Source organism: Pseudomonas carassii (assembly GCF_036324045.1).
Classification (GTDB): Bacteria; Pseudomonadota; Gammaproteobacteria; order Pseudomonadales; family Pseudomonadaceae; genus Aquipseudomonas; species Aquipseudomonas peradeniyensis.
Window position 1 is genome coordinate 1 of sequence record NZ_JAZDCT010000002.1, and the last position, 115343, is coordinate 115343.

Sequence of the window (115343 nt, forward strand, 5' to 3'; positions counted from 1 at the left end):
CAATGAATGCGCATAAAAAAATCAAAACAATCATCCCCGACCCCGACCCCGACCCCAGGATCCCAAGAACCCAGAACACCCCCCACCCCATGGTCTAGTCTGAAACCTACCGGTACCGGCCCACCCCAAACCACAAAAGCCGGCCCGGAAACCATTGGAGTCCCTGGGAGGTGCCCCATGAGCCTGCTGCTCGAGCCATACACCCTGCGTCAGCTGACCCTGCCCAACCGCATCGCCGTATCCCCCATGTGCCAGTACTCCGCCGTCGACGGCCTGGCCAATGACTGGCACCTGGTTCACCTGGGCAGCCGCGCGGTCGGTGGCGCGGGCCTTGTGATCACTGAGGCCGTCGCGGTCACCGCCGATGGACGCATCACCGCCGAGGACCTCGGCTTGTGGAGCGACGCCCAGATCAAACCCCTGCAACGCATCACCCGTTTCATCACCGCTCAAGGCGCCGTTCCAGGTATCCAGCTGGCCCATGCCGGGCGCAAGGCCAGCACCCACAGGCCGTGGCTCGGCAAGCAGGGCAGCGTCAAGATCGAGGAGGGCGGCTGGCAACCGGTCGGGCCGTCGAAGATCGCCTTCGACCCGCAGCACACCGCGCCGCGTGAATTGACCAAGGACGAGGTCCAGGACGTGGTCGCCGCGTTCGTCGCCGCGACCGAGCGGGCATTGCAGGCCGGCTTCAAGGTGGTCGAGATCCACGCCGCCCACGGCTACCTGCTGCACCAGTTCCTCTCGCCGTTGAGCAACCAGCGCCGCGATGAATACGGCAGTTGCTTCGAAAACCGCATCCGCCTGACCCTGCAGGTTGTCGAGGCGGTACGCAAGGCCTGGCCGCAGGAGCTGCCGCTGTTCGTGCGGGTGTCGGCCACCGACTGGGTCGAGGATGGCTGGAATCCGGACGAGACCGTCGAACTGGCCCGTCGCCTACGCGCCCTGGGCGTCGACCTGATTGACGTGTCGTCAGGGGGCACCTCGGTCAATGCCGAGATCCCCACCGGCCCCGGCTACCAGACCCGCTTCGCCGAACGGGTACGCAAGGAGTCGGAAATCGCCACCGGCACCGTTGGCATGATCACCGAACCGGCCCAGGCCGAGCATATCCTGCGCACCGGCCAGGCCGATGTGATCTTCCTCGCCCGCGAGCTACTGCGCGACCCGTACTGGCCATTGCATGCCGACGACGACCTGGGTGGCAACAAGGCGACCTGGCCGGCGCAGTATCAGCGGGCCACCAGCCGGGCCAACCCCATCCACGAGTCGGACTTGCGCGACTGACTCAGCCGCTGGCCGCCTGGCTGAGGATGTCGCTGACCCACTGGTTGATGCTCTTCTGCGCCAGCTCGGCCTTGGCCGCCACGCTGGCGTGGAGGGTGGGCTCCAGGCGCAGGCTGAGTTTTCCGGAGTAGGTCTTCTGCGGTTCGCGCCCCAGGCGCTGGCAGGTTTCGAGGTGGTCGTCGACGGCTTCCTCGAACGCCTGGCGCAGTTCGCTGATCGATTCGCCATGGAAGCCGATCACATCGCGGATGCCGGCGACATGGCCAACCAGCAACTGGTCTTCGTCGCTGCATTCGATGCGGGCCGAGTAGCCGCGGTAGTTCATGACATTCATGGGGTAACTCCTGCCTGATGATCATTCGCGGTATCACTCTGTGATACCAGTGCCATGAAGCTCAATAGATCAACGGTAGGGCGCAGCATGGGCAATTCGTGGGAAATGTCGCGCGGTTGTGCGGAAAAACCGCTGTGCCATGGTAACGCTCCCTACTGGAAGCAACTGGCGGAGCCAACAAACCAAGGTGGGCAACATCCGGATGCAAATGCGTTAAGCGTGGCTTCAGCTTGCCGGCCTACTCTGGAGCCCTACCTACTTTGGACGCTTGCGAGGTCTGCCAGATGAACACCCGTGGTCTGCTTGATCAGCTATTGAAAACCGGTCAATCCATGCTGCAGAACCAACAGGGCAAGGGCACCAGCCACAAGGGCTCCGGTAGCCTCGGCAGCCTGCTGTCCGGTGCCGGCGGTGGCGCGTTGGCGGCCGGAGCCATGGGCCTGCTGCTGGGGAACAAGAAGGCGCGCAAGTACGGCGGCAAGGCGCTCACCTACGGCGGATTGGCCGCGCTTGGCGTGCTGGCCTACAAGGCCTATGGCAACTGGCAGGCGCGCCAGGGCGCGGGCAATCACGAGCCGCAGACCCTCGACCGCCTGCCGCCGGCCCAGGCCGAGCAACATAGCCAGGCCGTGCTTCGGGCGCTGGTGGCAGCGGCCAAGTCCGATGGCCATATCGACGAACGCGAGCGGGCGTTGATCGAAGGCGAATTCACCCGCCTGGACAGCGACCGCGAGTTGCAGCACTGGCTGCATGCCGAGCTGAACAAGCCTTTGGACCCGGCCGAGGTCGCCCGCGCCGCGCAGACCCCGGAAATGGCCGCCGAGATGTACCTGGCCAGCGTGATGATGGTCGATCAGGAGAACTTCATGGAGCGCGCCTATCTCGATGAATTGGCCCGCCAGCTGCGCCTCGACCCGAACCTGCGCCAGGAACTGGAGAACCAGGTCAGGCTTGCCGCGAGTCAATGAACCGGCATTTGGCCACCTGAACGGGCACGGACGCCTGAATACCGCTGCATTCAGCCGCAATTGAACGGGAAGCCTGGGCTATACTTCGGCGATTTTTCCCGCTCGTATCGAATTCCTGAGGGCTGAATGTGAAGAACTGGACCTTGCGCCAACGGATCCTGGCAAGTTTCGCCGTGATCATCGCCATCATGCTGCTGATGATCGTGGCCGCCTACTCGCGGCTGGTGGCGATCGAGTCCAGCGAGGAAGCCGTGGGGTCCGACAGCATCCCCGGCGTCTACTACAGCTCGATGATCCGCAGTGCCTGGGTCGACAGCTACGTCACCAGCCAGCAGTTGGTGGGGCTGTCCAACCACCGCGAGATCACCACGGCCGACCTTGAGTTGTTCAAGAGTTTCGACGATCGCCTCAAGAAACATATGGCCAGCTACCAGGCGACTATCCGCGACGCGGCCGACCAGGCGGCCTTCGACGACTTCACCCGTCTGGAGGAGGAGTACGTCAAGCTCGTCGACCAGGTCCTGGAAACCTACCGCCAGAAGAACTACCCCGAAGCCCAGCGCTTGATCATGGATGTGCTCACCCCGGCCTGGAAGGAAGGGCGCCAGCATTTGAACGAGGTGATCGAGCGTAACCGCGAGTCCGCCGACCAGGCCACCAACGACATCGTCAGTGCGGTCAACACCGCCAAGGGCAGCATGATCGTCTCGTTGTTGCTGGCCATCATCGCCGCTGGTGTCTGCGGCCTGCTGCTCATGCGGGCGATCACCGCGCCCATGCAACGCATCGTCCACGGCCTGGACGGCCTGCGCTCCGGCGATCTGAGCATGCGCCTGAACCTGGACCGCAAGGATGAGTTCGGCGCGATCGAGGGGGGCTTCAACGAGATGGCCGAGTCCCTGGCCAACCTGGTGGCCCAGGCCCAGCGCTCGTCGGTGCAGGTGACCACCTCGGTCACCGAGATTGCCGCCACCTCCAAGCAGCAACAGGCCACCGCCACCGAAACCGCCGCCACTACCACCGAGATCGGCGCCACGTCGCGGGAAATCGCCGCCACCTCGCGCGACCTGGTGCGTACCATGACCGAAGTCACCAGCGCCGCCGACCAGGCTTCGAGCCTCGCCGGCTCCGGCCAGCAGGGCCTGGCGCGCATGGAGGAAACCATGCACCAGGTGATGGGCGCCGCCGACCTGGTCAATGCCAAGCTGGCGATCCTCAACGAGAAGGCCAGCAACATCACCCAGATGGTGGTGACCATCGTCAAGGTCGCCGACCAGACCAACCTGCTGTCGCTCAACGCCGCCATCGAAGCGGAGAAGGCCGGCGAATACGGCCGTGGTTTCGCCGTGGTCGCCACCGAGGTGCGGCGCCTGGCCGACCAGACCGCCGTGGCCACCTACGACATCGAGCAGATGGTGCGCGAGATCCAGTCGGCGGTGTCGGCCGGGGTGATGGGCATGGACAAGTTCTCCGAGGAAGTGCGCCGCGGCATGTTCGAGGTGCAGCAGGTCGGCGAGCAACTGAGCCAGATCATCCACCAGGTGCAGGCGCTGGCGCCGCGGGTGCTGATGGTCAACGAAGGCATGCAGGCCCAGGCCACCGGTGCCGAGCAGATCAACCAGGCACTGGCCCAGCTCAGCGATGCCAGCACCCAGACCGTCGAGTCGCTGCGCCAGGCCAGCTTCGCGATCGACGAACTGAGCCAGGTGGCCGCCGGGCTGCGGGGTGGTGTGTCGCGGTTCAAAGTCTGACGACGATGAACGACATGTCCCCCCGCGAGGCGCGCGTCACCACTGAAAAGGGCGTGCTGTACCTGCAGTTTCGCATCGCCGACCAACGTTTCGCCCTGGATGTGCGCGAGGTGATCGAGGTCTTGCCGCATCGTGCGCTCAAGCCCATTGCCCAGGCCCCGGCCTGGGTGGCCGGCGTGCTCGCCCATCGCGGTGCGCTGGTGCCGGTGATCGACCTGTCGGCGCTCAGTTTCGGCTCGCCGGCCCAGTCGCGTAGCAGCACGCGCCTGGTACTGGTGCATTACCGCGCCGATCCACAGCGTCCGCAGTTGCAGCTTGGGCTGATCCTGGAGCAGGCCACCGATACCCTGCGCTGCGCGCCTGACGACTTCCAACCCTACGGGCTGGACAATGCCGAGGCGCGTTACCTCGGACCTGTGCGCCAGGACGCCCGGGGCTTGCTGCAACGCATTGAGTTGGACGACCTTTTGTCGGACGCGGTGCGCGAGTTGCTCTATCCGCTGGAGCCAGGGCAGGTGCAGGCATGACTGAGCAGCGTTTCTTCCGCTTCTTGCAGGAGCGTATCGGCCTGGACGTCGAGTCGGTCGGCGCGGCGATGGTCGAGCGTGCCTTGCGCCAGCGCTGCACACTCGTGCAGGCCGAGAACCTGGACGACTATTGGATACGGTTGCAACAGTCGACCGATGAGCAACAGGCGCTGATCGAGGCGGTCATCGTTCCGGAGACCTGGTTCTTCCGCTATCCCGAATCCTTCACCGCGCTGGCGGGGCTGGCCCACAAGCGTGTGGCTGAGCTGGCTGGTGCCCGGCCGTTGCGGATCCTCAGCCTGCCGTGCTCCACCGGCGAGGAGCCGTATTCGATCGCCATGGCGTTGCTCGACGGCGGGCTGAGCCCCGGGGCATTCCGTATCGACGGCATCGACATCAGCCCCAGCTCGGTGGCCAAGGGCGAGCAAGGGGTCTATGGCCGCAACTCGTTCCGCGGCAGTGAACTGGCCTTCCGCGAGCGGCATTTCACTGCCGTCGATGAGGCCCATCGCCTGGATGAGCGGGTGCGCCAGCAGGTCAGCCTGCAGGTGGGCAACGTGCTCGATCCGGCGCTGCGGGCGCGTGAAGGCTTTTACGATTTTGTGTTCTGTCGCAATCTGCTGATCTATTTCGACGTACCGACCCAGCAGCGGGTGTTCGAGGTGCTCAAGCACCTGACCCATGCCCAGGGCGTGCTGTTCATCGGTCCGGCCGAGGGCAGCCTGCTGGCGCGCCTGGGTATGCGGCCGCTGGGGATCGCCCAGTCGTTCGCTTACGTACGTCAGGATGAAGCGCCGCCGGTCATCATCGCCAAGCCGGCGCCAGTGGCCCGCCCAGCAGTCGTGCCACCCGTGCCACCGCGTATCGTGACGCTGCCGCCGCGAGTCGGCAGGCCGAATGCCGTGCCAGTCGCCAAGGCGATGCCGGCCAAGGATGAGGCGCAGCTGCTGGCCAGCATCGCCCAGCATGCCAATGCCGGCGACAGCGCCCAGGCCAGGGACGGCTGCGAGCGCTATCTGCGCACGTTCGCGCCCAAGGCGCAGGTCTACTACTGGCTGGGGTTGCTCAGCGACACCGAGGGAGATGTCGCGCAAGCCATCACCCATTACCGCAAGGCCCTCTACCTCGAGCCGCAGCACCCGGAGGCGCTGATGCACCTGGCCATGCTGCTGGCCGCGCAGGGTGACGAGGCGGGCGCGCGACGCCTGCAGGAACGTGCCGCCCGGGCTGGCCGGGAGTCTGAACGATGAGCGGCGGATACCACATGCAACTGATCGCCCACGATGACGAGCAGATCGATGACTGCTGGAACCGTATCGGGGTGCATGGCGACAAACAGTGCCCTTTGCTGCCACGGCATGTGCATTGCCGCAATTGCGAGGTCTATGCCGAGGCGGCCACGCGCCTGCTCGACCGCTATGCGCTGATTCAGGATGAACAGCTCGAGACGCCAGTCGTGCAGGAAGAGGCGGTCGGCCGCTCGATGCTGCTGTTCCGCCTGGGCGAGGAGTGGCTGTCGCTGGCCACCGCCTGCCTGGCCGAGATCGCCCCGTTGCAGCCGGTGCACTCGTTGCCTCACCAGCGTTCGCGGGTGCTGCAGGGGGTCGCCAATGTGCGCGGGGCGCTGGTGCCTTGCCTGTCGCTGGCCGACCTGCTGGGCGTGCCGGTCGAGGCGGGCAGCGAGCGCGGGGGGCGGAGCATGCCGCGCATGCTGATCCTGGCGGCCGAAGGCGGGCCGGTGGTGGTGCCGGTGGATGAGATCGACGGGATCCATCGCCTCGACCCGGCGAGCCTGGACAATGGCCGCGATGCGGCGCACTTCACTGCGGCGGTGCTGCAGTGGCGTGGGCGCAGCGTGCGTGTGCTGGATGAACAACACCTGATGTCAGCCGTGAAGCGGAGCCTGTCATGACCCCGGAGCAAATGCGCGATGCGTCGCTGCTCGAGCTGTTCAGCCTGGAGGCCGAGGCCCAGACCCAGGTGCTCAGCGCGGGCTTGATGGCGCTGGAGCGCAACCCCGCGCAACCCGATCAGCTCGAGGCCTGCATGCGTGCGGCGCACTCGCTCAAGGGGGCGGCGCGGATCGTCGGTATCGACGCCGGGGTCAGTGTCGCCCACGTCATGGAAGACTGCCTGGTGGCCGCCCAGGAGGGCCGCCTGCTGCTGCGCCCCGAGCATATCGACGCACTGTTGCAGGGCACCGACCTGCTGATGCGTATCGCCACGCCGGGAGACCAGGACAGCGAGGCCGCCGTGGCGGTGTTCCTGGCGCAGATGGCGGCCTTGCTCGACCCCTCGGCGCCCTTGCTGGCCAACGCGCAGCCGAGCGCAGCGAGCCTGCCGCCAGTCGTCCAGCCCACACTGCCGGAGCCTGAGCCCCTGTCGCCACCTGAACCCGACGTCGAGGCTGAGCCGGTGCCTGCCCGCAAGGCCGGAAAACGCGGTGGTGAGGGCGGCGAGCGGGTGTTGCGGGTCACCGCCGACCGACTGAACAGCCTGCTGGATCTGTCGAGCAAGTCGCTGGTCGAGACCCAGCGCCTGAAACCCTACCTGGCCACCCTGCAGCGTCTGAAGCGTATGCATGGCCAGGGCATGCGGGGGCTTGACGGACTGAAGGCCCAGCTGGAGGAGAGCGGCCAGGGGCCAGAAGTGCTCGAAGCCCTGGCCCAGACCCAGCAGTTGCTGGCCGAAACCCAGCAAATCCTGTTGCAACAGGCGGCTGACCTGGACGAATTCGGCTGGCAGGCCAGCCAGCGCGCGCAGTTGCTCTACGACACGGCTTTGGCCTGTCGCATGCGTCCGTTCGCCGATGTGCTGACCGGACAGAGCCGGATGGTTCGCGACCTCGGCCGCTCGCTGGACAAGCCCGTGCGGTTGCTGATTGAAGGCGAGAAGACTCAGGTTGACCGCGATGTGCTGGAAAAGCTCGAGGCGCCGCTGACGCACCTGCTGCGCAACGCGGTCGATCACGGTATCGAGCTGCCCGAGCAGCGCCTGCTGGCCGGCAAGCCGAGCGAGGGCACGGTGCGCCTGCGCGCCTCGCACCAGGCCGGGCTGCTGATCCTCGAGCTGTCTGATGATGGTGCCGGTATCGATCTTGAGCGCCTGCGCCGCAGCATCGTCGAGCGCGCCCTGTCGCCGGCCGAAACCGTGGCGCAGATGAGCGAGGCCGAGCTGCTGACGTTCCTGTTCCTGCCAGGCTTCAGCCTGCGCGACACGGTCACCGAGGTCTCCGGACGCGGTGTCGGGCTGGACGCGGTGCAGCACATGGTCCGCGAACTGCGTGGCTCCATCGAGCTGACCCAGGTGGCGGGGCAGGGCTGCTGCTTCCACCTGGAAGTGCCGTTGACCCTGTCGGTGGTGCGCAGTCTGGTAGTCGAGGTGGGCGGCGAGGCTTATGCCTTCCCCCTGGCGCATATTGAGCGCACCGTCGAAGTGCCGGCCGAGGCCATTGTGCAGATCGAGGGCCGCCAGCACTTCTGGCACGAAGGGCGACATATCGGCCTGGTGGCCGCCAGCCAGTTGCTCAACCGGCCGGCGGCCCAGGGCGATGAACAAAGCCTGCGGGTGGTGGTGATCCGTGAGCGCGAGCAGCTCTACGGGGTCGCCGTCGAACGATTGATCGGCGAGCGAGTGCTGGTGGTGATGCCGCTGGACCCGCGCCTGGGCAAGGTCCAGGACATTTCCGCCGGGGCCCTGCTCGATGACGGCTCGGTGGTGCTGATCGTCGATGTCGAGGACCTGTTGCGCTCGGTGGACAAGCTGCTCAGCACCGGCCGCCTGGAACGTATCGAACGTGGCGGGCGGGGCGGCAAGGGCGTGGCACGCAAGCGCATCCTGGTGGTAGACGACTCGCTCACCGTACGCGAACTGCAGCGCAAGCTGCTGGGCAACCGCGGCTATGACGTGGCGGTGGCCGTCGATGGCATGGACGGCTGGAACGCCCTGCGCAGTGATGATTTCGACCTGCTGATCACCGACATCGACATGCCGCGCATGGACGGTATCGAGCTGGTCACCTTGGTAAGGCGCGACAACCGCCTGCAATCGCTGCCGGTGATGGTGGTGTCCTACAAGGATCGTGAAGAAGATCGGCGTCGTGGACTGGATGCCGGCGCCGACTATTATTTGGCCAAGGCCAGCTTCCATGATGATGCGTTGCTGGAGGCGGTCGTGGAGCTGATCGGAGGTGCACAGGGATGAGAATCGCCATCGTCAACGACATGCCCATGGCCGTGGAGGCCCTGCGCCGTGCGTTGGCCTTCGAACCCGCGCACCAGGTGATCTGGGTGGCGGGCAATGGCGCTGAGGCGGTGCGCCTGTGCGCCGAGCAGACCCCGGACTTGATCCTCATGGACCTGATCATGCCGGTGATGGACGGTGTCGAGGCCACCCGCCGGATCATGGCCGAGACCCCGTGCGCCATCGTCATCGTCACGGTGGACCGCAAGCAGAACGTGCACCGGGTATTCGAGGCCATGGGCCATGGTGCCCTGGATGTGGTCGATACCCCGGCGCTGGGTGCGGGCGACGCCCGGGAGGCGGCCGCGCCGTTGTTGCGCAAGATCCTCAACATCGGCTGGCTGATCGGCCAGCAGCGTCCCAGCGCCGCCCGCGCGGTGGCCGCGCCGCTGCGCGAGGCTTCGCAGCGCCGAGCCCTGGTGGCCATCGGCTCGTCGGCCGGTGGGCCGGCGGCGTTGGAAGTGCTGCTCAAGGGGTTGCCGCGCAGCTTTCCGGCGGCCATCGTGCTGGTCCAGCATGTCGACCAGGTGTTCGCTGCCGGCATGGCCGAATGGCTCAGCAGCGCGTCCGGCCTGCCGGTGCGTCTGGCCCGTGAGGGTGAGCCACCGCAGCCGGGGCAGGTGCTGCTGGCCGGCACCAACCACCATATCCGCCTGCTGAAGAATGGCGAGCTGGCCTACACTGCCGAGCCCGTCAACGAAATCTACCGGCCCTCGATTGACGTGTTCTTCGAGAGCGTGGCGCGCTACTGGTCAGGCGACGCGGTGGGCGTGCTGCTCACCGGCATGGGGCGCGATGGCGCCCAGGGCCTGAAACTGATGCGCCAGCAGGGTTTCCTGACCATCGCCCAGGACCAGCAGAGCAGCGCGGTGTACGGCATGCCCAAGGCCGCCGCGGCGATTGACGCGGCGGTGGAAATCCGTCCGTTGGAGCGAATCGCCGGGCGACTGATGGAAATCTTTTCGAAATGACGATATGTATTGAAGCGCGCCGCGTGGCCGGCGGTGAATGGGTGACTACGGATGAATGATCTACCGATCGAAGGTTTCACGACCATCAACGAAAGCGCGGCGATGGTCCTGCTGGTCGATGATCAGGCGATGATCGGCGAAGCGGTGCGCCGTGGCCTGGCCCACGAAGAGAACATCGACTTCCATTTCTGCGCCGACCCGCACCAGGCGGTGGCCCAGGCCATGCGCATCAAGCCCACGGTGATCCTCCAGGACCTGATCATGCCGGGTCTCGATGGCCTGACCCTGGTGCGCGAGTACCGCAACAACCCGGCCACCCAGGACATCCCGATCATCGTCCTGTCGACCAAGGAGGACCCGCTGGTCAAGAGCGCGGCTTTCGCCGCTGGGGCCAACGACTACCTGGTGAAGCTGCCGGACACCATCGAGCTGGTGGCGCGTATCCGCTACCACTCGCGCTCCTACCTCACGCTGCTGCAGCGCGACGAGGCCTATCGCGCCCTGCGAGTGAGCCAGCAACAGTTGCTCGATACCAACCTGATGCTGCAGCGGCTGATGAACTCGGACGGTCTCACCGGGCTGTCCAACCGCCGTCACTTCGACGAGTACCTGGAGCTGGAGTGGCGCCGGGCTATCCGTGAGCAGCAGCAATTGTCGTTGCTGATGGTCGATGTCGATTACTTCAAGGCGTTCAACGACAGTTTCGGCCACCTGGCCGGCGACGAGGCCCTGCGCCAGGTGGCCGAGGCCATCCGTGGCTGCTGTTCGCGGCCGACCGACCTGCCGGCGCGCTATGGCGGCGAGGAGTTCGCCCTGGTGCTGCCCAACACTTCACCCGGTGGCGCGCGCCTGGTGGCGGAAAAGCTGCGCCAGACCATCATGGGTCTGAAGATCGCCCATACCGTGCCCGAGGCGGCCTCGCACCTGACCGTGAGCATAGGCCTGGCGACCTTGACGCCGAGTGTCGGCAGTCATTGCCGGCAACTGATTTCGGCGGCGGACAAGGGGTTGTATCTGGCCAAGAACAGCGGGCGTAATCAGGTTGGGATTGCCTGAGCCGGTTCTCGCCAGAAGAGGGGCTGCAGGAGAACGAAGGTGACTAGGCGTCACCTTCGCCAATATCGAGCATCAAAAGCAACACCTTGAAAGCCTGGGCCCGATCAGGTCAAGGCATCACCCCAACAGTCCCATTCCCCGCCTTGGGCTGCCGATAAAGATCCAGCAACACCTGGTCCAGCACCTGCGAAGCCCCCCAGGGTTTGGGGTCATTGAGGATGGCCGCCACTGCCCAGGTGTGTCCGTTACTGTCCCGGCTGAACCCGGCAATCGCCCGCACGGTATTCAGGGTGCCGGTCTTGATATGCCCTTCGCCGGTCATGGCCGTGCGCTTGAGCCGCTTGCGCATGGTGCCGTCCATCCCCACCAGCGGCATCGAGCTGATGAACTCGGCTGCGTACGGGCTCTTCCAGGCCGCCTGCAACAGCGCCGCCATCTCGCGGGTACTGACCCGCTCGGCGCGGGAAAGTCCCGAGCCGTTCTCCATCACCAGGTGCGGTGAAGTGATGCCTTTCTTCGCCATCCATTGACGCACCACACGCTGGGCGGCCCGTGCGTCGTCGCCGTCGGCGTCGGTGCGGAACTGCGCGCCAAGGCTCAGGAACAGCTGCTGGGCCATGGTGTTGTTGCTGTACTTGTTGATGTCGCGGATCACTTCCACCAGGTCCGGCGAGAAGGCGCGGGCCAGCAGGCGGGCGCTCTTGGGCACGTTCTCGATGCGGTCGCGGCCCTGGATGCTGCCACCCAGCTCGTTCCAGATCGCTCGCACGGCGCCGGCCGCGTAGGTCGGGTGGTCCAGCAGCGACAGATAGGTCTGCGAGTTGCAGCCGTCGGCGAGCTGGCCACTGACCGTCACGCTGACGCCGTCCGGTTGGACGACCGGGTTGTAGCGCACCTCGCCGGTGCACTGCTTGCCGGCCACCGCTTTGACCTGGTTGTCGATGCGGATGCTGGCGATCGGCGGCTCGACCGAGACGTTGACCTTGCCGCCATCGTTGCGGGCAACGAATCGCAGGGCCTTGAGGTTGACCAGCAGCGAGTCCGGCTTGACCAGGAACGGTTTGTTTTCGTCGCCGCCGTCGTCATCGAACTGCGGCAGGTTGGGCTGGACGAAGTGGCTGCGGTCCAGGACCAGGTCGCCGGTGATGGTGCGCACGCCGTTGGCGCGCAGGTCGCGCATCAGCAGCCAGAGCTTCTCCATGTTCAGCTTGGGGTCGCCGCCACCCTTGAGGTACAGGTTGCCGTTCAGCACGCCGTTGCTCAGGGTGCCGTCAGTGTAGAACTCGGTTTTCCACTGGAAGGTGGGGCCCAGCAGTTCCAGCGCGGCGTAGGTGGTGACCAGCTTCATGGTCGAGGCCGGGTTGACCGACACGTCGGCGTTGAACACGGTCGCCGTGCCCGGGCCGTCCAGCGGCAGCATGACCAGGGACAGGGCGGAGTCCTGCAGCTTGTTGGTCTTGAGCGCCTGCTGCACCTTCGGTGGCAGGCTGGTGTTGACGGCGGCGGCCTGCACGGACAGCGACAGGGGCAGGAACAGGCCGGCGAGCAGCAGTGGGCGGAGCGTCTTGATCATAAATGGACAAACCCTGCAGGCGAGGGAAAAGACAACGGGGCTGTAGGAAGTGATGGCCCCAGGACAAATGTAGTGCGCATTATGCCCCAAGCAGAACGTGCATGGGCTTCATTCGACGGAAAAGCGCCGTTAGGCGCCGGAAACTGGTAAAGTGCCGCGCGTAATTAATTGAGAGGATTGTTTCATGGCTACCAACCGTTCCCGTCGTCTGCGCAAGAAACTGTGCGTGGACGAATTCCAGGAGCTGGGTTTCGAACTGAACCTGGACTTCAAGGAAGATCTGTCCGATGAAGCCATCGATGCCTTCCTCGACGCCTTCCTGACCGAAGCCATGGATGCCAACGGCCTGGACTACGTCGGCGGCGACGACTTCGGCCTGGTCTGCAAGGCCACCCGTGGTTCGGTCAGCGAAGAACAGCGCGCCGCTGTCGAAGCCTGGCTGAAAGGCCGCAGCGAACTGACCAAGATCGAAGTCAGCCCGCTGTTGGACGCCTGGTACCCGGAAAAGCCGGTCAACCCGGCTTCCTGAACGATGCTGGCGGTACGGCCTGTACCGCCTCATCCGGCCTCGGCCAGGCACTCCCGCTGCCTGGCCAGGGCTTTCTCCACACGGCGCATATGCCGTGCCAGCACCTGGCGGCGCCTTTTCAGTTCAGCCTGAGGCAGGTCCGTCTCTTCCAGTGCCTCGCACGCCTCGATCAATGCCTGCGCATCCAGCATCCGCCCCGCGCTGAGGATCTTGTGTGCCTGTAGCGCCAGTTCGGCGCCTTCACGCCGCGGGTCGATGGCCATCAGGATCTTCAGGTCCTGGCGCAGGCTCAGCAGCAGGGTGTCGAGGATGCGGTCGCGGTCGGCGAGGTTGTCGCCGACGATCGCGGACAGACCCTCCAGGTCGAAGCGCGGTGGTGGGGCCGGGCGGACGTCGTCCTGTCGAGTGATCCGTGCGATGGCTCTCAGGCGTTGCCCCAGCACCTGCAGGCCGATGGGTTTGAGCAGGCAGTCGTCCATGCCGGCGTCCAGGCACTGTTGACGCACCTCAGGCTGGGCATTGGCGGTGTAGCCGAGAATGGTACAGCGTGGCCGCTCATGCAGGCGCTCCTCCAGGCGCACGGTCCTGGCCAGCTGGTAGCCATTCATTTGCGGCATGTTGCAGTCGACGATGAGCACATCGAAACAGCCCTCACGCCACTTGCGCAGCCCTGCCTGTCCATCCTCGGCGCTTTCCTGGCTCAGGCCCAGGTAGTTCAGTTGCTGGGCCATCAACAGAAGGTTGGCCGGGTGGTCGTCGACCACCAGGATGCTCAATTGCTGGTCGGGTTGCAGGATGTCGATGGCGGGGCGCGGCAGGGCCGCGACCGGCTCGACACACTGCAACGGCATCATCAGGCGTACGCGGGTACCGACCCCCTGCAGGCTTTGCAGGGTGAGCTCGCCGCCCATCATCGCGCACAGGTCACGGCTGATGACCAGCCCCAGCCCGGTACCAGCCCGGGCACCGTCGCTGTAGGGGTTGGCCTGCACGAAGGGCGAGAACAGACGTTGCAGGTCCTGCTCGTGTATCCCGATGCCGCTGTCGCGGACCTCCAGATCGAGTGTCGGCAAGGCTGGATCGCCGTCGTCGCGTAGCCTGACAGTGATGCGTACCTGTCCCTGTTCGGTGAACTTGATCGCGTTGCTCACCAGGTTCGACAGCACCTGCTTGAAGCGCAGGGGGTCAAGCATGGCATGACAGCGGGCTTCTCGGGCGATCACCACGTCCAGCACCAGGCCCTTGTGCCGGGCCAGACCATCGAAAACACGCCCGACCGACTCGATCAGGGCCGCCAGGTCGACAGGCTCGGGGGTCAGGGACATTTGCCCGGATTCGATCCGGGCGATATCCAGGATATCGCCGATCAGCCCCAGCAGGTCGCTGGCCGAATGATGGGCGACTTCCAGCGCCGGGCGGTCCGGCTTGCCCTGGTCGGCGCGCTTGAGGGCCAGTTCCAGCATGCCGATGAGTGCGTTCATCGGGGTGCGGATCTCATGGCTGATGGTGGCCAGGAACGTACTTTTGGCGCGGTTGGCGTCATCGGCCTGCTGTTTGGCCAGGCGTAGGTCCTGGACCAGGTTGCGACGCTCGCTGATGTCGATCCAGCCACCGATGATGCCCTGCATTTCGCCCAGGGAGTCGCGGTAGGGCAGGATCCAGTGATAGATCGTCAGGTCGCGATCCTTCAGGCGCAGCGGCCGGTCGAGAATCAGCGGTTTGCCCTGCGCCATCACCCGCTGGTAATCGTCCTGGACCTGGAGCGTGTAGTCGCAGTCGCTGTAAGGCGCGTCTTCCAGGCGCTTGCCCAGGACCTGCTCGAGGCTGGCGCCGACCGCCTGCAGGTAGCTGTCGTTACAGCTTTGCAGGCGTCCCTCGCGATCGCGCACATACATCGGATGGGGCGTGCCGTTGAGCAGGGCGCCCATGAACTCCAACTGGTCGTTGAGCGCCCGTTCGGCCCGTTGGCGCTGCTTGATCTGGCGGCGCAGCCGGGCATTCCATACCAGCGCGAGCACCAGCAGGACGGCAATGACTCCCACCACCTGCAGGATCACCCGACGGTAGCTGCGCCAGTAGGCGTCGTCCCGCAGGCCGTGGTCCCGCCAGCGGCTGTTGATCACCCCCAGTTCCTCCGGCGAAATGCTCAGCAACGCCTTGTCGAGGATCGCGCCCAGCTCGTTGGCGTCGGGGGCGGTCGCCATGGAGAATGTCGCCGGCTCCGTGCCCACGGTGCTGCGGATCACCAGGTTGTTGCTGGTGGCGAGCATGTGGTTGGCATCGATCAGGGTGGCGATCGCCGCATCCACCGCGCCGCTGCCAAGCAGCACCATGGAGTAGTAGGTGCTTTCGGTGGCGACCTGGTGGATCCGTGGGTGGCGTGTCGCGAGCAGGGTGGCCACGGTGCTGTCGCGGGGCACGGCGACGCGCTTGCCCTTGAGTTGCTTGAGGCTGCTGGGCTGGTTGCTGCCGGTGTGGCTGACCAGCACGTAGGCGCTTTCCAGGTAGGGGCGGCTGACCTGCAGCGGGCTGCCCCGACGGGCGTCGGTGGAGAGGCTGGCGATGATGTCGGCGCGGCCGGACTCGAGCTGGTCGATCATGTCGCCATCGCCACTGGCACGGCGGATCTCGAAGCGCAGCCCGGTGCGCAGGCGGATCAGTTCGAGCAGGTCGGCGACGATGCCGCGCAGACGATCATTGCTGTCGAAGAACGTCAGGGGCGCGGCCGTATCGTTGACCACCACGCGCATGATCGGGTGCTCACTCAGCCACTTTTCCTCGCGCGCCGACAACTGCAGCTTGCGGTCGGTCAGCAGGCTGCCGCTGCTGGCGCTCCAGCGCTTGAATATGTCGTTGCGGCTGGCGTTGGGCTGGGCGTCGAGCGCGGCGTCCACCAGGGCCTGGAGGGTGCGCGCGTCCTCGCGCATGGCAAAACTGAACCCAACGGCCTCGTGCTTGCCGAAATTGGCCATGCGCAGGTGCGGCAGGTGCCCCTGGCTGATCAGGTAGTGGGTAGAGATGGTATCGCCGATGAACACGTCCGCCTGCTCGAAGGCCACGGCATTCAAGGCCTGGGTGGACGACTCGAAGGTGAGCAGCTCGGCTTTGGGGTAGTTGGCGTGGATCTCCCCGGGGGGCAGGTAGTGGTACAGCATGCTCAGGCGCATGCCCGCCAGGCCCGTGTCCAGCGCCCGGGTTTCATCCTCGCGGGTCACCAGCACGGGTTGGTCGATGGCGTAGGGGCGTGACAGGGCAAGGCCCTGGGTCAGCGCCTCATAGCCGTTGGCACTGCCCAGCAGATCGATATGGCCACTCTTGAGCGCCGCGACCGCCGCCGGCCGGCTGGGAAAGCGCTGTACCCGCACCGGCAGGCCCAGGGCGCTGCCGATCAGGCCGGCGTAGTCAGCGGTCAGTCCCTGGTACTCGCGCCCGCCGGTAGCGATGTCGAACGGTGGGTAATCGGGGGCCGAGGTGCCCAGCACCAGTTCCCGACGCTCCGCGAGCCAGCTGCGCTGGGCGGGTGTCAGGGTGGGTTGGACGGAGGTCGGCGCCGAACGGCTGAGCAGGGTGTAGGTCCGGCCCGTGTCGACGGTGACGCCGGCACCCTGCAGCGGCGTGCCCACCCCGAGGCAGAGCAGCGATGTAACGATACACCTCCACATCACGACCTCAGACCAGTGCGTTGCGCTTGGCGACGTCGATCAACTCCACCAATGTGCTGGCGCGCAACTTGTGCATCAGGCGCTTCTTGTAGGTGCTGACAGTCTTGTTGCTGAGAAACATGCCCTTGGCAATCTCCTTGTTGCTGCGACCCTGGGCAAAGAGTTGCAAGACCATGAGTTCCCGGTCGTTGACCTGGCGGAACAGTTCCAATTCCTGGTTGCTGCCGGTTGGCGGTGGATTGAGTGCCTGGCTGGGGAAATAGTTGTAACCGGACAGTACGGCCTTGATGGCGCTGAGCAGTTCGCTGAGGTCTTCCTGCTTGCACACGTAGCCGGCTGCGCCGGAGTGCATGCAGCGTACGGCGAACAGGGCCGGTGATTGGGCGGTCAGCACCAGGACTTTCAGTGGAATGGCCATGGCCTGCAGGCGCGAGAGCATTTCCAGGCCGTCCAGCTTGGGGATGCTGATATCGAGAATGACCAGGTCCGGCGGCGTTTCGCGGATCATCTGCATGGCGTCCACGCCGTTATCCGATTCACCGACCACCTTGTATCCCTGGTTTTCCAGCAACATCCGTATCGCCAAACGTATGACGGGATGGTCATCAACAATAAAGACTGAGTGCATATTCAACATTCCATGCTGCGCGTGAAGGCAGCCGGCACATTAGCTCAGTTGAATGTCGGCGGGCAGGGAAGTAACTGCCAAAACAGGGATATAGGAATTTACTTACAGTACAGACGAAACACTGCTACGAATGATGTGGATATTGTCAGGCGTTTGTCAGGGTTTGATCGTTTTTGTGAGTCTTGGCAGTGGCCATGTTTAATCGAAGACAATATTGCGTGGGAAATTTCATGCGTATTAAACGCGAGTGGCAAACAGGCGCCTGCCACCCCGTCATTCCCTTATTTCGGACTGGAGCGCCCGGTCATTTCCAGGGCCATTTCGCTGGCGTAGCTGTCGGTCATCCCGGCGATGAAGTCGATCATGCGCAGGAAGGCGCTGTGCAGCGAACCGTGTGGGTCGGGGGCATTGTTGCCGATCAGGTCCAGCACCCGCCGGCTCTTGAACGACGGGGTGCGCCCGCCATGCTGCTCCAGCGCCGCGCCACAGAAGGTGTTGAGCAGGATCTCCAGGGTCGTGTAGGCGCCGATCTCGTGCAGGGTCTTGCGCTTGTCCTGGAAGATCTTCTTGCGCGCCATGTCCTTGGCCTGCAGCACGCAGCGTTGTGCCGGGCCGTGCATGTGCTCGACCAGGTCGCCTGTGAGCTGGCCGGCTAGCAGGGCCTGTTGCTGTTCGACGAAGGCCTGGGCGGCGGCGTTGGTCAGGTGTTCGATGGCCTTGCCGCGCAGGATCGCCAGCTTGCGCCTACGTGATTCGCCGGGCCCCAGCAGGCGATAGGTTTCCGGTAGATCATCGCCCACCAGGTCCAGCAGCAGTGATTCGACCTCGGCGTATTGCAGCAGGTCCATCTCCAGCCCGTCCTCGAGGTCGATCAGGGCGTAGCAGATGTCGTCGGCGGCCTCCATCAGGTACACCAGGGGATGACGGGCCCAGCGCTGGTGTTCCAGCTGCGGCAGGCCGAGCTTGCCGGCGATCTGCTCGAGCAGCCCCAGTTCGCTCTGGTAGCAGCCAAACTTGTGCTTCTTGTAACCCAGTGCGTCGGCATGGCGTGCTGCCCATGGGTACTTGAGGTAGGCGCCGAGGGTGGCGTAGGTCAGGCGCATGCCGCCGTCGAACTGGTGGTACTCCAGTTGGGTGAGCACGCGAAAGCCCTGGGCGTTGCCCTCGAAGTTGAGGAAGTCGGCACGCTGGTCGTCGCTCATGTCGTCCAACCAGCCGCGCCCGGCGGCCTGCTGGAACCAGTGGCGAATGGCGTCCTCGCCGGAGTGGCCGAACGGCGGGTTGCCGATGTCGTGGGCCAGGCAGGCCGACTGCACGATCATCCCCAAGTCGCTCGGTTCGCACCAGTCTGGCAGTTGCTCGCGCAGGGTCTCGCCGACGCGCATGCCCAGCGAGCGGCCGACGCAGCTGACCTCCAGGGAATGGGTGAGGCGGGTGTGGATATGGTCGTTGCTGGACACCGGGTGCACCTGGGTCTTGCGCCCCAGGCGGCGGAAGGCGCCGGAGAAGATGATGCGGTCGTGGTCCTTGTGGAACGGGCTGCGGCCGAGTTCCTCGGGGCTGTAGAGGGCCTTGCCCAGTCGTTCGCGGGTCAGCAGTGTGTGCCAGTCCAAGGCGTGTTCTCCCATCGTAGAGTCGGGATAGCTTCCTGCGTCCGGCGCGCCCGCGCAAGCGTCGGGCGCGCCTTGGCCTCAGGGGCGGCGGCTGTTGCCGAGGAACAGGCGGATCAGCGGCACCAGGCTGGTGCCCAGGCGTACCAGGCGTACCAGGCGCGTCAGGTTGCCGCTGCGTACGCCCTTGCCGGTGAGAAAACCAAGGGCGACGACGGCGCCGATGCCCCACAGCGAGCCGTGCTTGACCCCCAGGCCCTCGCCGAACGAGCCGCCCATGCCGCGCAGGCGGCGGACCGGTTCGAGCAACTGGCCGGACTCGTGGCGGATTTCCTGACGGTGCATTTCCATGCGCAGGCGCAGCAGTGCCTTGCGCAGCTCACGCGGGTTTCGGGTGTTGGGCAGTTCGGGCAGGCTCATGGCAGCAGGCGCTCCCGATCCTTGGCCAACTCCTCGAGGGTGGCGTTGAACGGCGAGGATTCATCGAACACCGCGGCCTTCAGGCGCAGGCCGCAGTACAGCGCGGCGACTCCGTAGAACACGCACAGGCCGATGATCCCGGCCAGGCGGTAACTGTCCCACAGCAGCACCAGCACCAGGCCCGACAGCGCGGTCAGCAGCAGCAGGGCGAATACCAATGCCAGGCCTGCGAACAACAGCAGGCTGAGGGTGCGGGCCTTCTGCTCCTGCAACTCGATGCCGAACAGCTCGATATGGCTGTGCAGCAGCCCCAAGATGGCCGCGCCCAGGCGCCGACCGGAGGCGCCGGTGCCGATGGCGTCGTTGTCCATGCCGGCTCCTCAGCGCTTGGCCAGCAGGCCGATCAGCAGGCCGACGCCGGCGGCGATGCCGATGGCCTGCCACGGGTTCTCCTGCACGTACTCCTCGGCGCTGCCGAGGGCCGCTTGGCCACGGGCGCGCACCGAGTCCTGGGTCAGTTGCAGGGTTTCGCGGGCCTGCACCAGGCGTTCGTGGATCTGCTCGCGCAGCTCGTCGGCCTGGTCGCCGGCCAGGTTGGCGGTGTCGGCGAGCAGCTTCTCGGTGTCGCGGACCAGGGCCTGGAAGTCAGCCATCAATATTTCCTGTGCAGTCTTTGCCGATTTGCTGGCCATGGATGGGCCTCTCCCTGTGGATGTGTACTGGCTATTTCGAGTGATCGGTGACGCGGAAGGTTCAGCAGGATGTGTTGGTACAGCGCTTGCTAAAAAGCGGTGCGTGTCCGCCGAGGCTTGCGCCGAAACCATGCGCCAGCGCTGCGGATACCGCTAAACCTTAACCCAATCCACGACAAACCCAAGAAAAAACCACGCAGGCGCCGCCCGGCTCACCGAAACGGGGCAGGGGCCTGGCACCGATCCGGTGCATGGATGCCGGTTCTTGAACTGTCCTGGTGCCTTTTTGCAGGTCTGCCACTTCATGGAAAACATGCACAGCGCGATGGACTCCCTGGTCCATGGCTCCAACACCTTGTTCATCCTCATGGGCGCGATCCTGGTCCTGGCCATGCACGCGGGGTTCGCCTTTCTCGAGGTCGGCACGGTGCGCTACAAGAACCAGGTCAACGCCCTGTCGAAGATCCTCAGCGACTTCGCCATCTCGGCCCTGATGTATTTCTTCATCGGCTACTGGGTCGCGTACGGTGTGAGCTTTCTGCAGCCGGCGGCGACGCTGGCCAGTGATCACGGCTATGCGCTGGTCAAGTGCTTCTTCCTGCTGACCTTCGCCGCGGCCATTCCGGCGATCATCTCCGGCGGTATCGCCGAGCGCGCGCGCTTTGCGCCACAACTGTGCGCGACGGCTTTGATCGTGGCGTTTATCTACCCGTTCTTCGAAGGCATTGTGTGGAATGGCAACTTCGGCCTGCAGGCCTGGTTGCAGGCGCGTTTCGGCGCGCCGTTCCATGATTTTGCCGGTTCCGTGGTGGTGCATGCCATGGGCGGCTGGCTGGCGCTGGCGGCGGTGCTGCTGCTCGGTGCGCGCCGTGGCCGCTACCGCGACGGGCGCCTGGTGGCCTTTGCGCCGTCGAGCATTCCGTTCCTGGCGCTGGGCTCATGGATCCTGATCATCGGCTGGTTCGGCTTCAACGTCATGAGCGCGCAGACCCTGCAGGGGGTGAGCGGGCTGGTGGCGATCAACTCGCTGATGGCCATGGTCGGCGGCACGCTGTCGGCCTTGCTGGCAGGGCGCAACGACCCGGGCTTTCTGCACAACGGCCCGTTGGCCGGCCTGGTGGCGGTGTGCGCGGGCTCCGACCTGATGCACCCGGTTGGCGCGCTGGTCACCGGGCTGGTGGCCGGTGCTCTGTTCGTCTGGTGCTTCACCGCCGCGCAGAACCGCTGGAAGATCGACGACGTGCTGGGGGTGTGGCCATTGCACGGCCTGTGCGGTGTGTGGGGCGGCATCGCCTGCGGCGTGTTCGGACAGGCGGCCCTGGGCGGCTTGGGCGGCGTCAGCCTGGTCAGCCAACTGCTGGGGAGCCTGGCGGGCGTGCTGGTGGCGCTGGCCGGCGGTTTTGCCGTATATGGCCTGATCAAGGCGCTGCATGGCCTGCGCCTGAGCCACGAGGAGGAGTTCCAGGGGGCGGACCTGGCCGTGCACCGGATCGGCGCCACCAGCCAGGATTGAGCCAGGTCAGGTGCGCGTTGGCGGGGACGGACCTAGAATGAGCATCCATTCATGCGAATTACGGATGTCTGCATGCTCCCTGAAACCCAGTTGTTCGGCACCGTGGGGTGCCACCTGTGCGAAGTGGCCGAGGCTGTGCTGATGCCATTCGTCGAGCACGGCCTGCTGGTCGAGCTGGTCGATATCGCCGACAGCGAGGCGTTGTTCGAACGCTACGGGCTGAGCATCCCGGTGCTGCGCCGTTGCGACACCGGCGCCGAACTTGGCTGGCCGTTCGATGCCGAACAGGTGGTGGCCTTCCTCGGCTGAGTCGCGCATTGACGAAGAGGTGGCTCGCTCCGTATGCTGTATATAAATACAGTATCCGAGGTGAAGCCATGCTCAATGTCGAGCAACTCAAGTACAGCATCAATCACATGGCTCCCGAGCGTGTGTGCGAGGCCGTGCTGGAATTGCGCCTCGACGGCATCGTCACCGACGAGCGCACGCCGTTCGGCAAGGTGCATTTCAACACCTGCTTCGCCGAGATCGAGGCGCTGTTCCAGCGCGCCGGCTTCCACCGTCCGCTGGACGTGGTGGGCTACCAGGGCCTGAGCTACGCCCTCTACGATCCGGGGCGCTGGGACGCGGTGCAGGTGCTGCGCTGGCTCAAGGCGCGTTGCGAGCCGGCCAGCGAGGCTGGTTGAGGGGCGTGGGGTAGGGGATAATGCCGCTCCCTGCAAAACCGAGCCTGATGATGATCACGCCTTTCGACCCCGCCCGCCAGCAAGCCAGCACCGTATGCCTGCCCCCAGGGTCCTGGACGACCGTGCTCGACTGCCTGTGCGATCATTTCAAGGGCATCGACCGTGAGCAGTGGCTCGACCGCTTCGCCCGGGGCCGGGTGCTGAATGCCGATGGCCAGCCTATTGCGGCGGATACGCTTTATCGGCGGGGCATGCGTTTGCACTATTTCCGTGAAGTGCCCAACGAGAAGGTGATCCCGGTGCAGGAAGAAATCCTGCATGTCGACGAGCATCTGGTGGTGGCAGACAAACCGCACTTCCTGCCTGTCACGCCCACCGGCGAGTACGTCGAGCAGACGCTGTTGCGACGACTGATCCGGCGTCTGGACAACCCGCACCTGGTGCCGCTGCACCGCATTGACCGACACACTGCCGGGCTGGTGCTGTTTTCCGCCAACCCGCAGAGCCGTGGCGCCTATCAGCGCCTGTTCCCTGAGCGGCGCATCGACAAGCACTACCAGGCCATCGCCGCGGCCATGCCGCAGCATGACTACCCGCTGGTGCACCGCAGCCGCCTGGTGCATGGCGAGCCGTTCTTCCGCATGCATGAAGTGGAAGGGGCCGACAACAGTGAAACCCACGCCTGTGTGCTGGAGAAAAACGGCGAGCTGTGGCGCTATGGCCTGTCACCGGTTACCGGCAAGACCCACCAGTTGCGCGTGCACATGGCGGCGTTGGGCGCGGGGATCTGCAACGATCCGTTTTACCCGCAGCTGGTCAACGAGCAGGATGATTACGCACGGCCGCTCAAGCTGCTGGCCCATAGCCTGCGCTTCGAGGATCCGTTGACGGGTGAGGTGCGTTACTTCGAGAGCCGGCTGACGCTCGACTGGTAAAAGCATCGCGGGGCAAGCCCGCTCCCACTGGCCTGGCGCTATGCACAGGACTTGTGGGAGAGGGCTTGCCCCGCGATGACGCCTACCGATTTCAGCGGTTGAAGCGTTCCACCAGCGAGTACTGGGTACCCGCCGTGCTGGTCAGCTCTTCGCTGAGCAGCGCCGAGCGCTGGGCCTGGCCGGAGGTCTGGTCGGCCAAATCGGCGATGGTGCTGATGTTGCGGCTGATCTCCTCGGCCACCGCGCTCTGCTCTTCGGTGGCGGCGGCGATCTGGGTGGCCATGTCGGTGATGTTGGCCACGGCCTCGCTGATGCCCACTAGCGCCTGGTCGGCCTCCATCACCCGCTCGACGCCTTCCTGGGCTTGGCGGTGGCCAGTCTCCATGGTCTGCACCGCATTGTTGGCGGTCTGTTGCAGCTTGGCGATCAGGGTGTGGATCTGCCCGGTGGATTCGGCGGTACGCTGGGCCAGCTGACGGACCTCGTCGGCGACCACGGCAAAGCCACGGCCCATCTCCCCGGCGCGCGCCGCTTCGATGGCGGCGTTGAGCGCCAGCAGGTTGGTCTGGTCGGCAATGCCCTTGATCACATCGACCACGCCGCCGATCTCGTCGCTGTCCTTGGCCAGCTGGGTGACGGTCAGCCCGGTCTCGCCCACGGCGGCGGACAACCGCTCGATGGCGTCACGGGTTTCGCCGGCGATGTTGCGACCCTGGCTGGTCAGGCGATTGGCTTCCTGGGTGGCGTCGGCGGTGCGCTGGACATGGTTGGCCACTTCCTGGGTGGTGGCGGCCATCTGGTTGACGGCGGCGGCGACCTGCTCGGTCTCCACCCGCTGGCGCTCCAGGCCCGACGAGCTCTGGTGGGCGAGGGCGTCGGACTGGCGAGCCTGGTCGCTGAGCTGCTCGGCGCTGTCCTGCAGGCGGGTCAGGCAGGTCTTCATCCGTGCGTCCTGGCTGAGCATGGCCATTTCCAGGCGTGCCTGGACACCGCGGCTGTCGGTGTACATCTGCGCGATCAGCGGGTCGGAGGTGGTCTGTTCGGCCAGGCGCAGCAGGCGCTTGAGGCCGCGCTGCTGCCAGCTCAGGCCGAGCAGGCCGAGCGGCACCGACAGGCCGGCGGCCAGAGCGAAGCCCCAGGAGTGGCCGAGCCAGTTGCCGATCAGGAAGCCGACCTGGCTGACCAGGATGAACGGTAGCCAGTCCTGCAGCACCGGCAGCCACTTGTCGCGTTTCGGGATGGCCGAGCGGCCCTGGTTGATGCGCTGGTATAGCGCTTCGGCGCGGCGGATCTGTTCGGCGGTGGGCTTGACCCGCACCGACTCGTAGCCGACCACCTGGTTGCTGTCGAAGATCGGCGTGACGTAGGCATTGACCCAGTAGTGGTCGCCCGACTTGCAGCGGTTTTTGACGATGCCCATCCACGGCAGGCCTTGCTTGAGGGTCTGCCACATGTGGGCGAACACGGCCGGCGGCACATCGGGGTGGCGCACCAGGTTGTGCGGCGCGCCCATCAGGTCCTCGCGGGAAAAACCGCTGATCTCGATGAAGGCATCGTTGCAGTAGGTGATCACGCCCTTGGCGTTGGTGGTGGAGATCAACCGCTGCTGGGCAGGGAAAGTCCGTTCTCTCTGGGTAATCGGCTGGTTGTTACGCATTGGCTGTTCAATCCGCAAGGCTTTCGACGGGTATCGGCAAGCCTCTGGTTTTATTGAATGAATATTTAACTGGCTTGATCTGGGGCAAGGTGCCATCAGTGCGGCTGAGCTAATGCAGCCCACCTGATCGCAGCCGTTGCCGCCAATATTGCAGTTTTCTTTATAAATGATGACGATCAGGTCTGATCATGACCGATTGTTCAATTAGGGGCCAGCATCGGGTAGCTGAAAGCGGCGAAGTGCGCCAGGTTGACGCAGGTGTGGCACAGCACCGCCGCCGCCAGCCCGCCATGGCGATAGGCCAGACCATACCCCACCCCGGCCAGGGTGGCCAGGTAGAACCATTGCCAGCCACCGGCCAGGTGCGCGAGGCCGAACAACAGCGCGGCCACCAGCAACGCCAGCCCTTCATGCCTGAACAGACGTTGCAGGCCGCCCTGGATATAGCCGCGGAACAGCAGTTCCTCGGTCAGGCTCACCAGCAGCAGGTTGTTCAGCAGCCACAGCCAGGCCTGGTCCGGCCATTTCGGTGCCCAGGCCAGCATGCCCAGGGCCCAGGCGCCACCCAGGCAGGCGAGCAGGGTCAGGGGCAGGGTCAGCGCCAGGCCCGGCAGCAGGCCGCGTGGGCGCAGTATCACCAGCCAGGGGCAGGCCAGCAGCAACCACAGGCCGATCAGGGGCTTGTCCAGGTTGAGGTACAGGGAGAAGGGCACGGCGCCGTCGCTGAGCACGGCCTTGTCGATCACCTTGGCGCTGTGGAAACCGGGTAGCCAGTGCAGGGCCAGGGCGATGGCCAGGACGATGAACAAAAGGTGGCCGAGACTCTGTTGCCAGCGCACCGGACGGCGGGCGAGCAGGGCACTGCACAGCAGCGCGAGCAAGGCGGGCAGGGCAGCGAGACCGAGGCTGCCGTAGGTCAGGGCGATCGCATAGCCGAGGGCGAGCAGGATCAGGGCGATCCAGTGGGGAAGAGGCATGACATTTCCTTAGTGCCGGTGAATCCGAGGAGGGTAGGACTTACCCCATGGCCTTCAGGACACTTGGATGTTTGCGCGTTTGGGCGGGTAACGCGGGGACCGCGTTGCGGTCCATTCGCGACACAAGGCCGCTCCTACAAGAGATCGCGCTCCCCTGTAGGAGCGGCCTTGTGCCGCGAAAGGGCTGCCAGCCAACATGCCGTCTGCTTTACCCCGCGATCAATTGCCGCAGCACATAATGCAGGATGCCGCCGGACTTGAAGTACTCCACCTCATTGAGGGTATCGATCCGGCACAATACCTCGATCTGCTCCTGGCGCCCGTCCTCGCGGGTAATGCGCACCGGCAGGCTCATGCCCGGGCGGATCTGCGCACCGCCAAGGCCCAGCACATCGATGCGTTCCTTGCCGGTCAGCCCGAGGCGCTTGCGGTCGTCGCCGGCCTTGAACTGCAACGGCAGCACGCCCATGCCCACCAGGTTGGAACGGTGGATGCGCTCGAAGCTCTCCGCCAGCACCGCCTTGACCCCCAGCAGGTTGGTGCCCTTGGCCGCCCAGTCGCGGCTGGAGCCGGTGCCGTATTCCTGTCCGGCAATCACCACCAGCGGCGTGCCATCCTGCTGGTAGCGCATGGCGGCATCGTAGATCGACTGTTTCTCGCCAGTGGGTACATACAGGGTGTTGCCGCCTTCCTCGCCACCGAGCATCTCGTTGCGGATGCGGATATTGGCGAAGGTGCCGCGCATCATCACCTCATGGTTGCCGCGCCGTGAACCGTAGGAGTTGAAGTCCCGCGGTTCCACGCCCTTGCCGCGCAGGTAGCGGCCGGCCGGGCTGTCTGCCTTGATGTTGCCGGCCGGGGAAATATGGTCGGTGGTCACCGAGTCGCCGAGCAGGGCAAGGATGCGCGCGCCGTGGATATCGCCGATTTCCGGCAGTGGTCCACTGATGTCGTCGAAGAACGGCGGGTGCTGGATATAGGTGGAATCGTCCTGCCAGACATAGGTGGCCGCCTGGGGCACCTCGATGGCCTGCCACTGGGCGTCGCCGGCGAACACTTCGGCGTATTCCTTGTGGAACATGCGCGTGTCGACATTGCGCACGGCCTCGGCGATCTCCTGCTGGCTTGGCCAGATATCGCGCAGGTACACGGGCTTGCCGTCCTTGCCGGTGCCCAGGGCGTCCTGGGTCAGGTCCAGGCGCACGCTGCCGGCCAGGGCATAGGCCACCACCAGCGGCGGCGAGGCCAGCCAGTTGGTCTTGACCAGCGGGTGCACCCGGCCTTCGAAGTTGCGGTTGCCCGACAGTACCGAAGCCACGGTGAGGTCGGCGCTGCCGATGGCCTTCTCGATCGCCTCGTCCAGGGGGCCGGAGTTGCCGATGCAGGTGGTGCAGCCATAGCCGACCAGGTCGAAACCGAGCTGATCCAGGTAAGGCGTGAGGCCGGCAGCCTTGAAGTAGTCCGTCACCACCTTGGAGCCTGGGGCCAGCGAGCTCTTGACCCAGGGCTTGCGGGTCAGGCCCTTCTCCACGGCTTTTTTCGCCACCAGCCCTGCGGCCATCATCACGCTGGGGTTGGAGGTGTTGGTGCAGGAGGTGATGGCGGCGATCACCACGGCGCCGTCGCGCAAGGTGTGGGTCTGGCCGGCGTGGCTGTAGTCGATCTCGCCGGCCTGGTCGGCATTGCCCACCGCCACCCCGCCGCCGCCTTCGCTTTCCAGGCGGCCGACCTCCTTGGCCAGCGGCTTGGGCTGCAGCTCGATGAAATGGTCGAAGGCCTGGGCGACCTGGCCCAGGGCGACCCGGTCCTGCGGGCGCTTGGGTCCGGCGAGGCTGGCTTCGACGTCGTTCATGTCCAGCGCCAGGGTGTCGCTGAACAGCGGCTCCTGGCCCGGCAGGCGCCACAGGCCCTGGGCTTTGCTGTAAGCCTCGACCAGTTGCACGGCCTCCTCGGGGCGCCCGGACAGGCGCAGGTAGTCCAGGGTCACCTGGTCCACCGGGAAGAAACCGCAGGTGGCACCATATTCGGGGGCCATGTTGGCGATGGTGGCGCGGTCGGCCAGCGGCAGGTCGGCCAGGCCGTCGCCATAGAACTCGACGAACTTGCCCACCACGCCCTTCTTGCGCAGCATCTGCGTCACCGTCAGCACCAGGTCGGTGGCGGTGATGCCCTCGCACAGCTTGCCGGTGAGCTTGAAGCCGATCACCTCGGGGATCAGCATCGACACCGGCTGGCCGAGCATCGCCGCCTCGGCCTCGATGCCGCCGACGCCCCAGCCGAGCACGCCCAGGCCGTTGATCATGGTGGTGTGCGAGTCGGTGCCGACCAGGGTGTCGGGGAAGGCGTAGGTGCGGCCGTCCGCTTCACGGGTCCACACGGTGCGCCCCAGGTACTCGAGGTTGACCTGGTGGCAGATGCCGGTGCCCGGCGGTACCACGCGGAAATTGTCGAAGGCGCTCTGGCCCCAGCGCAGGAACGCGTAGCGCTCGCCATTGCGCTGCATCTCGATGTCGACATTCTGGGCGAAGGCGTTGGGGCTGGCGTAGCGGTCGACCATCACCGAGTGGTCGATCACCAGGTCCACCGGCGACAACGGGTTGATCCGCTGCGGGTCGCCACCGGCCTTGGCCATCGCCGCGCGCATGGCGGCCAGGTCGACCACCGCCGGCACGCCGGTGAAGTCCTGCATCAGCACCCGCGCCGGGCGGTACTGGATCTCGCGGTCGGAGCGCCGCTCCTGCAGCCACTGGGCCAGGGCGCGCAGGTCGTCGCCAGTGACGGTCTTGCCGTCTTCCCAGCGCAGCAGGTTTTCCAGCAGCACTTTCAGCGACATGGGCAGGCGCTGCAGGTCGCCGAGCTGGCGCGCGGCGTCGGGCAGGCTGAAATAGTGGTAGGCACGGTCGGCCACCTGGAGGGTCTTGAGGGTTTTCAGGCTATCGAGCGAGGGCATTTACAACTCCTTGTGCTCCGGTGCCCGGCGATTGCGGGTCGCTCGCCGGTGTCACCGCTCTGGACCGGTCCGCACGGCACGGACCTGGCTGAACAGTCAGGTTAGACCGGTTTGCCTGGCCTGACCCTTTTCTGGACCGATGGGGCGTGTCGTCGGTTCCGATCTTCCTTTATCATTCGCCGCCCTGGCGTCGTCTGCGCCAGTGATGTGGAGTGAGAAATGAATACCCTGTTCATGCATTGCCGGCCCGGCTTCGAGGGCGAGGTCTGCGCCGAAATCAGCGAACATGCCGCCCACCTGGGCGTGGCCGGCTATGCCAAAGGCAAGCCGCAGAGCGCTTGCGCCGAGTTCGTCTGCAGCGAGACGGACGGCGCCGAACGCATGATGCAGACGCTGCGCTTTTCGCAGCTGATCTTCCCGCGCCAGTGGGCCCGCGGCGCCTATGTCGAGCTGCCGGAGACCGACCGCATCAGCGTGCTGCTCGAGCACCTGGCCGGGCTGCCGGTGTGCGGCAGCCTGTGGCTGGAAGTGCTCGACAGCAACGATGGCAAGGAGCTGTCGACCTTCTGCCGCAAGTTCGAGGTGCCGCTGCGCAAGGCCCTGGAAAAGGCCGGGCGGCTGGTGGACGACGCCCGGCGGCCGCGCCTGCTGCTGACCTTCATCAGTGGCCGGCGGGTGTTCCTGGGGCTGGCCGAGGCCGACAATTCGGCGCTCTGGCCGATGGGCATCCCACGCCTGAAGTTCCCCCGCGAGGCCCCCAGCCGCTCGACCCTCAAGCTCGAGGAGGCCTGGCACCAGTTCATCCCCCGCGACCAGTGGGACCAGCGTCTGAACGACGACATGACCGGCGTCGACCTGGGCGCCGCGCCCGGCGGCTGGACCTACCAGCTGGTCAAGCGCGGCATGCTGGTGACCGCCATTGACAACGGGCCGATGGCCGAAAGCCTGATGGACACTGGCCTGGTCACCCACCTGATGGCCGACGGCTTCACCTGGAAGCCCCGCCAGACCGTGGACTGGATGGTCTGCGACATCGTCGAGAAGCCGGCGCGCACCGCCTCGCTGATCGAGACCTGGTTGGGGGAAGGGCTGTGCCGCGAGGCGGTGGTCAACCTGAAGCTGCCGATGAAGCAGCGCCATGCCGAGGTGCGCAAGTTGCTCGAGCGCATCGAGGCCGGGTTCAAGGCGCGCAAGGTGAAGGTGTCGATCGCCTGCAAGCAGCTGTATCACGACCGCGAGGAAGTGACCTGCCACCTGCGCCGGCTGGACCTGAAACCGCGCTGAGGCCATCGCGGGGCTGTGACAGCCCCGCTTCATGCGCCACAATGACGATCATTTTGCGGAGCCCTACATGACCGATTTCACCCACGACGCGATCCTCGACGCCACCGGCCTGAATTGCCCGGAGCCGGTGATGATGCTGCACAAGCACGTGCGCGAGCTGGCCGGCGGCGGCGTGCTCAAGGTGATCGCCACCGACCCGTCGACCCGTCGCGACATTCCCAAGTTCTGCATCTTCCTCGGCCACGAGCTGCTCGGCCAGCAGGAAGAGGCCGGCACCTACCTGTACTGGATCCGCAAGAAGGCCGACTGAGCCGCCTGCGATCGCGCTACACTGCGCTCCCCTGACAGGAGAGCGCCATGCTGATAGTTGCCGACGAGAATATCCCGCTGCTCGATGCCTTCTTCGCCGGTTTCGGCGAGATCCGCCGTTACCCCGGCCGGGCCATCGACGCCGCCTGCGTCAAGGACGCCGACGTCCTGCTGGTGCGCTCGGTGACCCGCGTCGACCGGCAACTGCTCGAAGGCAGCCGGGTGCGCTTTGTCGGCACCTGCACCATCGGCACCGATCACCTCGACCTCGAGTATTTCGCTCAGGCCGGTATCCACTGGAGCAGCGCGCCGGGCTGCAACGCCCGCGGCGTGGTGGACTACGTGCTGGGCAGCCTGCTGACCCTGGCCGAGCTCGAGGGCGTTGACCTGGGCAAGCGGGTCTATGGCGTGGTCGGCGCCGGCGAGGTCGGCGGCCGTCTGGTCCGGGTGCTGCATGGCCTGGGCTGGAAGGTGCTGGTTTGCGACCCGGTGCGCCAGGCCAGCGAGGGCGGCGACTTTGTCGATCTCGAGACGATCCTCGAACAGTGCGACGTGATCAGCCTGCACACGCCGCTGCAACGCGGCGGCGAGCACCCGACCTGGCACCTGCTCGACCAGTCGCGCCTGGCGCGCCTGCGTGCCGGCGCCTGGCTGATCAACGCCAGCCGCGGGCCGGTGGTGGACAACGCGGCCCTGCGCGAGCTGCTGCTGGATCGCGAGGATGTGCACGCGGTGCTCGATGTGTGGGAGGGCGAGCCGCAGGTGGACCTGCAACTGGCCGACCTGTGCACCCTGGCCACGCCGCATATCGCCGGCTACAGCCTGGACGGCAAGCAGCGAGGCACGGCGCAGATCTACCAGGCCTACTGCCGCTGGCGCGGGGCGCCCGAGCAGGTGCGCCTGGCCGACCTGCTGCCGGCGCCAGCGCTGGCGCAGCTTGCGTTCGACGCGGAGGCTGACCCGGCGTGGGCACTGGCCACTTTGTGTCGGGCGGTGTACGACCCGCGCCGTGACGATGCGGATTTCCGTCGTAGTCTTAGCGATGATCCGGCCGAGCAGCGCGCGGCATTCGATCTGTTGCGCAAGCATTACCCGGTCCGTCGCGAGATCGAGGGGCTGGCGGTGCGCGTGGGTGGCGAGTCGGCACAGCTGGCGCAGGTGGTCAGCGCGTTGGGCGCGGCATTGGTCTGAGGGTGAAGACACGGCAAGCGCCTGTCACCTGCACGGCGAACCGTTCCGGGCCGTGCATAATCCCCCCTTAATCGGCAGACTGTGCAATGCCAGCTTCCCCACCCAGGAGACCCCTCATGCACGTTCTGCTTTGCGAGGACGATGACCTGATCGCCAGCGGCATCTGCGCCGGCCTCTCGGCCCAGGGCCTGACCGTGGACCGGGTGGCCAGCGCCTCGCAGGCCCGGCAGATGCTCGGGACCGCGAAGTTCGACGTGATGATCCTCGACCTGGGTTTGCCCGACGAAGACGGCCTCAAGCTGCTGCGCCGCCTGCGCCAGCAGGGCGAGACCCTGCCGGTGCTGGTGCTCACGGCCCGCGACGCGGTCACCGACCGGGTCGACGGCCTGCAGGCCGGCGCCGACGACTACCTGCTCAAGCCCTTCGACCTGCGCGAACTGGCCGCGCGCCTGCACACTCTGCTGCGCCGCGTGGCCGGGCGGGCGGTCAACGTCATCGAGCACGGTCCGCTGCGCTACGACCCGAGCAGTTGCGAGGCGACCCTGGCCGGCCAGGCGGTGGACCTGTCGCGCCGCGAGCAGGCGCTGCTCCAGGCGTTGCTGCAGAACCCGGGGCGCGTGCTGTCCAGCGAACAGCTCAAAGACTGCGTCTACGGTTTCAGCGACGAGGTCGAAAGCAACGCGCTGAACGTGCACATCCACCACCTGCGGCGCAAACTGGGCAACAGCATCGTCGAGACCGTGCGCGGGCTCGGCTACCGCCTGGGGCCGGCCCAGGCGCCGGAAGAGGGCGCGTCATGAGCCTGCGGGTTCGCCTTTCACTGATCCTCGGCAGCGTGTTCATCGTCATCTGGGCGCTGGCGGCGGCGTGGATGCTGCGCGACCTGCGCCAGCAGATGATGTTCTCCCTCGATCAGCGCCTGGTGGCCTCGGCACGCATGGTTGCGGGGCTGATCGACCAGTTGCCGCAACCGCTGACCGCCAAGGGCCAGGATGCGCATTTCTCCGCCGACCAGTTCAGCGTGCCGGATGGCATGGCCTGCCAGGTCAGCTCGCTGCGCGGCGAGATCCTCGCCAGCAACCACAAGCACGATGGCACCATGGATGACGAGCGCAGCGGCTTCCGTGACCAGACCATCGATGGCGCCTCCTGGCGCACCTTCACCTACAACCATGGCGATGTGCGCATCACCACCGCCGACCGTCACCAGGAACGCGAGGCGCTGAACCAGTCGATCTTGCTGGCGGCCTCGGCGCCGGTGCTGATGGCCTTGCTGGGTAGCCTGGGGTTGCTGTGGATCGGCCTGGGCAAGGGGCTCGAGCCACTCAATCGCATGCGTGACGCCTTGCGCAGGCGCCGTGCCGACAGCGTCGAGCCGTTGCAGGTGGCCGGCCTGCCCAGTGAGTTGCAACCACTGCTCGACACCCAGAACCAGCTGTTCCTGCGAATAGCCCAGACCATCGAGCGCGAACGCCGCCTGACTGATGACGCCGCCCACGAACTGCGCAGCCCGCTGACCGCCATCAAGACCCACCTGCAGGTGGCGCGGATGACCGACGGCGCCGTGCGCGAGCAGGCGCTGGAACATGCCGAGCAGGGCGCCGATCGCATGCACCGCACGTTGGAGCAACTGCTGATGCTGGCGCGGGTCGAAGGCAGTCTGTCCTTCGACGATGGCGTGCAGTGCAGCGCCGAGCAGGTTGCCCGCCAGGCCATCGAGGACGCTGGCGGTGGCGACAACCGGCGCATTCACCTGCGCCTGCCGGAAGCGGCGGCCAAGGTCTACCTGAGCATGCCGGCGCCCTTGGCGGTGGCGGCGCTGCGTAACCTGCTGGACAACGCCCTGCGCCATGGCGGCGATGCCGCCGTGGAGCTGGAAGTACAGGCGCAGGACGGGCTGGTGGACTTCCTGGTGCGCGACCATGGCCCGGGGATTGCCCAGGAAGATCTCGAGCATCTGACCGAACGCTTCTGGCGCAACGGCCAGAGCGGAGGTTGCGGGCTGGGGCTGGCGATCGTGCAGGCCATTGTCCAGCGCTGCGCCGGCAGCCTGCGGTTCGACAGCCAGGCCGATGGTTTGCGGGTGTGCCTGCAGGTACCGGCGCGCTCGGGGAGTTGAGTTCGGCGGTGTACCCATTGCGGGGCAAGCCCGCTCCCACGCAGCTTGGTGCATGAGCCCGTGGGAGCGGGCTTGCCCCGCAATGCAGGTCGTACATCCACAACAAATCCCACGACAACCGCTAAATCCGCACCTCGCTGAAGCGTTTTTCAAGCGATAAGAACCCGACACACATCCGGTTACAGGGCGCGTGGCGGGCACATTCGCTTGCTTGCGAGGGATTTTCCGATGTCGACCGCTTCCAGCCTTGCCCAGGTGCTGCCGGCCACCGCGCCGCGCCCCCTGTACGAATTCGAGGATTCGCCCCTGCTGCTGCGCCAGCAGCAGCAGGAATCCAACGCCCGCAGCTACCCGCGGCGCATCCCCCTGGCGCTCAAGCGCGCCCGTGGCCTGTACGTCGAGGACGTCGAGGGCCGCCAGTTCATCGATTGCCTGGCCGGCGCCGGCACTCTGGCCCTGGGACACAACCATCCGGTGGTGATCGACGCGATCCAGCGCGTGCTGGCCGACGAACTGCCGCTGCATACCCTGGACCTGACCACGCCGGTCAAGGACCAGTTCGTCCAGGACCTGTTCGCCCTGCTGCCCGAGGAGCTGCGCCGGGAAGCGAAGATCCAGTTCTGCGGCCCGACCGGTACCGACGCGGTCGAGGCGGCGCTCAAGCTGGTGCGCACGGTCACCGGGCGCAGCACTGTGCTGGCGTTCCAGGGGGCCTACCATGGGATGACCCAGGGCGCATTGAGCCTGATGGGTAGCCTGGGGCCGAAAAAGCCGCTTGGCGCGCTGCTGAACAATGGTGTGCAGTTCCTGCCGTATCCCTATGACTACCGCTGCCCATTCGGCCTCGGTGGCGAGGCGGGCGTGCGCGCCAACCTGCACTACCTGGAAAACCTGCTGTGCGATCCGGAGGCCGGCGTTGCGCTGCCGGCGGCGGTGATCGTCGAGGTGGTGCAGGGCGAGGGTGGCGTGATTCCTGCCGATATCGAGTGGCTGCGCGGGCTGCGTCGTATCACCGAGCAGGCCGGGGTGGCGCTGATCGTCGACGAGATCCAGAGTGGCTTCGCCCGCACCGGCAAGATGTTCGCCTTTGAGCACGCCGGCATCGTGCCCGACGTGGTCACCCTGTCCAAGGCCATTGGTGGCAGCCTGCCGCTGGCGGTGATGGTCTATCGCGACTGGCTCGACCAGTGGTCGCCGGGTGCCCATGCCGGCACCTTCCGTGGCAACCAGATGGCCATGGCCGCCGGCTCCGCGGTGATGAAGTACCTGGTGGAGCACCGCCTGTGCGAGCACGCCGAGGCCATGGGCCAGCGCCTGCGTGGGCATCTGCAACGGTTGCAGCAGGACTATCCGCAGCTCGGCGATATTCGTGGCCGTGGCTTGATGCTGGGCGTGGAACTGGTGGACCCGGCGGGCAAGCGTGACGTCCAGGGCCATCCGCCGGCCTGCCGCAAGCTGGCGCCGAGGGTCCAGCGCGAATGCCTGCGCCGTGGCCTGATCCTCGAACTGGGCGGCCGCCATGGTGCGGTGGTGCGCTTCCTGCCGCCGCTGATCATCAGCGCCGAGCAGGTCGATGAGGTGGCGGCAAGGTTTGCCGAGGCGGTTGCGGCGGCGGTCACGGCTGGCTGAGCCTCCAAGGCCGGACGCAAACCCTGTGTAGGAGCGGCCTTGCCGAGGCGTCGGACCGGCCGGAAAGGGCCGCGAAGCGGCCCCGACGGTCTTTGCATTAACGCTGAAATCCTGGGGCCGCTGCGCGGCCCTTTCGCGGCGCAAGGCCGCTCCTACAGGCGCAGGTCTCAGTCGAACGTACGGCCGGCGCGCCAGTAGCCCATCAGCGTCAGGCTCTCCCTCGGTAATCCGCGGTCCTTGATCAGGTGTCGGCGGATATCCATGACAGTCCCCGATTCTCCGGCGATCCAGGCATGGAAGTCACCGTGCTCGCCGCTGGCCTGCTCCCAAAGGATGCGCTCGTCGATGTCCACGTCCTCCAGCTCGACTGTCGATGCGCCGCGCACCGCCGGCAGGCTGGCCAGCTCGCGCACGGCGTGCTGCATGCCTTGGCCGTGCTCGCTGCGCAGCAGATCGCGCGGCAGCCAGTGCAGGCGGGTGGCCGGACTGTGGCGTAGGTCGAGGCAATCGGCTTCCAGCGGCACTTCGATAAAGGCCTCCACCAGCCGTTCCGGCGCATTCGTGGCCAACTGCTCGAGGATGCCGGCGATGGCCGGCAGGGCGGTTTCGTCGCCGATCAGCAGGATGCGCCGGGCACTGTGCGGCGGCTTCCACTCGTATCCGCCAGGGTCGTCCGCATAGGCCAGGTTGGGCGCGACCATCTGCAGGCGGTCACCCGGGCGGGCATGGGTGGCCCAGGCCGAGGCCGGGCCATTGACACCGTGCAGGACGAAGTCCACGTCCACCTCGAGAGCCTCGCGGCGCAGGGCGCGGATGGTGTAGGTGCGCATCGGTGGCATGTCCTGCGCTGCCAGCTCGCGCCGTGCCTGTTGCCATTGCTCGTGCTTGGGCAGGCATGGCGGTGCTCCTGCGGGCGTCGGAAACAGCAGCTTGACGCGCTGGTCGGGGGCCAGGGTGGTCATCTGCGCCACGTCTTCGCCAGTGAAGACGAAGCGGCTCAGCGACGGGCTCAGGGGTTCGATGGCCTTGAGGTCGAGGTCGAAGACCCGGTAGGGCGTGGCCTTGACCGGTTGGGTCAGGCGATCGTGCAGGGAGGTCATGGGTATGCCTCTGTTGGCGGGAGATACCCATCAGACGAGCGCACCGGGTGGTTAATTAGAAGGCTAAATTTCCCTGGCCCGTCTACGTCCTAGCTTGGATAGAAGTCGCGGCACGCGAAGACGGATTGAGGCGCAATGACAATTTCCCGACGAGGATTCATCGCTGGCCTGGCTGTGGCGGGCGCCACAGGCACGGCGGCCTATTACGCGCACAAGCAACTGACCCACGACCCTGAAGACGATATCGTCACGCCCGGCGAGGCCAGCGTGGAGCTGGCCGATTATGCTGGACAGGTCCTGGCGGACCAGCTGCGCGGCGTCTGGGAGATCCGCTTCGACGGTGCCGAACGAGGACTGGACGGACTGCCTCAACAGGGCGTCGAGATGTTCCTCGATGTTGCCACCAAGGGCCGTGGCCTGCGCGGGTTCGTCGATACCAGCGAGGGGTTGCGCGGTGCCGCGGAGCCTGCCTACCGGGTGCTCGGCGACCTGGTCGGTGCCAGCAGCACCGAGGTGCGTTGGCGTCTGGTCAGCCAGCGCGGCGGGCCGGGTTATGAGTGCGTGGCGAGTCTCGACGAGGTCTGGGCCGAGTTCGCCAATGCCGGCAGCGGCACGTTGAGTGGCCGCGTACAGCGCTTGGATCGACCACTGACCCTGCCTGTGCCCGACAGCCGTTTTGTCGCGATCAAGCGGCTGTTCCCCGAGGCCCGCGAGCGCCTGCCCTATACCTCGCAGATGCGCGACTGGGTGGTCGGTGCCGAGCACCGGCTGTTCCACCAGCTTTGGCATGCCACTCGAGACCAGTGGCACAAGTTGCCGCAAACCAAGCAGAACGCCTTGCGTGGCCTGGGCTGGCAACCTGGACCGCGCGACCGTGAGCGTGATGCCCGTGGCCCGCGCAAGCACCGCAATGGTTCGGGTATCGATTTCCTGTTCATGCACCGGCACATGCTGATGTATGCGCGCACCTTGCAGGACCTGCCTTCCTGGCAGCGCTTCCCGTTGCCACAGCCGAGCGTCGAGTTCGATCGGGCAGGTTTCGCCCGATACTTCGATAACCACGACGGACACTGCGTGCCGCCAGGCTGGCAGGCCCCGGGCGATGACGCCTATGGGCAGTGGGTCGGAGCGATCAAGGCCGGGGAAACCTATTGCAGCAACTTCCAGGTGTGGGAGTCGCAATACCAGGACCCGGTGTACCTGTCGAAACTGAGCCTGGGCGCCTTCGGCTCGGAACTGGAGATGAACCTGCACGACTGGCTGCACATGTGCTGGGCGTCGGTGCCGCGCGATCCCAACAATGGCGCGCCGGTGCCGTTCGCCCGCGACCAGGCGGATTTCGCCGCGCGCTGGTTCGAGCCTGAGAACGACTTCCTCGGCGATCCCTTCTCATCCCATGTTCACCCGGTGTTCTGGGGCTTCCATGGCTGGATCGACGACCGTATCGACGACTGGTTCCGCGCCCATGAGCGCCATCACCCCGGTCAGGTACGTCGCCTCGAAGTCAACGGCGTGCCCTGGTTCGCGCCCGGCCGCTGGGTGGAGGTCGATGATCCCTGGCTGGGCCCGGACACCCATGGCTGCAGCACGCAGCCGGGCATGCGCCCGGGCAAGTCGGTGGAGATGGACGTGGAGACCATGAAGCTGGCCTTGCGCATCACCTTCGGCGACGAGGACAAGCTCGACACCCTGCTGCGCAAGGTGCCGCAACGGCCCTGGTATGCGCGGCACCTGTCGTTGAAGAATATCGTTTCCTGAGGCGCCACGCGCGTCTGTAGGAGCGGGCTTGCCCCGCGAAAGCGTCAGATACTGAAGCAGTGTTGCCTGGTCTGGCGCTTTCGCGGGGCAAGCCCGCTCCTACAGTTTCTGCGGCGCCTGCCAGCCTCCGCCCAGCGCCTTGTACAACGCCACGCTCCCCTGTAGCTGCTGCAGGCGCAGCTGCGCCTGCTGATCCTGGGCCTGGTACAGCGTGCGCTGGGTTTCGAGTACGGTGAGCAGGGTCTCGGCTCCGGCTGCGTAGCGCTGCTGGGCCAGGTCGAAGGCGATGCGCGCCTGATCCACTTCCTGATCCTGCCAGCGGCGCTGGCGCTCCACGCCGGCGATGGCGTTCAGGGCTTTCTCCACATCCGAGAACCCGGCCAGGATGCTGGCGCGGTACAGCTCCAGCAACTCCTGCTGCTCGGCACTGGCCACGTCCCGGGCGGCACTCAGCCGACCGTTGTTGAAGATCGGCGCGGTGAGTCCGGCGGTGAGGGTGTAGTAGGGGCTGTCGAAGATGTTGGGCAGGGTGCGGGCGCCACTGCCCAGGTCCGCCCCCAGTATCAGGCGCGGTAGCATCGCCGCCCGGGCCACCTGGATATTGGCGCTGGCCGCCGCCAGGCGCGCCTCGGCGGCGGCAATGTCCGGGCGGCGGCCGAGCAGTTCGCTGGGCACGCCGCTGCCGATGGCCGGCCACTGCACATTGCCGATGCTATCGCGGTTGGCGGGCAGCGCCTGCACCGGATCGCCCAGCAGCGTGGCCAGGACGATGCGGTTGTCCTGGCGGCGTTGTTCCAGCAACGGCAGTTGGCGCTCCTGGGCGGCCACCAGGCTGCGCTGCTGGGCCAGTTCCAGGCGAGTGGCCGAGCCCGAGCGTTCACGGGTTTCGACCAGGCCCAGCACATCGCGGGCGTTGTCCAGGTTGAGGCGGGCGATGCGCAGTTGCTCATCGAGTGCCAGGTCCTGCAGGTAGCTGTCGGCCACGGCGCTGACCAGGGTCAGCTCCACGGTCTGGCGATCGAAGCGGCTGGCGTCGAGGCTGCGCAGGGCGCTGTCGCGGGTGGCGCGCAGGCCGCCCCAGAAGTCGATCTCGTAGCTGGCGCTCAGGCGGGTGCCGAATGAGGTGCTGGTGCGTTCGCTGCTGCTGGCGTCGAGTTGGTCGTTGCCCTCGCCGCGCAGCAGGCGCTGGCGGCTGCCGTTCAGGCCGAACTGCACCTCGGGCAGCAACGGCGCGCCGGCGATCACGGCGCTGGCCTGGGCCTTGCGCACCCGCGCCGCGGCCGCCGCCAGGTCGTGGCTGTTGAGGCGGGCGCGCTCGACCAGGCGGTCAAGCTCTGCGCTGGCGAAGGCGCGCCACCATTGGCTATCTGGCAGGGACTGGGCCGTGGTCGGCCCCTGCCAGGCAGGTGGCGTGTCGATGTTCGCCGCTGGTGGCGGCGGGCTGCTGCAGGCGGCCAGGCAAAGGCTCAGGGTCAACAGACTGATACGGCTGGGAATCGTCATGAACTATTCGCTGGTAAGGGCCTTGACCGGGTCGAGGCGGGCGGCCTTGCGGGCCGGCATGAAACCGAACACCACGCCGGTGATCACGGCGCAGGCGAAGGCGCCGAGGATGGCGGGCAGGGCGAAGGCCACGGCGATGTCGGCCAGCAACAGACCGCCGCCGATGGCCAGGGCCAGGACGATGCCGGTCACGCCGCCGACCATCGACAGCATCACCGCCTCGGTGAGGAACTGGCGCAGGATGTCGCGTTGGCGCGCGCCGGTGGCCATGCGGATGCCGATCTCGCGGGTGCGTTCGCGCACGGTCATGAGCATGATGTTCATCACGCCGATGCCGCCGACCAGTAGCGAGATCGCGGCGATCGCCCCGAGCATAAGCGACAGGCTGTTCTGGGTGCGGGCCTCGGCCTGGATCAGCGCGGCATCGTTGGTCAGGACGAAGTCGTGCTTGCCCTGGTGGCGCTGCAGCATCAGGCGTTCGATCGCCTGCTCGGTTTCCTTGACCCGGCCTGAGTCCTGGGCGGCGATGGTGACGTATTCCGGATCGCGGCTGCCGAACAGGCGGATGGAGGCGGCGGAGTAGGGCACCACCACGCGCTCGTCGCTGTCCTCGCTGCCGGAGCTGGCGCCCTTGCCCTGGAGCACGCCGATCACCTGGAATGGCACGTTGCCGATCAGCAGGTACTGACCGAGCGGATTGCTTCCCACGCCGAACATCTTCTCGCGCACCTTCTGGCCGATCACGGCCACGGCGGCGGCGTTGGCTTCGTCGGCCTCGCTGTAGAAGCTGCCCTCGACCACCGGCCAGTTGAAGATCTCGGGGAACCCGGTGTTGTTGCCACCAACGTAGAACTGCTCGCCCTTGTTGCCGTGGCGCACCATGAGCTTGTCGCCGATCACCGGCATGACGCGCTTGACCTGCGGCAGTTCGCCGATGGCGTCGACATCGTCGAGGGTGACGATACCGGTCAGTTCCTCGGAGGAGTGCTTGCCGTTGAGGTAGAGGATGTTCGAGCCGAAGGCGGCCATCTGCGCCATGACCTGGCGCTTGCTGCCTTCGCCGACCGCCAGCATGACCACCACCGAGGCCACCCCGATGATGATGCCGAGCAGAGTCAGGGCGGTGCGGAAGCGGTTGATCCACATCACCCGCCAGGCGGCCTGCAGGGATTCGACCAGTTCGCCTTTCCAGGCGCCGCGCTGGGTGGCGCCGAAGTCCAGGCGTTGGCGCAGGTCATCGGCTTGCACCTGTCGGGGTGGAGCATCGACCGAGGACGGGGTGGCCGAATCGCTGACCACCTCGCCATCACGCACCTCGATGATCCGCTGGGCGCGGGCCGCGACCTCGCGGTCATGGGTGATGAGGATGATCACATGGCCCTGGCTGGCCAGCTCGTCGAGCAGGGTCATCACCTCGGCGCCACTGTGGCTGTCGAGGGCACCGGTGGGTTCGTCGGCGAGGATGATATGCCCGCCGTTCATCAGCGCGCGGGCGATCGACACCCGCTGCTGCTGACCGCCGGACAACTGGTGCGGACGGTTGCCGGTGCGGCTGGCCAGGCCCAGGCGCTCGAGCAGGGCGCGGGCGCGGGCATGGCGTTCGGCAGGCGGGGTGCCGGCGTAGATGGCCGGCATCTCGACGTTCTCCTGGGCCGAGCCCGAGGGGATCAGGTGGTAGCCCTGGAACACGAAGCCAAAGGCTTCGCGGCGCAGCCAGGCCAGTTCGTCGCTGTCCAGCTCGGCCACGTCCCGGCCTGCGAAGCGGTAGTTGCCCGAGGTGGGGCGGTCGAGGCAGCCGAGGATGTTCATCAGGGTCGACTTGCCGGAGCCCGAGGCGCCGACGATGGCGACGAACTCGCCGGGGTGGATGCTCAGGCTGATGCCGCGCAGCACCTCGACCCTGGGCGAATCGACACCGCCGTAGACCTTGCGGATGTCGCACAGCTCGATCAGGGGCGTGGCCATCTCAACCCCCACTGGCGGCAGGTAGGCCGATGACCAGGCGCTCGCCTTCGTTCAGGCCCTCGAGGATCTGTACCCGCAAGCGGTCGCTCAAGCCGGTGCGCACCTGGCGCGCTTCGACCTGGCCCTTGCCGTTCAACACCTGGGCCAGGCGCAAGCCCTCCTCGGGGGTCTCGTCCAGCGCGGCCAATGGCACGCTGAGCACCTGGCTGGCCTGGCCGGCGACGAAGAACACCTGGGTGGTCATCTCCGCCATCAGGGCGCCGTCGGGGTTGTCCACGTCCAGCAGCACAGTGTATTGGACCACCTTGGTACCCGTGGTGCCGGCCGTGGTGCTGGCCGGGCTGCCCCCGCCCTGGCTGGATTGGTCCAGGGGCTTGGGCGGCACAGGGAGGATCTGGCGCACGGTGCTGGTCCAGCGCCGCTTGCCGCCGGCCAGGGTATTGAAGTAGGCGGTCATGCCCGGCTTGACCTTGCCGATGTCGGCTTCGGACACCTGGGCCCACACGGTCATTGGCGACAGCTTGGCGATGCGCAGGATCAGCGGTGTCTGCTGCTGGGCGTTGAGGGTCTGGCCCTCGCGGGCGTCCACCGCCACCACGGTGCCGCTCATGGGTGCGTAGATCCGCGTGTAGCCCAGCTCCGCCTCGTCGCTGCGCAGGCTGGCCTGGGCCTGGCGGATCTGCGCCTGGTACATGTCGATGCGCGCCTGGGTCACCTTCAGTTGCGCCGAGGCCGTTTGCAGGTCTTCCTGGCGGCTGGCACCGGCGGCTGCCAGATCTTGCTGGCGCTTGAACTGCTGCTGGGCGAGCAGGTACTGCGCCCGCTGTTCGGCGAGCTGGGCCTTGAGGTTTTCGATCGAGTAGCGCCCGGCATCGAGCTTGGCTTGTTGTGTGGATGGGTCGATCTCCACCAACAGTTGGCCCTGGCGCACTTCGTCACCGGGCTCCACATGCAGCTTGCGGATCTGCCCCGAGGCCTGGGCGCCCACATCGACATAGCGGCGCGGCTGCAGGGTGCCCAAGGCGGTGACGCTGCTTTCGATGTCGGCGCGGATCACCGGCACGGTGCTGACCGGTGCGCCGCCAAGCGGCAGGACCTGCCAGGCCACCAGGCTGCCGAGGCCGGCCAGGCCCAGGGCGCCGATCAGTACTCGGCGGCGGGTATTGGATGTGCGTGTCATGCGGGCTTCCAGCCGGAGGTAGTGGCCGAGTGCCGCGATGGGGCATGCGCTCGGGGGTCCCAGTTAAACGAATGATATCGATGACGATTTAGCGCAGGGAAGGGGAGCTGCGTGTTGCTGCGAATAATTATAATTTGTAAGATCGCACGCTGATATCATCCAGACCTCTGCCCTTGGCTCGCTACGCTTGAGCAGGGTGACGCCAGGTGCCGTCGTGGAACATTACTATCGCGAATTGGTGAGCTTCCTGTCCGCCCGACTCGGCAATCGCCAGTCGGCCGAAGACGTCGCCCACGATGCCTACATCCGGGTGCTGGAGCGCACGGAAGGCGAGCATATCGAACACCCGCGCGCCTTCCTTTATCGCACGGCCATGAACCTCGTGGTCGATCATCACCGTCGGCATCTGGTGCGTCAAGCCGAGCCGCTGGAGGTGCTTGACAGCGACGAGCGCTGGCATACCCCGGCGTTGACCCAGAGCATGCAGCTCGACCAGCGCCTGGCGTTGATGCGCCAGGCGCTGGATGAATTGAGCGGGCCTTGCCGCGACAGCTTTCTGCTGCGCAAGCTCGATGGGCTGTCGCACCAGCAGATCGCCGAGCGCCTGGGGATTTCCCGCAGCCTGGTGGAAAAGCACATCGTCAATGCCATGAAGCATTGTCGCGTGCGCATGCGCCAGTGGGAGTCCTGAGCAAGCTGCCCGAAGATGTGAAAATTCCGTGAGTGGGCGACTTGATTTCTCCCGGGTTCACGACAACTATCAATAAAGACCCCCCGTTCAGGCGTCCCGCCTGACGTTGCCGTTGCCGGCGCAGTATGGTCATGGAGCTACCGTCACCACCCAACTGCCCAGGTCCGGACGATGCCTAACAAATCCATGCGCATCCTCATCGCCGACGAGCATCCCGGCCAGCGCCTGCAGCTGGAGAAGATGCTCAATGGCCTGGGTTATTACCGGATCGCCCCGGTGGAGAGTTTCGACGACCTGCAGCGCCTGGTGCACAGTGCTCTGGAACCTTTCAACCTGCTGGTGGGCAACATCGAGCTGGCCAGCCATGCCGGGGTCGACCTGGCGCGCTTCTGCAGGGTCAGTTCGCAGATCCAGCACGCACTGCTGTACCACTCGCCACACCTTAAAGTGCCTGCCGTACCGCCGAGCGATCGCCACGCCGTCAGTATCAGCCTGCCCCATGCGCCCGACAGCGAGGCGCTGGAGTCCTTCATGGCGATCATCGACATGCCGGTGCTGGTCGGGCAGTTGCCCTTGCCGCCGGGGCTGGCGGCGGCGTCAAGCCATGCCCGGCGGCGTACCAACCTCGCGCAGACGGTGTTCTGCCGCAACCCCTGAACGGTGGGTGGATTTGCTATCCTCTGGCCTTTTGCCTCGTTGCGGAAGCTGCCATGACTGCCATCGATACCACCCGCCCGCCACGGTTCAGCCGTAGCGATCACCGGACCCTGGGGCTGGCCGCGCTGGGTGGCGCCCTGGAAATCTACGATTTCATCATCTTCGTGTTCTTCGCGCTGACCCTCAGTCAGCTGTTCTTCCCGCCTGAAATGCCGGAGTGGCTGCGCCTGCTGCAGAGCTTCGGGATCTTCGTCACCGGCTACCTGGCCAGGCCGCTGGGTGGCATCCTCATGGCCCATTTCGCCGACCACCTGGGGCGCAAGCGGGTGTTCAGCCTGAGCATCCTGATGATGGCGCTGCCCTGCCTGCTGATCGGGGTGATGCCGACCTACGCCGACATCGGCTACGCCGCGCCGCTGATCCTGCTGGCCCTGCGTATCCTGCAGGGGGCGGCGGTCGGCGGCGAGGTGCCCAGCGCCTGGACCTTCGTCGCCGAACATGCGCCCACCGGGCGTCGCGGCTATGCGCTGGGCTTCCTGCAAGCCGGGCTGACGTTCGGCTACCTGCTCGGGGCGCTGACCGCAACCCTGCTGGCGCAGTTGTTCACACCCCAGGAAATCCTCGATTACGCTTGGCGCTATCCCTTTCTGCTCGGCGGCGTGTTCGGCGTGATCGGTGTCTGGCTGCGCCGCTGGCTGAGCGAAACCCCGGTGTTCCTGGCCCTGCGGGCACAACAGGAGCAGCCGGTGACCTTCCCCTTGCGCCGGGTGCTGGGCACTCATCGACGGGCCTTGGTGCCGGCGGCTCTGTTGACCTGTGTGCTGACCTCGGCGGTGGTGGTGCTGGTGGTGATCACTCCGACCGTGATGCAACAACGGTTCGGCATGACGGCGGGGCACACCTTCGCCCTGAGCAGCGTGGGCATCGTCTTCCTCAATATCGGCTGCGTGCTGGCGGGGTTGCTGGTGGATCGTGTCGGCGCCTGGCGGGCGCTGATGCTCTACTGCCTGCTGCTGCCGTTGGGCATCGGCGTCTTGTACGCCGGCCTGGTGGGGCAGTGGGGGCAGCTCTGGGTGGCCTATGCACTGGCTGGTCTGTCCTGTGGCGTGGTGGGGGTGGTGCCGTCGGTGATGGTCGGGCTGTTCCCAGCCGAGATCCGGGTATCGGGCATCTCCTTCACCTACAACGTCGCCTACGCCCTGTGGGCCAGCACCACGCCGCTGGCGCTGATCGCCCTGATGCCCTGGAGCCCATGGGTGTGTGTCGGCTTTTGTCTGGTCATGGGCATGGTCGGATTGCTGACGGCGCTCTATTTTGGACGTCGTGAGTCGTTGGGGTTTACGGCGCAGCCGATGCCGCTCATGTGTGGTGACAAATGAAGCGGTAAAGGCCTCAGGGCAGTGAGGCAGACTTCCGGGTGGGGGTTATAAAAATAACCTATTGGCCTGGAATAACCTTAAAGGTTAATTTCTCATGGGAAAGAGAACGCCGCACTGCCCGCTGGAAAAGGTGCGAATGTTGATGAGCCAGGGCCGGGTCAGGCCCACCCGGACAGCTATCCAGGACTGTGATGCGCTCGGGCTGAGTCCTCGCCAGATGCTTGAAGTCGTTCGAGGCTTGTCTGCACACGATTTCTACAAAAGCATGACGACCTATCACGATCATCGGATTTGGCAGGATGTCTATCGTCCCCGAACCGTCTTTGGCGATCTCTACATCAAGCTGACGGTGGTCGATGACGTGTTGATCGTGTCATTCAAGGAGCGTTGAGATGAAGTGTCCCGTGTGTGGTGGTGCTGAGCTGGTCGCCCAGGCTCAGGACATGCCTTATCGATACAATGGCCAGTCGACGGTGATCCGCGATGTCTTCGGCGATTATTGCCCTGTTTGCGGCGAGGCGGTGCTGAGCATGGCTGAAGCTGAGCGCCTCGGTGATCTGATGCTGGCCTTCAAGCGACAGGTCAATGCCGCCGCTGTCGACCCTGCCTTCATTGCCAGTGTTCGGCGCAAATTCGACCTCGATCAGCGTGAGGCGGGCGAAATCTTTGGCGGCGGGGTCAATGCCTTTTCCCGTTACGAGAACGGCAAGACCCAACCACCGGTGGCACTGATCAAGCTGTTCAAGCTCCTTGACCGTCATCCGGAGCTGTTCGAGGAAGTCAGGACTGCCTGATACGCCCAGGCAGTCAACAGGTCCTACAGGCAGGGTAGGGATAGTGAGCGCCCACAGGTCTGCTCCCCTACAGCGCCTTCGAGGTTGTGCACGTAATTTCGACTGATCGTTGACGGACCCTTCCGTTCATACAGTCAGGAGAAATGTACATGTCCAGTTTCAGCATCACCTGGATGACGCGGGCCGAGCTGCCGGCGTTTCCGCCACAGATGAGCTTTTCGGCTGCCAATCCCGCCAGCACGAAACCGGATGATCAGGCCAGGACCCCGGTCATACGTTGGGGGCGTAGCCTTGCCTGTGTGCTGGAGTCCCGACACCTTCACGATCAGGCGTGGGTGGTGGTCTACGGTGACGGCAAACAACTGACCGGCGTGCACCCGCTGCATGACTTTCGTCATATCAGCCGTATCCAGTTGGCCGCCAACAGCCATGCCGTGCTGTTGACCGACAGTGCGCAGCGCCAGCAGACGGTCGAATTCACCCAGCTGAAGGCACTGGATGGCAGGGGGGGGGCCGGTGATCCCGTGAACGGTCTACCCAGCGGTATCCCGTTCATGCTTACCAATGGCCATGATTACCTGATGGCGGATCAGGAGGGCGTGTGCCTGGCCGTGAACCCGGACCCCAAGGCCGTGCAATGGCTCTACAAGGACGGGCAGCTGGTCAATGTCACCACGGGGCAGGCTCTGGGGCTCGGAATCTGCGGCAAGCCGAACGCAGCCTCGGGAGATCGCTGGCGGCTGTCTTCCAAGGGTGAGCTTCTCTATGGCGACGGCAGCCGTACGTTGTGCGGTGCACCGACTTCGGGTGAGGTCTGGCTGCAGCGACGAAGCGAGGTGCTGCCTTCCGAAGCCTGGCGGGTGCAACTGCCTCAGCTTCCCAGGCGGGGGCAGGTACCGAGCATGGTCATTGACAAGCTGAGTGTGTGCCTCGCTGTCTCTGCCGACTACAGTGCCGGAACGGGCGATACCCTCTCGTTCTCGATCAATGGCAGTGAGCACCGCCAGCCGTTGGCTTGCAACTTCGAGCGTGGGGCGCACTTCAAGGTCGAGGTCGACCTGGCCAAGATGTTTCAGCGCAGCGTGATCTATGCCGATGAACTGCACTCGGTCGAGATCTACCAGGCCAGTGCCGGGGGGTACGGTCCGGCCTGGAAGATGCAGTCGCTGGACCTGAAGGTCAATGGCCAACTGAACAACCGCGTGGTAGGGAGCGACAACCGCTGGATCGAGGCCAGGGACGGCGTGGCATGGCAAGGCCGGGTGAACTGGCTGGACTGGCGCAAGGCCGATGTCTCGGCGCCCCTGGACTTCGCCGGCTACACCTACCCGGTGCAGTTGCAGCAATGGTTGATCGACGTGCTGAAATGGCGCAGCTATCGGCCTGAAACCCTCGATGGCGTCTGTCAACTGATCGGCGAGGAGCGGGGGCAGATACTGGCCTATGAGCTCAAGAGCGGAAGATTGATCTATCTGCGCCCCAATACTGCCCAGGATGCCTACACCTGGGTCTACACCCCGCAAAAAAGCATTCTGGTCAAATTCTGGAACCAGTCCCTGGACCGTACGCGCTATACCCGGCACAGCCAGCTTGGCTGTGGCCAGCCGGTGGTGTGCGCCGGAGAAATGCGGATCGACCGCAAAACCACCAGCAATGCGGTGAGCGACATCCTTGGCCTGGTCAACGATGCCTCCGGACACTACAAGCCCGATGGCGGGCAGTGCCTGGGGCATGTCCTGGAACGGCTCGAACAACTGGGGTTGGACACCACGCGCACCGTGGTTGCGTACAAGGGGTAGTGACCATGAAAAAAGCCCCCGGGCCTCACGGCCAGGGGGCTTTTGCTTGCCGCAAGGGCAGGGCTTACATGTTCGGGTAGTTCGGCCCGCCGGCGCCTTCAGGGGTAACCCAGGTGATGTTCTGGGCCGGATCCTTGATGTCGCAGGTCTTGCAGTGCACGCAGTTCTGCGCGTTGATCTGGAAGCGCTTGTTGCCGTCTTCCTGGGTGACCACTTCGTACACGCCGGCCGGGCAGTAGCGCTGCGCCGGTTCGTCGTACAGCGGCAGGTTGCTGGCGATCGGGATGTTCGGGTCGGTCAGCTTCAGGTGGCAGGGTTGTTCCTCTTCATGGTTGGTGCTGGAGAGGAATACCGAACTGAGCTTGTCGAAACTGAGCTTGCCGTCCGGTTTCGGGTAGTCGATCTTCTGCGAGTCGGCGGCCAGCTTGAGGCAGGCGTAGTCCGGCTTGGTGTCATGCAGGGTGAACGGCAGCTTGCCGCCGAACCAGTTCTGGTCGACGTAGTTGAACGCAGCGCCCAGCAGCGGGCCGAACTTGTGCATGGCCGGGCCGAAGTTACGGCTGGCGAACAGTTCTTCGTACAGCCAGCTGGCCTTGAAGGCGCTGACGTAGCCGTTCAGCTGGTCGCCGCCTTCGCTGCCGGCGATCAGCGCGTCGGCCACGGCTTCGGCGGCGAGCATGCCGGATTTCATCGCGGTGTGGCTGCCCTTGATCTTGGCGAAGTTCAGGGTGCCGAGGTCGCAGCCGATCAGCGCGCCGCCGTTGAACACCATCTTCGGCAGCGAGTTGAAGCCGCCCTTGCAGATGGCGCGGGCGCCGTAGCTGATGCGCTTGCCGCCTTCGAGGTACTGGGCCATCACCGGGTGGTGCTTGAGGCGCTGGAACTCGTCGAACGGCGACAGGTACGGGTTGGCGTAGGACAGGTCGACGATCAGGCCGACTACCACCTGGTTGTTTTCCAGGTGATAGAGGAACGAGCCGCCGGTGTTGTCCTTGCTCATCACGTCCAGCGGCCAGCCGGCGGTGTGCACCACCAGGCCTTGTTCGTGCTTGGCCGGGTCGATTTCCCAGATTTCCTTGAGGCCGATGCCGTAGTGCTGGACGTCGGACGCGTTATCCAGGTCGAAGCGCTTGATCAGCTGCTTGCCGATATGGCCACGGCAACCTTCGGCGAACAGGGTGTACTTGGCGCGCAGTTCCATGCCCGGGGTGTACAGGCCGTCCTTCGGCTGGCCTTCGCGGTCGACACCCAGGTCGCCGGTGACGATGCCGCGGACCACGCCGTTTTCATCGAACAGCGCTTCCTGGGCGGCGAAACCCGGGTAGATCTCGACGCCCAGGTTCTCGGCCTGCTGGGCCAGCCAGCGGCACAGGTTGCCCAGGGAGATGATGTAGTTGCCCTGGTTGTGCATGGTCTTGGGCACGAACAGGTCGGGGACCTTGGTCGAGCTGGCGGCATCCTTGAGCACATAGATGTCGTCGCGCTTCACTTCGGTGTTCAGCGGCGCGCCGAGGTCTTTCCAGTCGGGGAACAGTTCGTTCAGGGCGCGCGGTTCGAACACCGCGCCGGAGAGGATGTGGGCGCCGACTTCGGAGCCTTTCTCGACCACGCAGACGCTGATCTCGCTACCGGCTTCGGCGGCCTTCTGCTTCAGGCGGCAGGCGGCGGACAGGCCCGCCGGGCCTGCGCCGACGATGACCACGTCGAATTCCATGTATTCGCGTTCCACAGGTTCTCTCCTACTCAAGGCTCATCGCGTTGCTTGTCTTTTATGGGTGTTCACGGTCACGTGCGGCGTGCAGAGGCTGTAGCTTCGCAGGTGATGGACTACACCGTTTTGTCTTGGCCGCGCATTATATCTACACCACTTGGCGGGTCCAATACAAACGTTTGTTTGAATTTGCCGGAGGCCCGTAGAATCGCAGGTAGGCGGCTGAAGGCTGGCCAATTTGCCGTATTGACCGGATTGGGTGTTACGGTCAAGATACGAGCGCTTTCGCGTTCGCCGTAGGCTGACCGTCGGGCGCAGGTGCACCCCTAAAGACCAGGCGTGGAGCAGGGTTTACAGGCTGAATCAGGTTTTGTAGTGGAGTCTACACGCCACGACAGAAAATGACCCGTGGGTTTTACCCGCAAGGGTCGAAACAGGACTGATCGGTCAACTGAACTTTGTCGGCGTCGGAACGTTTTTAGAGGTGCCCTTGTACCCACGCGCATTCGCCGGGCAGTCCCCAGGCGATCTTCTTTTCACCGGAGAGTAACGAGGAATCCATGAAGGTTCTTGTAGCTGTCAAACGAGTGGTCGACTACAACGTCAAGGTTCGCGTCAAGGCGGACAACTCCGGCGTCGACCTTGCAAACGTCAAGATGTCCATGAACCCCTTCTGCGAAATCGCCGTGGAAGAAGCCGTCCGCCTGAAAGAGAAGGGCGTGGCGAGCGAAATCGTCGTCGTCTCCATCGGCCCGACCGCGGCCCAGGAGCAACTGCGTACCGCCCTGGCCCTGGGCGCCGACCGCGCCATCCTGGTCGAGGCCGCTGACGAACTGAACTCCCTGGCCGTGGCCAAGGCGCTGAAAGCCGTTGTCGACAAGGAGCAGCCGCAACTGGTGATCCTCGGCAAGCAGGCCATCGACAGCGACAACAACCAGACCGGCCAGATGCTCGCCGCGCTGACCGGTTTCGCCCAGGGCACCTTCGCCTCCAAGGTCGAAGTCGCCGGCGACAAGGTCAACGTCACCCGTGAAATCGATGGCGGCCTGCAGACCGTCGCGCTGAACCTGCCAGCCATCGTCACCACCGACCTGCGCCTGAACGAGCCGCGCTACGCGTCGCTGCCGAACATCATGAAGGCCAAGAAGAAGCCGCTGGAGACCATCACTCCAGACGCGCTGGGCGTGTCCATCGCCTCCACCAACAAGACCCTCAAGGTCGAAGCGCCTGCCGCCCGCAGCGCCGGTATCAAGGTCAAGTCGGTGGCCGAACTGGTCGAGAAGCTGAAGAACGAAGCGAAGGTAATCTAAATGACTATCCTGGTTGTCGCTGAACACGAGAACGGTGCCGTAGCCCCGGCCACCCTGAACACTGTCGCCGCCGCCGCCAAGATCGGTGGTGATATCCACGTGCTGGTCGCTGGCCAGAACGTCGGTGGCGTCGCCGAGTCCGCCGCCAAGATCGCTGGCGTGGCCAAGGTGCTGGTCGCTGATAACGCCGCCTACGCCCACGCCCTGCCGGAAAACGTTGCGCCGCTGCTGGTCGAGCTGGCCAAGGGTTACAGCCACGTGCTGGCCCCGGCCACCACCAATGGCAAGAACATCCTGCCGCGCGTTGCCGCGCTGCTGGACGTCGACCAGATCTCCGAGATCATCGCGGTTGAATCCGCCGACACCTTCAAGCGTCCGATCTACGCCGGCAACGCCATTGCCACCGTGCAATCGAGCGCCGCGGTCAAGGTCATCACCGTGCGTACCACCGGCTTCGACGCCGTGGCCGCCGAAGGTGGTTCGGCCGCTGTCGAAGCGGTCGCTGCCGCCCATGACGCCGGCAAGTCGGCCTTCGTTGGCGAAGAGCTGGCCAAGTCCGACCGTCCTGAACTGACCGCCGCCAAGATCGTCGTTTCCGGTGGTCGCGGCATGGGCAACGGTGACAACTTCAAGCACCTGTACGCCCTGGCCGACAAGCTCGGCGCCGCCGTTGGTGCCTCGCGCGCTGCGGTCGACGCAGGCTTCGTGCCGAACGACATGCAGGTCGGTCAGACCGGCAAGATCGTCGCCCCACAGCTGTACATCGCCGTCGGTATCTCCGGCGCTATCCAGCACCTGGCCGGCATGAAGGACTCGAAAGTGATCGTCGCGATCAACAAGGACGAAGAAGCGCCGATCTTCCAGGTCGCCGACTACGGCCTGGTTGCCGACCTGTTCGAAGCGGTTCCGGAGCTGGAAAAGCTGGTCTGATCCGCCTGCTTCACTTATAAAGAACCCGGCCCGCCCTTGGCGGTCCGGGTTTTTTCATGGATTTTTTCAGGGGCGGGGAGAGGTTGCATGGCGTTTCGCTGGAGCAAGGGAGGGCTGGCCTGCGCGCTGGCGCTGCTGTCGACGCAGGCCTTGGCGGTGGGCAAGTGCGAGCGCCTGGTGGCCACCGGCAGCCCGGATGCGCCGCCGTACTCCTGGCAGGACCCGCAGGACCCGAAACACCTGATCGGCGCCAATGTCGACCTGCTGCGCCAGGTGGCGGCCGAGCTTGGGGTGAAGGTCGAGGTGCTGCATGCGGGCAAGCGCGAGCAGGCCCTGGAGGAGGTGCGCAGCGGGCGCATGGACTTGCTGCTCGACACGCCGATGCAGGTCACCCAGCTGACCAGCCTGGATTACATCCATCCGGCCCTGCAACTCAATGAATACCTGGTCTGGACCCGCCATGACGCCACGCTGGTATTCGAGGGGCCGGCAGACCTCGCCCAGTACCGCGGCGCGCTCTCCGAGAAGGCCCGCCTGACCCCGGCCTTTGACGCCTTCGCCAAGGCCCAGCTCAAGCTGGAATCGGCGCAGAACCTGACGCAGGCCTTTCAGAAGCTGGTGCTTGGCCAGGTCGATTACGTATTGGCCGGACGCTACTCGGGCATGGCCATGGCGCAGAGTCTGGGCGTGGGCAGCGACCTCATCGCCCGGGGCTTGCCGGTGGATCGCCCGGGCTTGTACCTGACGGTCTCGCACAACTCGGCCTGCAACGACAGCTGGTTGCGCGGACAACTGGCGAAAAAACTGACAGAATTGCCGATCTCCGGGGCGAGCGAGGCTGTGCTGCAGCGCAATGTCGAGCGTTGGAAGGCGCAGATGCAGGCGTCGCAGGGTGCCCCCAAACAGTAGGAAGCGTGAGTGAGAATCCAACCCTTGATGCTCGCCCTGGCCGTGCTCGGCCTGGCCGGCTGTGCCAATGACCCGGCACCCAATGAACAGCTGCGCCTGTCGGAACAGGCGCTGGAGCAGGCCAAGGCGGTCGGCGCCAATGAGCAGGTGCCGGAGTTCAAGTTGGCCGAAGACAAGCTGGCCCGGGCCAAGAGCAACATGCTCGGCGAAAGCCATCGCGATGCGCGCATGCGCGCCGAACAGGCCGAACTCGATGCGCGCCTGGCCGAGGCGCGGGTGCTGAACCAGAAAAGCGAGGAGCAGTTGCAGGCGATGCAGTCGCGGATCAAGCGTCTGCGCAAGCAGCTGGAGGTGCAGCCATGAAGCGCCTCAAACCCATGGTGGCCCTGGCCTTGTTGGCCCTGGTCGGTTTGCAGGGTTGCGCCAGCCAGCGCAGCGAGTCGGCGCTGGACGATGCCAGCGCCGCGTTCCAGAAGGTCAAGGACGATTCCGACGTGCTGCGCAGCGCGCCTCGCGATGTGATCCGTGCCGGTGAGTCGCTGGCCCGTGCCGAGCGTCTGGCAGGTTATGTCGGCACCGGCAGCGATGTCCGTCATTACGCCTACCTGAGCCAGCGCTACAGCGAGATTGCCAGCGAGCATGCCAAGCTGGCATTGAACCAGGAACGCCTGGCCAAGCTCGACCTGGAGCGTCAGCGTCTGCAACTGGCGTTGCGCGAGGCCAAGCTGGCCAGCGTCCAGCAGCAGGGCAAGTTCGTCGAGGCGCAGATTGTCGCGCTGGCGTCGGAGCAGACCGACCGTGGGCTGGTGATGACCCTGGGTGATGTGCTGTTCGACACGGGTCAGGCCGACCTGAAGAACTCGGCCAGCCGTACCGTGCTCAAGCTGGTGCAGTTCCTTCAGCTCAACCCACGGCGGGTGGTGCGGATCGAGGGCTACACCGATAGTACCGGCGCGGCGGAAGAGAACCTGAAACTGTCCCGTGACCGTGCTCAGTCGGTGGCCGATATGCTGGTCGATCTGGGGGTGGACGAGAAGCGTATCCAGGTCGAGGGTTACGGCGACCAGTACCCGGTGGAGGCCAATGCCTCGGAGCGGGGCCGGGCGCAGAATCGTCGGGTCGAGATCGTCTTCTCCGATGACAAGGGCAAACTCGCGCCGGCGCGCTAATTTCTGCTCTTCAGTCACGGATGAGCCCGCTCCCGCAGGTATTCATATACCTGTTGGAGTGGGCTCAGTCGCGACTGGGGCCTTGCAGTCAATGTATTGGCAACGCTCTAACAACTAGCTCCGTATTTATTGATCTTGATCTTGCTTCTAGGCGCGCGATAGTCCAGGCGCCGCCAATTGCGACTTCAGGAGGCCGAGCGGAGTTCTTGCGTAGGGAGGTGACGGCCATGGATGGCCGTCAAGCGCTGCGCCCCAGGATGGGGCGTTCAGCGCGGTCCTCCCGGGAGCGAACAAAGGCGTGAGGGAATCCCGCCACGAGCGGGACGGATGAACGGAGCGGAACGGTTTTGCCTACCTTTCCCAAGAGAAAAGTAGGTCGCCGTAAGGGCGGAAAGGTGACTAAATGTCGATATCTTCTACGAATGCGCATACAAAAACCAAAACAATCACCAAAGAGCCAGAGCCAGAGCCTCTAACCATACATCCACCTCATCAACGAATGCCGCCCACTGATCCCAAGCTTGATCGCCGCCCTACGCAGGTAGCTCTCCACCGTATTGACCTTGAGCCGCAGATGCTCGGCCTGCTGCGGCGCCGTACGCCCGGCCAAAAAACCCTCGCATACTTGCATCTCCCGCTCCGACAAGCTGATCCCCGTTTGACGCAGCCGCTCGAGAAACCGCTGTTCAAGGCTGTCGACATCAACCGCTTCAGGCGCGACCGGCTGCAGGGCATTGATGTGCTTCTCCAGCATCGGCAACAGCAATGGCGAAATGTCTTCGAGCCGACTGCGCTCGGTCGCTGAAAAGCCAACCCGCGGATCAGCCCGCAACACCGTGATCTCGTAGCGGTAACCATCCTTGCGCCGAGCCAGATGCAGGCGAGCAGGGGCGTCGAAGTCCTCGCCCGAATCACCGGTACTGAACACCGTCTCGCTGATCAGCGTCGCATCGGAACGGCTGGCACAGACCGGATCGCGCAGCTGGCGAATATGCGTGGCGTCGATGGTCAGGTGGGTCTGGATCAGGTCGTGCAGATGCCGGGGGAAATGGCGGCTGCCGGTACTGGCAATGACTTTGCCGATCTGCGGAAAGAGCAGGTGCGAATTCATCGTGTCATCCATGATAGGCGGTGGTACGAAGGCCCGCGCACGCCAGTGACCAGCGTCCTTGACTGCTGGCGGGGCCGTTGGAGCTGCTTGCTATCCTAGTACAACGATTGAGTGACGGTTAAATGAAGCAGGAATAATGGCATAACAATGTCATCGATGCGTCAGGCTCCGCCTCGTCGTGCAGTCGGGTATGATGCCGATCCTTTCCAATCACGAGGCCCGCCCCATGTCCCTGAGCGCTGAGCAGATCGTCGAATTCCGCCATTTCGCCGAACAGCTGGCCGATGCCGCCGCCACGGCGATCCAGCCGTACTTCCGCGCCAGCCTGGATGTCGAGGACAAGGGCGGACGCCTGTACGATCCGGTGACCGTCGCCGACAAGGCCGCCGAGGAGGCCATGCGCCAGCTGATCCAGTCCCGTTATCCGGAGCATGGCATCCTGGGTGAGGAGCAGGGCGCGGCACAGGGCAGTAGCCCGTTGACCTGGGTGCTCGACCCCATCGACGGCACCCGCGCCTTCATCACCGGCCTGCCCTTGTGGGGCACCCTTATCGCCCTCAACGACGGCGAGCGCCCGGTGGTCGGCGTTATGAACCAGCCGTTCACCGGTGAGCGCTTCATCGGCACTCCACAAGGCGCCTGGCGTGGCGATACGCAACTCAAGACCCGCGGCTGCGCCGACCTGGCCTCGGCCACGCTGATGTGCACCACCCCTGACATGTTCGACACCCCGGCACGCAAGGCGGCCTTCGAGGTGGTCGCCGGCAAGGCGCGGCTGATGCGCTACGGCGGTGACTGTTACGCCTACTGCATGCTGGCTTCGGGGTTCGTCGATGTGATCGTCGAGGCAAGCCTGCAGCCGTATGACGTCCAGGCGCTGATGCCGATCATCGAAGGGGCGGGCGGGGTTATCACCGCCTGGGATGGCAGCTCGGCCCAGGACGGCGGCTGCGTGGTGGCCTGCGGCGATCCGGCGCTGCACGCGCAGGTGGTGGAGATGCTGCGTCACGCCATGTAAGGCTGCACGGCAGCAGTCGGCCTGGCCATCGCACTTTTTCGCATTTGTGCGTTCTATGCATGGCCAGGCCCCGCCGATCCCCGGCAGGGCCGACGACTCCCACTGGTGCCGATGGCCGTACGACGACTCACTCAGTTTCCCCGCCGCCTGCTGTTGGCCGGCACCCTGACGTGCCTGGCCGCCTGCACCCAGCAACAGGGGCGCGACATGCTCACCCAGTTCGGCAACGGCAAGCCGGACGAGCTGTTTCAGACCAGTGTCGACCGCATGGCAACCCTGGCCATGCGCGACAACCTGCAAAGCCTCTACCTGCTGATGAACAAGCTGTACCTGCGCAACCCCAGCCAGTGGAAGCAGTCCGGCTACCTCGACGCCACCACGGCGGCGCGACAGATCCGCATCGCCATCGAGCAGCGCCAGCCCTTGGCGCAACTGGGTGAGCGCCGTGACCTGGCGGCCCTGAGCTACGCCCTGAGCCCGGAGTTTCGCGGCGATCGGGTCGGCGCGTTCATCTACGCCATTGGCAGCATGCTGGTCACCGCCCATGGCGGGCGCACCGAGTTCTACATGACCGACACCCTCGATCCGTTGTTCATCAACAACGCCGCCCGCAACATCGAGAAGGCCACCTGGATGCTCAGCCAGCGCCAGGATGCCAACGGCGTGCTGCTGCTGTTCTCCAACGAGATCACCGAGCAGGGCAGCAACCTGAGCTTCGCCGTTGAGTTCGGCAAGGTCGTCGCCCGCCTTGACTTGCTGGCGCAAATGCTCGATGAGCGCTATCGGAGGATCGGTCTGAACTATGCGCAGAGCCTGCTGCTGATGAATTTCCTGCCGGTGCAATGAGCCGTGTTCGCTGATCGCACAAACTGATCCGCGCACTGTCCGCTGTCCGCACGGCGTTTGTCGCCTGCGCATTGCCCAGGCCCTGGGTTTTTGCTTAGTGTGAGCCTTGCCAGCCGACCGTCACCTGCCCCGACACCCCCCGTGCGGCTGGATAGAATGACCGTGAACGACCACCTGCGCATCCTCCCGGATGGCAGCGGGCGGCGCCCATAACAATAACGATGGCGAGTGCCTTGCCCATGGAAAGCCGCCTGCTGAGCGAGCAAAGCTGCGTGTTCCACCACGCCGATCCCTATGCCGTGTCCGACTACGTGAACCGGCATGTGGGCCAGCACCATATCGGCCTGTCCCGCACCACCCACCCACAGGCCAGCCTCAGTCACCGCAAGTTCGCCGAGCTGGACCTGTGCCGCATCAGCTACGGCGGCAGCGTGCGGGTCACCTCGCCGGCGCTGGAAACCATCTACCACCTGCAGGTGCTGCTCAACGGCAACTGCCTGTGGCGCGGGCATCAGCGTGAACACCACCTGGTGCCGGGCGAGTTGTTGCTGATCAACCCGGACGACCCGGTGGACCTGACCTATTCCGAGGATTGCGAGAAGTTCATCCTCAAGGTGCCGGTGCGCCTGCTCGACAGCATTTGCGATGAGCAGCGCTGGCAAAGGCCCAGCGGCGGCGTGCGCTTTCTGCGCAACCACTACCGGCTGGAGGAGCTGGACGGCTTTCTCAATCTTTTGGGCATGATCTGCAACGAAGCCGAAGTGAGCAGCTCGCTGCCGCGAGTGCAGGGGCACTACAGCCAGATCATCGCCAGCAAGTTGCTGACACTGATGAGCACCAACGTGCGCATGGAGACGCTGGGAGGGGCGGGCGCGGGCCTGGAGCGGATCCTGGACTACGTGGAGCGCAACCTGAAGCTGGAGGTGAGCGCCGAAGTGCTGGCCGAGCAGGCGAACATGAGTGTGCGCTCGTTGTATGCCCTGTTCGATCGCCATCTGAATACCACGCCTCGGCAGTACATCCGCCAACGCAAGCTGGAGCGCGTGCAGGCCTGCCTGAGCGATCCCAGCTGCGGGGTGCGCAGCGTCACCGAACTGGCGCTGGACTACGGCTTCCTGCACCTGGGGCGGTTTTCCGAGAGCTATCGCCAGCGTTTCGGCGAGCTGCCATCGGAGACCTTCAGGCGGCGAGGCTAGCCAAGCGCGGGACAAACCCAAGTGGGCTTGTCCCGTGTTCGAGGTGGATCAGGCCACATCCACCAGCACGATCTCGCTGTCCTGCAGCGCGGTCACCTTCAGCACTGTCTCTTGCTCGATCGCCACGCCATCGCGTGCCTTGGCCTGCACTCCGTTTACCTCGACCAGCCCCTTGGCCGGCACCAGGTAGCCGCGCCGACCGTCATCGAGACGGTACTCGGCGCTTTCCCCGGCGCGCAGGGTGGCGGCCACCAGGCGTGCGTCGGTGCGGATGCGCAGGCTGTCCTCATCGCCTTCGCGGCCGCTGGCCAGGGTCACGAAGCCCTCGCCACGCTCACCCTTGGGGAACGGTCGGGTGCCCCATGACGGCGCGTCGCCGACCTTCTCGGGAATGATCCAGATCTGGAAGATCCGCGTGTCGACCTTCTCCAGGTTGTATTCACTGTGGACGATGCCGCTGCCGGCACTCATCACCTGCACGTCGCCGGCCTCGGTTCGGCCCTTGTTGCCCAGGCTGTCCTGGTGGGTGATGGCACCCTCGCGGACGTAGGTGATGATTTCCATATCGCGGTGTGGATGGGGCGGGAAGCCAGCGCCGGCGGCGATCAGGTCGTCGTTCCAGACCCGCAGGTTGCCCCAGTGCACACGCGCCGGGTCATGGTACTCGGCGAACGAGAAGTGATGGTGGGCGTCCAGCCAGCCGTGGTTGGCGTGGCCAAGGCTCTCGAAGGGTCGCAGTTGCAGCATGGTGACGCTCCTCTGATTCGGTGGAATGGGGCCATGATGCGGGTTTGATAGATCGATAAAAAGCGTAAATATCGGCTTTATATGATCTGATTATTCGATTTAATTTTATGCGAAACAGCATGCGTTTCATCGCCTAATACCCTGATCCATAAGCATTCGCTGGCGCTTTTGCGCGGATGAGGCGAACATGCCCGCTGTTTCGATTTTCAATGGAGTGACCGTGTCTCACGAGCATCCCCAGGCCCCGGCCGACCTGACTCCGCCCGCCCAGTTGCCCTGGCTGCGCCGCCTGGCGGCCCGCCTGCTAGGGCGTGGCCTGTCGCGCCTTCAGGCGCAGCACCGCGATTCCTGGTTCCTGGGTCACGCCACGGGGCAACGCAACGGCCATGCCGACGGTCTGCGCGAAGGCTATGAGCGGGGCCGGGTGGATGGCTATGAGGCCGGGCGCCAGGTCCTGGTGATCCGCGATACCCGCCCCGAGCATGTCGCCGTGCCGGGCCAGGACGACAACCTGTTCGACGACTGGCGCCTGCCGCTGACCACCGAGCTGAAGAAGCGCTTCAAGGCCGATGTCGCCCAGCGCCTGCCTGCCGAGTCGCAGCCGAGCGCGGCGCAGTGGAAGCTGATCTTCAGCGACACCCCGTCCACCTGCGTGGTGGCCGGTGCCGGGGCGGGCAAGTCGACCTCGCTGGTGCTGCGCATCCTGTTGCTGCGCCATTACCTGGGTTTCGAACTCGACGCCCTGACCGTGGTGACCTTCACCCGCGAGTCGCGCAAGGACTTCATCCAGCGGCTGCTGCAGGTCTTCGCCCTGTGGCAGGTCGAGCTGTCGCCAGCCCAGGGACGCGAACTGGTGCGCACCTTCCACTCGCGCATCCTGCCGTTGGTGCGCAGCCTGCCGGGCTTTGCCCAGGTGCGGGCGTTCGAGACCCTGGGCAGCGAGATGCCTGTTGGAAGCGAGGCCAGCGCCGACAGCAACCCGTTCGACCTGCGCCTGAACGACGCCCAGCGCCAGCAACTCAACCTGTGCTACCGCGACCTGATGGGCCAGAGCCCGCGTTTCGCCCAATTGATCGGTGCCCTGCGCCAGGAAGCCCTGCTGCTCAAACCGCTGGATCCGGATCACCCGGACGTGCAGAAGCGCGCCCAGGTGACCCAGCTGGCGGCCCAGCGCGATGAAGAGCTATGCGACGTGATCGAGGACCTGTGGTTCGCCGCTGGCGCCTGGCCGATCAAGGGCATCGAGCCGTGCCGGGACACGGTGCAGATTCGAGGCAGCCGTTTCCATGTACACGGTCGTCTGGAAGGGCTGGATGCCTGGGTGGTGCTGGGTTTCGATCCTGCCGAGAGCGGCCAGTACCAGCGCCCAGGTGCCAAGCTGGCGGTGCGTGCGGAGTGGGCGGTGAAGCGCACCTTGTTTCAAGCTTTCTGCGATAAACCGTTGATATGGCTTGATAATTACTCGTCGGCAAAGCGCCTTGCGGCGTCCCTGGCGGGTGATGCCGTGGCGGGCCCGGGCTTCGAGTACAAGGTCAAGGGCGAGCTGGCCCCGGCACCGCTGCTCGACGCCTTCGTCACCGCGGCCAGCTTCATCGAGAACCTGGGCCTGGACGTCAATGCCGCAGTGGCGGCCATGAGCTTCCCGTCCGGTGATACCGACGCGGCCTTCTTCGAAGCCCTGGCCCTGTACTGGAAAGCGCTGGAGGCGCACCTGCTGGCCCAATCGCCGCCGGTGATGACCTACAACCGCATGTTCGCCCTGTTCGGCGAGAACAACCCGGAGAACCTCGGGCTGTTGCCCGACCCGTTGCTGCGTCCCCTGGCGCACCTGATGATCGACGAATTCCAGGACGTCTCCCCGCAGATCGTCAGCTGGTTGCGCGCAAGCCTGGCCGAGATCCGCCGCCGTGGCCCGGCCCTGCATGTCGGGCGGGTGGCGCAGCATTCGTCGCTGATGTGCGTGGGTGATGACTGGCAGTCGATCTACGGCTGGCGCGGCAGTTCGCCGAAGTACTTCATGGAGTTCACAAAGGCTTTCCCGTCACCCGCCAACACGCGGGTGATGCTGGTGGAGAACTACCGCAGTCACCAGCACATCATTGATGCCGCCGAGCACCTGGTCAAAGGCGCGCCGGCCATCACCGGCAAGAAGGCCAGGGCAGCGGGGCTTGCCGCCGAGCTGCCGCTCGCGCCGGTAAGGGTCTTCGATCGGGACGAGGCGGCACTGGCCGAGACCGTGATCGAACACTATGAGCGAGGCGAAACAGTCATGATGCTGTTTCGAAAAACAAGCGATAAGTTATTGATAGAACAGTATTTATCTTCTGTTGTTAAAGTCGATTCTAGCTTGCCGCCCGGCCAGCGCCGCCTGCGTCAGCTCACCTATCACAGTGCCAAGGGCCTGCAGGCCGACGCGGTGTTCATGTTGGGCGATTGCCAATACCTGACCAGCTCGCCTTACAAGAACCAGGTCTATCGCCTGGCCGGCCTGGGCAAGCCGGGTGATGCCCAGGCGTTCGACACGGCACAGAAGGAAGAGGTGCAGCGCCTGGCCTACGTGGCGGTCACGCGGGCGGTCCGGCATTGCTACTGGCATGTGGAAAAGGCCAGCGGCGAGGCCGCCGCCCAGCCGCGCGCGTCGAGCCAGGTGCAGGGCCGGCAGGCCTTCTTTGAAGACCTGCGCGGTCAGTAGGGTCAGTTGTTGGGGTCGCGGCGCGTGGTCAGGCGCAGGTAGAGGCCGTCTTCGTCCTCTTCCAGGCCCAGGGCCATGCGGTTCATGCCCGCGATGTAATGCTCGCTGGTGATGGCCTGGCGCAGGGGTTGGCCATCTTCGCCCAGGGGGCTGCGGCCCAGTGTCTGGGTCAATGCCTCGATTACCGAGGGCTCCAGCGAGCCGTCCAGTTCATTGCCTTCCAGATAATCCATACCGACGTCCCAACGGTGCCTGAGCGCATCGAAGCGAGTACCGAACTCCCGGCGCAGCAGACGGCGCCAGGTCGGGTGACGGGAGATCCATTGGCGACGCGAGTCTGCGTTGGCGTCTCGTATCTCGACCTCGTCATGTATCGCGTTCTCGGTCCACCCAGAGACTTCGGCGGTTTGTCGGTAAAGCATCTCTTGCTGGGGTTCGGGGAAATCGAGACGCCTCGACAAGCGGGTGCGCAGGGCCAGGCGGATCTCGATCAGATCCAGACCTTCGCCCAGACCGTTTTGCAACACGTCGTCTGGCAGCGTATCGAAGCGATGCAGAGCCGACAGCGCAGGCCTGGCGCCGCGTTCGCCAAGCGGCCGGGCTTGCCAGGCGTTCAATGCTCGCAGGGCATCACGCCGCGCCAGTCGCGCGTTGTACAGGTCCTGTGCCAGGGCGTTCACCTGATCACGCCGGAACAAGCGCCGGAAGAACTGGAACAGGGGCGGCGTGGCAGTCTCCATGCCTGCGGTTTCATCGTAGGCCATGACTTCGATCTGTAGCGTACCGAATCCATCTGCGCCGGCATCGCCGCAACTGACCGGGAACGCGGCTGCCACCTCGTTAAGTCGCTTGCGCAGACGGCTGCTGGCGGCTGCCCGGTCAAGCAGCGTCCAGACCTGGCGGGCAAACGCCCTGGGCTGACGCAGCGCGCTGGCCGACATGCCGACCTGTTCGACCACATCGCGCAGGCAGGCATTGCGGTCTCTTTCAAATAATGCGTTCCAGGTCGCTTGCTGGGAATTGCTGGCGTTGTCCAGCCAGGTTGTTCGCTGCGATGAAGCTGGAAGAGGTTCCGCGACTGCTTCTTCTTCGACGGAAGCGCCGATTACCCTGAGACCTTCTCGGGTCCGTTCCTCCAATGGGTTGTAATTGAAGCGCCAGCGATAGTTGGGGCGTCTTGCCAGCAGATGGTCGAAATAGGCTGAGCTCAAGAGGGTGTCGAAATCGGGGACCTGCCCAATGCGATTCATGCTCAGGTCCACTTCGCGGAGCATGCAGGGGACGCGCTGCATCAGGGTGCTGAGCCCGGTGGGCCACTGCTGAAGCTGGCCGCTGTCCAGGCGCAGGGTGGCCAGGTTTTCCAGGCCGTTCAGGTCTGGGCTGAGGCCCAGCGGGTTCAGGGTCAGGTGCAAGTGCCGCAGTTCGCGCATTGAACGGAACGCGCCCGCCATGTCCGCATCCAGCGCAATGCGGTTGGCCCGCAAGTCCAGGTTCTCCAGGCGCAGGCCCGCGATCATCTGCAGGTCTGCCAGGGTGAGGGTCAGACGGTTACGGGGCAGTTCCAGGCTGCGCAGATTGTTCAGGGTCGGCAATACCTCATGGGCGATGGCCGGCAGCTCACCCAGTTGCGCACCGCTCAAGCGCAGCTCCCGCAGTTGCGGGGCATTGCGCAACGCTCCCAGGACCGATGTGGCGCCTAGTTGCGGGCTGCTGCGCACATCGACTCGCCGCAAGGACGGGAAAGCCTGCAGTAAGTCGGCAGGCATCTCGGTCACATTCAGGTTCTCCAGCACCAGCGTGGTGATGTGGTCGAAACGTGTCGAAAGCGCTGGCAGCGCATCCAGGGCAATGTTGGACAGGCTTAGCGTCTCGCCGTCCAGACGCTGCCAGGCTCGAATCAGACAATCGGTGGTCCTGCTGTAGTACGCGCCGACTTCCTCGCCCCAGTCGGTGGCGCCTGCGCTGGCCCAGGCGTCGAGTTGTTCGCGCAGTACCGCCAGTTGAGTGCGCAAAGCCTGAATCTGCTCGGTCGCGCTACCTCTGGCGCGCAGAGTGCCGAGCAATTGCCGGATCTCGCGCCCCGTGAGGCCGGGGTACAAGGCGTGCAACTCGCACTCGGCCCGGGAGGCGAATATCCCAGGGCTCAGAGGGTAGCCACGCCGGCCATCGCTCAGCCGCAGTGGCGAGCGAAAGCCGGTGGATATGGGTTGCTGGCCAATCAGCCGGGCGGCGGCGGATCGGTCGGCAAGTGCAGCGTGATAGCGCTGTTGCGCGGACCATTGCGGATGGCGTGCCAGCAGGTTGTCGCTGATGAGGCGGCTATCGGCGTTCGCCAGACTGTTGCGGTACAGGCCAACAATTGCATGGTCCAGTCGCACGCGGGCTTGCAGTAGCCGTGCTTCCTCGGCGATACGCAAGGGGACCCTGCCTGCAAGCAGGCTGTCCCGTTCGGCACTGCTGGCTTGGCCGGCCAGTTCGTCGAGTGCCTGCCGGGGCAGGCTGGGAAACTGCCGGCCGATTGCCGAACCCACAGGGAGGGCTGTCATGGGCTGGGCGTTGTAGAGGCTATCGAACAGCGACACCCTCTTTGTGCTCAAGCGGTCGGCCATCAGTGTTTGCAATGCCTCTTGGCGGTGCTCGTCTGCTGTACCCTCAGGCAACAGCGCCACCACCGATTCTTCCTCCAGGTTATCCAGGATAATCCGCGCCAGGTCGCCGTTCTCCAGGTCGCTTCGGGTCAGCTGGATGACCGTGTCACCGAGCCGGTTGCGCCCGTAGCGAGTGGCGCTGCCCATCGGCTCGGCACCCTCGAACACCTCCAGCACCACATCCTCGGGCCAGCCGGGCAGTTCGCCGAGCACACTGATGGCGAACTGTTTGTAGGCGGCCAGCGGACGACCCTGGCGGGTGCGGGCGATGATGTCGTCGGCGGCGCTGTCGGCTTTGAGTCGTCGCAGGGTGTCCTCCAGCAGTGGCGGAGGGCGCTTGCCATCGACGTGGACTTGCTCCAGCACGCCTCGTTCCAGTCCGCTGCTGTCGAGTGCGGCCAGCAGGTCATCATCGGTCAGCCCTCTGCAAATTGGGCCTAGACGGCGCATCAGCTTGACCCGAGGCCATTCCTGCGGCCGTTCGTGGGTCATGCGCCAAGCACCTTTGCCATTGCCATGCAAGCGTGGCTGGTAGGCCTGCGGATCGTCCGGATGGAGGATTCGCCAGTCCCCCGCCGCGTCTTTACGGACCTCGTGGAGGGTGTCGTCCAGCTCCACGAAATGCCGGTCGTCATACGGCAGGATGCCTTGGTCATCCGGTTGCAGGTCCACCGGCAGTTCGAGCGGACTGCGGTATGACTCTAACTGCGGGTGCCATAACCGCTCCTCACCATCGAGCCGGAGACTTTCCATCCAGTCGACGAATCCGGAGGCCTTTGCCAGCTTGGCGACGCCGGCGATGGCGACCACGCTGCCGAGGTTGATGAGCAACGACTCTACCTGGTTCACGGCCTGGGCGTTGTCACCTTCGGACCAAGCCTCGAACGCGTGGAAGATGCTGCCCATGATCTGGTACGCACCCACGGCCAGCATGGCGACGTCCAGGCCGGGGACGAACATGGCCGCCACTCCCAGCAGGGTCAGGCCGCGCTCGCCCCACAGCTTCAGGCGTTCGCGCCGGGCTTTGGCGTCGATGTCCGCCGTTGGTACCGCCACGCCGCGAGCGTCGTCCTGCAGGCGTTGCACATGGTCGTTGAACAGCTTGGGCCACACCGGGAAGGCAATGGCGGTTTCATGAACCGCCAGCGCCGGGAAGCGGACGGGGCGCAGAGCTGACCGGGCATCTGTTTCGCTGGCTACCTCATGTCCATGCCAGGGATGCATGCCGGGCTCGGTCTCGGCAAAGGCGGGGGAAGGCGTCTCGAGGGGGATCACTTCGGCCTGGGAGGCTTCGAACAGCCTGGCCTTGAGTTTTCTCGCCATCTCGGGGCGATCCTTGAGGGCGACATGTTCCAGAAAGCGTTCTCTATAGTCGGGCTCAAGCAGCCGGCGGCGCAGGTACCGACCTAGGGCCAGCAGGTTGATGAACTCCTGTACCGGCCGATCATCGTCGAGGGGCAGGTAGGCGATATAGGGCGGATTGGACTGGCCGTTGGCAGCCAACAGCCACAGGTCGTGCAGTTGGATGTCCAGCATGCTCAAGGTTCGTACCGAGGCCATTGCCGCCCCAAAGCGCGGCGCTTGGTCGGTTGCGCAGAGTTGGCGCAGGGCCTGGAGGCCATCATCTGTCAGGTTCCCACGCATATGGGCGATCAGCGCCTGTACGGCAAGCTCATCGCGTCGGGCCTGGGCCCACAGCGGTTGCAGCACACCCTTGCGCGTACCGCCATAGATACCTTGCAGGTGCTGCTGATAGCGCTTGCCAAGGTCGAGCACACGGCAGTGGCTGACGAAGGCGCTGGTACTCAGCCCTGGGATCGAGGTGCTGTCGTCGACGCTGGCCTGCAGGGTGCTGAAGGGGCCGACCTCGGCCATGCCTTCGAAATTGTGCAGAGCGGCTTCGAGCAGGCTGGTGAGGGTGGCGGTGCCGGACGGCAGCTCGGTCAAGATCGGAGGGTTAGGTATGTCATGGGACGCCCCCGGGTCGGGGATGCCTCCTTCCTGGACCTGCATGAAGGGTTGCTGCTTGAACTGCGCTTCAGTCATGGACACCTGGACACCCAGTCGCGCCTTCAGCAAAGGTTCACAGAACTCGGTAATGCCCTGCAGCCCCTGCAAGGCCTTGGCCAGCGCCTTACTGCTGGTCGTTCGCTGCTTGATGGCCTCGCGCAGCTCGGTCTGGCGGACAGGGGATGCCTGGACAAACCAGTCCGCGAGCTGCCCGTCCGGCTTGACATGCTCTCGGTGTGCACGGCGCAACAGCCTTTGCGCGTGGGTTGGGTGCAGGTGTCTGGTCCAGTCCGGCAGGCTGCGCAGGATCTGCTGCTGGTGGTAGGGAGGATCGATGCTGTGCATGGTCGCACTCCGGGAAGGGGGAGCGACTATTCAAGGGCAGGGGGCAGCGCCTCGGGTGGTACATAATTGAGTCTGCCACCAGGGCGATGACTGACACGTCCGAGGCCGTTTGGCCCACAGCACCTGCGGCGGACACACCGTCGACCATTGACGGCGACGGCCTAAGGTCAGCCGGTCGGGACGCTGCTATGGTCTAGACAAAGCCTGAACGTGGAGCACTGCCATGCCAGCTTTCACCATCCTGCATATCGACCATCTGGTCCTGCGCGTCGGCGATCTTGAGCGCAGCCTGGCCTTCTACCATGAGCTGCTTGGCTGTCCGGTGCGCAAACGCCGGGATTCGCTGGGCATGATCCACCTGGGGGCCGGCGACGGCCTGATCGACCTGGTGGCGGTCGACGGCCCGTTGGGGCGCCAGGGCGGCGCGCAGCCCGGCCCGACCGGGCACAATGTCGATCACTTCTGCCTGCGCGTCGAGCCGTTCGACGAACCGTCGCTGAGCGCACTGCTGCGTGAGGCCGGGGTGCGGGTCGAGGCTGCGGAGAAACGCTACGGGGCTGAAGGCGAGGGCGTCTCGCTGTATTGCTATGACCCTGATGGCAACCGCGTCGAACTCAAGGGGCCGCCCATTCAGGGATAAAAGTGCTGCGACGCTCACTCAACCGGCCGGCCCGAGCAGCAGTCCTGCCTGCTGGCGCTTGGGCAAGCGTCGCACCACCAGTTGGTGCGACCGACGCAGCAGGTCGCTCAGCTCGTCGCGGCCCATGGGGTAGGGCGGCAGCATGCTGATCCACTTCGCCCGCGCCAGGTAGGGCGCCGGGCGAATGCCGGGGCGGTCGCAGTAGCCGAGGAACAGCTCGTCGGCCACCTTGAACGACAAGCCGGCGCCGCCCAGGTCCTGGACGGCGAACATCTTGTTGCCGGCCACCGAGAACACCCGGATGCCACCCCATTTGTAGTCTTCCCGCGCCCCAGGGAGGGCCAGGCACAGCGCTGCCACCTGCTCCTCGGACATCCTTTTCTCAGACATAACGCTCTCCACAGGCCTCGAACGAGACCGCCAGGTGATCGATCCATGCGCGTACCGCCGGCAGTAGGCCACGGCGGTGCGGATAGACCGCCTGCAGGTAGCCGCCGGGCAGCGACCAGTCTGGCAGCAGGCGCACCAGTTCGCCACGGGCCAGTTCCTCCTCGCAGAACATCGATGGCAGGGCGGTGAAGCCCAGGCCCGCGCGCACCGCGGCGTTGCGCACGACGAAGTCGTCGATGGCCAGACGTGGCTCCAAGGCGACATCTTCCTGGCGGCCGTTGGGTCCATGCAGACGGAAGTGCACCAGGCGGTCGGCCTCGGCCGCACCGAGCACCGGCAGGCTGGCCAGCTCGGCGGGTTCGCGGACGTGGTCGGCGAAGCCCGGCGCGGCCACCAGCTGCATCTGCGCCTGGCGCAGGCGCCGGGTGACCAGGGCCGGGTCCTCGTCGCCCAGGTCGCGTACTCGCAGGGCCACGTCGATGCCTTCGGAGATCAGGTCGACCCGACGGTTGAGCAGCACCATGTCCAGTTGTACCTGGGGGTACTGGGCGAGAAAGCGACTGATCACATCAGGCAGAAAGGCGTGGGCCAGGGCCACCGGGCAGGACACCCGCAGGCGGCCACGGGGTTCGCTGGACATGCTGGCCACCACCTCGTCGGCCATCTCCGCCTCCAGCAGCATGGCCTGGCAGTGGTTCAGGTAGCGCTCGCCCACGGCGGTGAGCTTGAGCTGCCGGGTGGTGCGCTGCAGCAGGCGGGTACCCAGGCGCTCCTCCAGTTCGGCGATGCGCCGCGACAGGCGCGACTTGGGGATGCCCAGCTGGCGTCCGGCAGCGGCGAAGCCACCGGCTTCGACCACCTGGGCGAAGTAGAAGAGGTCGTTGAGGTCTTGCATTTGGCCATCTCATTGTTCCATCAGTGGAACAAACTAACGCGTTTTTACCGACTTATCAGCTATTCGATGTGCCGGTAGGATTGCTCCCATCGTGATCGCCCACCGCCGCGGTCTTCATTCACAGGAGAGTCCCATGAAACTGTTGCATATCGATTCGAGCATCCTGGGCGACAATTCCGCCTCTCGCCAGCTGAGCCACGAAGTGGTCGAGGCCTGGAAAGCCGCCGACCCGAGCCTCGAAGTGGTCTACCGCGATTTGGCTGCTGACGCCATCAGCCACTTCTCCGCCGCTACCCTGGTGGCCGCCGGCACCCCGGAAGAGATGCGCGACGCTGCCCAGGCCCATGAAGCCAAGCTGAGTGCCGAGACCCTGGAAGAATTCCTCGCCGCCGACGCCGTGGTGATCGGCGCGCCGATGTACAACTTCACCGTGCCGACCCAGCTCAAGGCCTGGATCGACCGCGTGGCGGTGGCCGGCAAGACCTTCCGCTACACCGAGGCCGGCCCTGAAGGCCTGTGCGGCGACAAGAAGGTGATCCTGGTGTCCACCGCTGGTGGCCTGCACCAGGGCCAGCCGACCGGTGTCGGCCATGAGGACTTCCTCAAGGTGTTCCTCGGCTTCATCGGCATCACCGACCTGGAAATCGTCCGCGCCCATGGCCTGGCCTACGGCCCAGAGCACCGCGCCAAGGCCATCGACGCCGCCCAGGCGCAGATTGCCGGTGAGCTGTTCGCCGCCGCCTGATCGCCACTGCGCACCCAAAGCCGACTGCCGCCCAGCGCGCCAGTCGGTTTTTTTCATCCAGTTTTCATGTGCCGGCGGCGAGCCGGGTTCTATGCTGGCATCCATCCCCGAGTGCCGCGCAGTGCCTTGCCACGAGGAGTGCCCTGCGATGAAACGAACCCGCATGCTGATGGCGTTGTTGCTGCTCGGCGGCCTGCTGGCCCGCGCCGACGCGGCGCCGTGGGTGGCCGGGTTGCACCGCCTGACGCTCACCGACCCGGTGGACGCCCGGCCCATGCAGGCACTGGTGTTCTACCCCTCCAGCGGCGAAGCGCGTCCGGTGCGTATCGAGGGCTACCAGACCCGTGTCGCTGAAGAGGCGCCGGTGGCCATGGGTCAGTTCCCGCTGCTGGTGATCTCCCACGGCAACACCGGCAGCCCGATGGCCTTGCATGACCTGGCCAACGGCCTGGCCCGCCAGGGTTTCGTGGTGGTGGCGGTGGTCCACCCCGGCGACAACAACCGCGACCATAGCCGCCTGGGCACCCTCAGCAACCTCTATGGCCGGCCGCTGCAGATCAGCGCCGCGATCACTGCGGCGCGCAACGACAGGCTGCTCGCGCCGTATCTGAATGACGGCAAGGTCGGGGTGATCGGTTATTCCGCCGGTGGCGAGACCGCGCTGATTCTGTCAGGTGCGCGGCCTGATCTCGAACGTCTGCGCCGCTACTGCGAGCAACGCCCTGGTGACGCGGATGCCTGCAAGACCCATGGCGTGCTGATCGCCGACCACAGCGAGCTGGAGCCCCGCGCCGACCCCCGGGTGGGGGCGGTGATGCTGATGGCGCCGTTGAGCCTGATGTTCGGCCGCCACGCCCTGGCCGGCGTGCAGGTGCCGGCGCTGATCTACAGTGGTGACAATGACCAGTTGCTGGCCTTGGAGCACAACGCCGATGCCCTGGCGCGCAAGCTGCCGGTCACGCCTGACTACCGCCTGCTGGCCGGCGCCGGGCACTTCGTGTTCATGGCCCCCTGCGACGACGAGCAGCACCAGCGCATGCCAGTGCTGTGCAAGGACGCCGAGGGCGTCGACCGTCGACATATCCATCGCTCGCTGCGCAGCGAGACCATCACCTTCTTCAGCCAGGCATTGGGCGCGCCGGAGCCCGCCGAGCGTTCAGCCGCGGCGGGCCAACAGCAGGGTCAGGCCCACCCCTGACAGGGCGAGCAGGGCGGCAACGCAGAAGATCGAGGCATACCCCAGGTGCACCGCCACCGCGCCCATCACCGGGCCGGCGATGGCCAGCGCCAGATCGAAGAACACTGCGTAGGCGCCGAGCCCGGCGCCACGGCTGTTGCTGGGCACCTTGTGGATTGCCTCGACGCCCAGGGCCGGGTACACCAGCGACAGGCCGAAGCCGGTCAGCCCGGCACCGACCAACGCCCACAGTGGCGAGGGTGCCAGCCATAGCATTGTCAGCCCGAGCACTTCGGTGGCCATACAGGCAATGGCCACGTTGTAGCCGCCGAAACGGTTGACCGCGTTGACGAACAGCAGCCGCGACAGAATGAAGCACAGGCCGAAGGCGCTCAGGCACCAGGCGGCGCCGATCCAGCCCCGTTCCAGGTAGTACAGGGTGACGAAGGTGGTCAGGGTGCCGTAGCCGATCGACGCCAGGGTCAGTCCCACGCCACAGGGCGCCACGCGGCCGAACGCCGACCAGAACGGCAACCGTTCGCCGCGCACCACCACCACGTCCGGCCGGGTGCGCAGCACCAGCAGGGCCAGCAGCGCCAGGCCCAGCAGTGCCGGCCCGAGCACGGCGAAGCTCAGGCCATCCACCAGCAGCACGCCGGCTGGCGCGCCGATGGCGATGGCGCCATAGGAGGCGACGCCGTTCCAGGAAATGACCCGTGCGGTATGTTCCGGCCCCACCTGGCCGATGCCCCAGCTCAGCGTCGCGACGCCGATCAGCCCCTGGGCGATGCCCAGCAGCAACCGGCCGCCCAGCAGCAGCGCCAGGCTCAGCCAGGGCAGGGCGAGGGTCCAGGCCGACAGCAGGGTCAGCGCGCCGCAGCCGGCGATACCGTACAGGCCGTAGCGGATCGCGCGCTTGCCACCGAGGGTGTCCGCCACCCGCCCGGCGAAAGGCCGGCTGAGCAGGGTGGCCAGGTATTGCAGGCCGATGGTCAGGCCGGCGATCACCGCGCCGAAGCCCAGCTGGTCGTGCACATGGCCGGGTAGCACCGCGATCGGCAGGCCGATGCAGAGGAAGGCAATGAAGGTGTAGAGGACGATCGAGAGGATCTGCAGAGTGACGCTGGAGGCGTGTGGCGCGGTCATGGGCTCGTTCGCGGGCGGGCGGTGGGCTGTGCCCATCATGGCCGCTGCGCGACGGAAAAGAAAGCAGGCTAACTAATTAAACGCACTGCGGGGCAAGTCGCATCGGCGCACCGATGCGACTTGCCCCGCAGTGAAGATTGCTCAGCGTTGGATCAGACCACCACGCCCTGACTGCGCAGGTAGTCGTCATAGGTGCCGCTGAAGTCCACCACACCATCGGCCGTCAGCTCGATGATGCGGGTGGCCAGCGACGACACGAACTCACGGTCGTGGCTGACGAACAGCAGAGTGCCCGGGTAGTTCTCCAGCGCCAGGTTCAGCGCCTCGATCGATTCCATGTCCAGGTGGTTGGTCGGTTCGTCCATCACCAGCACGTTGGGTTTCTGCAGGATCAGCTTGCCGAACAGCATGCGGCCCTGTTCACCACCGGAAATCACCTTCACCGACTTGAGGATCTCGTCGTTGGAGAACAGCATGCGTCCCAGGGTGCCGCGGATTACCTGCTCGCCGCTGGTCCACTGGCCCATCCAGTCGAACAGGGTGACATCGTCCTCGAAGTCGTGGGCGTGGTCCTGGGCGTAGTAGCCCACCTCGGCGCTGTCGGTCCACTTCACTTCGCCCTTGTCCGGGGTCATCTCGCCGACCAGGGTGCGCAGCAGGGTGGTCTTGCCGATGCCGTTGGGGCCGATGATGGCCACGCGCTCGCCGGCTTCGATGGTGAAGCTGAAGTCCTTGAACAGCACCTTGTCGTCGAAGGCCTTGGCCATCTTCTCGACGGTGACCGCCTGGCGGTGCAGCTTCTTGGTCTGCTCGAAGCGGATGAACGGGCTCACCCGGCTCGACGGCTTGACCTCGGCCAGTTGGATCTTGTCGATCTGCTTGGCGCGCGAGGTGGCCTGCTTGGCTTTCGAGGCGTTGGCCGAGAAGCGGCTGACGAAGGTCTGCAGCTCGGCGATCTGCGCTTTCTTCTTGGCGTTGTCCGACAGCAGCTGTTCGCGGGCCTGGGTGGCTGCGGTCATGTACTCGTCGTAGTTGCCCGGGAACAGGCGCAGCTCACCGTAGTCCAGGTCGGCCATGTGGGTGCAGACGCTGTTGAGGAAGTGACGGTCGTGGGAAATGATTACCATGGTGCTGTTGCGCGCCGTGAGGATCGTTTCCAGCCAGCGGATGGTGTTGATGTCCAGGTGGTTGGTCGGCTCGTCGAGCAGCAGTACATCCGGGTCGGAGAACAGCGCCTGGGCCAGCAGCACACGCAGCTTCCAGCCGGGAGCGACTTCGCTCATCGGGCCGAAGTGCTGTTCCAGGGGAATGCCCAGGCCCAGCAGCAGTTCGCCGGCACGGGACTCGGCGGTGTAGCCGTCCATTTCGGCGAACTCGGTTTCCAGCTCGGCGACGGCCATGCCGTCTTCCTCGGTCATCTCCGGCAGGGAGTAGATGCGGTCGCGTTCGGCCTTGACCTTCCACAGCTGCTCGTGGCCCATGATCACGGTGTCGATCACGGTGAATTCTTCATAGGCGAACTGATCCTGGCGCAGCTTGCCCAGGCGGGTGTTGGGCTCGAGCATCACCTGGCCGCCGGACGGCTCCAGGTCGCCGCCGAGGATCTTCATGAAGGTCGACTTGCCGCAACCGTTGGCGCCGATCAGGCCGTAGCGGTTGCCGTTGTTGAATTTTACCGAGACGTTTTCGAACAGGGGCTTGGAGCCGAACTGCATGGTGATATTAGCGGTGGAGATCAAGTGCCTTACCTATCAATAACTTACGTGGAGTCTTCGCAGCTACGGACCAATTTCGGACCAATTTCGGACCAATTTGGAGCTTTTCGAGCTCCTGCCAGTCGCTGGACGAGTTGATCCAGCGTGCATACGTCGATAAGAGCATCTGCACGCTGTGCCCGAGCTGTTGGGCGATAAATGCGGGGTTGAGACCAGACATTAAACATATTGTCGCATAGGTGTGGCGGCAGTTGTATGGCGGCCGGTATCGAATCCCGAGCCGTCGGAGGATCGGTCGCCACTGGTGGTGCAGATCAGACGTCTGCTTGACGTATTCCCCATTCTTGCCGGGTGGAAACACATACGGTGATTCCGTGAACCGGCCCTTTCCCTTCCTGCGCCGCTCCGCGTACTGCTTTGCGTACCAGAGCGCGTGCAAAGCCCTTTCGTTGAGCAGGACGAACCGATCCTTGTTGGTCTTGGTTCGTTCCTCAACCACTCCCAGTGCGATGGTTCGTCGGACATGCACCGTTTTCTTGGTCATGTCGACCACATCCCAACGCAGTGCCAAACCCTCTGACAGTCTCAGGCCTGAGAAGAACATGAATTCGAAGAACGCTGCATAGATCAGGCTGGGCCAGTGCTCGTGCCGGTACAGTTCCTGGATGATCTTGTCGGCTTCCTCAAGCGTGAAGGGGGCCACCTCAACGTTGCGCTGCACCGCCTCTTCCCACTCGGCCAGGGTAAGGTCCAGGGGGGCAGCCAGCTTTCCCGCTGGGCTTGGTGGTCTTGGTCTTTTTCCGGGCATCGGCAAGCGCTGTTGCGGCAGTCATGCCGAACACTGCGAACGTACTCATGGTGATCTCCGAGCAGGCGCCGCCCTCGCCGGGTCGGCGTTATCGTTGAATAGGGGAAGGCGCTGGCGGGCAGCGCTATATGCGTGGCTCGGCGAGGCGATGGTATGCTTCGCCAAATCATGAGCTGGGAGGCCTTATAGTGGCCAAAAAATATTCGAAAGGATGGTTATGTGCTGGCGTTGCAATGTTTTTGTTGGGGTTAATCGTGGCGGTTCCAGCCCCTGGGCCATTGGCTTTTTTGTGTTTAATCGTCTCGGCTGTTGGGATCATTATCATGAGCCAGAACTATGAGAACTACCTGAACTGCGACAAGGGCTGCTATTCACAGCAAGAGCATGAGAAGTACTGCCTTAAGCCTGAGGTCAAAGACCAGGTTTGAGGCGCTGGCGGGCAGCGCCGGAGGGGCAGGCGTCGGCGGTTGCGTCAGTTGCTGGCTTCGGCTGGTAGACCAGCGTGCCATCGAGGATGGCGGCCTTGATCGCTTCGAACTCCCAGGCGAAGTACTGCGACTCGACGTAGACCCGCAGCTCGGGGTAGTCGTGCTGCTTGCGGCGGATGAAGGCCTCGGCCGCTTCCTTGGTGAAGTGACTGTTCACGATTTCCCAGTGCTTGTTCCAGCCGGTGACGGTGTGGTCCTCGAGCTCGGCCAGGAACTCCCACTGATCGTCCGCATCCAGCTCAAGGAAATCGCATTCGTGGTCAACCTGGACCGCCTGGTTGATCTCCTGCTGCTCTTCCTCGTCGAGGTCTTTCCAGTACTCCTCAGGACTGAACCTGCGCCTGTCTTCCAAGCAAACCACCAGGCCCTCGGCGTAGTCAGCCTCATAGCCGTAGTCGATGCGCTTCTGCTGCACGGTGAATAGCGCGCATGCTGTGTGGTGCCACTTCACACCTTGGCCATTGCAGTGGTGGCGAAGGCGGGAAACGAAGTCCGCCCAGGTGTCGGCGTTCATCGGGTGTCCGGTTGCCAGGCTCGGGCCGGCTTCGGTATCGCTCATGGCTTTCTCCATGCATGCGCCGCCCTCCGTGCTGGTGGCGGCATGGTGGCAATTTGGTTTGAGGTGGGTATTTCTATCAATCTCCCACGGCTATGGTGAAAATAATTGATGCAGAGGGCGCAAAAAATTATTGTGATTTAATGACAGAGGTTAAAAACCGAGTATTTTCCATTAACAGGATATTGGATGGTAAGTGTGACCTTGGTTTTGTGCCGGTCAATGCTGATACTGTTTATCTACAGTTTAGGAAGATATTGGAGTTGATCGCCTTTGGTTCTCTTGTTGCAAATTTTAAGATTTATTCGCAGGCGAGAGGCTCGCAAAGCCCTCTCGTTCAGCTATCCCTCCCTGTCTTCGTCCTTTCCTCAACCTCGCCCAGCCTAGGCACCCAGTACAGGTTCAGTGCGCTCTTGTAGTTGTTGTGCGTGCCCTGGGTGATTTCTCGGCAGTCCAGCCAGAACTGGGCGTACTCGCCGAATGTCGGCCCCGGCCTGGGACCCAGGGAAGAGCTCGGCGTACTTCTCCTGGTCCAGCAAGCCAAGCCTGTTCAGGCTCGCTACCTGATCGCGAAGGCTGGATGCAGCCTTGATCCCTTTTTGTGACGGGGAACCGGGATCGTGTAGCTGTCGAATGGCCCGCCGTAGGTCGGTACCATGCCGTCATCTGGATGCTCGATCCACATGAAGAACTGGCGTCCTGTAATAGGGCATTCATCCGGGTACCAGCGTGCCGCCTGATTTCCTTCGGGCATGACGATTCCTTGGCCGCTCGCTCGCGGCAGTGAATAGAGGGGAGCGGGGTTATAGCTGGGTGGAGTACAAATGTGCTCTTTGCGGGGTGTCAGTCATCGGTGCCGGTGTAGGTCCGCCATGGCACCTTCACACCATCGACCAGAACCCCCCAGTCACCGCGCCTTATTTTTGAGTCTCACAGCCAATAGCTTGGGCGCTGCTGCATCCAGGCATGGATCTTCAATAGTGGTCGGGGTGCTGATGTTTTCCCTCGGCTACTGGATGCAAAGATCAATGGCATGGCCCAGCTCGGCCTGAACATCAGCGGGTTGGAAGAGGTTGATGGGGCGCTGTACGCGCAGTCGTGGTGGTGTCGAATTGGATGAAGTAGGCGGGGGCTACCGCAGGGACCAGAACTCTGGGCCCCGCGGTAGCAGATAAGTTAACCGACTCTGATAATTGGCCCGTCATTTGCTCCCGAAGTTGTATCTGCCGACGGATTAAAGGTGAGCAAGACATTGCTCACGGTAAAGGTTTGATGTTGGCGTGCGGTGTTCGCCATGGTGCCCCACCGGATTCGAGAGTATCCAGGAGTCTTGGCGGTACCTGAGCCATTACCCTTGTCATCAATCCGGCCACAAGTGAACTCCATGGACTGTAACCCCTCGGCCTCATCGACGTTCCACCACCGCACATTCGCGACCGTGTTGTCGTTCTCTATGACGTTATTGAGCTTGATACTGAACGTCGCCGATTTGAGGGCAATGCCCGAGGTGTTCTCCAAAACTGGAGCCAATATCGCGGTTTGGTCCGCTTCTGGAGGGTAAAACTCCTGGCTGTTCAGATTGAGCGTCACTGGGGTTGGCAGCGTCAAGCTGATCTTGATGCCATTCTGCTCGTAGAGGGTGAACTTTTTAAGAGCCCCTAAGCTGTCATTCGAGACTGTTTTCTTGAGTGCTTCAGACATTTTAATTTCCCTTTATTATTAAACTAGAAACTCTGGATGGATAAGAGTTTCTCCCTGTTGTATGAATCCAGCACTTGCATACGCTCAGCTATTAAAGGCTGGTAAATTGCCACTGTCAAATTTCATGGTTACGCCGATGATCTGTTTGCCATCTCACAGCCGACCCAGGCCAGCCGGGTGATGGCGGTACTGGATCAGATCAGCGAGCGTTGGGGCGGGGAACGTTGAGATTTGCCAGAGTGCTATCACCCCCAGAATAGGGTATGCGTCGAGGGATAATGAGTAAGAGTTATGCTATTGAACTTGATCAATCATGGTCCGTTGCTTGCGAGTGAGGGATTGATGTTCGTTCGGCAGGGCGCAAGAGGAGGGATATACTGATTCCAATTTTTATGCCAATGTGGTTGATTTGGGGGTGTTCCAGGGTGGTTTGGTCCAATGAAATAAACGCTTTTCAACCGCCAAATATAACTTTAGAGCTACATGGTGATATTTGCGGTGAAGATCAAAGCGCTTAGCTATCAGTAGCTTACATGCTGGACTGGCAACTGATACCGATTTGATACCAACCTTGAGCTTTTTCAGCTTGATCCAGTCGGAGCTTGAGTTGAGCCAACGTGCATACGTCGACGGCAGCACTTGCACGCTGTGACCCAGCTGTTGGGTGATAAATGCGGGAGTTTAGGGTCTGTACGAAATGTGTCTGCGCGAAGGCCAGACAAGGCGAAACGAGGGAGGAAGCGGAGTGTACTGGAGTACATGAGCATTCCGAGCCCCGTTTCAACGCAGTATGGGCGAGTGCAGATACATTTCGTACAGATCCTAGGCCAGACATTGCCCTACTGTCGCATAGGTATGACGATAGTTGTATGGGGGCTCCTTATCCCGGGACACGATTCAGCCTGGTTCTGCGTCGGCGGCGGTTGGTGACCAACTCCCCTCAGCAGTGTCTATGCAGGTCTGCGCAAAGAAGTAATAAGGAAGTAATAAGGACGTTACGTGGTTCGCAAGGCGATTTTACTGGTGCTGATTGCCAGTTTGAACGGATGCATGGCCACCGCCATGCGCATGGATTATGACAAGCACCGTTGCCCCTACATCGGCCTCAGGTTCGATTGGTGGCTGGTCGGCACATCCAAAGGCAAGCTCATTCCTTTTTTACTCATGGACGCGCCATTCTCCCTCGTGGTCGATACCGTCTTCTTTCCCTTCGAATATCAATACAGCTGCAACTTTTGACGTAGCGGACTCGCCCGCACCGGGGGTGTGATCCACGTGATGCCTTCCCGACGTTGCACTCACGCAGCCAGACGGTACTTACCTCGTCGACTGCCTTTGAGGCAGGCGGGCTCACGCTTGCAGGCGCTTGCCGAACAGCTGGTTGTCATGGGTCTCGCTCTGGAACGTATAGGGTTGCGAGCCCAAGTGCTCGTACCCCTGTCGTGGGTAGAACGCCAGCGCCCGGTCATTCCTCGCCCAGACAGTGGCCCACATGAGCGACCCACCATCGCGCTTGGCCTGTCGCTCGGCGGCCTCGAGCAAGCGGTAACCAATACCTTGCCCGGTAAATCGCTCCTGCAGGTAGAGGCATTGCAGCTCGCACGCCTGGGGGGTGGCAATCCGTTCATGGCCGGTGTTCATGGCGACCTGGGCAAAACCGACCAGATGGCCGTCAATCTCTGCGAGCGTGATGAAGGTATCTGGCCTGGCAATCACCTTCGACAGGCTGTCTGGCGAGAAGGCGTCCAGGGCTTCCTGGGCGATGGCGTCGCGAATGCCTTCGGTGGCATAGGTGTCGAGAAATACCTGAATACCCAGTGCGGCAAGACACAGGGCATCCTGAGGGAGTGCTTTGCGCAAAGTGATCGGCTGCATTGATTGCCTCCTGGCATCGCCTGTCTGGGCCGGGCAGGAGTCCATCGCCAACCGGGTAAACAGGCCTCTGTGGATCTGGCTCCTGGCTCACTCTAACAGCTTGGGCAGGGCCTGTTCAGTCAGCGGTCGATCCTTCAAGCGCAACTGTTCTCATGCCTGCCTGGCGAACCTCTCGCGGCGGCAGCGGTTTCGCCGCGCTGGGCCCATCGCCACACTGCATTCCCTTCAGTTCGCTGGGCGGAATGTGGACATGCAGCTGCCGACGGCGCTGCTGGATGATCTTCTGGATGCGTCTCATGGGGGCACACCTTGATGGGCATCCTTGCGAGAGCCGGAGGGCATGACCATCAGTAAACGCCTGTTTGCCAGAAACGCCCGTCTCGCCTGACCAATGGACGTGGTCCCGGCGCTGGCGGGCTGGAATGGGAGTTGCTTGATCCCGGGAAACCGATCATGCGGGGAGAGCTGACATGTTCCAGGATGACTTCTATTTCATGAGCTTCGTCGTGGCCGCCGTGCTGGCTTTGGATGTGGTGGCGGTTTTCGTGTTCCTGCAGGCCAGTGCCTGATCCCCACTTCTGGGGATGTCACCCCCTGAATCGGGGACAGGTGCATGCATTCGTCCTGGGGTAGGCCCGGGGTGATATGCTGCGCCGCTGACCTGATAGGGAGTCTGTGGATGGCGTGGATGGACCGTGTAAGAGCGACGAGTGAGCGGTTCACCGCTCGGCAACGTTGCATTGTGGGAGCGGGCCTGATGATTGCCTGGCTCGTAGGGACTGTCGCGTTCCCCGGTGTCGATCTTGTGTTTCTGTATGTCGGTTCAATGCTCATGTTCTTCGGTGCCGTGACGGCCCGGATCAACAAGCGGCATTGAGCGACCTTCGTGGTGCCATGCACCGCATCGCGGGGCAAGCCCGCTCCCACGCTGGTGATGCCAGTAACTCGGCTACCACCGCGACAGCGCGGCCCAAAGGGTTGGCGGGCTCCGCAGATCCTTGCCAGATCATTCTGTCTGTTCGAGTGCCTGAGGTCTTGAGTTGATATCCATATGGGTGCTCCGCTTGTCTGCCGGCGCAGCCGACCCACGGGACGCTAGTACACTCACCCGTGCGGTAAGCAAGTCCCACTCATAAGGAGCATGAGTCATGGCACAGCAACAAAAGGCTTTTGATGAAGAACTGGCCGCCGATGTTCAGGTGCCTCCGGGTTATACCTACCTGAGCAGCGGTCGTTGTGATGTGAAGGGCAAGGAAGGAGAGCGGGCCGGCGCGAACTTCGTCGAAGCGCAGATCCAGCAGTACAAATCCTTCATCCTCAGGACCACCGCCGGTGCGGGCACGTTCATGGTGCGTCTGGACTACTCTGGCGGCAGCGACAAGAACCTGCAGTACGTCAGTATCGATGCGAACTACTCCGCCCAGGAGACCTTCAACATTCGCAGTGTTTCGATGAGCAACCTGCGTGGCTTGTTCGCCGCCGGCAAGAGCTCGGCCAACCTGAGTTTCTACGTGTTCGGAAAACCTTGATCGGGTTCGCTTGACCTGCATGGACTCCGGTCGATCGACGGCCGGAGTCTTGCGACTGCAATCCTGTGACTGTGCTAGATTCCTTCGCCTTGCAGGCATCGAATGGGTGGTTTTTCGCCCGGGGCGATGCGAGGAGTGCCTGGTAGAAGGGAGTTTCAGCCTACCCATGTTCATCGAAACACCACGTCTTGTCCTGCGCCCCTGGGCCGAGCGGGATATCGAAGCTTTTGCCCTCGTCAATGCCGACCCCGAAGTCAGGCGCTACTACTACCCCGCGATACTGTCTCTCGATGAAACCAGGTCGATGCTCGCGGACTGCGATCAACATCTGCAGGTCCATGGATTCGGTTTCGTCGCCGTCGAGCGAAAGGTCGATGGCGCGTTGGTCGGCGGGCTTGGACTGTCCTTGACCGGGGATGAGATCCCTGGCGGCCCGCAGGTCGAAATCGGCTGGATCCTCGGGCGCAGCCATTGGCGCCAGGGGTACGCCTTCGAGGCGGCCAGCGCTTGCCTGGGGCACGCGTGGTCGACGCTTGGGCTGAGGCAAGTCATTGGCTACACCTCCAGCATCAACACCCCGTCGCGGGCATTGATGGAGCGGCTGGGGATGCGTTCGGATCCGGCAGAGGATTTCCCCGACCCGACGGTGCCCGAAGGCAATGCATTGCGGCCGCACGTGCTCTACCGAATCGACAGGCCTGAAAGCCAGGCGATATAACGAACCGGCCTACCGCGCCCGTCAACTGCGGCTAGTCTTCAAGATCGTAAGCAGACTATTAAAAAGGGTGATAGGTGCCTGACTCTGTCCAGGGCTTCCTGCTGGGGTGGTTGGAGTCTGTATGAGCCGTTTGATGATGGCAGTGGCCGTCAGCCTGTTGCTGGCCGGCTGCGCGCATGATCCCGATATCCGGGCGGGCCGTGACAACACCTTCGGCATGACGTCGAAAAGCCCGCCGGAGTACCTGAACTGCGTCAAGGCCGAGCTTCCCGATACGGCCACGACCTATGTCGTGCAGAACCAGGACGCCCTGGAGCTGTTTGTCGCCAGCACTGACCCGAACAAGGCCGAGGGACTGGTCAAGGTTCAAGGCGCAGCCGGGCGGCAGCAGTTCTCGGCTTACCAGCGTGATGCCTGGTATGACAAGGGGCGCTTGCTCGATGCCGCGCTGATGTGTTCGCGGGTATGATCGCAGCGTAGCGGGGCGCGCTCGGTTCCATCGCGCCCCGTGAAGCGATCCCGCCTCACTTCACCTCAGGTGTCTCTCATGTTGAACGGACTCAACCATCTCACCCTGGCAGTTTCGAACCTGCCGGACAGTATCGTGTTCTACCAGCAGGTCCTGGGCTTCAAGCTCGATGCACGTTGGGACCGCGGTGCCTATCTGAGCCTGGGTGATCTGTGGCTGTGCCTGTCGGTCGACCAGGTCGAGGTAGGCGACTTGCAGCGCAACTACACCCATTACGCGTTTTCCATCCGCCAAGCCGATTTCGCGGCATTCGCCCAGCGCTTGCATGAGCATGCCGTGCGCCTTTGGAAACAGGACAGCAGCGAGGGCGACTCGCTGTATTTCCTCGACCCGGACGGCCACCAGCTCGAAGCCCATGTCGGCAATCTGCAGTCGCGGCTGGCGGCCTGCCGGGTCAGGCCCTACGCGGGCATGTCGTTCTACGACTGACGCATCCGCGCCATGCACAGCGCATCGACGTACACCCCGTCGCGCACGCCGTAATCGCGCAGCCGGCCTTCGGTCTCGAAGCCGAACTTGCGATACAGCGCCAGCGCCGGCTCATTGTCGGCGTAGACGGTGAGCTGGACTCGGCGCAGGTTCATCCAGTTGTCGGCGATGTCGAGGATCGCCGCCATCAGCCGCGAGCCGACGCCCTTGCCTTGCCAGGCCTGGGCAACGCCCATGAGCAGCTCGCCCAGGTGCGCCTGGCGGATGCGTGTGCTCTGGTCGAGGCCGATATTGCCGATCACCTGGCCTTGGTGCACTGCCACCAGGCGGACCTGGCGTTCGTGGTAGGTGGCCAGGCGCTCACGCCAGACCTCGACGGACTGGTAGGGCATCTGCAGCACCTGGCGGCACACGGCCGGTTCGTTATAGAGCGCGGCGATGCCCTGCAGGTGCTGCTCGGCAAAACGTTCGATGACGATGTCGGGCGATGCGTTGTTCACTGTGTTTCCATCCTTTGAAAAACGAGTGGCGCCTTAGTGTACGGGGCGCAGCTCCACGCTGGCCAGTGGCGATGACCGGGCAAGAAAGCGGATGCGCCGTCGCGCCGCGATGAGTACAGTGCAGTGATCGTCGTCCTGCTGGAGCCTGTCATGTCCTGTGCCTTCACCCTCATGCAATCGCCTGTCGGCACCCTGACCCTGGTGGCGCGGGGCGAGCGGCTGGCCGCCGTGCTGTGGGAGCACGAGCGGGAAAACCGGGTGCGCCTGGGCGACCTGCACCGCGACGACCAGCATGGCGTGCTGCGCGAGACCGCTCGCCAGCTGGGCGAGTACTTTGCCGGGCAACGCCAGCGCTTCGAGCTGCAACTGGATTTCGCCGGCACCGAGTTCCAGCGTGAGGTCTGGGCGGCGCTGTTGACCATTCCCTTCGGCCAGACTCGCAGCTACGGCGAGATCGCCCGGCAGATCGGCAAGCCCGATGCGGTCCGCGCGGTGGGTGCGGCCAACGGGCGCAATCCGATCTCGATTATCGCGCCATGCCACCGGGTGATCGGCGCCTCGGGTAGCCTCACCGGTTTCGCCGGTGGCCTGCCGGCCAAGCAGTTCCTGCTGGCATTGGAAGGGCGGCAGAGCCTGGCGCTGGATTTCTAGGTTTCAGCCCAGCCAGGCGCACAGCAGCGCCAACATCACGGCTAGAAGGGTGCCGGCAAACAGGCTGTAGTGGCGGTGGGCGCGGCGGGCGTGGGCTTCGACCTCCCGCAGGTACTGCCCCGGAGGCGGGGCATCCGGGCGATGGCGCAGGCCTTCGGCGATATCCGCCAGGCGCCCGCGAATCAGGGTGCCCACCAGGTACCAGACGCTGGCATAGCTGGCCAGGATCACCAGCACGTACTTCATATGGGCGAAACCCCGGCAGTGCCTGTCTGTGGCGCCGGTCGTAGCGTGCAGGTCGTCATGGTGCATCCGTCCTTGGCATGTCGTCGGCTGACGAGGATACAATCGACGGGCGCTGACTCCCAGCGCCGATGTGTCGATTTCATGGACGAGACCGCAATGACCCATGCCGCAGCCATCCCCGCCGACTCGCTGATCGCTCCCCACGCCGCGCAGGCGGGCTTTCGTCATTGCCGGGCGATCGACCTGGCGGACGATGGGCAACCCGCCATGGCGCACTTCCTGCGCCTGATGGCGAGCATGCCTGGCTGGATCGACGAAATGATGGTGTTGCGCAACCGCCTGGTCGGGCTGTTCGGGTTGAAGAACCTGGGCCGGCTGACCGCCATCGACCCGGCCCGCGCACCGGGCAGCTACCAGCCCGCAGAGCGGGTGGGCATCTTCACCCTGATCAGCAACAGCGAGCATGAGGTGCTGCTGGCCGATTGCGATCATCACCTGGACGTGCACATTGCCCTGATGCGTCGCCCGACGACCCCGGGGCGGTGCGAGGTGCTGGTCAGCACCGTGGTGCGCACGCACAACTGGCTGGGCCGCCTGTACATGCTGCCGGTAGCGCCGTTCCATCGGCTGATCGCGCCCATCGCCCTGCGCCGGCTGGCGCGGTGACGATCAGGACGGCGGCGCGAAGCGTTGACGGAACCAATCACCGAGCATGGCCTTTTCCGCATACAGCCGGTCGTTGCTGCCCAGGCGGCCGGGGCGGCTGAGGTACATCTTGTCGCTCAGGTGTTCCTGGGCCTTGAGCGCGGGTTGCCCAGGCTGCTGAAGGGTGTAGTCGAGGTCGATGCTGGGCCAGGTGACCTCGCGCATGAAGCGCACATCGTAGGCCTGGCTGTGCCAGGGTTCGAAACGTCCGGCCAGGTCGATGTCGCGAATGTCGATGACCAGTTGCTGGCCGGGTCGCAGGTAGCGCTGGCCGAGCTTCTGCAGGTGCTGGGTGAGGGCCTTCATCACCTGCGGATCGGCGCCTTGGGGGTAGCCGCGGTTGTCGAGGCTGGCATCGCGGAATTTTTCCGGGTGGTCGAAACGCACCTCGACCTGCGCGGTTGGGGCGCCCTGTGCCATGCTGTCGAATGCCAGCACCAGCAACAGGGCGCTGGCCAGGGTGGTACGCATGATGCACCTCCGGGTTTGGGCGGCTCGCCTGCCTATTTTACGCCGGTGCGGGGCATAAGCAGAGGACTGATGCAATGAGCGCTTTTCGGCGGATGACCGCCAATACCCGCGGGCGTGACCTGGCCGTGGGCGATATTCATGGGCACTTCGAGCGTCTGCAGGAATGCCTCGAGGCCGTCGAGTTCGATCCGGCGGTCGACCGCCTGTTCAGCGTTGGCGATCTGGTCGACCGCGGGCCGGCCAGCCCGCAGGCGCTGGAATGGCTGGCCAAGCCCTGGTTCCACGCGGTACAGGGCAACCACGAGTCGCTGGCGGTCAATCACCTGCGCGGCGGTCGGGTCGACCTGGACATGTACCGGGCGGCCGGCGGCGGCTGGTTCCTCGACCTGCCGAAAACACAGCAGGCGCGTTTCGTCGAGGTGTTCGAGCGGTTGCCGATCGCGCTGCAGGTCGACACACCCGACGGTCCGGTCGGGCTGCTGCACGCCGACAGCCCGTTCGACGACTGGGAGCGTCTATGCGTGAACCTGCAGGCCGGGAATGACCCGCAGGTGCGCGAGGTGTGCCAGTGGTCGCGACGGCGCCTGAAGGAGGGCGACAGCCGGCCAGTGAAGGGCCTGCGGGCCTTGCTGGTCGGGCATACGCCGGTGCTGGAGGTGAAGGTGCTGGGCAATGTCTGGCACCTGGACACCGGCGGCTGGAGCCGTGGTCACTTCAGCCTGCTCGAGCTGCGGGGACTGACGTTGCTCAGCCCAGGGTCAGGTGCATGAGCACGCCGCTGGCGAGCAGGATCAGCATCACCCCCGAGGCCCGCTCCAGCCAGGGCAGGGCGCGGGCGAAGCGGCGCAGCACCCGCTGATTGCCGATGGCCACGGCCACCAGCAAGTCCCAGGCCAGGACGATGCCGAACATCCAGGTGCCATAGGCCAGCTTGGCCAAAGTACCGCTGCTGGCGATCATGCTGGCCAGGCTGGCGTAGAACAGCGCGTTCTTCGGGTTGAGGATGCCCGAGGCGAAACCCATGCCCAGGCTGTTCAGCCAGCCACCGGCGCGCGGTGTAGCATTGGCGGAGGCACCCGTCAGGCCGCTCTTTCCAGCATGGCGCAGGAACAGTTGCCCGATGTACAGCAGGTAGCCACAGCCGGCCAGTTGCAGGGCGACGAACAGCGGGCTGCCGTCGTGCAGGAACGACACCCCGGCGAACGCCGCGCCGATGAACACGCCATTGGCCAGGGCGATGCCTGCGCAGGCGCCACTGGCCACCCGCCAGCCGGCGCTGGCCGAGGTGCGGGCCACCAGGAAGAAGTCCGGGCCTGGAGAGAGCAGGGCGAGGAAGTGGGCGGTGGCGATGAGCAGGAACAGTTGCATGATCGGGCTTCCAGGGAGAGGAAGCCGCAGTCTGTGGCCGGGCGACTGGCCGGGTATTGAAAATTATTGCAAGGCCGCGCGGTATGCCCCCGGCGTTACCCCCGCATGCGCCTTGAACACCCGCTGGAAGTGGCTCTGGTCGGCAAAGCCCAGGCGATACGCGACTTCTGCCAGCGGCCGGTCCTGGCGCAACAGTTGCCGGGCCTTGTTTATCCGGGCGTTGAGCAGGTAGGCATGGGGCGTCATGCCGGTGGCGATGGTGAAGGCGCGGATCAGTTGGTAGCGCCCCATGCCTGCCAGCCGTGCCAGGCCATCGAGGCTCAGTTCGGCCAACGCCTGCTCCTCGGCATGGGCCAGCAGGTCGCGGAGTGTCGAAGGCGGCAGGGGCGGCGCGGGTGGCAGGTCCGGATGGATGGAGAAGTCGTTGTCGCCAAGAAAGGCCACCAGTGCCGCCTCTTTCTCGAACACAGTCGCCTGGGAAAACAACAGGGTGTTCAGCGCGCAGAACCGCCGGTACAGCGCCGCCGAGCGGCTGACCCGGGCCGCTGCGCCGGGTTGGTCGGCGGCAATCCCCGATTCCAGGCGCAGGCAGCGTAGCCAGTCGGCGTCCAGGTGCAGCATCTGGTAGCTCCAGGCCTGCCCGGCCTCGGGGTTGCAGGCATGCACCCGCTGGGCTGGCACACCAGGGTGCCAGGCGCCAGGCGCACCTGTCCGTCGCCGGCCCCAGTGAAGCGGCTATGACCGGCATCCACCGCGCCGATGGAAAAGCTTGGATGGCTGTGGGCCTTGTAGCAGGCGCGGCTGTGGCAGGCGCGTCGGCTCTCGACGAAGGGCAGGGTCGGGTCGTGCCAGATTTCACTGCTCGAAGGGGTCATGCAGAGAGGGCCTGGAGGTGGGCGCAGGGTGCCAGTCTACCGCGTGCCTACTGTTCCGGCCATTTGCCGCGCCACTGTGCTTGACGCGCTTGCCCGCCGGGCGCGACGCTGCGACGGTCCCCGCTGGAGAAGAATAATGGACCTGTCGAGCCTGCTGCTGTTCATCCCCGCCTGTTTCGCCCTGAACATGGCGCCTGGCCCCAACAACCTGCTGTCCCTGCACAATGCCAGCCGCTATGGCCTGCGCACCGCCTGCGTGGCCGGCGGCGGGCGCCTGCTCGCCTTCAGCGGCATGATTGCCCTGGCCGCCATGGGCCTGGCTGTGGTGCTGCATACCAGCGAGTACCTGTTCCTGGCGATCAAGGTGCTGGGCGCGGGCTATCTGTTCTATATCGCCTGGCAGCTGTGGCGGGCGCCGGTCGGCGGAGCGGTGGTGGCCGGCGAGCAGCCACGCGGTACCTGGAAGCTGGCGCGCCAGGAGTTCTGGGTGGCGGCGGGCAATCCCAAGGCCATTCTTATCTTCACCGCCTTCCTGCCGCAGTTCGTCTCGGTGGGCAGCGCCACACCGGTGAGCGAACAGTTCCTGCAACTGGGCGTGCTGTTCCTGCTGCTGGAGTGGGCGGCCATTGCCATCTACGCCGGGCTTGGCGCCTACCTGCAGCGCTGGTTCGAACGGCCCGGGCCACGACGCCTGTTCAATCGGATCAGCGCGTCGCTGCTGGGTTGCGCCGGTATTGGCCTGCTGGCTGCACGTCGCTAGAACTGCCAGCGCACGCCCAGGTTCACGCCGCTGGCTTCCTGCTGGTGGCTATCCAGGTTGCGGGTGTATTGCACGCCGCCGTGCAGGCTCAAGGCCTGGTTGAGCTGGGCCACCAGACCTCCTTCGAGTTGCACCGAGGTAAAACGGTAGTCTGTCTTGATCCTGTCCACGCCATCGAAGATCAAGGTGTCGCGCCCACCGTCGCCATGCCACAGGTTGAGCTGTGCATAGGGCTGCAGCAGACGATCGCCCGCGATTTTGAATACACCTTCCAGGCGCACGCCAAGTCGACTGGTCAGCTCCACCTGGGCGTCATGGCTGATGCGTGAGATGCCGTCGCTGGCGCTGTCCAGCGAGGTCTTCTGGGCGATCAGCTGCGCTTGCGGCTCCAGGGTCCAGCGTTCGGACAGGATGAACGGCAAACCGGACTCCAGCGACGCGGCCCAGGCATGGCCGTCGAGCTCCAGCTTGCCGCCGCGGTCCGAGCGCGCCCGGCCATCGAGGTCGGTGTACTGGACGACCGTGTCGAGGTACCAGCGCTGCGGCGCGACCAGCGTCCAGTAGACCCCCATGCTCTTGCCCTCGAGTACCAGGTCACCCACGCTGCGGTTCTCGATGGCCAGGGCGAAACCCTTGACGTCGGCGTCCAGCCGGCTGTGGCCGACATACACACCCATCTGCTGGCGATAGCCATTGTCACTGACCTTGGCATAGAGGTCCTGGCCCACTTTGAAGCCCTGAAGGTCGCCATCCAGGCTTGGGCTTACGGTGCCACTCCATTGCTGGCGCAATGCGCCGCCATAGGCCTGGCCCCAACTGGCCGGCAACGCGCCCTGGCCAGCTAGCAGTTGCTGGTCGCCCTGGCGCTGATGGAAGGTTCCCAAGGCCTGTCGGGCAATGATCGCGGCGCCTCTGGGCGCGGCGGCATACGTGGGCACTTCCGGGCGGTAAAGCGGCACACTCTCGCCGGCCACTGGGGCGGGAAGGACGGGTTGGCCGGGAGCTGGTGCCGGTACGGGCGGCGTAACGGGCGGCTCGCCTGGCGCGGGCGCCGGGGGCGCGACCAGGGTCGAGCGCAGGTACCAGCTGTTCTCGCTGCCCGCGGTCACGCCGCCCTTGAACAAGCGGTAATCGTAGGCGCCGGCAGAGAGTGTCTGGGTCTGTGTGAAGGCGTTGGCGCTGCTGGTGGCACCATCGCGGGCCTCGACCACCTGGATGCCGTTTTGGGCGGTAACGGCACCTGTGCCATCGAGGTTGTTGACGACCAAGCGGGTGCTGCCGGTGATGGCGCCCTGACTGACGATGAGGCGGTCGGAGGTGGCATCGTCACCAGCCAGCTGGCTGGTGACGCGCAAGGTACCGTTGGTGCCTTCGTAGTTGCCCTGGATCGTCAAGCGTCCGAGTCCATCCCCGCCGGTACCGAGGTCGAGGGTGCCGGCGTTGTTCACGGTCGCTGGCTGGCCTGCGGCAACGGCAGAGACGATGCCTTGCCGGGAAACCAGGGTGCTGCTGGCATCGATGCTCAATGTGCCACGGCTGGTATCCACGTCTCCGAGGCGCAAGGTATCGTCCAGGTCTAGCCGGCTACCCTCGTTCAGCGCGATACGCTCCCAGTTGAGGTACTGGCCGCCCCCCGTGGTCCGGCTGGCGCTGAAGGTGAGCGAATCGTCGCCTGCGCCACCATCGAGCGGGATGGACAGCTTCTCTTGGTCCAGGCCCTTGAGCAGGGCCTGATCATTGTCGGGGCCGAGGTCAACGCGACCAGCAATACGCCCACCGTCCCAGGTGAAGGTATCGTTGCCCGTGCTGAGCAGCACATCGCCGCCAATCTGGCCGCCATGCAGAAGCACCTGGTCGTCACCGCCACTGACGCTGATGTTGCCCCCTACCGTGCCGTCGAAGATTTCCACATAGTCCTTGTCGAAGGCCGTGATGATGTTCCGATCGATCGCGCCGCCGCGCATGATGAAGGTGTTTTCGTCCAGGCGCATGTTGACGTTGCCGATTCGCCCGGCGTCCATCTCGGCATAGTCGCCGCTGTCGAAGGTGCCTTTGATCCAGCCGCCGGTCATGCGGAAGGTATCCAGGCCGTCGCCCTGGTTGAGGTTGCCCTCGATCACGCCGCCGCTGATCTTGAAGTCGTCGATGCCCGAGCCCTGGTCGACATTGCCGCCGATGCTGCCTGAGGCGATGTCGATAAGGTCCACCCCCGTGCCGAAGGTCACATCGCCACTGATGGTGCCTGTTCCGCCTGCCGGCATGCTCAGGCTGTTGTTGCCGTTGGTATCGGTCAATGCGGCGGCTGTGCCGCTGTCGCAGACGAAGGTGTCGTCGCCTGCTCCCGCGGTGAAGCTGCAGGCAGCCTGAGCGGTGGGTAGGGACAGCAGGGGCAGGGTGCCGAGAGTCAGCAGCAGGCTCATTCGCATGGGTAGACCTCCAGGGTTCCGGAAAGGCCTGCACAGCGTGCGCTGCGTGCAGGCTCAGCCCGGTTGTATAGAGGTCTGGGAGGGGGGCACAACTGGCAGAATTGTCAGGTGGCCAGTGGCCGCTGGCTGTCAGTCGCGGTAGAACGTCTGCACCAGGTGATAACCGAACTTGCTCTTGATCGGCCCGTGCACCACGCGCAGGGGCTTCTTGAAGATCACCTGGTCGATGGCGCCGACCAGCTGGCCCGGGCGCACTTCGCCCAGGTCACCGCCACGCTTGCCGGACGGGCAGGTGGAGAACTTCTTGGCCAGCACGTCGAAGGCCTCGCCGTTGGCGATGCGCTGCTTGAGCTTTTCGGCTTCGTCAGCGGTCTTGACCAGGATATGGCGGGCTTGGGCTTTCATGGGGGTACCTGTGTTTCAGGGCAAAAGGGCGACATTATGCCTGATGTCATCATCAGCGTAACTCCGGGCGGTCGCGGAACTGCTCCAGCGCCTCGGGGTTGGCCAGGGCATCGGTATTCTTCACCGGCAGGCCATGCACCACGTTGCGGATCGCCAGTTCCACCAGCTTGCCGCTGAGGGTGCGCGGGATGTCGTCGACCTGGGCGATCACCGCCGGTACATGACGCGGCGTGGTGTACTGCCGGATCACCTGGCGGATGCGTTGGCGCAGGGCATCGTCCAGTTGCAGGCCATCGCGCAGGCGTACGAACAGCACCACGCGCACGTCGCCGTGCCAGGCTTGGCCGATGGCCACGCTCTCCAGCACCTCTTCGACCTTTTCCACCTGGCGATAGATCTCCGCGGTGCCGATACGCACGCCGCCGGGGTTGAGCACGGCGTCGGAACGGCCGTGGATCACCAGGCCACCGCCCGGGATCTGCTCGGCATAGTCGCCCTGGCACCAGACAGCCTCGAACTGGCTGAAATAGGCGTCATGGTAGCGCCTGCCGTCGTCGTCGCCCCAGAAGCCCAGCGGCATCGAAGGGAAGGGCTGGGTACAGACCAGCTCACCTTTCTCGCCAGTGATCGACTGCCGCTGTTCGTTCCACACATCCACCGCCATGCCCAGGGCCTTGCCGGCGATCTCGCCTCGGCGCACCGGCAGCAGCGGGTTGCCGACCACGAAGCAGGCGACGATATCGGTGCCACCGGACATGGACGCCAGGCACACGTCGGCCTTCACCTTGGCGTACACATAGTCGTAGCTGTGCGGTGACAACGGCGAACCGGTAGAGAGGATCAGCCGCAGGCTGTCGAGGCGGTGGGACTTGGCCGGTTCGACACCGGCCTGCTCCAGCGCGGCAAGGTACTTGGCGCTGGTGCCGAAGGCATGGATCCCTTCGGCATCGATCAGGTCGAGTAGGCGCTCGGGGCCCGGGTGGAACGGCGAGCCGTCATACAGCACCAGGGTGGCGCCGATCGCCAGGCCGCTGACCAGCCAGTTCCACATCATCCAGCCGCAGGTGGTGTAGTAGAACAGCACGTCGTCGGCCTTGAGGTCGTTGTGCAGACCGTGTTCCTTCAGGTGTTGCAGCAGCACGCCACCGGCACGGTGGACGATGCACTTGGGCACGCCGGTGGTGCCGCTGGAGTACAGGATATAGAGCGGATGGTCGAAGGGCAGGGCGGTAAAGTCCGGGGTGCCGCCCGGGGTGAAATAGTCATCCCACAGCACGGTCTGCTTGGTGCTGAACTCATCGGCGCGGGTCTGCGGCCGGATGTGGGGCACTACCAGCAACAGCTCGACACTGGGGAGTTGGGCCACGACCTGGTTGATTTTCTCCACCTGGTCGATGGTCTTGCCGGCGTACTGGTAACCGGCGCAGGCCACCAGCAGCCTGGGCGCGATCTGCCCGAAACGATCGATGATGCCATGGGTGCCGAATTCCGGTGAACAGCTGGACCAGACCGCGCCAAGGCTGGTGGCGGCGAGCATGGCCACCAGGGTTTCCCAGGTGTTGGGCATCACCGCGGCGATGCGGTCGCCGGGCTGTATGCCGACCTGTCTGAAGGCCTGTTGCAGCCCGGCGACCTGGGCGGCCAGCTGGTTGTGGGTGAGGCTGTGGCGAGTGCCGTCCTCGCGCACGGCCACCACGGCCGGGCGGTCGTCGCGACGCTGCAGCAGGTGCTCGGCGACGTTCAGGGTGGCGCCGCGGAACCAGCGGGCCTCGGTCATGTGTTCGCCTTCCTCGAGGACGCTAGCGGGTGGCGTGTGCCAGCGCACATGGAAATACTCGGCCAGGGCCTGCCAGAACTGCGGGCGCTGTTCGATGCTCCAGCGGTGCAGGGCGGCGTAGCTGTCGAGCTGGAGGTTGAAGCGCCGGTTGACCCGGCGGCGGAAGGCTTCCATCCGGCTCGCTTCGATGCGGGTGGTGGAGGGGCGCCAGAGTACGTCGTTCATGCCGGGACCCTCGGTGATTGCTGATCCACTCGCCTCTTCAGGGTATCCGCAACCCCTGTAGGAGCGGCCTTGTGCCGCGAAAGGGCTGCATCGCAGTCCCAACCATTGGTGTCACATCATCGATCGCCGGGGCCGCTTTGCGGCCCTTTCGCGGCGCAAGGCCGCTCCTATACACAGAGAATGCACAACCCCGACCATCATTCTAGCCGCTTACTGAGCAAGCCAGCCGCCATCGACGTTCCAGGCGGCGCCACGCACCTGGCTGCCGGCCTCGCTGCACAGGAACAACACCAGCTCGCCGAGATGCCGGGGCGTGACGAAGGCCAGCGAAGGCTGCTTCTCGGCCAGCAGGTCGTGCTGCGCCTGCTGCGCATCGCCACCGTTGGCGGCACGGTCGTCGATCTGCTTCTGCACCAGCGGGGTCAGCACCCAGCCCGGGCAGATGGCGTTGCAGGTGACGTTGCTGGTGGCGGTCTCCAGGCCGATGACCTTGGTCAGGCCGACCACGCCGTGCTTGGCGGCGACGTAGGCGGCCTTGCCGGTGGAGCCCACCAGGCCGTGCACCGAGGCGATGTTGACGATCCGCCCCCAGCCCCGCGCGCGCATGCTCGGCAGGACCAGGCGGCTACCGTGGAACACCGCTGACAGGTTCAGCGCGATGATCTTGTCCCAGGCCTCCACCGGAAACTGCTCGACCGGCGCCACGTGCTGGATGCCGGCGTTGTTGACCAGGATATCGACCGCGCCGAACTCACGCTCGGCCAGGACGAACATCTGCTCGATCTGCGCCACGTCGGACAGGTCGGCGGGGTGGTGGGCCACCTTGACCCCGTGCTGCCTGATCTCGGCAATGGCGGCCGCCGGGTCGCCAAAGCCGTTGAGCAGGATGTTGGCGCCGGCCTCGGCCAGCACCTGGGCTATCCCCAAACCGATGCCGCTGGTGGAACCGGTGACCAGTGCGGTCTTGCCTTTGAGCGTCATGCCATTCTCCTTCATACGATGCCGGTGGCGTAGAACGTGGCGATGACCACGAACACGGCCAGGGTCTTGATCAGGGTAATTCCGAAAATGTCCTTGTAGGCCTCGCGGTGGGTCAGCCCGGTAACCGCCAGCAGGGTGATCACCGCGCCGTTGTGCGGCAGGGTGTCCATGCCGCCGCTGGCCATGGCCGCGACCCGGTGCAGCACCTCCAGCGGGATGTTCGCCGCGTTGGCGGCGGTGATAAAGCTGTCGCTCATGGCCGCCAGGGCGATGCTCATGCCGCCGGAAGCGGAGCCGGTGATGCCGGCCAGCAGGGTGACGGTAATGGCTTCGTTGACCAGCGGGTTGGGGATGCTGCGCAGGGCGTCGGCCAGGACCAGGAAGCCTGGCAGCGAGGCGATCACCGCGCCGAAACCATATTCCGAGGCGGTGTTCATCGCCGCCAGCAGGGCACCGCTCACAGCACTTTTGGTGCCTTCGGCCAGACGCTGGCGAATGGTGCCGAAGGCGCACACCAGTACCATCAGGATGCCTACCAGCAGTGCTGCCTGCACGGCCCAGATCGCGGTGAGCTTGGCCACGTCGCTCTGCACCGGCGCGGCCATGCCCGGCAACTGCAGGGTGTGGCTGGCCCCGTACCACTGGGGAATCCAGTGGGTGAACAGCAGGTTCATCACCCCCACCAGCAGCAGCGGCGCCAGGGCCAGCCACGGGTTGGGCAGGGCGATGTCGTCGGCGGTTTCCGGCTCGTTGCGCAGGTTGCTGCCGTAGCCTTCGCCCTTGCGCTGGGCCTTGTTACGCTGGCGTTGCAGGTAGAGCATGCCGGCGCAGAACACGAACAGCGTGCCGATCAGCCCCAGCCAGGGGGCGGCCCAGGCGGTGGTGTTGAAGAAGGTGCTGGGGATGATGTTCTGGATTTGCGGGGTGCCGGGCAGGGCGTCCATGGTGAAAGAGAACGCGCCCAGGGCGATAGTCGCCGGGATCAGCCGCTTGGGGATGTCGCTCTGGCGGAACATCTCGGCGGCGAACGGGTACACCGCGAACACCACCACGAACAGCGACACGCCGCCGTAGGTGAGCAAGGCGCAGACCAGCACGATCACCAGCATGGCCTGGCGGGTGCCGAGCAGGCGGATGGCGGCGGCGACGATAGAGCGCGAGAAGCCCGACAGTTCGATCAGCTTGCCGAACACGGCGCCGAGCAGGAACACCGGGAAGTACAGTTTGATGAAACCGACCATTTTCTCCATGAACACCCCGGTAAAGGCCGGGGCCACGGCGGCGGGGTCGGTGAGCAGCACGGCGCCGAGGGCGGCGATGGGGGCGAAGAGGATCACGCTGTAGCCGCGGTAGGCGGCGAGCATGAGCAGGGCCAGGGCAGCGAGGGCGATGAGCACGGTCATCGAGGGGGATCTCCAGGGTGTTGTTTTTATGGTTGCCGGGGAGATAGCGGGAATCGTGCCATATAGTTAACTAATTGATTTTATTGAATAAATATCCATTTTCTGAATTTATTGTCTCTGTTTAGAGATGCACATTGGCTGAAGACCATCGCGGGACAAGCCCGCTCCTACAGGGGGCGGTGTATTTGCGAGTATCACCAATCCCTGTAGGAGCGGGCTTGCCCCGCTATCGAGGGCAAAGCCCTCGCCACAGTCTCTATTTTGAAACGTAAATCTCTTTATTGAGACAAAATACCCAGCGCCACCATTTTCTTGTACAGCGTCGAGCGCCCCAATCCCAATGCCTTTGCCGCCTCCGGCACATTCCCGCCACTGCGTGCCAAGGCCTGCACAATCAGCCCGCGTTCAAACTGCGCACAGGCCTCCCGGTAGCCCAACTGCGGTGCCGTCTCGGCCACCGGGCTCAACGGTCCCAGCGCGTTCATCAGATCATGCACGCCCAGTCGTGGCTGGTCCGCCAGCAGGGTCGCCCGTTCCAGCACATTGCGCAGTTCTCGGATATTCCCCGGCCAGGCATGCCGCCCCAACAGCGCCTGGGCATCAACCTCCAGCTCATACTGGCTGCCCAACTCGGCTAGGATCGCCTCGCACAGCGCCGGCAGATCCTCCAGGCGCTCGCGCAGCGGCGGCACCTGCACCGGCAGCACGTTCAGCCGGTAGTACAGGTCGGCACGAAACGCCCCCCGGGTCATGGCCGCCTGCAGGTCGATGGAGGTGGCGGCGATGATCCGCACGTCACTGCGCAGCATCTGGTTGCTGCCCACCGGCTCGTATTCCTTCTCCTGCAGCACGCGCAACAGCTTGCTCTGCAGGGCCAGGGGCATGTCGCCGATCTCGTCGAGGAACAACGTGCCGCCTTCGGCCAGTTGCAGCTTGCCGCTGCGTCCCTTGCGGTCGGCGCCGGTGAAGGCGCCGGGGGCGGTGCCAAAGAACTCGGCCTCCAGCAACGCCTCGGGGATCGCCGCGCTGTTGATGCTGACGAACGCCTTGTGCGCCCGCGCCGAGGCGGCGTGGATGGCGTGGGCCAGCAGTTCCTTGCCGGTGCCGGTCTCGCCGAGCAGCAGCACCGGCGAGTCGCTGGTCGCGCCGCGGCGGGCGCGGCGCTTGGCCTCGAGGCAGGCAGGGCTGCTACCGACGAACTGGGCGAAGCTGTAGCGGGCCTGGCGCGCGCGCAGCTGCGAGCGGGTCGAGGCCAGCTCCTGCTGCATGCTGGCGTAGCGCTTGAGCAGCGGCGACAGGCTGCGCAGCTCGTCGAACAGGGCGAAGCCGATGGCACCGATCAGCGCGCCCTGGTCGTCATGGATCGGTAGGCGCATCACCACCAGCGGCTCGTTCGGCGTGTCGAGCATGTCCAGCAGGATCGGCTTGCCGTTGCTCACCACCTCGCGCATCAGGCTGCCGGGGATTACCGCCTCGCAGGGCTGGCCGATGGCACTGGCGGCATCCTGCAGGCCGAAACGCCGGGCATAGCGCTCGTTCATCCAGACGATGCGCGCCTGGCGGTCGACGATCACCGTGCCTTCGCTGGATTGCTCGATGATCTCGAACAGCGAGCGGATGGCCAGTTGGCGGACCTGGGGGTAGTCCTTGAGGTTGTCGTGCATGGAAGGGATACCCATAGTCGAAATGTATGCCGAACGTGTAGGAGCGGCCTTGTGTCGCGATAGGGCCGCAAAGCGGCCCCAGCGATCTTTGCGTCGTCACTGAAATCCCGGGGCCGCTCTGCGGCCCTATCGCGACACAAGGCCGCTCCTACAGTGACCGAGGTAAGGCTAGGTGCGAGGATCGAACGCCTCGCGCAGCGCATCGCCGATGAATACCAGCAACGACAGGATCAACGCCAGGGCAAAGAATGCGGTAAAGCCCAGCCACGGCGCCTCGAGGTGCTGCTTGCCCTGGGTGACCAGCTCGCCTAGCGAGGCGCTACCGGCGGGCATGCCGAAGCCGAGAAAATCCAGCGCAGTGAGGGTGGTGATCGCTCCGGTGAGCATGAACGGCACATAGGTCAGGGTCGCGTTCAGGGCGTTGGGCAGGATATGCCGCAACATCACCTGGGTGTCCGAAAGCCCCAGGGCCCGTGCCGCCTTGACGTATTCCAGGTTGCGCCCACGGAGGAACTCGGCGCGTACCACATCGACCAGGGTCAGCCACGAGAACAGCGCCATGATCCCCAGCAGCCACCAGAAATCCGGCTCGACGAAGCCCGACAGGATGATCAAGAGGTACAGCACCGGCAACCCCGACCACACCTCCAGCAGGCGCTGGCCGAGCAAGTCGACCCAGCCGCCGTGGTAGCCCTGCAGGGCACCGGCCGTCACGCCGATGAGCACGCTGAGCAGGGTCAGGGCGAAGGCGAACAATAACGATATCCGCGTGCCATACAGTACCCGTGCCAGCACGTCGCGGCCTTGGTCGTCGGTGCCCAGCCAGTTGCTCGCGCTGGGTGGGCTGGGGGTGGGGACCTGCAGGTCGTAGTTGGGGGTATCGGCGCTGAACGGGATCGGCGCGAACAGCATCCAGCCACCCTGGCCTTCGATCAACTGGCGCACGTACTGGCTGCGGTAGTCGGGCTGGAACGGCAGCTGCCCGCCGAACTGCTGCTCGGTGTAGCGGTTGAGCGCCGGGGTGTACAGCTCGCCCTGGTAGCCCAGCAGCAAGGGCTTATCATTGGCCACCAGCTCCGCGCCCAGGCTCAGCAGCAGCAACCCGGCGAACAGCCACAGCGAGATCCAGCCGCGGCGGTTGTCGCGAAAACGCCGCAGGCGGCGCCGGGCGATGGGCGAGAACATCAGCGCCCCCTCGCGTCGAAGTCGATGCGCGGGTCGAGCACCGTGTAGCACAGATCGCCCAGCAGGCGGATCAGCAGTCCGGCCAGGGTGAAGATGAACAAGGTGCCGAACACCACCGGGTAGTCCCGCGACACCGCCGCCTCGTAGCTCATGCGCCCAAGGCCGTCGAGGGAGAAGATCACCTCGATCAGCAGGGAACCTGCGAAGAACACCGTGATCAGCGCCTGGGGCAGGCCGGCCACCACCAGCAGCATGGCGTTGCGCAGCACATGGCCGTACAGCACCCGCCGCTCGCTCAGGCCCTTGGCCCGGGCGGTGACCACGTACTGGCGGGCGATCTCGTCGAGGAAGGCGTTCTTGGTCAGCAGGGTCAGGGTGGCGAAGCCGCCGATCACCAGGGCGCCGACCGGCAGCACCAGGTGCCAGAAGTAGTCGGCGACCTTGCCCAACAGGCTGAGCTGGTCGAAGTCCTCCGACACCAGCCCGCGCACCGGGAACCAGTTGAGCGAGGTGCCGCCAGCGAACAGCACGATCAGCAGCAGGGCGAACAGGAACGAGGGCAGGGCGTAGCCGATCACGATCAGCGCGCTGCTCCAGGCGTCAAAACGGCTGCCATGGCGCACCGCCTTGCGGATGCCCAGCGGGATCGACACCAGGTAGGTGATCAGCGTGGCCCAGAAGCCCAGCGACAAGGTCACCGGCAGCTTCTGCACGATCAGCTCGGTGACCGTGGCGCCGCGAAAGAAGCTCTGGCCGAAGTCCAGCCGCGCGTACTGGCCGAGCATCAGCCACAGCCGTTCGGGCGCGGACTTGTCGAAACCGTACTGGCGCTTGATCTCCTCGATCAGCTTCGGGTCCAGGCCGCGGCTCGCGCGCGATTCGCCCTGTACCGCCTCGACGCGGGCGCCCGGGGCGCCGCCACCGATGCCTTGCAGACGTGCCACGGCCTGTTCCACCGGCCCGCCGGGCGCGGCCTGGACGATGGCGAAGTTCACCAGCAGGATGGCCAGCAAGGTGGGGATGATCAGCAGCAGGCGGCGCAGGATGTAGCTGGTCATGGCGCGCTCCGCAGGCGCTCGGCCATCTGCGGGTTGGTCAGCGCCCTGGGGCTGACTTCCCACCAGGTGTCCAGCCCCTCGTCATAGGTCGGCTGTACCTTGGGCAGGCCGAAGCGGTTCCACCACACCGTCGAGCTGCCCGGCGGGTAGTAGTTGGGAATCCAGTAGTAGTTCCATTGCAGCACCCGGTCCAGGGCGCGGGCGTGGCGCAGCATGTCGGCCTGGCTGGTGGCGCGCACCAGGCCGTCGAGCAGGCGGTCCACCGCCGGGTCCTTGAGCACCATCAGGTTGTTCGAGCCCGGGTCGTTGGCCGCGGCGGAGCCGAAGTAGTTGTACTGTTCGCTGCCCGGGGACAAGGTTACCGGGTAGCCGGTGACGATCATGTCGTAGTCGCGGGCCATGACGCGGTTGACGTACTGGGCCGAGTCGACGTTGCGGATGTTCAGCTCGACGCCGATCTGTGCGAGGTTGCGCTTCCACGGCAGCAACAGCCGCTCCATCCCCGACTGGCCGTTGAGGAAGGTGAAACTCAGCGGTTGGCCCTGGGCATTGACCAGCCGATCGCCCTGGGGATGCCAGCCGGCCTCCTGCAGCAAGGCCAGCGCCTGCAGTTGCTGCTGGCGGATGATGCCGGAACCGTCGGTGACCGGCGCGTTGAACACCTGGCTGAACACTTCGTCCGGCACCTGACCGCGCAGCGGCTCGAGCAGCTTGAGCTCCTCGGTGTCGGGCAGGGCGCGGGCGGCCAGAGGCGTATTGGAGTAGAGGCTCTGCTGGCGGATGTACATATTGCGCATCATCTGCCGGTTGCTCCACTCGAAGTCCCAGAGCATGCCCAGGGCCTGGCGCACACGGCGGTCCTTGAATTGCGGCTGGTCCAGGTTGAACACGAAACCCTGGGCGATCTGCGGCTTGGCCGGGCCCAGGTGGGCGCGTTGCAGGCGCCCGTCATCCAGGGGCTCACCGTTGTAGCCGAGAGTGTAGGCGGTGGCGGAGTACTCGCGGTTGTAGTCGTAGCCTCCGCCCTTGAGCACTTGCCGGGCCACTTCAGTGTCGCCGAAGAATTCGACGCCGATGCGGGCGAAGTTGTACAGCCCGCGGGCGACCGGCAGGTCCCGGGCCCACCAGGTCGTATCGCGCTCAAAGGTGATGCTGCGGCCGTTGTCGATTCTGCCGATGCGGTACGGGCCGCTGCCCACCGGCTTGTCGAATCCGGCGCCGTTGGCGAAGTCGCGTTGCTGCCAGTCGTGCTCGGGCAGCACCGGCAGGCCGGCCAGCTCCAGGGCCAGGGTGCGGCCATGGGGTTGCTTGAAGTCGAAGCGCACCTGGCGCGGGCCTTCGACCGTGACTGCGGCGACATCAGCGAACTGGGTGCGGAACTTGAGACTGCCCTTGTTCATCAGCAATTCATAGCTGAAGCGCACGTCCTCGGCCCGCACCGGCTTGCCGTCGGCGAAGGTGGAGCGCGGGTCGAGGTAGAAGCGCAGCCAGGCATCGTCCGGGCCGCGCTCCATGCGCTGGGCGATCAGGCCGTAGACGGTGTAGGGCTCGTCGAGCGAGCGTACGGCCAGGGGCGCATACAGCCAGCCATCGACCTGGCTGACGCCGATGCCTTTGTCGATGTAAGGCAGGATATGGTCGAACTGGCCGATCTCGATGGCCGAGCGGCGCAGGCTACCACCCTTTGGGGCGTCGGGGTTTACATAGTCGAAATGGCGGAAGTTCGCGGGGTAGCGCGGGGCTTCGGCGTAGACGGTGAGGGCGTGGGTGGGGGCGGCGTGGGCTGACGAGAGCGAGCACCACAAGATCATGCAACACAATACTTGTGGGAGCGGGTTTACCCGCGAATGCGTCGGCTCAGGCAACGATGTTGCATGTACGGGCGCATTCGTGGGTAAACCCGCTCCCACAGGGGACATCATCGCCTGCGATGACTTAGTCCTGACGGCTGGTCACTTCCAGCAGGTGGTAGCCGAACTGGGTCTTCACCGGGCCCTGGACGACATTCAGCGGCGCGCTGAAGACCACGGTGTCGAACTCGCGAACCATCTGGCCCGGGCCGAACGAACCCAGGTCGCCGCCCTGGCGGCTGGACGGGCAGGTGGAGTTGGCCTTGGCGACTTCGGCGAAGTCGGCGCCGGCTTCGATCTGCGCTTTGAGTTCGTTGCACTTGTCTTCGCTGGCAACCAGGATGTGGCGGGCGGTGGCTCGGGCCATGGGTACTGCTCCTTGGGATCGAAAAAGGCTAGCCTAGCGCACTTGTGCCGTACACGTCTCGCCAGCCGTGTCGCGTAGCAGCAATCAGCGCGCGCGCAACACTGGGTTACCTGCCATTTCTGCCAGTTGTTGGCATCCTGCCCCAGCTCTTATCGTGGCTCAGCCATGTCAATGCGCAGTCGCGCAAGGGAGCTAACCATGTCAACCCCCAATAACTCACTCGACAATGCCGATATCGTGCTGGATGACTCGGACGGAACCGAGGAGATAAAGGCCGAGCTGTCGAGTTTTGCCGCACTGCTCAAGAAAAAGTACCCGAATGATGCAGCGTCATCGCATCCGCGGCCAATGATCCATGGGGCAGTAAATGGTATTTCCACCGCAGATCAGGGCATCAGCAAAAAACTGCTCAATGAAAATGCCGACGGCTTGCAGGTGATCATCCCGGTGTATCCGGGCATGAAGAAGGGTGATCGGGTCCTCCTGCTGTGGGGGACGTCGGTGGTTCAGAGTAAGACGGTCGCTGACGCCGAAGTCGGTAACTATCTGAGCCTGCGTGTACCAGCTGATCAGGTGCACAAGGGCGCGAGTCGGTTGTATTACTATGTGAACCCAGGCCCTTCCAACATGGAGCACTCGCTCGAAACGACCACACTTCTGCACACCGGGCAGCCAGGCGTGCAGGGTGACAAAGGTGTCGATGAGGAGCTTGCCTTCCCCGTGGTCGAACTACCAGCCTCGAAGGTCGTCGGTAGCGCCGAAGCGAAGGCAAAGGTCAGGGTGCATATCCCGCCTTACCTGAACAAGCGCCACCTCGACTGCATTACGCTCTTCTGGGGCGATCAGGTTGTAGAGTTCGTGGTCAATGTCATTGAAGAAGTGGACAAGTACACACCGGTCGTGATCGAGGTGGACGAGAGTGTCATCAAGGCGGCGGGTGACAGCTCGAAATTGCCAGTCTATTACTTTGTGACCGATGAGGTCGGCAACGAATCCGAATGGTCGAAAGATGCGTTTGTCACCGTCAAGTTGCAGCCGTCCGAACCGCCCGAGGCGCCGGTGGTGCTGGATCGTGACGGCAACGTGAATACCTCCGGTGAAATCGACCTGGGTGACCTCGGCGCGGATCATGTCGTGATCCGGGTGACGGGGCAGTTCAAGGCCAAGGACAGTATCGTGTTGAACTGGAGCGGCACGACCGATGCGGGCCAGACGATCCCTATCAGCTACGGCCCCCAGGTCCTCGACAAGGACAGCACGACGCTGACCTTCAATGCCCCGCTGGATGTCCTGAGCGCACTGGCGGGCGGCAGCACACGCCTGACTTACACGCTGACCCGCGATGGCGTATCCACCCAGTCGGAAGCGGCGTTCATCAATATCAAGGGCGCTCCTGTCGACTTGCCGGCACCGGTTCTTGGCGTGGACAAGAACCTGGATTACTGGATCGGTGTCGATCACACGTACGTCCATGCATTGGTAGCCATCGAGGCTGCGTTGTTTGAGGAGGACGAGGTCATACTCGAGTGGGTCGGCACCGCGTCAGACGGCAGTGTGAAGACATTGAGCAGCAAAATGGTTCGAGTGACCAAGAATCGAGTGGGCAAGGTCCTGGCCATTCGCCTGAAAGGTTCGGAGTTCCTCAAGCCGTTCGATGGCGGTTGGATCGACGTCCGCTACAGGATCACACGGGGCAAGCAGAAACTGAAATCCGAAGTGGCCCGCTACTATGTCGGCGAACCGGCAGAAACACTGGCGCCACCTTTCACCGAGCCCGAATTGGCGAAGAACATCCTGGATCCAGCCCTGCCGGCCTATGAGTACGACATGCAAGTGTTCGTGCCGGAGTCGTCCGCGCAACCAACACCTTGCACGATCACGCTGTACTGGGAAACATCCGAAGGTGGCTACTACGAGGATGAGCAGGTTCTGGAGGAAGGGGATGAGGTGAGCCCATTCCTGGTGCCAGCGGACAACCTTCAACCCAAGGGTGACAAGCCGGTTCAGGTGTGGGTCTACTACAGGATCGACTGGGAGGAGAAACCGGCAAGGGTCTCCGAGGACTTTGTCTTCTGGATCGTGACGGCTGACATCCTGAAGAAAATGTATCCGCCACTGAACATCCCATCCGCCAGCAACGGAAAACTGAACTTGGGTGCCATCGGGGCCAGCGGTCTTGTACTGGAGGTGCCGCACTATGAAGGCATGGCCGTGGGTGACAAGATCACGATCAAGCTGGGTAATGCAACCGTGAAGGAACACATGGTCACGGCACTCGGCAAACAGGAGATTACCCTGAAACCGGCGGAGTTGTCCAAACTGGACGGGCTGTCCAAAGCGGTGTTGACCTACGAAATTGAACGCCATCCGTCGGGTGAAAAAGCTAACGGGCAGTCTCTCGACTTGACGTTGGAAGGGAAGCTGCAGGTTTACCCCACAGTCGAGAAGTTTGAAACAATAACACGTGGTTCTCTGAGAATTGGTCACCCCCTAGATTATCCAGCTCTATGGGTAACCCTGAACAAGGGAACATCTTCAATTGTATTCAGCAACGGCTGGCCGCCCACGCAAGGTGGCCTTGTATATGTGCACTCCCATGCCATGGTCTTTTTCGAGTTGAAGGGGCTGGCTAAAAGAGTTTCGTTCGATATCGCAGACTCTAGCAGGGTGCCTAGTAGCGTTCAGTTCTACGGTGCCGATGGAAAACTTATTAGCACGGTATCAACGCTTGCATTTTCGAATGCGCCAGCTAAGGGGTATACGATTTATTCAAAGAGGTTTAGTTTTGTCACGCCAGGCGCAGCAATCAAGAAGTTCCTGTTTGTCGACGGCGGAGGTGATACCTTCATTGACAATGTTGAGTATGAGCCTGCATGAAGAGTTGAAGTGTTTTCTGATATTCCCCACCTGCCGCAGCTTCTCTGCGGCAGGTGTTTTCATTTGTACATGATGGGATTCAACCAGCTTCATTCTGAAACAGAATTTGCGACTGCGTACAAGCGCTCACTCGCCTGACGCAGCAGTGTTTGCGTCGACTCCCACCCCAGGCATCCATCGGTGATCGACACGCCGTACTTGAGCGCGCCCTTGCCCAGAGCCTGACATCCGTCGAACAGGTGACCCTCGAGCATCACCCCGATCAGCGACCGGTCGCCGGCCAGGCGCTGGCTCAGCACATCCTCGAACACCGCCGGCTGACGAGCCGGGTCCTTGCCGCTGTTGGCGTGGCTGCAGTCGACCATGATCCGTGGCGCCAGCCCGACCTTGGCCAAGCCCTGGCGGGCCAGGGCGACGCTCTGGGCGTCGTAGTTCGGGCCCTGATGCCCGCCACGCAGTACCAGGTGAGTATCGGGGTTGCCCAGGGTCTCGATGATCGCCGGGTGGCCCTGGGCGTCCATGCCGAAGTGGCGGTGCGGGTGGGCGGCGCTGCGCATGGCGTCGCAGGCGATGCCGATACCGCCGTCGGTGCCGTTCTTGAAGCCGACCGGCAGCTCGAGGCCGCTGACCATCTCGCGGTGGATCTGCGACTCGGTGGTGCGCGCGCCGATGGCGGCCCAGCCCAGCAGGTCGTCGAAGTAGCCGGCGGCCATCGGCTGCAGCAGCTCGGTGGCGATCGGCAGGCCGCGTTCGAGCATGCCCAGCATCAGGCCGCGGGACAGGGCAAGACCGGCATGCATGTCGTCGCTGCCATCGAGGTGCGGATCGTAGGCCAGGCCTTTCCAGCCTACGGTTGTGCGCGGTTTTTCCACGTAGGCGCGCATCACCAGCAGCAGCTTGTCGTCGACTTCGCGGCTGAGTGCGGCCAGGCGGTCGGCGTATTCAAGGGCCGAACGCGGGTCATGGATCGAGCAGGGGCCGACCACCACCAGCAGACGTTCGTCGCGGCCTTCGAGGATGGCGCGGATCGCCTGGCGATGAGCGTGGACTTGCTGGGTGAGTTCGCTGGACAGCGGCATCTGCTGCTTGAGCAGGTGCGGGCTGGGCAGGCGCTGGCTGACGGTGGTGTTGGCAGCGTGCGGTTGGGTCAGGGGCAGGGCGAGGTTCGAGGCTTGCATGGCGTTTTTTCCCTGGGCGGACGGCGGGTTCTGGCCCGCGTCGTCGGCCCTATCGAGGTGTTCGACTGATCGTCAAATGGGGTGTCTGTGCGGCATTGCCACCGGAAATCGACCGAACGGAGGCGGCAGGCTGGCCCGAACGGAACTGGCTAAATCGCCATGCGAAGGTGCGGTAATAGGTGGTGTAGTTCATGTCGCTGTCCTCAAGGTAATCGGTATGTTTCGTAGGTCCGGAAAAGCAAAACCCCCGGTCGGGGAGCCGACCGGGGGTTTGAGTATTCTCATGTTCGGCGGCCCCTCGAAGGTGGGCGCCGGATGGGTCATCGGCGCCTAGTGGCTAAACCAATACCCAAAATAAAAGCTGGCAACGGCGTTACGACCGGCAACAGCCAGCACGCGGTGCGCGGAGCGACCGGTGTGGTTGGCGTGGTTGCAGGTTTGTTTCGACATGTTGCTCTCCAGTGATTGGGACCGAGCTTACTGCACCTTTGCGCGTGTGTTCAATCACTAAATGCTATCGATTCGATAGCGTGGGAGCAGCGCACCGGCGCTCCACACAGGTACTACGCCAACCTGTAGGAGCGGCCTTGTGCCGCGAAAGGGCCGCAAAGCGGCCCTGGCGATTGATGAGTCAACGCTGTAACCCTGGGGCCGCTACGCAGCCCTTTCGCGGCACAAGGCCGCTCCTACAGAGATCACGTCAGTTTAGAGAACTCAGCAAGACAGTTGCTCCCACGCGGTTCCAGCAAAGCCCCCCAATTAAGGGTGAAAGCGCCCAGCTCATCCTTTCTATTTCTATCAAGTGCTTGATAAACAACAACTAAATTCATGGCATAAGCCTTGCTCACCTCCCCGCAGTATCCCTGTGTCCCTGGAGGTGCCCCATGTCGACCCCTCGCAAAGGCCCGGTCCTGTCCACCTTCCTGCTGGCCCTGCTGGGCTGGCAGGTCTCCAGCGAGGCCGCGGTGCAGTGCCAGCGCACGCTGGTGGCCAACGTGGTGGCGCTGGATCAGCCACTGATGTTCAACCGCCTCGGCGCGCAGAATGCCAACGGCATGATGTACGCCCTGCGCCAGGATGTGGTGGACGAGCACCGGGTGCCCTTGAGCAAGGGCGGCGCCGCGGTACCGGGCAAGGTCACCCTGCGGCCGGACAAACGCCCGCGGCCGATCGTGCTGCGGGTGGCCGCCGGTGACTGCCTGACGGTCAACCTGACCAACCTGCTGGCCTACCAGGCCAACCCCAACAAGCACGGCATCGACCACGACGAAACCGAAGTCGAAGGCGAGGAGGAAGAGGGCGCCGAGATCGAGAACGAAGGCGACGAACACTTCGTTGCCGACGAGCAGGTCACCGACCGTCATGTCGGCTTCCAGGTCAATGGCCTGCAGGCGGTCAACAGCATCGGCGATATCGCCGCCAACACCGGGCGCAACGGCAACTTCCTGGTTGCCCCGGGCGGCACCCGCAGCTACACCCTGTACGCCGAGCGCGAAGGGGCGTTCGCCGTCACCAGCCAGGGCGCCACCTTTGGCGGCCAGGGCGGCGCCGGCAACGTCGCCAACGGTCTGTTCGGCCAGGTGGTGGTGGTGCCCAAGGCCGGGCGTACCTACCGCAATACCCTGACCGAGGAAGAGATGCGCCTGGCCACTACGGGGCGCACGGCCACCGGCCAACCGGTGATCGACTACCAGGCCCGCTATCCCAACGTCGAGCCGTGGATCGCCGAGGGCAAGGCCGGCAAGCCGATCATCGCCATGCTCGACGGCAACGAGATCCTCAGCAGCGAGACCGACGCCATCGTCATGGGCCCCAATCCCGACGGCAGCTTCCCGGCCAGCACCTACCCGCTGGAAAGTGTCGGCAAGCGCAATCCGGCGCTGCCCAACCGGCTGGAAGCCTTCCGCGACTTCGCCTCGCAGTTCGCCGACGAGGTGGCCGCCACCCAGGCCTTCCCAGCCTATTGGGCCGACCCGGTCATGGGCCATGTACTCGAGCCGACCCGTGACTCGTTCATGATCAACTACGGCTCCGGCGGCATGGGCGCCGAGGTGGTGGCCAACCGCCTGGGGGTGGGGCCGATGCACGACTGCCTGTCGTGCGCCTACGAGGAGTTCTTCCTCAGCGCCCACACCGTGGGCGATATCGGCACCCTGGTGGATATCCCGGCCAACGTCGGGCTGGAGAACATCCGCCCTGGCCAGACGCCGCCGACCAGCGCCACCGGGGTCAAGGCGACCATGGCCCTGTACCCGGCCGAGCCTGCCAACGTGCACCACAGCTACATCGGCGACTTCACCAAGTTCCGCAATACCCACAACGGCCACGAGCAGCACATCTTCCACCTGCACGGGCACCAGTGGCTGTTCAACCCTAACGACGACAACTCCGACTATATCGACGCCCAGGGTATCGGCCCGGGGGTGGGCTACACCTACGAGATCGCCAACGGCGGTTCGGGCAACCGCAACCGGGTGGCGGGGGACGCCATTTATCACTGCCACTTCTACCCGCACTTCGCCCAGGGCATGTGGGCCATGTGGCGGGTGCACGACGTGTTCGAGCCGGGCACTCGGTTGGAGGTCAGCGGCGAGGGAGCGAACGGCTTCCACAGCACGCCGTTCGCCCTGCGCAATGGCAAGCCGGCCCAGGGCGCCCGGGCGCTGCCGGACGGCGAGATCATCGCCGGCACGCCGATCCCGGCCATCGTGCCGTTGCCGGGCAAGGCCATGGCGCCGATGCCGGGCAAGGTCACCGTGGTGCCCAAGCTGTCCGAGACCCTGGTCGCCGGTCATGAGGATGAAGAAGAGGAGGAGGGCGACGACCATCCGGACACGCCAGCCACCCCGCGCGCCGTCGGCTCCCTGGCCCTGGTCGACCGCAGCGAGACCAATCGCAACGCCGACGGCAGCCTGAAGAACCCTGGCTACCCGTTCTGGATCGGCGGCATGGAAAGCAGCGTCGGCCAGCGTCCGCCGACCCCGCCACTGGACATGCTCGACCCGGCCATGGCCCGTCAGCTCAAGGACAGCGGCAAGGCGCTGTGGGCCAACCTCGACCCCAACCAGGTCGACGGCTGGGACGGTGGCCTCGGTCGCCACGCGCTGGACGGCGTATCGGCCGGCGGCGAGGCGGTGACCACCACCACCAAGCTGGATTTCTCCAAGGTGGTGCACAAGGCCAAGCCGATCTACCTGCCCGAGGAGGGCACCGAGGTCGAACAGGCCGCCATGCAGTTCCACGCCAAGGCCGAGCACCCGAGCTTTGCCCTGATCCCCGGCAGCGCACCGGTGGCCAAGGCCTTCCGCACCAACGGCGCCCTGCCCACGGCGGGGGCGCCGTTCTACGAACCCTGCATGGACGACCGTGGCAAACGCCTGACCCAGACCTCGGGCGTCGGCGAGTTCTTCAGTGGCGAAAACCTCACCGGCATGAGTTTCCGCGGTTCGTCCACCTTCACCGCCGACCGCCCGCGCATCTACAAGGCCGCCAACATCCAGTTCGACGCGGTGTACAACAAGGTCGGCTACCACTTCCCGCAGGCGCGCATCCTCGCACTCTGGGAGGACGCCTGGCCGGTGATCACCAAGCAGCGCCCGCCGGAGCCGCTGGTGATGCGCATGAACACCTTCGACTGCACCCAGTACGTGCACACCAACCTGATCCCGTCGTTCTACGAGATGGACGACTATCAAGTGCGCACGCCGACCGACGTGATCGGCCAGCATATCCACCTGCCCAAGTGGGACCTGACCGCCGCCGACGGCTCGGCCAACGGCTGGAACTACGAGGACGGCATCCTCTCGCCCGGTAGTGTGGTCGAGCGCGTGCATGCCATCCGCAGCTTCAACAACTGCACCGAGGGCGACACCCGCGACGGCACCGCCGCGTGCCCGAAAGCCAAACAGCATCCGTACTTCGGGCGCTTCGGCCGGGCCGACTGGCTCGGCGCGCGCACTGCCATGCAACGCTGGTTCGCCGACCCGCTGGTGAACGTGCACAACGTCGACCGTGGCCTGGGCACCATCTTCACCCATGACCACCTTGGCCCATCGACCCACCAGCAACTGGGGCTGTACGCGACCGTGCTGGCCGAGCCCGCCGGTTCCACCTGGTACCACGCCGAGACCGGCGAGCAGCTGTACAACCCGGCCACCCGCCAGGACGGCGGCCCGACCTCGTGGCAGGCGGTGATCCAGACCGGCGACCATGACGGCGACGGCAAAAACGACAGTTACCGCGAGTTCTTCCTCGAGTACAGCGACTTCCAGCATGCCTACGAGGCCGGTGTGTATGTGGGCGCCGGCCCCAACGGCATACCTGATGGCCAGGCTTACCCGGCCACCGCCGACAGCTTCCGCTACGCGATCAACCCGCCGGTGCGGCAGAAAGCCTCGACGCTGCTCGAGTCGGTAGTCGAGTCCCGTGGCGGGCTGAGCCCAGGCTGTCCGACCCGGCCGTGCCCGCAGGCGATCTCGGTGGATGACCCGGGCATGTTCGTCGTCAACTACCGCAACGAGCCGTTGGCCCTGCGCGTGTTCGACCCGAACAAGGTCGGCCCGGACGGCAAGCGCGGCATGCAGGCCGACGGCCTGGGCGGCGACCTGGCCTATGCCATGCAGAGCCGCACCGACCGCGCCATCCCGGCGATGAACCTGGCGCCTTCGGCGATCACCCAGGCCACCGGCCCCACCGGCGGCACCACGCTGTTCCCGCCCCACGTCAACAAGGGCAGCGAGCCGGGCGACCCGTTCACCCCGTTGCTGCGCACCTATTCCGGCGACAACGTGCGCCTGCGCATGCACGCTGGTGGCCACGAGGAGGAGCACAACGTCACCCTGCACGGCGTGAAGTGGCTGCAGAACGGCTCGGGCTTCGGCAACAGCTCCAACTCGGGGTGGAAGTCGTCGCAGATGGTAGGCATCTCCGAGCAGCTCGGGTTCATGGCGCCGGTGTCGATGATCTCGAGCTCCGCCGCCACCAACGGCGACTACCTGTACTCGTTGGACGCCGCGCTGGAAGGCTACTGGAACGGCATCTGGGGCATCATGCGCAACTACACCGCCCAGCGCGCCGACCTGTTCGCCCTGCCGAACAACCCGCAACCGGTGGCCATGCGCAACACCGTCAATTTCGACGGCATCTGCCCGAAAACCACGGCCAACGCCAATGGCATTGGCACCCGGCCGACGGTCAAGCGCAGCTACGAGATTGTCGCGGCCCTGGCCAACGACATCCTCGAGAATCGCCACGGGGTCAGCATCAGCGATCCGGCCGGTATTGGCCAGCACGTGGGCGGCGCGCTCAAGGCCAATGGCGGCACCCTGGTGTTCAACAGCCGCAAGGTCGATATCCCCATGGCCACGGTCACCGACGAGGAGGACGGCGCGACCTTCACCGTCGGTGGCCACAGCTCGCCGTTGCACGACCCGACCGCGGTGCTCTACGTGCGCAAGGCCGACCTCGATACGGGCACTGGCAAGCTCAAGGCAGGCGTGCCGGTCGAGCCCCTGGTACTGCGTGCCAATGCCGGCGACTGCATCAGCATCACCCTGGAGAACCGCCTGCCGCTGATGATGCCGGATCTGCCCAGCACCGCGGTGATGCAGAACGTGGTCAAGCGCGACCGGGCCGGCGGCGAGGGCTCCACGGCGTTCAACAATAACCTGATGCGCCCGTCCAGCCACGTCGGCCTGCATGCGCAGCTGCTGGCCTACGACATCACCAAGTCGGACGGCGTCAACGTCGGCCTCAACCCGGTGCAGACCGTGCCGCCGCGCGCCGGCGGCAGCGGCGCCTACCCGAGCCGGGTGTACCAGTACTATGCCGGGCACCTGGAGCGTGAAGGCAAGCCGGTGCTGCAACTGGGCCGCACGGTGGACAACATCAACACCACGGCCATCGAGTTCGGCGGCCTCAACCTGACCCCGGCGGATGTCATCAAGCAGCCGCAGAAGGGCCTGGTGGGCGCCATGAGCGTGCTGCCGCAAAGCGCGACCTGGACCGAGGACAACGCCAGCCGCGCCCAGGCTACGGTGAAGGTCAGCGGCCAGCCCGACTACCGCGACTTCATCACTGTGTGGCAGCGCTCGCTGAACATGCGCTGGGCCGATGGCCGGCCAGTGGAGGGCATCGCCACCGAGGGTAATGGCGTGCCGGGTGATCCGAAGGACAACGGCAACATGGCGATGAACTACAAGACCGAGCCGCTGTGGCTGCGCTTCGGCCTGGCGCCGGACGCACCGTTCGGCCATGCCGACGGCTTCGGCTTCGCCGATGTGCCGAACGCCCACATGGCCTACAGCAACGCCCTGGTCGGCGGCGACCCGCAGACCCCGGTGCTCTGGGCCAAGCCGGGTCAACCTGCGCGCAGCCATGTGCTGATGCCCAGCGGCGGTAGCCGCGGCATCACCTACCAGCTCGACGGACACCTGTGGCCACTGCACAACTACCAGGCCGAGAAGAACGATGTGAACGGCTACCCCATGGGCCTGCCGGGCATCGGTTCGGTGCGCTACGGCTACAACCCGATGGCGATGTACGTGGGCGCGCAGGAAAGCGTGCTGCCGGCGGCGCACTTCAGCTTCATGCTGCCCAGCGCCGGGGGCGCCAACGCGGTGCCGGGGGACTACCTGTTCCGCGACTATGCCGCGTACGGCAATGCCTCGGGGCTGTGGGGGATCCTGCGGGTGACCAACGAGGCGCCGCCGGCCGTGGCGCCGGCGCAGTGAGAAGCGCCTGGTACGGGCTGATGACGTCAGGAGGAGTACATGCCTACTCCTCCTGACGTCATTCAACAACGAGAAAACATTTCTTTTTGTTGCCTTGGCGCCAATCCTCGTGGTTATCATCCGCCAGCGCCCAAGGCCAGGAGCCCGGCGCCAATGGATTGCCGCTGACCCACAGGTCACCGGCACCGCAGCCGAAGGGACCACCCAGGCTCAACGCTCGTGGCCCTTCCACGCCCCCCATAAGGATGGTGAGGTTTCAATTGGTCACGCAGTTTGGAATCGTCGATATGACGGGCCGTGCGCCCGTAGTCGCTGCTCTTCCCAGCACGTGCGCTGCCGCCCGGCCGCACGGCGTCCCGCCCACCACTCCCGCACGCAACGGTGTAGCGCTCGGCCCCTGATCGCCGACGCATGACCGCCCCGGCCCGATGGCCGGGCCCGACAGGCAGGACGCCCGTCGTCCTGCACGTCCCATAAGAACAATACTCATGGATGGCAGCCTCGATGTTCGACACCACCTCCTCGCGCGGCACGGCCGGCGCGCAGCCCGACGTTTTACCCGAGAACTGGCACCACGATGCCCCGTTCGACGCCGACCAGTGCATCCACGGCCTGTTCGAGGCCCAGGTGCGGCGCACGCCGCAGGCCATTGCCGTGCGCTTTGGCGAACAGGCACTGACCTACGCCGAGCTCAACGCCCAGGCCAACCGCCTGGCCCACCACCTGCGGACCCTGGGGGTCGGGCCGGATGTGCGGGTCGGCCTGTGCCTGGCGCGTTCGCCAGCCATGCTGGTGGCCGTGCTCGCCGTGCTCAAGGCCGGTGGCGCCTACGTGCCGCTGGACCCTGGCTATCCACGGGCGCGTCTGGCGCACATGCTGGCCGACAGTGCCCCGGTTGTGTTGCTCAGCCATGGCCCGGCCCGGGCGGCACTCGAGGGCCTGGCAGCGGCCTTGACGCTGCTCGATCTCGATGACAGCGCAGCCTGGGCCGAGCTCCCGTCCCATGACCCGGACCCGCGAGCGATCAGGCTGACCCCCAGCCACCTGGCCTATGTGATCTACACCTCCGGTTCCACCGGCACGCCCAAGGGGGTGATGGTCGAGCACCGTGGCCTGGTCGCCCTGAGCGCGGCCTGGACTCAGCTGTATCCACTGCGGGCGCCGCTCAATCACCTGCAGATGGCTGGTTTCTCCTTCGACGTGTTCAGCGCTGACCTGATCCGCGCCCTGGGTTTTGGCGGCACCCTGGTGCTGTGCCCACGCGACACGCTGATGGACCCGCCCGCGTTGTACCGGCTGCTACGCGAGGCGCAGGTGGGCTTCGGCGACTTCGTGCCGGCGGTGCTCGACCCGCTGCTGGACTGGGTCGAGGCGAACGGCCACGACCTGGCCTTTCTGCGCACGGTGGTCTGTGGCTCGGATATCTGGACCGCCCACAGCGCCCGCCGGCTGCGCAGGCTGTGCGGTGAGCGGGTGCAGCTGGTGCAGGCGTACGGAGTCACCGAGGCAAGCATCGACAGCACCTGCCACGAACTGCCGACGCGAGAGGTGGCTGACGCTGTGCTGCCCATCGGTCGACCGCTGGCGAACTGCCGCGTCTATCTGCTCGATGCGCAAGGGCAGGCGAGCGAGGAGGGTGAGTTGTACCTCGGCGGCGTCGGGGTCGCGCGCGGCTACCTGAACCTGCCGCAACTGACAGCCGAGCGTTTCAGTGACAACCCCTTCGTGGCCGGTGAGCGCCTGTACCGCACCGGCGACCTGGCGCGCCTGCGCGGCGATGGCCAGCTCGAATTCCTTGGGCGCGGCGACCAGCAGGCCAAGCTGCGCGGCCTGCGCCTGGAACTGGGCGAGATCGAGGCGCGTCTGGCGCAGGTGCCCGGCGTGCGGCAAAGCCTGGTGCTGCTGCGCCAGGATACGCCCGGCGAGCCCCGCCTGGTGGCCTACTTTGCCGAGCAGCTGGGGGCCGGGTTGACCCCGGCGGCCCTGCGCGAACAGTTGGGCGAACACCTGCCGGAGTACATGCTGCCGAGCGCCTACGTGCAGTTGCCAGCCTTGCCGCTGACCGCCAACGGCAAGTTCGACCGCGTCGGCCTGCCCGCGCCAGACGCTGCTGCCTTCGAGCAACGTGACTACCAGGCGCCGCAGGGGGCGCTGGAAACCAGCCTGGCGGCGATCTGGGGCGAGGTGCTGGGGGTTGCGCGTATCGGTCGTGACGATCACTTCTTCGCCCTGGGCGGCCACTCGCTGCTGGTCATGCGCGTGCTGGCCCGCGTGCGCCAGGACCTGGGGCGCGAAGCGGCGCCGGTGGCGCTGTTCGAAAGCCCGCGGCTCGTGGACTTCGCTCAACGGCTGCAGGCCAGCCGGGACGAGGCGCGGCTGCCGATCGAGGCAATCGAACGCACAGGCGCGCAAACGTTGTCGTCCGCTCAGCACCGGTTGTGGTTCCTGGCGCAGATGGAGGGTGGCAACGCCGCCTACCACATGCCGCTGAACCTGCGTCTCAAGGGCGCCTTGAAGGTGCAGGGACTGGCGGACAGCCTGGACAAGCTGGTAGCGCGCCATGAGGCGCTGCGCACCACTTTCGTCAGCGTCGAGGGCGAGGGCCGGCAATGTGTCGGCGCTGTAGACCAGGGCATGACACTGGTCCAGGTCGACCTGCAGGGCCTGGCCGATGCCTCGGCACGCCTGGACGCGTTGATCGAAGAGGAGGGCGCAAGACCGTTCGATCTGGCCAGGGGGCCGCTGATGCGCGCCTGCCTGGTACGCCTGGCGCCGGACGAACACGCGCTGCTGCTGACCCAGCACCACATCATCTCCGACGGCTGGTCGGTGGGCGTGCTTACCCGTGACCTGGAGGCCCTGTATGGCGCTGTCGTGCAAGGTATCGAAGCGACACTGCCGGCGTTGCCGGTGCAGTACGTGGACTACGCCGCCTGGCACCCGCGCTGGCTGGCGGGTGAGCGGCTGGAGGGCCAGCGCCGATACTGGCAACAGGCGCTGGAAGGCGCGCCGCCGCTGCTGACGCTGGCGACCGACCACCCGCGCCCGACGGTGCAGGATTACCGTGGTGGATTTGTGCCGCTGATGCTGGATCGCGATCTGACCACGCGCCTGAAGGCGCTGTGTGGCGTCCATGGCGGCACGCTGTTCATGGGCTTGCTGAGCGCCTGGTCGCTGCTGCTGATGCGCCTGTCCGGGCAGGACGACGTGGTGGTCGGCGTGCCCACGGCCAACCGTCCGGACCCGGCGCTGGACGGGCTGGTCGGTTTCTTCGTCAACACCCTGGCGCTGCGCATGACCCGCAGGGGGGCGCCGACCTTGGAGCAGTGGCTGC

95 protein-coding genes and 2 pseudogenes (1 of these 97 running past the window's edge) are annotated in these 115343 nt (G+C 64.9%); 51 read left to right on the top strand and 46 right to left on the bottom strand.

Annotated features, from left to right (window positions below; all coding sequences use genetic code 11):
* The first annotated feature begins 177 nt into the window (after positions 1-177).
* A complete protein-coding gene (locus tag V0R62_RS01465) occupies positions 178-1284 on the top strand; it encodes an NADH:flavin oxidoreductase/NADH oxidase (protein WP_330102418.1) in 1107 nt (368 codons plus the stop codon).
* A 1-nt stretch (position 1285) separates the two neighbouring features.
* Here V0R62_RS01465 and V0R62_RS01470 read toward each other — a convergent pair whose 3' ends face one another.
* Positions 1286-1618, bottom strand: coding sequence for a type II toxin-antitoxin system HicB family antitoxin (locus V0R62_RS01470; RefSeq protein ID WP_330102419.1), 333 nt, complete (start codon positions 1616-1618; stop codon positions 1286-1288).
* A gap of 284 nt (positions 1619-1902) precedes the next feature.
* Here V0R62_RS01470 and V0R62_RS01475 point away from each other — a divergent pair, with 284 nt between their 5' ends.
* The 8 genes from V0R62_RS01475 to V0R62_RS01510 all read left to right on the top strand — a co-directional run bounded on the left by V0R62_RS01475 (position 1903) and on the right by V0R62_RS01510 (position 11133).
* Complete coding sequence (locus V0R62_RS01475; RefSeq protein WP_186715138.1) at positions 1903-2586, top strand: tellurite resistance TerB family protein; 684 nt, start codon at positions 1903-1905, stop codon at positions 2584-2586.
* Between the two features lie 128 nt (positions 2587-2714).
* Entirely contained in the window at positions 2715-4337 is a 1623-nt protein-coding gene (locus V0R62_RS01480; protein WP_330102420.1) for a methyl-accepting chemotaxis protein, read from the top strand.
* Between the two features lie 5 nt (positions 4338-4342).
* Entirely contained in the window at positions 4343-4864 is a 522-nt protein-coding gene (locus V0R62_RS01485) for a chemotaxis protein CheW (RefSeq protein WP_330102421.1), read from the top strand.
* Positions 4861-6114: a CheR family methyltransferase gene (locus V0R62_RS01490; protein WP_330102422.1), complete on the top strand. Its 1254-nt coding sequence runs from the start codon at positions 4861-4863 to the stop codon at positions 6112-6114. Before V0R62_RS01485 ends, V0R62_RS01490 begins: the two co-directional genes overlap by 4 nt.
* The gene (locus V0R62_RS01495; RefSeq protein WP_330102423.1) at positions 6111-6776 is read left to right on the top strand and encodes a chemotaxis protein CheW; all 666 of its coding nucleotides are present in this window, start codon (positions 6111-6113) and stop codon (positions 6774-6776) included. The genes V0R62_RS01490 and V0R62_RS01495 overlap by 4 nt, the downstream gene beginning before the upstream one ends.
* Positions 6773-9067 carry a hybrid sensor histidine kinase/response regulator gene (locus tag V0R62_RS01500; protein ID WP_330102424.1) on the top strand — a complete coding sequence of 765 codons (2295 nt, stop codon included), beginning with the start codon at positions 6773-6775 and terminating at the stop codon, positions 9065-9067. The genes V0R62_RS01495 and V0R62_RS01500 overlap by 4 nt, the downstream gene beginning before the upstream one ends.
* Entirely contained in the window at positions 9064-10077 is a 1014-nt protein-coding gene (cheB, locus tag V0R62_RS01505) for a chemotaxis response regulator protein-glutamate methylesterase (RefSeq protein WP_330102425.1), read from the top strand. The genes V0R62_RS01500 and cheB overlap by 4 nt, the downstream gene beginning before the upstream one ends.
* Before the next feature lie 51 nt (positions 10078-10128).
* Positions 10129-11133 (top strand): response regulator, encoded by a 1005-nt coding sequence (locus tag V0R62_RS01510; RefSeq protein ID WP_050704372.1) that lies wholly within the window; start codon positions 10129-10131, stop codon positions 11131-11133.
* Between the two features lie 109 nt (positions 11134-11242).
* Here V0R62_RS01510 and dacB read toward each other — a convergent pair whose 3' ends face one another.
* On the bottom strand, positions 11243-12706 hold the full coding sequence (gene dacB, locus V0R62_RS01515; RefSeq protein WP_330102426.1) for a D-alanyl-D-alanine carboxypeptidase/D-alanyl-D-alanine endopeptidase: 1464 nt from the start codon (positions 12704-12706) through the stop codon (positions 11243-11245).
* 184 nt (positions 12707-12890) lie between these two features.
* Here dacB and V0R62_RS01520 point away from each other — a divergent pair, with 184 nt between their 5' ends.
* The gene (locus V0R62_RS01520) at positions 12891-13235 is read left to right on the top strand and encodes a YggL family protein (RefSeq protein ID WP_280082942.1); all 345 of its coding nucleotides are present in this window, start codon (positions 12891-12893) and stop codon (positions 13233-13235) included.
* Between the two features lie 29 nt (positions 13236-13264).
* Here V0R62_RS01520 and V0R62_RS01525 read toward each other — a convergent pair whose 3' ends face one another.
* The 6 genes from V0R62_RS01525 to V0R62_RS01550 form a co-directional block, all read right to left on the bottom strand.
* Complete coding sequence (locus V0R62_RS01525; RefSeq protein WP_330102616.1) at positions 13265-16897, bottom strand: transporter substrate-binding domain-containing protein; 3633 nt, start codon at positions 16895-16897, stop codon at positions 13265-13267.
* 7 nt (positions 16898-16904) lie between these two features.
* Positions 16905-17525, bottom strand: a complete 621-nt coding sequence (locus V0R62_RS01530) for a response regulator transcription factor (protein WP_280082941.1) — start codon at positions 17523-17525, stop codon at positions 16905-16907.
* A 281-nt stretch (positions 17526-17806) separates the two neighbouring features.
* Positions 17807-19138, bottom strand: a complete 1332-nt coding sequence (locus V0R62_RS01535) for a deoxyguanosinetriphosphate triphosphohydrolase (RefSeq protein WP_330102427.1) — start codon at positions 19136-19138, stop codon at positions 17807-17809.
* 78 nt (positions 19139-19216) lie between these two features.
* A complete protein-coding gene (locus V0R62_RS01540) occupies positions 19217-19555 on the bottom strand; it encodes a hypothetical protein (protein ID WP_330102428.1) in 339 nt (112 codons plus the stop codon).
* Positions 19552-19926 (bottom strand): phage holin family protein, encoded by a 375-nt coding sequence (locus V0R62_RS01545; protein ID WP_330102429.1) that lies wholly within the window; start codon positions 19924-19926, stop codon positions 19552-19554. The genes V0R62_RS01540 and V0R62_RS01545 overlap by 4 nt, the downstream gene beginning before the upstream one ends.
* Before the next feature lie 9 nt (positions 19927-19935).
* Complete coding sequence (locus V0R62_RS01550; protein WP_186713711.1) at positions 19936-20247, bottom strand: DUF883 family protein; 312 nt, start codon at positions 20245-20247, stop codon at positions 19936-19938.
* A 304-nt stretch (positions 20248-20551) separates the two neighbouring features.
* Here V0R62_RS01550 and V0R62_RS01555 point away from each other — a divergent pair, with 304 nt between their 5' ends.
* From V0R62_RS01555 to V0R62_RS01570, 4 genes are all read left to right on the top strand, one after another.
* Complete coding sequence (locus tag V0R62_RS01555) at positions 20552-21760, top strand: ammonium transporter (protein ID WP_330102430.1); 1209 nt, start codon at positions 20552-20554, stop codon at positions 21758-21760.
* Positions 21761-21832: 72 nt separating this feature from the next.
* Positions 21833-22069: a glutaredoxin family protein gene (locus tag V0R62_RS01560; protein WP_050704806.1), complete on the top strand. Its 237-nt coding sequence runs from the start codon at positions 21833-21835 to the stop codon at positions 22067-22069.
* 68 nt (positions 22070-22137) lie between these two features.
* Positions 22138-22446, top strand: coding sequence for a hypothetical protein (locus V0R62_RS01565; RefSeq protein ID WP_050704807.1), 309 nt, complete (start codon positions 22138-22140; stop codon positions 22444-22446).
* 50 nt (positions 22447-22496) lie between these two features.
* Positions 22497-23381, top strand: coding sequence for a pseudouridine synthase (locus tag V0R62_RS01570; protein WP_330102431.1), 885 nt, complete (start codon positions 22497-22499; stop codon positions 23379-23381).
* 91 nt (positions 23382-23472) lie between these two features.
* Here V0R62_RS01570 and V0R62_RS01575 read toward each other — a convergent pair whose 3' ends face one another.
* From V0R62_RS01575 to acnA, 3 genes are all read right to left on the bottom strand, one after another.
* Positions 23473-25038 carry a methyl-accepting chemotaxis protein gene (locus tag V0R62_RS01575; protein WP_330102432.1) on the bottom strand — a complete coding sequence of 522 codons (1566 nt, stop codon included), beginning with the start codon at positions 25036-25038 and terminating at the stop codon, positions 23473-23475.
* 200 nt (positions 25039-25238) lie between these two features.
* Positions 25239-26015, bottom strand: coding sequence for a CPBP family intramembrane glutamic endopeptidase (locus V0R62_RS01580; RefSeq protein WP_330102433.1), 777 nt, complete (start codon positions 26013-26015; stop codon positions 25239-25241).
* 208 nt (positions 26016-26223) lie between these two features.
* A complete protein-coding gene (gene acnA, locus V0R62_RS01585) occupies positions 26224-28965 on the bottom strand; it encodes an aconitate hydratase AcnA (RefSeq protein WP_330102434.1) in 2742 nt (913 codons plus the stop codon).
* Positions 28966-29184: 219 nt separating this feature from the next.
* Here acnA and rlmM point away from each other — a divergent pair, with 219 nt between their 5' ends.
* From rlmM to V0R62_RS01615, 6 genes are all read left to right on the top strand, one after another.
* Entirely contained in the window at positions 29185-30249 is a 1065-nt protein-coding gene (rlmM, locus tag V0R62_RS01590; RefSeq protein ID WP_330102435.1) for a 23S rRNA (cytidine(2498)-2'-O)-methyltransferase RlmM, read from the top strand.
* A 67-nt stretch (positions 30250-30316) separates the two neighbouring features.
* A complete protein-coding gene (tusA, locus tag V0R62_RS01595) occupies positions 30317-30559 on the top strand; it encodes a sulfurtransferase TusA (protein WP_050704845.1) in 243 nt (80 codons plus the stop codon).
* A 47-nt stretch (positions 30560-30606) separates the two neighbouring features.
* The gene (gene pdxB / locus V0R62_RS01600) at positions 30607-31749 is read left to right on the top strand and encodes a 4-phosphoerythronate dehydrogenase PdxB (RefSeq protein ID WP_330102436.1); all 1143 of its coding nucleotides are present in this window, start codon (positions 30607-30609) and stop codon (positions 31747-31749) included.
* Between the two features lie 116 nt (positions 31750-31865).
* Positions 31866-32549 (top strand): response regulator transcription factor, encoded by a 684-nt coding sequence (locus V0R62_RS01605; RefSeq protein ID WP_330102437.1) that lies wholly within the window; start codon positions 31866-31868, stop codon positions 32547-32549.
* Complete coding sequence (locus V0R62_RS01610; protein ID WP_330102438.1) at positions 32546-33868, top strand: ATP-binding protein; 1323 nt, start codon at positions 32546-32548, stop codon at positions 33866-33868. The genes V0R62_RS01605 and V0R62_RS01610 overlap by 4 nt, the downstream gene beginning before the upstream one ends.
* A gap of 228 nt (positions 33869-34096) precedes the next feature.
* Complete coding sequence (locus tag V0R62_RS01615) at positions 34097-35497, top strand: aspartate aminotransferase family protein (protein WP_330102439.1); 1401 nt, start codon at positions 34097-34099, stop codon at positions 35495-35497.
* A gap of 167 nt (positions 35498-35664) precedes the next feature.
* Here the strand turns inward: V0R62_RS01615 and V0R62_RS01620 are convergent, their stop codons facing one another.
* A complete protein-coding gene (locus V0R62_RS01620; protein ID WP_330102440.1) occupies positions 35665-36597 on the bottom strand; it encodes a siderophore-interacting protein in 933 nt (310 codons plus the stop codon).
* Between the two features lie 135 nt (positions 36598-36732).
* Here V0R62_RS01620 and pvdP point away from each other — a divergent pair, with 135 nt between their 5' ends.
* Positions 36733-38355, top strand: a complete 1623-nt coding sequence (pvdP, locus tag V0R62_RS01625) for a pyoverdine maturation tyrosinase PvdP (protein ID WP_330102441.1) — start codon at positions 36733-36735, stop codon at positions 38353-38355.
* Between the two features lie 99 nt (positions 38356-38454).
* Here the strand turns inward: pvdP and V0R62_RS01630 are convergent, their stop codons facing one another.
* The 3 genes from V0R62_RS01630 to V0R62_RS01640 are packed head-to-tail and all read right to left on the bottom strand — an operon-like array spanning position 38455 to position 43003.
* Entirely contained in the window at positions 38455-39858 is a 1404-nt protein-coding gene (locus tag V0R62_RS01630) for an efflux transporter outer membrane subunit (RefSeq protein ID WP_330102442.1), read from the bottom strand.
* A 3-nt stretch (positions 39859-39861) separates the two neighbouring features.
* Entirely contained in the window at positions 39862-41823 is a 1962-nt protein-coding gene (locus tag V0R62_RS01635; protein ID WP_330102443.1) for a MacB family efflux pump subunit, read from the bottom strand.
* A 1-nt stretch (position 41824) separates the two neighbouring features.
* Positions 41825-43003, bottom strand: a complete 1179-nt coding sequence (locus V0R62_RS01640) for an efflux RND transporter periplasmic adaptor subunit (protein WP_330102444.1) — start codon at positions 43001-43003, stop codon at positions 41825-41827.
* A gap of 214 nt (positions 43004-43217) precedes the next feature.
* Here V0R62_RS01640 and V0R62_RS01645 point away from each other — a divergent pair, with 214 nt between their 5' ends.
* From V0R62_RS01645 to V0R62_RS01670, 6 genes are all read left to right on the top strand, one after another.
* Entirely contained in the window at positions 43218-43694 is a 477-nt protein-coding gene (locus V0R62_RS01645) for a sigma-70 family RNA polymerase sigma factor (RefSeq protein ID WP_062574670.1), read from the top strand.
* A gap of 171 nt (positions 43695-43865) precedes the next feature.
* Positions 43866-44351, top strand: a complete 486-nt coding sequence (locus V0R62_RS01650; RefSeq protein WP_330102445.1) for a histidine kinase — start codon at positions 43866-43868, stop codon at positions 44349-44351.
* Positions 44352-44404: 53 nt separating this feature from the next.
* Positions 44405-45730 carry an MFS transporter gene (locus tag V0R62_RS01655; RefSeq protein WP_330102446.1) on the top strand — a complete coding sequence of 442 codons (1326 nt, stop codon included), beginning with the start codon at positions 44405-44407 and terminating at the stop codon, positions 45728-45730.
* Between the two features lie 94 nt (positions 45731-45824).
* A complete protein-coding gene (locus V0R62_RS01660; RefSeq protein ID WP_330102447.1) occupies positions 45825-46121 on the top strand; it encodes a type II toxin-antitoxin system MqsR family toxin in 297 nt (98 codons plus the stop codon).
* Position 46122: 1 nt separating this feature from the next.
* Positions 46123-46524 carry a type II toxin-antitoxin system MqsA family antitoxin gene (locus tag V0R62_RS01665; protein ID WP_330102448.1) on the top strand — a complete coding sequence of 134 codons (402 nt, stop codon included), beginning with the start codon at positions 46123-46125 and terminating at the stop codon, positions 46522-46524.
* 149 nt (positions 46525-46673) lie between these two features.
* On the top strand, positions 46674-48323 hold the full coding sequence (locus tag V0R62_RS01670) for a hypothetical protein (protein ID WP_330102449.1): 1650 nt from the start codon (positions 46674-46676) through the stop codon (positions 48321-48323).
* Positions 48324-48387: 64 nt separating this feature from the next.
* Here V0R62_RS01670 and V0R62_RS01675 read toward each other — a convergent pair whose 3' ends face one another.
* Positions 48388-50052, bottom strand: a complete 1665-nt coding sequence (locus tag V0R62_RS01675; protein WP_330102450.1) for an electron transfer flavoprotein-ubiquinone oxidoreductase — start codon at positions 50050-50052, stop codon at positions 48388-48390.
* Positions 50053-50594: 542 nt separating this feature from the next.
* Here V0R62_RS01675 and V0R62_RS01680 point away from each other — a divergent pair.
* The 5 genes from V0R62_RS01680 to V0R62_RS01700 all read left to right on the top strand — a co-directional run bounded on the left by V0R62_RS01680 (position 50595) and on the right by V0R62_RS01700 (position 54352).
* A complete protein-coding gene (locus V0R62_RS01680; protein WP_028692905.1) occupies positions 50595-51344 on the top strand; it encodes an electron transfer flavoprotein subunit beta/FixA family protein in 750 nt (249 codons plus the stop codon).
* Entirely contained in the window at positions 51345-52274 is a 930-nt protein-coding gene (locus V0R62_RS01685) for an electron transfer flavoprotein subunit alpha/FixB family protein (RefSeq protein WP_028692906.1), read from the top strand.
* 87 nt (positions 52275-52361) lie between these two features.
* Positions 52362-53183 carry a substrate-binding periplasmic protein gene (locus tag V0R62_RS01690; RefSeq protein ID WP_330102451.1) on the top strand — a complete coding sequence of 274 codons (822 nt, stop codon included), beginning with the start codon at positions 52362-52364 and terminating at the stop codon, positions 53181-53183.
* Positions 53184-53192: 9 nt separating this feature from the next.
* Entirely contained in the window at positions 53193-53546 is a 354-nt protein-coding gene (locus tag V0R62_RS01695; protein ID WP_050704797.1) for a DUF4398 domain-containing protein, read from the top strand.
* Complete coding sequence (locus V0R62_RS01700; protein WP_330102452.1) at positions 53543-54352, top strand: OmpA family protein; 810 nt, start codon at positions 53543-53545, stop codon at positions 54350-54352. Before V0R62_RS01695 ends, V0R62_RS01700 begins: the two co-directional genes overlap by 4 nt.
* A gap of 472 nt (positions 54353-54824) precedes the next feature.
* On the opposite strand, the gene V0R62_RS01705 is transcribed toward V0R62_RS01700, so the two are convergent.
* Complete coding sequence (locus tag V0R62_RS01705; protein ID WP_330102453.1) at positions 54825-55463, bottom strand: helix-turn-helix transcriptional regulator; 639 nt, start codon at positions 55461-55463, stop codon at positions 54825-54827.
* Positions 55464-55689: 226 nt separating this feature from the next.
* On the opposite strand from V0R62_RS01705, the gene hisN reads away from it, so the two are divergent.
* The 3 genes from hisN to V0R62_RS01720 all read left to right on the top strand — a co-directional run bounded on the left by hisN (position 55690) and on the right by V0R62_RS01720 (position 58523).
* Positions 55690-56481, top strand: coding sequence for a histidinol-phosphatase (hisN, locus tag V0R62_RS01710; RefSeq protein WP_330102454.1), 792 nt, complete (start codon positions 55690-55692; stop codon positions 56479-56481).
* Positions 56482-56592: 111 nt separating this feature from the next.
* Entirely contained in the window at positions 56593-57327 is a 735-nt protein-coding gene (locus tag V0R62_RS01715) for a hypothetical protein (RefSeq protein WP_330102455.1), read from the top strand.
* Between the two features lie 239 nt (positions 57328-57566).
* The gene (locus V0R62_RS01720) at positions 57567-58523 is read left to right on the top strand and encodes an AraC family transcriptional regulator (RefSeq protein ID WP_330102456.1); all 957 of its coding nucleotides are present in this window, start codon (positions 57567-57569) and stop codon (positions 58521-58523) included.
* A 48-nt stretch (positions 58524-58571) separates the two neighbouring features.
* Here the strand turns inward: V0R62_RS01720 and V0R62_RS01725 are convergent, their stop codons facing one another.
* The gene (locus V0R62_RS01725; protein ID WP_330102457.1) at positions 58572-59270 is read right to left on the bottom strand and encodes a pirin family protein; all 699 of its coding nucleotides are present in this window, start codon (positions 59268-59270) and stop codon (positions 58572-58574) included.
* Positions 59271-59457: 187 nt separating this feature from the next.
* On the opposite strand from V0R62_RS01725, the gene V0R62_RS01730 reads away from it, so the two are divergent.
* Positions 59458-61962 (top strand): UvrD-helicase domain-containing protein, encoded by a 2505-nt coding sequence (locus V0R62_RS01730; RefSeq protein ID WP_330102458.1) that lies wholly within the window; start codon positions 59458-59460, stop codon positions 61960-61962.
* A gap of 2 nt (positions 61963-61964) precedes the next feature.
* Here the strand turns inward: V0R62_RS01730 and V0R62_RS01735 are convergent, their stop codons facing one another.
* Complete coding sequence (locus V0R62_RS01735; protein WP_330102459.1) at positions 61965-66965, bottom strand: dermonecrotic toxin domain-containing protein; 5001 nt, start codon at positions 66963-66965, stop codon at positions 61965-61967.
* 223 nt (positions 66966-67188) lie between these two features.
* Here V0R62_RS01735 and V0R62_RS01740 point away from each other — a divergent pair, with 223 nt between their 5' ends.
* Entirely contained in the window at positions 67189-67605 is a 417-nt protein-coding gene (locus V0R62_RS01740; protein ID WP_330102460.1) for a VOC family protein, read from the top strand.
* Between the two features lie 18 nt (positions 67606-67623).
* Here V0R62_RS01740 and V0R62_RS01745 read toward each other — a convergent pair whose 3' ends face one another.
* A complete protein-coding gene (locus tag V0R62_RS01745) occupies positions 67624-67995 on the bottom strand; it encodes an MmcQ/YjbR family DNA-binding protein (protein WP_330102461.1) in 372 nt (123 codons plus the stop codon).
* Entirely contained in the window at positions 67988-68890 is a 903-nt protein-coding gene (locus V0R62_RS01750) for a LysR substrate-binding domain-containing protein (RefSeq protein WP_330102462.1), read from the bottom strand. The genes V0R62_RS01745 and V0R62_RS01750 overlap by 8 nt, the downstream gene beginning before the upstream one ends.
* A gap of 133 nt (positions 68891-69023) precedes the next feature.
* Here V0R62_RS01750 and V0R62_RS01755 point away from each other — a divergent pair, with 133 nt between their 5' ends.
* The gene (locus tag V0R62_RS01755) at positions 69024-69635 is read left to right on the top strand and encodes an FMN-dependent NADH-azoreductase (RefSeq protein ID WP_330102463.1); all 612 of its coding nucleotides are present in this window, start codon (positions 69024-69026) and stop codon (positions 69633-69635) included.
* Positions 69636-69783: 148 nt separating this feature from the next.
* Positions 69784-70833, top strand: coding sequence for an alpha/beta hydrolase family protein (locus V0R62_RS01760; protein WP_330102464.1), 1050 nt, complete (start codon positions 69784-69786; stop codon positions 70831-70833).
* Here V0R62_RS01760 and V0R62_RS01765 read toward each other — a convergent pair.
* From V0R62_RS01765 to V0R62_RS01800, 6 genes and pseudogenes are all read right to left on the bottom strand, one after another.
* Positions 70792-71958 carry an MFS transporter gene (locus tag V0R62_RS01765; protein ID WP_330102465.1) on the bottom strand — a complete coding sequence of 389 codons (1167 nt, stop codon included), beginning with the start codon at positions 71956-71958 and terminating at the stop codon, positions 70792-70794. The genes V0R62_RS01760 and V0R62_RS01765 overlap by 42 nt on opposite strands.
* 152 nt (positions 71959-72110) lie before the next feature.
* Positions 72111-73697 carry an ABC-F family ATPase gene (locus tag V0R62_RS01770; RefSeq protein WP_050705397.1) on the bottom strand — a complete coding sequence of 529 codons (1587 nt, stop codon included), beginning with the start codon at positions 73695-73697 and terminating at the stop codon, positions 72111-72113.
* Positions 73681-74379 (bottom strand): annotated as a pseudogene (locus tag V0R62_RS01775) (site-specific integrase); the annotation flags it as partial. The gene V0R62_RS01770 and the pseudogene V0R62_RS01775, both read right to left, overlap by 17 nt.
* A 513-nt stretch (positions 74380-74892) precedes the next feature.
* A complete protein-coding gene (locus V0R62_RS01780) occupies positions 74893-75528 on the bottom strand; it encodes a hypothetical protein (RefSeq protein ID WP_330102466.1) in 636 nt (211 codons plus the stop codon).
* 556 nt (positions 75529-76084) lie between these two features.
* Positions 76085-76279 (bottom strand): hypothetical protein, encoded by a 195-nt coding sequence (locus V0R62_RS26985; protein ID WP_330102467.1) that lies wholly within the window; start codon positions 76277-76279, stop codon positions 76085-76087.
* A 422-nt stretch (positions 76280-76701) separates the two neighbouring features.
* Positions 76702-77226, bottom strand: a complete 525-nt coding sequence (locus tag V0R62_RS01800; RefSeq protein WP_330102468.1) for a hypothetical protein — start codon at positions 77224-77226, stop codon at positions 76702-76704.
* 999 nt (positions 77227-78225) lie between these two features.
* Here V0R62_RS01800 and V0R62_RS01805 point away from each other — a divergent pair.
* On the top strand, positions 78226-78465 hold the full coding sequence (locus V0R62_RS01805; protein WP_330102469.1) for a YceK/YidQ family lipoprotein: 240 nt from the start codon (positions 78226-78228) through the stop codon (positions 78463-78465).
* Between the two features lie 111 nt (positions 78466-78576).
* Here the strand turns inward: V0R62_RS01805 and V0R62_RS01810 are convergent, their stop codons facing one another.
* Both V0R62_RS01810 and V0R62_RS01815 read right to left on the bottom strand, forming a co-directional pair.
* The gene (locus V0R62_RS01810; protein WP_330102470.1) at positions 78577-79101 is read right to left on the bottom strand and encodes a GNAT family N-acetyltransferase; all 525 of its coding nucleotides are present in this window, start codon (positions 79099-79101) and stop codon (positions 78577-78579) included.
* A gap of 115 nt (positions 79102-79216) precedes the next feature.
* Positions 79217-79399, bottom strand: a complete 183-nt coding sequence (locus tag V0R62_RS01815) for a hypothetical protein (RefSeq protein WP_330102471.1) — start codon at positions 79397-79399, stop codon at positions 79217-79219.
* 850 nt (positions 79400-80249) lie between these two features.
* Here V0R62_RS01815 and V0R62_RS01820 point away from each other — a divergent pair.
* The 4 genes from V0R62_RS01820 to fos all read left to right on the top strand — a co-directional run bounded on the left by V0R62_RS01820 (position 80250) and on the right by fos (position 82306).
* Positions 80250-80630 carry a hypothetical protein gene (locus tag V0R62_RS01820; RefSeq protein ID WP_050705403.1) on the top strand — a complete coding sequence of 127 codons (381 nt, stop codon included), beginning with the start codon at positions 80250-80252 and terminating at the stop codon, positions 80628-80630.
* Between the two features lie 166 nt (positions 80631-80796).
* On the top strand, positions 80797-81348 hold the full coding sequence (locus tag V0R62_RS01825; protein WP_330102472.1) for a GNAT family N-acetyltransferase: 552 nt from the start codon (positions 80797-80799) through the stop codon (positions 81346-81348).
* A 121-nt stretch (positions 81349-81469) separates the two neighbouring features.
* Positions 81470-81817, top strand: coding sequence for a hypothetical protein (locus tag V0R62_RS01830; RefSeq protein ID WP_330102473.1), 348 nt, complete (start codon positions 81470-81472; stop codon positions 81815-81817).
* A 78-nt stretch (positions 81818-81895) separates the two neighbouring features.
* Complete coding sequence (gene fos, locus V0R62_RS01835; RefSeq protein WP_330102474.1) at positions 81896-82306, top strand: fosfomycin resistance glutathione transferase; 411 nt, start codon at positions 81896-81898, stop codon at positions 82304-82306.
* On the opposite strand, the gene V0R62_RS01840 is transcribed toward fos, so the two are convergent.
* Positions 82297-82806 carry a GNAT family N-acetyltransferase gene (locus tag V0R62_RS01840; RefSeq protein ID WP_330102475.1) on the bottom strand — a complete coding sequence of 170 codons (510 nt, stop codon included), beginning with the start codon at positions 82804-82806 and terminating at the stop codon, positions 82297-82299. The genes fos and V0R62_RS01840 overlap by 10 nt on opposite strands.
* Positions 82807-82956: 150 nt before the next feature.
* On the opposite strand from V0R62_RS01840, the gene V0R62_RS01845 reads away from it, so the two are divergent.
* Positions 82957-83457 carry a methylated-DNA--[protein]-cysteine S-methyltransferase gene (locus V0R62_RS01845; RefSeq protein ID WP_203646608.1) on the top strand — a complete coding sequence of 167 codons (501 nt, stop codon included), beginning with the start codon at positions 82957-82959 and terminating at the stop codon, positions 83455-83457.
* Positions 83458-83460: 3 nt separating this feature from the next.
* Here the strand turns inward: V0R62_RS01845 and V0R62_RS01850 are convergent, their stop codons facing one another.
* The gene (locus V0R62_RS01850; protein WP_330102476.1) at positions 83461-83703 is read right to left on the bottom strand and encodes a hypothetical protein; all 243 of its coding nucleotides are present in this window, start codon (positions 83701-83703) and stop codon (positions 83461-83463) included.
* A gap of 141 nt (positions 83704-83844) precedes the next feature.
* Here V0R62_RS01850 and V0R62_RS01855 point away from each other — a divergent pair, with 141 nt between their 5' ends.
* Entirely contained in the window at positions 83845-84369 is a 525-nt protein-coding gene (locus V0R62_RS01855; RefSeq protein ID WP_330102477.1) for a DUF2867 domain-containing protein, read from the top strand.
* A 3-nt stretch (positions 84370-84372) separates the two neighbouring features.
* Here V0R62_RS01855 and V0R62_RS01860 read toward each other — a convergent pair whose 3' ends face one another.
* Positions 84373-84879 (bottom strand): DUF3016 domain-containing protein, encoded by a 507-nt coding sequence (locus tag V0R62_RS01860; RefSeq protein WP_186713397.1) that lies wholly within the window; start codon positions 84877-84879, stop codon positions 84373-84375.
* 74 nt (positions 84880-84953) lie between these two features.
* Between V0R62_RS01860 and V0R62_RS01865 the strand changes: the two genes are divergently transcribed.
* Positions 84954-85649, top strand: coding sequence for a metallophosphoesterase (locus V0R62_RS01865; protein WP_330102478.1), 696 nt, complete (start codon positions 84954-84956; stop codon positions 85647-85649).
* On the opposite strand, the gene V0R62_RS01870 is transcribed toward V0R62_RS01865, so the two are convergent.
* The gene (locus V0R62_RS01870; protein WP_330102479.1) at positions 85627-86247 is read right to left on the bottom strand and encodes a LysE family translocator; all 621 of its coding nucleotides are present in this window, start codon (positions 86245-86247) and stop codon (positions 85627-85629) included. The genes V0R62_RS01865 and V0R62_RS01870 overlap by 23 nt on opposite strands.
* Before the next feature lie 63 nt (positions 86248-86310).
* Positions 86311-87122 (bottom strand): annotated as a pseudogene (locus tag V0R62_RS01875) (AraC family transcriptional regulator).
* A 136-nt stretch (positions 87123-87258) separates the two neighbouring features.
* Between V0R62_RS01875 and V0R62_RS01880 the strand changes: the two are divergent.
* On the top strand, positions 87259-87882 hold the full coding sequence (locus V0R62_RS01880) for a LysE family translocator (RefSeq protein WP_330102480.1): 624 nt from the start codon (positions 87259-87261) through the stop codon (positions 87880-87882).
* On the opposite strand, the gene V0R62_RS01885 is transcribed toward V0R62_RS01880, so the two are convergent.
* The 10 genes from V0R62_RS01885 to V0R62_RS01930 form a co-directional block, all read right to left on the bottom strand.
* Entirely contained in the window at positions 87879-90308 is a 2430-nt protein-coding gene (locus tag V0R62_RS01885) for an autotransporter family protein (RefSeq protein ID WP_330102481.1), read from the bottom strand. The genes V0R62_RS01880 and V0R62_RS01885 overlap by 4 nt on opposite strands.
* A gap of 129 nt (positions 90309-90437) precedes the next feature.
* Positions 90438-90713, bottom strand: a complete 276-nt coding sequence (locus V0R62_RS01890; RefSeq protein ID WP_008095636.1) for a peptidylprolyl isomerase — start codon at positions 90711-90713, stop codon at positions 90438-90440.
* Positions 90714-90765: 52 nt separating this feature from the next.
* Positions 90766-92715: an acetoacetate--CoA ligase gene (locus V0R62_RS01895; protein ID WP_330102482.1), complete on the bottom strand. Its 1950-nt coding sequence runs from the start codon at positions 92713-92715 to the stop codon at positions 90766-90768.
* 210 nt (positions 92716-92925) lie between these two features.
* Positions 92926-93696, bottom strand: coding sequence for a 3-hydroxybutyrate dehydrogenase (gene hbdH / locus V0R62_RS01900; protein WP_330102483.1), 771 nt, complete (start codon positions 93694-93696; stop codon positions 92926-92928).
* An 11-nt stretch (positions 93697-93707) separates the two neighbouring features.
* A complete protein-coding gene (locus V0R62_RS01905; RefSeq protein ID WP_330102484.1) occupies positions 93708-95099 on the bottom strand; it encodes a GntP family permease in 1392 nt (463 codons plus the stop codon).
* A gap of 278 nt (positions 95100-95377) precedes the next feature.
* Complete coding sequence (locus tag V0R62_RS01910; RefSeq protein WP_330102485.1) at positions 95378-96763, bottom strand: sigma-54 interaction domain-containing protein; 1386 nt, start codon at positions 96761-96763, stop codon at positions 95378-95380.
* Positions 96764-96931: 168 nt separating this feature from the next.
* Positions 96932-97948 (bottom strand): ABC transporter permease, encoded by a 1017-nt coding sequence (locus tag V0R62_RS01915; protein WP_330102486.1) that lies wholly within the window; start codon positions 97946-97948, stop codon positions 96932-96934.
* A complete protein-coding gene (locus V0R62_RS01920; RefSeq protein ID WP_260271821.1) occupies positions 97948-99006 on the bottom strand; it encodes a microcin C ABC transporter permease YejB in 1059 nt (352 codons plus the stop codon). The genes V0R62_RS01915 and V0R62_RS01920 overlap by 1 nt, the downstream gene beginning before the upstream one ends.
* Positions 99003-100925: an extracellular solute-binding protein gene (locus V0R62_RS01925; protein ID WP_408005616.1), complete on the bottom strand. Its 1923-nt coding sequence runs from the start codon at positions 100923-100925 to the stop codon at positions 99003-99005. Before V0R62_RS01925 ends, V0R62_RS01920 begins: the two co-directional genes overlap by 4 nt.
* 16 nt (positions 100926-100941) lie before the next feature.
* Positions 100942-101223: a peptidylprolyl isomerase gene (locus V0R62_RS01930; protein WP_094009975.1), complete on the bottom strand. Its 282-nt coding sequence runs from the start codon at positions 101221-101223 to the stop codon at positions 100942-100944.
* Between the two features lie 198 nt (positions 101224-101421).
* On the opposite strand from V0R62_RS01930, the gene V0R62_RS01935 reads away from it, so the two are divergent.
* Positions 101422-104100, top strand: coding sequence for a hypothetical protein (locus V0R62_RS01935; RefSeq protein ID WP_330102488.1), 2679 nt, complete (start codon positions 101422-101424; stop codon positions 104098-104100).
* An 89-nt stretch (positions 104101-104189) separates the two neighbouring features.
* On the opposite strand, the gene V0R62_RS01940 is transcribed toward V0R62_RS01935, so the two are convergent.
* The gene (locus tag V0R62_RS01940; RefSeq protein WP_330102489.1) at positions 104190-105278 is read right to left on the bottom strand and encodes a 3-deoxy-7-phosphoheptulonate synthase; all 1089 of its coding nucleotides are present in this window, start codon (positions 105276-105278) and stop codon (positions 104190-104192) included.
* Positions 105279-105327: 49 nt separating this feature from the next.
* A complete protein-coding gene (locus tag V0R62_RS01945) occupies positions 105328-105471 on the bottom strand; it encodes a hypothetical protein (RefSeq protein ID WP_186735709.1) in 144 nt (47 codons plus the stop codon).
* Positions 105472-106162: 691 nt separating this feature from the next.
* Between V0R62_RS01945 and mnxG the strand changes: the two genes are divergently transcribed.
* Positions 106163-112009 (top strand): manganese-oxidizing multicopper oxidase MnxG, encoded by a 5847-nt coding sequence (gene mnxG / locus V0R62_RS01950; protein ID WP_330102490.1) that lies wholly within the window; start codon positions 106163-106165, stop codon positions 112007-112009.
* Between the two features lie 504 nt (positions 112010-112513).
* A protein-coding gene (locus V0R62_RS01955; RefSeq protein ID WP_330102491.1) for a non-ribosomal peptide synthetase crosses the window boundary here: on the top strand, positions 112514-115343 show its 5' end (the start). The gene runs 6146 nt beyond the window's last position; only the first 2830 of its 8976 coding nucleotides appear in the window; the start codon lies at positions 112514-112516; the stop codon falls past the right edge of the window.

What these genes read in the sequence shown, in the direction of transcription:
- cheB (WP_330102425.1), top strand. Translation starts at nt 9,064, where the DNA reads ATGAGAATCGCCATCGTCAACGACATGCCCATGGCCGTGGAGGCCCTG.
- V0R62_RS01945 (WP_186735709.1), bottom strand. Translation starts at nt 105,471, where the DNA reads ATGAACTACACCACCTATTACCGCACCTTCGCATGGCGATTTAGCCAG.
- V0R62_RS01935 (WP_330102488.1), top strand. Translation starts at nt 101,422, where the DNA reads ATGTCAACCCCCAATAACTCACTCGACAATGCCGATATCGTGCTGGAT.
- V0R62_RS01885 (WP_330102481.1), bottom strand. Translation starts at nt 90,308, where the DNA reads ATGCGAATGAGCCTGCTGCTGACTCTCGGCACCCTGCCCCTGCTGTCC.
- V0R62_RS01470 (WP_330102419.1), bottom strand. Translation starts at nt 1,618, where the DNA reads ATGAATGTCATGAACTACCGCGGCTACTCGGCCCGCATCGAATGCAGC.
- V0R62_RS01755 (WP_330102463.1), top strand. Translation starts at nt 69,024, where the DNA reads ATGAAACTGTTGCATATCGATTCGAGCATCCTGGGCGACAATTCCGCC.
- V0R62_RS01880 (WP_330102480.1), top strand. Translation starts at nt 87,259, where the DNA reads ATGGACCTGTCGAGCCTGCTGCTGTTCATCCCCGCCTGTTTCGCCCTG.
- V0R62_RS01895 (WP_330102482.1), bottom strand. Translation starts at nt 92,715, where the DNA reads ATGAACGACGTACTCTGGCGCCCCTCCACCACCCGCATCGAAGCGAGC.
- V0R62_RS01825 (WP_330102472.1), top strand. Translation starts at nt 80,797, where the DNA reads ATGTTCATCGAAACACCACGTCTTGTCCTGCGCCCCTGGGCCGAGCGG.
- acnA (WP_330102434.1), bottom strand. Translation starts at nt 28,965, where the DNA reads ATGCCCTCGCTCGATAGCCTGAAAACCCTCAAGACCCTCCAGGTGGCC.
- V0R62_RS01750 (WP_330102462.1), bottom strand. Translation starts at nt 68,890, where the DNA reads ATGCAAGACCTCAACGACCTCTTCTACTTCGCCCAGGTGGTCGAAGCC.
- V0R62_RS01570 (WP_330102431.1), top strand. Translation starts at nt 22,497, where the DNA reads ATGATCACGCCTTTCGACCCCGCCCGCCAGCAAGCCAGCACCGTATGC.
- V0R62_RS01660 (WP_330102447.1), top strand. Translation starts at nt 45,825, where the DNA reads ATGGGAAAGAGAACGCCGCACTGCCCGCTGGAAAAGGTGCGAATGTTG.
- V0R62_RS01525 (WP_330102616.1), bottom strand. Translation starts at nt 16,897, where the DNA reads ATGTGGAGGTGTATCGTTACATCGCTGCTCTGCCTCGGGGTGGGCACG.
- V0R62_RS01905 (WP_330102484.1), bottom strand. Translation starts at nt 95,099, where the DNA reads ATGACCGTGCTCATCGCCCTCGCTGCCCTGGCCCTGCTCATGCTCGCC.
- pdxB (WP_330102436.1), top strand. Translation starts at nt 30,607, where the DNA reads ATGCTGATAGTTGCCGACGAGAATATCCCGCTGCTCGATGCCTTCTTC.
- V0R62_RS01620 (WP_330102440.1), bottom strand. Translation starts at nt 36,597, where the DNA reads ATGACCTCCCTGCACGATCGCCTGACCCAACCGGTCAAGGCCACGCCC.
- V0R62_RS01760 (WP_330102464.1), top strand. Translation starts at nt 69,784, where the DNA reads ATGAAACGAACCCGCATGCTGATGGCGTTGTTGCTGCTCGGCGGCCTG.
- V0R62_RS01655 (WP_330102446.1), top strand. Translation starts at nt 44,405, where the DNA reads ATGACTGCCATCGATACCACCCGCCCGCCACGGTTCAGCCGTAGCGAT.
- V0R62_RS01810 (WP_330102470.1), bottom strand. Translation starts at nt 79,101, where the DNA reads ATGCAGCCGATCACTTTGCGCAAAGCACTCCCTCAGGATGCCCTGTGT.
- V0R62_RS01565 (WP_050704807.1), top strand. Translation starts at nt 22,138, where the DNA reads ATGCTCAATGTCGAGCAACTCAAGTACAGCATCAATCACATGGCTCCC.
- mnxG (WP_330102490.1), top strand. Translation starts at nt 106,163, where the DNA reads ATGTCGACCCCTCGCAAAGGCCCGGTCCTGTCCACCTTCCTGCTGGCC.
- V0R62_RS01715 (WP_330102455.1), top strand. Translation starts at nt 56,593, where the DNA reads ATGGCCGTACGACGACTCACTCAGTTTCCCCGCCGCCTGCTGTTGGCC.
- V0R62_RS01500 (WP_330102424.1), top strand. Translation starts at nt 6,773, where the DNA reads ATGACCCCGGAGCAAATGCGCGATGCGTCGCTGCTCGAGCTGTTCAGC.
- V0R62_RS01850 (WP_330102476.1), bottom strand. Translation starts at nt 83,703, where the DNA reads ATGAAGTACGTGCTGGTGATCCTGGCCAGCTATGCCAGCGTCTGGTAC.
- V0R62_RS01640 (WP_330102444.1), bottom strand. Translation starts at nt 43,003, where the DNA reads ATGACACGCACATCCAATACCCGCCGCCGAGTACTGATCGGCGCCCTG.
- V0R62_RS01735 (WP_330102459.1), bottom strand. Translation starts at nt 66,965, where the DNA reads ATGCACAGCATCGATCCTCCCTACCACCAGCAGCAGATCCTGCGCAGC.
- V0R62_RS01705 (WP_330102453.1), bottom strand. Translation starts at nt 55,463, where the DNA reads ATGAATTCGCACCTGCTCTTTCCGCAGATCGGCAAAGTCATTGCCAGT.
- hisN (WP_330102454.1), top strand. Translation starts at nt 55,690, where the DNA reads ATGTCCCTGAGCGCTGAGCAGATCGTCGAATTCCGCCATTTCGCCGAA.
- V0R62_RS01540 (WP_330102428.1), bottom strand. Translation starts at nt 19,555, where the DNA reads ATGAGCCTGCCCGAACTGCCCAACACCCGAAACCCGCGTGAGCTGCGC.
- V0R62_RS01650 (WP_330102445.1), top strand. Translation starts at nt 43,866, where the DNA reads ATGCCTAACAAATCCATGCGCATCCTCATCGCCGACGAGCATCCCGGC.
- V0R62_RS01720 (WP_330102456.1), top strand. Translation starts at nt 57,567, where the DNA reads ATGGAAAGCCGCCTGCTGAGCGAGCAAAGCTGCGTGTTCCACCACGCC.
- V0R62_RS01610 (WP_330102438.1), top strand. Translation starts at nt 32,546, where the DNA reads ATGAGCCTGCGGGTTCGCCTTTCACTGATCCTCGGCAGCGTGTTCATC.
- V0R62_RS01665 (WP_330102448.1), top strand. Translation starts at nt 46,123, where the DNA reads ATGAAGTGTCCCGTGTGTGGTGGTGCTGAGCTGGTCGCCCAGGCTCAG.
- V0R62_RS01670 (WP_330102449.1), top strand. Translation starts at nt 46,674, where the DNA reads ATGTCCAGTTTCAGCATCACCTGGATGACGCGGGCCGAGCTGCCGGCG.
- V0R62_RS01910 (WP_330102485.1), bottom strand. Translation starts at nt 96,763, where the DNA reads ATGCACGACAACCTCAAGGACTACCCCCAGGTCCGCCAACTGGCCATC.
- V0R62_RS01510 (WP_050704372.1), top strand. Translation starts at nt 10,129, where the DNA reads ATGAATGATCTACCGATCGAAGGTTTCACGACCATCAACGAAAGCGCG.
- V0R62_RS01700 (WP_330102452.1), top strand. Translation starts at nt 53,543, where the DNA reads ATGAAGCGCCTCAAACCCATGGTGGCCCTGGCCTTGTTGGCCCTGGTC.
- V0R62_RS01520 (WP_280082942.1), top strand. Translation starts at nt 12,891, where the DNA reads ATGGCTACCAACCGTTCCCGTCGTCTGCGCAAGAAACTGTGCGTGGAC.
- V0R62_RS01820 (WP_050705403.1), top strand. Translation starts at nt 80,250, where the DNA reads ATGGCACAGCAACAAAAGGCTTTTGATGAAGAACTGGCCGCCGATGTT.
- V0R62_RS01815 (WP_330102471.1), bottom strand. Translation starts at nt 79,399, where the DNA reads ATGAGACGCATCCAGAAGATCATCCAGCAGCGCCGTCGGCAGCTGCAT.
- V0R62_RS01465 (WP_330102418.1), top strand. Translation starts at nt 178, where the DNA reads ATGAGCCTGCTGCTCGAGCCATACACCCTGCGTCAGCTGACCCTGCCC.
- V0R62_RS01930 (WP_094009975.1), bottom strand. Translation starts at nt 101,223, where the DNA reads ATGGCCCGAGCCACCGCCCGCCACATCCTGGTTGCCAGCGAAGACAAG.
- V0R62_RS01690 (WP_330102451.1), top strand. Translation starts at nt 52,362, where the DNA reads ATGGCGTTTCGCTGGAGCAAGGGAGGGCTGGCCTGCGCGCTGGCGCTG.
- fos (WP_330102474.1), top strand. Translation starts at nt 81,896, where the DNA reads ATGTTGAACGGACTCAACCATCTCACCCTGGCAGTTTCGAACCTGCCG.
- V0R62_RS01615 (WP_330102439.1), top strand. Translation starts at nt 34,097, where the DNA reads ATGTCGACCGCTTCCAGCCTTGCCCAGGTGCTGCCGGCCACCGCGCCG.
- V0R62_RS01475 (WP_186715138.1), top strand. Translation starts at nt 1,903, where the DNA reads ATGAACACCCGTGGTCTGCTTGATCAGCTATTGAAAACCGGTCAATCC.
- V0R62_RS01855 (WP_330102477.1), top strand. Translation starts at nt 83,845, where the DNA reads ATGGACGAGACCGCAATGACCCATGCCGCAGCCATCCCCGCCGACTCG.
- rlmM (WP_330102435.1), top strand. Translation starts at nt 29,185, where the DNA reads ATGAATACCCTGTTCATGCATTGCCGGCCCGGCTTCGAGGGCGAGGTC.
- V0R62_RS01800 (WP_330102468.1), bottom strand. Translation starts at nt 77,226, where the DNA reads ATGTCTGAAGCACTCAAGAAAACAGTCTCGAATGACAGCTTAGGGGCT.
- V0R62_RS01940 (WP_330102489.1), bottom strand. Translation starts at nt 105,278, where the DNA reads ATGCAAGCCTCGAACCTCGCCCTGCCCCTGACCCAACCGCACGCTGCC.
- V0R62_RS01865 (WP_330102478.1), top strand. Translation starts at nt 84,954, where the DNA reads ATGAGCGCTTTTCGGCGGATGACCGCCAATACCCGCGGGCGTGACCTG.
- V0R62_RS01545 (WP_330102429.1), bottom strand. Translation starts at nt 19,926, where the DNA reads ATGGACAACGACGCCATCGGCACCGGCGCCTCCGGTCGGCGCCTGGGC.
- V0R62_RS01860 (WP_186713397.1), bottom strand. Translation starts at nt 84,879, where the DNA reads ATGCGTACCACCCTGGCCAGCGCCCTGTTGCTGGTGCTGGCATTCGAC.
- V0R62_RS01730 (WP_330102458.1), top strand. Translation starts at nt 59,458, where the DNA reads ATGCCCGCTGTTTCGATTTTCAATGGAGTGACCGTGTCTCACGAGCAT.
- V0R62_RS01555 (WP_330102430.1), top strand. Translation starts at nt 20,552, where the DNA reads ATGGAAAACATGCACAGCGCGATGGACTCCCTGGTCCATGGCTCCAAC.
- V0R62_RS01560 (WP_050704806.1), top strand. Translation starts at nt 21,833, where the DNA reads ATGCTCCCTGAAACCCAGTTGTTCGGCACCGTGGGGTGCCACCTGTGC.
- V0R62_RS01890 (WP_008095636.1), bottom strand. Translation starts at nt 90,713, where the DNA reads ATGAAAGCCCAAGCCCGCCATATCCTGGTCAAGACCGCTGACGAAGCC.
- V0R62_RS01550 (WP_186713711.1), bottom strand. Translation starts at nt 20,247, where the DNA reads ATGGCCAGCAAATCGGCAAAGACTGCACAGGAAATATTGATGGCTGAC.
- V0R62_RS26985 (WP_330102467.1), bottom strand. Translation starts at nt 76,279, where the DNA reads ATGCCCGAAGGAAATCAGGCGGCACGCTGGTACCCGGATGAATGCCCT.
- V0R62_RS01915 (WP_330102486.1), bottom strand. Translation starts at nt 97,948, where the DNA reads ATGTTCTCGCCCATCGCCCGGCGCCGCCTGCGGCGTTTTCGCGACAAC.
- V0R62_RS01740 (WP_330102460.1), top strand. Translation starts at nt 67,189, where the DNA reads ATGCCAGCTTTCACCATCCTGCATATCGACCATCTGGTCCTGCGCGTC.
- V0R62_RS01925 (WP_408005616.1), bottom strand. Translation starts at nt 100,925, where the DNA reads ATGTCCCCTGTGGGAGCGGGTTTACCCACGAATGCGCCCGTACATGCA.
- V0R62_RS01780 (WP_330102466.1), bottom strand. Translation starts at nt 75,528, where the DNA reads ATGAGCGATACCGAAGCCGGCCCGAGCCTGGCAACCGGACACCCGATG.
- V0R62_RS01495 (WP_330102423.1), top strand. Translation starts at nt 6,111, where the DNA reads ATGAGCGGCGGATACCACATGCAACTGATCGCCCACGATGACGAGCAG.
- V0R62_RS01680 (WP_028692905.1), top strand. Translation starts at nt 50,595, where the DNA reads ATGAAGGTTCTTGTAGCTGTCAAACGAGTGGTCGACTACAACGTCAAG.
- V0R62_RS01630 (WP_330102442.1), bottom strand. Translation starts at nt 39,858, where the DNA reads ATGACGATTCCCAGCCGTATCAGTCTGTTGACCCTGAGCCTTTGCCTG.
- V0R62_RS01635 (WP_330102443.1), bottom strand. Translation starts at nt 41,823, where the DNA reads ATGGCCACGCCCCTGATCGAGCTGTGCGACATCCGCAAGGTCTACGGC.
- V0R62_RS01845 (WP_203646608.1), top strand. Translation starts at nt 82,957, where the DNA reads ATGTCCTGTGCCTTCACCCTCATGCAATCGCCTGTCGGCACCCTGACC.
- V0R62_RS01575 (WP_330102432.1), bottom strand. Translation starts at nt 25,038, where the DNA reads ATGCGTAACAACCAGCCGATTACCCAGAGAGAACGGACTTTCCCTGCC.
- pvdP (WP_330102441.1), top strand. Translation starts at nt 36,733, where the DNA reads ATGACAATTTCCCGACGAGGATTCATCGCTGGCCTGGCTGTGGCGGGC.
- V0R62_RS01490 (WP_330102422.1), top strand. Translation starts at nt 4,861, where the DNA reads ATGACTGAGCAGCGTTTCTTCCGCTTCTTGCAGGAGCGTATCGGCCTG.
- tusA (WP_050704845.1), top strand. Translation starts at nt 30,317, where the DNA reads ATGACCGATTTCACCCACGACGCGATCCTCGACGCCACCGGCCTGAAT.
- V0R62_RS01920 (WP_260271821.1), bottom strand. Translation starts at nt 99,006, where the DNA reads ATGACCAGCTACATCCTGCGCCGCCTGCTGCTGATCATCCCCACCTTG.
- V0R62_RS01580 (WP_330102433.1), bottom strand. Translation starts at nt 26,015, where the DNA reads ATGCCTCTTCCCCACTGGATCGCCCTGATCCTGCTCGCCCTCGGCTAT.
- V0R62_RS01830 (WP_330102473.1), top strand. Translation starts at nt 81,470, where the DNA reads ATGAGCCGTTTGATGATGGCAGTGGCCGTCAGCCTGTTGCTGGCCGGC.
- V0R62_RS01765 (WP_330102465.1), bottom strand. Translation starts at nt 71,958, where the DNA reads ATGACCGCGCCACACGCCTCCAGCGTCACTCTGCAGATCCTCTCGATC.
- V0R62_RS01530 (WP_280082941.1), bottom strand. Translation starts at nt 17,525, where the DNA reads ATGCACTCAGTCTTTATTGTTGATGACCATCCCGTCATACGTTTGGCG.
- V0R62_RS01725 (WP_330102457.1), bottom strand. Translation starts at nt 59,270, where the DNA reads ATGCTGCAACTGCGACCCTTCGAGAGCCTTGGCCACGCCAACCACGGC.
- V0R62_RS01745 (WP_330102461.1), bottom strand. Translation starts at nt 67,995, where the DNA reads ATGTCTGAGAAAAGGATGTCCGAGGAGCAGGTGGCAGCGCTGTGCCTG.
- hbdH (WP_330102483.1), bottom strand. Translation starts at nt 93,696, where the DNA reads ATGACGCTCAAAGGCAAGACCGCACTGGTCACCGGTTCCACCAGCGGC.
- V0R62_RS01485 (WP_330102421.1), top strand. Translation starts at nt 4,343, where the DNA reads ATGAACGACATGTCCCCCCGCGAGGCGCGCGTCACCACTGAAAAGGGC.
- V0R62_RS01685 (WP_028692906.1), top strand. Translation starts at nt 51,345, where the DNA reads ATGACTATCCTGGTTGTCGCTGAACACGAGAACGGTGCCGTAGCCCCG.
- V0R62_RS01605 (WP_330102437.1), top strand. Translation starts at nt 31,866, where the DNA reads ATGCACGTTCTGCTTTGCGAGGACGATGACCTGATCGCCAGCGGCATC.
- dacB (WP_330102426.1), bottom strand. Translation starts at nt 12,706, where the DNA reads ATGATCAAGACGCTCCGCCCACTGCTGCTCGCCGGCCTGTTCCTGCCC.
- V0R62_RS01870 (WP_330102479.1), bottom strand. Translation starts at nt 86,247, where the DNA reads ATGCAACTGTTCCTGCTCATCGCCACCGCCCACTTCCTCGCCCTGCTC.